The 98,189-nt window shown below is 72.6% G+C and carries 92 protein-coding genes and 4 pseudogenes; 40 read left to right on the top strand and 56 right to left on the bottom strand.

The features are described from left to right. Positions 1-195: 195 nt before the first annotated feature. The gene (locus D7318_RS25550) at positions 196-1,350 is read left to right on the top strand and encodes a PucR family transcriptional regulator (RefSeq protein WP_120699556.1); all 1,155 of its coding nucleotides are present in this window, start codon (positions 196-198) and stop codon (positions 1,348-1,350) included. On the opposite strand, the gene D7318_RS25545 is transcribed toward D7318_RS25550, so the two are convergent. The 4 genes from D7318_RS25545 to D7318_RS25530 all read right to left on the bottom strand — a co-directional run bounded on the left by D7318_RS25545 (position 1,320) and on the right by D7318_RS25530 (position 4,883). Continuing rightward, complete coding sequence (locus D7318_RS25545) at positions 1,320-2,309, bottom strand: alpha/beta hydrolase (RefSeq protein ID WP_120699555.1); 990 nt, start codon at positions 2,307-2,309, stop codon at positions 1,320-1,322. The genes D7318_RS25550 and D7318_RS25545 overlap by 31 nt on opposite strands. A 352-nt stretch (positions 2,310-2,661) precedes the next feature. Continuing rightward, the gene (locus D7318_RS25540; protein ID WP_120699554.1) at positions 2,662-3,276 is read right to left on the bottom strand and encodes a short chain dehydrogenase; all 615 of its coding nucleotides are present in this window, start codon (positions 3,274-3,276) and stop codon (positions 2,662-2,664) included. Between the two features lie 60 nt (positions 3,277-3,336). Then, a complete protein-coding gene (locus D7318_RS25535; protein WP_120699553.1) occupies positions 3,337-3,933 on the bottom strand; it encodes a GNAT family N-acetyltransferase in 597 nt (198 codons plus the stop codon). A gap of 227 nt (positions 3,934-4,160) precedes the next feature. Beyond that, positions 4,161-4,883 carry a SigE family RNA polymerase sigma factor gene (locus tag D7318_RS25530; RefSeq protein ID WP_120699552.1) on the bottom strand — a complete coding sequence of 241 codons (723 nt, stop codon included), beginning with the start codon at positions 4,881-4,883 and terminating at the stop codon, positions 4,161-4,163. A 232-nt stretch (positions 4,884-5,115) separates the two neighbouring features. Here D7318_RS25530 and D7318_RS25525 point away from each other — a divergent pair, with 232 nt between their 5' ends. The 4 genes from D7318_RS25525 to D7318_RS25510 all read left to right on the top strand — a co-directional run bounded on the left by D7318_RS25525 (position 5,116) and on the right by D7318_RS25510 (position 8,771). Next, complete coding sequence (locus tag D7318_RS25525; RefSeq protein ID WP_113690277.1) at positions 5,116-5,793, top strand: response regulator transcription factor; 678 nt, start codon at positions 5,116-5,118, stop codon at positions 5,791-5,793. 86 nt (positions 5,794-5,879) lie between these two features. Then, a complete protein-coding gene (locus D7318_RS25520) occupies positions 5,880-7,418 on the top strand; it encodes a sensor histidine kinase (RefSeq protein WP_230424073.1) in 1,539 nt (512 codons plus the stop codon). After that, the gene (locus D7318_RS25515) at positions 7,415-7,999 is read left to right on the top strand and encodes a hypothetical protein (protein WP_120699551.1); all 585 of its coding nucleotides are present in this window, start codon (positions 7,415-7,417) and stop codon (positions 7,997-7,999) included. The genes D7318_RS25520 and D7318_RS25515 overlap by 4 nt, the downstream gene beginning before the upstream one ends. Before the next feature lie 118 nt (positions 8,000-8,117). Then, the gene (locus tag D7318_RS25510; RefSeq protein WP_220729803.1) at positions 8,118-8,771 is read left to right on the top strand and encodes a VanZ family protein; all 654 of its coding nucleotides are present in this window, start codon (positions 8,118-8,120) and stop codon (positions 8,769-8,771) included. Here D7318_RS25510 and D7318_RS33020 read toward each other — a convergent pair. From D7318_RS33020 to D7318_RS25495, 3 genes are all read right to left on the bottom strand, one after another. Then, positions 8,758-9,144: an ATP-binding protein gene (locus D7318_RS33020; protein ID WP_183091602.1), complete on the bottom strand. Its 387-nt coding sequence runs from the start codon at positions 9,142-9,144 to the stop codon at positions 8,758-8,760. The genes D7318_RS25510 and D7318_RS33020 overlap by 14 nt on opposite strands. A 167-nt stretch (positions 9,145-9,311) precedes the next feature. Then, on the bottom strand, positions 9,312-10,445 hold the full coding sequence (locus D7318_RS25500) for an adenosine deaminase (protein WP_120699550.1): 1,134 nt from the start codon (positions 10,443-10,445) through the stop codon (positions 9,312-9,314). A 32-nt stretch (positions 10,446-10,477) separates the two neighbouring features. Beyond that, complete coding sequence (locus tag D7318_RS25495; RefSeq protein WP_120699549.1) at positions 10,478-11,455, bottom strand: LysR family transcriptional regulator; 978 nt, start codon at positions 11,453-11,455, stop codon at positions 10,478-10,480. Positions 11,456-11,549: 94 nt separating this feature from the next. Here D7318_RS25495 and D7318_RS25490 point away from each other — a divergent pair, with 94 nt between their 5' ends. Continuing rightward, on the top strand, positions 11,550-12,800 hold the full coding sequence (locus D7318_RS25490; protein WP_120699548.1) for an MFS transporter: 1,251 nt from the start codon (positions 11,550-11,552) through the stop codon (positions 12,798-12,800). A 427-nt stretch (positions 12,801-13,227) separates the two neighbouring features. Here D7318_RS25490 and D7318_RS25485 read toward each other — a convergent pair whose 3' ends face one another. Genes D7318_RS25485 through D7318_RS33015 form a run of 3 tightly spaced genes read right to left on the bottom strand, consistent with a single transcriptional unit; the run spans position 13,228 to position 13,966 of the window. After that, positions 13,228-13,467, bottom strand: coding sequence for a hypothetical protein (locus D7318_RS25485; protein WP_120699547.1), 240 nt, complete (start codon positions 13,465-13,467; stop codon positions 13,228-13,230). Beyond that, on the bottom strand, positions 13,464-13,820 hold the full coding sequence (locus D7318_RS25480) for a hypothetical protein (protein WP_120699546.1): 357 nt from the start codon (positions 13,818-13,820) through the stop codon (positions 13,464-13,466). Before D7318_RS25480 ends, D7318_RS25485 begins: the two co-directional genes overlap by 4 nt. Beyond that, positions 13,820-13,966 (bottom strand): hypothetical protein, encoded by a 147-nt coding sequence (locus D7318_RS33015; protein ID WP_183091601.1) that lies wholly within the window; start codon positions 13,964-13,966, stop codon positions 13,820-13,822. Before D7318_RS33015 ends, D7318_RS25480 begins: the two co-directional genes overlap by 1 nt. Positions 13,967-14,173: 207 nt before the next feature. Here D7318_RS33015 and D7318_RS25475 point away from each other — a divergent pair, with 207 nt between their 5' ends. From D7318_RS25475 to D7318_RS25460, 4 genes are all read left to right on the top strand, one after another. Continuing rightward, positions 14,174-15,019 (top strand): helix-turn-helix domain-containing protein, encoded by an 846-nt coding sequence (locus D7318_RS25475; protein ID WP_120699565.1) that lies wholly within the window; start codon positions 14,174-14,176, stop codon positions 15,017-15,019. Between the two features lies 1 nt (position 15,020). Beyond that, on the top strand, positions 15,021-15,227 hold the full coding sequence (locus tag D7318_RS25470) for a DUF397 domain-containing protein (protein ID WP_120699545.1): 207 nt from the start codon (positions 15,021-15,023) through the stop codon (positions 15,225-15,227). Between the two features lie 232 nt (positions 15,228-15,459). Further along, the gene (locus D7318_RS25465; RefSeq protein WP_120699544.1) at positions 15,460-15,957 is read left to right on the top strand and encodes a DinB family protein; all 498 of its coding nucleotides are present in this window, start codon (positions 15,460-15,462) and stop codon (positions 15,955-15,957) included. 536 nt (positions 15,958-16,493) lie between these two features. Then, positions 16,494-18,110 carry a tetratricopeptide repeat protein gene (locus tag D7318_RS25460; RefSeq protein WP_120699543.1) on the top strand — a complete coding sequence of 539 codons (1,617 nt, stop codon included), beginning with the start codon at positions 16,494-16,496 and terminating at the stop codon, positions 18,108-18,110. Positions 18,111-18,138: 28 nt separating this feature from the next. Here the strand turns inward: D7318_RS25460 and D7318_RS25455 are convergent, their stop codons facing one another. The 16 genes and pseudogenes from D7318_RS25455 to D7318_RS25380 all read right to left on the bottom strand — a co-directional run bounded on the left by D7318_RS25455 (position 18,139) and on the right by D7318_RS25380 (position 37,980). Beyond that, positions 18,139-18,609, bottom strand: a complete 471-nt coding sequence (locus tag D7318_RS25455) for a hypothetical protein (protein ID WP_120699542.1) — start codon at positions 18,607-18,609, stop codon at positions 18,139-18,141. Between the two features lie 46 nt (positions 18,610-18,655). Next, the gene (locus D7318_RS25450) at positions 18,656-19,933 is read right to left on the bottom strand and encodes a GNAT family N-acetyltransferase (protein ID WP_120699541.1); all 1,278 of its coding nucleotides are present in this window, start codon (positions 19,931-19,933) and stop codon (positions 18,656-18,658) included. An 85-nt stretch (positions 19,934-20,018) separates the two neighbouring features. Then, positions 20,019-21,344: a magnesium transporter gene (gene mgtE / locus D7318_RS25445; RefSeq protein ID WP_120699540.1), complete on the bottom strand. Its 1,326-nt coding sequence runs from the start codon at positions 21,342-21,344 to the stop codon at positions 20,019-20,021. Between the two features lie 322 nt (positions 21,345-21,666). Continuing rightward, positions 21,667-22,944, bottom strand: a complete 1,278-nt coding sequence (locus D7318_RS25440) for a thymidine phosphorylase (protein WP_120699539.1) — start codon at positions 22,942-22,944, stop codon at positions 21,667-21,669. 42 nt (positions 22,945-22,986) lie between these two features. Beyond that, positions 22,987-23,406 carry a cytidine deaminase gene (locus D7318_RS25435; RefSeq protein ID WP_120699538.1) on the bottom strand — a complete coding sequence of 140 codons (420 nt, stop codon included), beginning with the start codon at positions 23,404-23,406 and terminating at the stop codon, positions 22,987-22,989. Next, positions 23,403-24,689 (bottom strand): ABC transporter permease, encoded by a 1,287-nt coding sequence (locus D7318_RS25430; RefSeq protein WP_408055532.1) that lies wholly within the window; start codon positions 24,687-24,689, stop codon positions 23,403-23,405. Before D7318_RS25430 ends, D7318_RS25435 begins: the two co-directional genes overlap by 4 nt. Continuing rightward, entirely contained in the window at positions 24,686-25,810 is a 1,125-nt protein-coding gene (locus tag D7318_RS25425; RefSeq protein ID WP_230424068.1) for an ABC transporter permease, read from the bottom strand. The genes D7318_RS25430 and D7318_RS25425 overlap by 4 nt, the downstream gene beginning before the upstream one ends. Continuing rightward, the gene (locus tag D7318_RS25420; RefSeq protein WP_120699536.1) at positions 25,803-27,440 is read right to left on the bottom strand and encodes an ABC transporter ATP-binding protein; all 1,638 of its coding nucleotides are present in this window, start codon (positions 27,438-27,440) and stop codon (positions 25,803-25,805) included. The genes D7318_RS25425 and D7318_RS25420 overlap by 8 nt, the downstream gene beginning before the upstream one ends. A 118-nt stretch (positions 27,441-27,558) precedes the next feature. Then, complete coding sequence (locus tag D7318_RS25415; RefSeq protein ID WP_120699535.1) at positions 27,559-28,611, bottom strand: BMP family lipoprotein; 1,053 nt, start codon at positions 28,609-28,611, stop codon at positions 27,559-27,561. A gap of 137 nt (positions 28,612-28,748) precedes the next feature. Then, positions 28,749-29,954 (bottom strand): amidohydrolase, encoded by a 1,206-nt coding sequence (locus tag D7318_RS25410; protein WP_120699534.1) that lies wholly within the window; start codon positions 29,952-29,954, stop codon positions 28,749-28,751. Between the two features lie 176 nt (positions 29,955-30,130). After that, positions 30,131-31,171, bottom strand: coding sequence for a hypothetical protein (locus D7318_RS25405; RefSeq protein ID WP_120699533.1), 1,041 nt, complete (start codon positions 31,169-31,171; stop codon positions 30,131-30,133). 52 nt (positions 31,172-31,223) lie between these two features. After that, the gene (locus D7318_RS25400; RefSeq protein WP_120699532.1) at positions 31,224-32,147 is read right to left on the bottom strand and encodes an N-acetylneuraminate synthase family protein; all 924 of its coding nucleotides are present in this window, start codon (positions 32,145-32,147) and stop codon (positions 31,224-31,226) included. After that, complete coding sequence (locus D7318_RS25395) at positions 32,144-33,367, bottom strand: N-acylneuraminate cytidylyltransferase (protein ID WP_120699531.1); 1,224 nt, start codon at positions 33,365-33,367, stop codon at positions 32,144-32,146. Before D7318_RS25395 ends, D7318_RS25400 begins: the two co-directional genes overlap by 4 nt. Positions 33,368-33,463: 96 nt before the next feature. Continuing rightward, complete coding sequence (locus D7318_RS25390) at positions 33,464-34,822, bottom strand: DUF6716 putative glycosyltransferase (protein WP_120699530.1); 1,359 nt, start codon at positions 34,820-34,822, stop codon at positions 33,464-33,466. 653 nt (positions 34,823-35,475) lie between these two features. Beyond that, a pseudogene (locus tag D7318_RS25385) lies at positions 35,476-36,033 on the bottom strand (RNA polymerase sigma factor); the annotation flags it as partial. Between the two features lie 363 nt (positions 36,034-36,396). After that, a complete protein-coding gene (locus D7318_RS25380; protein WP_120699528.1) occupies positions 36,397-37,980 on the bottom strand; it encodes a beta-N-acetylhexosaminidase in 1,584 nt (527 codons plus the stop codon). Between the two features lie 181 nt (positions 37,981-38,161). On the opposite strand from D7318_RS25380, the gene sdhC reads away from it, so the two are divergent. Genes sdhC through D7318_RS25360 form a run of 4 tightly spaced genes read left to right on the top strand, consistent with a single transcriptional unit; the run spans position 38,162 to position 41,591 of the window. After that, positions 38,162-38,542 (top strand): succinate dehydrogenase, cytochrome b556 subunit, encoded by a 381-nt coding sequence (gene sdhC / locus D7318_RS25375; protein ID WP_120699527.1) that lies wholly within the window; start codon positions 38,162-38,164, stop codon positions 38,540-38,542. A gap of 5 nt (positions 38,543-38,547) precedes the next feature. After that, positions 38,548-39,024, top strand: coding sequence for a succinate dehydrogenase hydrophobic membrane anchor subunit (locus D7318_RS25370; protein WP_120699563.1), 477 nt, complete (start codon positions 38,548-38,550; stop codon positions 39,022-39,024). Positions 39,025-39,060: 36 nt separating this feature from the next. Continuing rightward, positions 39,061-40,815 (top strand): succinate dehydrogenase flavoprotein subunit, encoded by a 1,755-nt coding sequence (gene sdhA, locus D7318_RS25365; protein ID WP_120699526.1) that lies wholly within the window; start codon positions 39,061-39,063, stop codon positions 40,813-40,815. Beyond that, positions 40,815-41,591, top strand: coding sequence for a succinate dehydrogenase iron-sulfur subunit (locus D7318_RS25360; protein ID WP_120699525.1), 777 nt, complete (start codon positions 40,815-40,817; stop codon positions 41,589-41,591). Before sdhA ends, D7318_RS25360 begins: the two co-directional genes overlap by 1 nt. A 61-nt stretch (positions 41,592-41,652) precedes the next feature. On the opposite strand, the gene D7318_RS25355 is transcribed toward D7318_RS25360, so the two are convergent. Both D7318_RS25355 and D7318_RS25350 read right to left on the bottom strand, forming a co-directional pair. Beyond that, a complete protein-coding gene (locus tag D7318_RS25355; RefSeq protein WP_183091600.1) occupies positions 41,653-43,245 on the bottom strand; it encodes a choice-of-anchor I family protein in 1,593 nt (530 codons plus the stop codon). 65 nt (positions 43,246-43,310) lie between these two features. Then, on the bottom strand, positions 43,311-44,072 hold the full coding sequence (locus tag D7318_RS25350; protein WP_120699523.1) for an SAM-dependent methyltransferase: 762 nt from the start codon (positions 44,070-44,072) through the stop codon (positions 43,311-43,313). Between the two features lie 73 nt (positions 44,073-44,145). On the opposite strand from D7318_RS25350, the gene D7318_RS25345 reads away from it, so the two are divergent. Next, positions 44,146-45,513, top strand: a complete 1,368-nt coding sequence (locus D7318_RS25345; protein ID WP_230424061.1) for an FAD-binding oxidoreductase — start codon at positions 44,146-44,148, stop codon at positions 45,511-45,513. Between the two features lie 897 nt (positions 45,514-46,410). Here D7318_RS25345 and D7318_RS25340 read toward each other — a convergent pair. The 4 genes from D7318_RS25340 to D7318_RS25325 form a co-directional block, all read right to left on the bottom strand. Beyond that, complete coding sequence (locus tag D7318_RS25340; RefSeq protein ID WP_120699522.1) at positions 46,411-47,235, bottom strand: hypothetical protein; 825 nt, start codon at positions 47,233-47,235, stop codon at positions 46,411-46,413. A gap of 21 nt (positions 47,236-47,256) precedes the next feature. Beyond that, a complete protein-coding gene (locus tag D7318_RS25335; protein ID WP_147437821.1) occupies positions 47,257-48,897 on the bottom strand; it encodes an ABC transporter substrate-binding protein in 1,641 nt (546 codons plus the stop codon). A 196-nt stretch (positions 48,898-49,093) separates the two neighbouring features. After that, positions 49,094-49,393: a carboxypeptidase-like regulatory domain-containing protein gene (locus D7318_RS25330; protein ID WP_147437819.1), complete on the bottom strand. Its 300-nt coding sequence runs from the start codon at positions 49,391-49,393 to the stop codon at positions 49,094-49,096. A gap of 156 nt (positions 49,394-49,549) precedes the next feature. Then, the gene (locus D7318_RS25325; RefSeq protein WP_120699519.1) at positions 49,550-50,971 is read right to left on the bottom strand and encodes a metallophosphoesterase; all 1,422 of its coding nucleotides are present in this window, start codon (positions 50,969-50,971) and stop codon (positions 49,550-49,552) included. Positions 50,972-51,132: 161 nt separating this feature from the next. Between D7318_RS25325 and D7318_RS25320 the strand changes: the two genes are divergently transcribed. Continuing rightward, positions 51,133-52,431: a D-alanyl-D-alanine carboxypeptidase family protein gene (locus D7318_RS25320; protein ID WP_120699518.1), complete on the top strand. Its 1,299-nt coding sequence runs from the start codon at positions 51,133-51,135 to the stop codon at positions 52,429-52,431. A 64-nt stretch (positions 52,432-52,495) separates the two neighbouring features. On the opposite strand, the pseudogene D7318_RS34195 reads toward D7318_RS25320, so the two are convergent. The 3 genes and pseudogenes from D7318_RS34195 to trpS all read right to left on the bottom strand — a co-directional run. Continuing rightward, positions 52,496-53,254, bottom strand: a pseudogene (locus tag D7318_RS34195) (YihY/virulence factor BrkB family protein); the annotation flags it as partial. A gap of 82 nt (positions 53,255-53,336) precedes the next feature. Then, the gene (locus D7318_RS25310) at positions 53,337-53,918 is read right to left on the bottom strand and encodes a 2'-5' RNA ligase family protein (RefSeq protein WP_120699561.1); all 582 of its coding nucleotides are present in this window, start codon (positions 53,916-53,918) and stop codon (positions 53,337-53,339) included. A gap of 44 nt (positions 53,919-53,962) precedes the next feature. After that, complete coding sequence (trpS, locus tag D7318_RS25305; protein ID WP_120699516.1) at positions 53,963-54,982, bottom strand: tryptophan--tRNA ligase; 1,020 nt, start codon at positions 54,980-54,982, stop codon at positions 53,963-53,965. A gap of 131 nt (positions 54,983-55,113) precedes the next feature. On the opposite strand from trpS, the gene D7318_RS25300 reads away from it, so the two are divergent. Together D7318_RS25300 and D7318_RS25295 are read left to right on the top strand one after the other, a co-directional pair. Then, the gene (locus D7318_RS25300; RefSeq protein ID WP_120699515.1) at positions 55,114-56,100 is read left to right on the top strand and encodes a malate dehydrogenase; all 987 of its coding nucleotides are present in this window, start codon (positions 55,114-55,116) and stop codon (positions 56,098-56,100) included. Positions 56,101-56,113: 13 nt separating this feature from the next. Continuing rightward, positions 56,114-56,998 carry a glycine betaine ABC transporter substrate-binding protein gene (locus D7318_RS25295; protein WP_120699514.1) on the top strand — a complete coding sequence of 295 codons (885 nt, stop codon included), beginning with the start codon at positions 56,114-56,116 and terminating at the stop codon, positions 56,996-56,998. Positions 56,999-57,020: 22 nt separating this feature from the next. Here D7318_RS25295 and D7318_RS25290 read toward each other — a convergent pair whose 3' ends face one another. Further along, entirely contained in the window at positions 57,021-57,434 is a 414-nt protein-coding gene (locus tag D7318_RS25290; RefSeq protein ID WP_120699513.1) for a DUF3017 domain-containing protein, read from the bottom strand. A gap of 41 nt (positions 57,435-57,475) precedes the next feature. Then, positions 57,476-58,333, bottom strand: a complete 858-nt coding sequence (locus tag D7318_RS25285) for a bifunctional methylenetetrahydrofolate dehydrogenase/methenyltetrahydrofolate cyclohydrolase (RefSeq protein ID WP_120699512.1) — start codon at positions 58,331-58,333, stop codon at positions 57,476-57,478. Positions 58,334-58,606: 273 nt separating this feature from the next. Here D7318_RS25285 and D7318_RS34670 point away from each other — a divergent pair, with 273 nt between their 5' ends. Then, the gene (locus D7318_RS34670) at positions 58,607-59,326 is read left to right on the top strand and encodes a DUF4234 domain-containing protein (RefSeq protein WP_120699511.1); all 720 of its coding nucleotides are present in this window, start codon (positions 58,607-58,609) and stop codon (positions 59,324-59,326) included. Positions 59,327-59,434: 108 nt separating this feature from the next. After that, positions 59,435-59,686, top strand: a complete 252-nt coding sequence (locus tag D7318_RS25275) for a hypothetical protein (protein WP_120699560.1) — start codon at positions 59,435-59,437, stop codon at positions 59,684-59,686. Between the two features lie 52 nt (positions 59,687-59,738). Here D7318_RS25275 and purH read toward each other — a convergent pair whose 3' ends face one another. After that, the gene (gene purH, locus D7318_RS25270) at positions 59,739-61,316 is read right to left on the bottom strand and encodes a bifunctional phosphoribosylaminoimidazolecarboxamide formyltransferase/IMP cyclohydrolase (protein WP_120699510.1); all 1,578 of its coding nucleotides are present in this window, start codon (positions 61,314-61,316) and stop codon (positions 59,739-59,741) included. Then, a complete protein-coding gene (gene purN, locus D7318_RS25265) occupies positions 61,313-61,948 on the bottom strand; it encodes a phosphoribosylglycinamide formyltransferase (protein ID WP_120699509.1) in 636 nt (211 codons plus the stop codon). The genes purH and purN overlap by 4 nt, the downstream gene beginning before the upstream one ends. Positions 61,949-62,177: 229 nt before the next feature. Here purN and D7318_RS25260 point away from each other — a divergent pair, with 229 nt between their 5' ends. Beyond that, entirely contained in the window at positions 62,178-62,990 is an 813-nt protein-coding gene (locus D7318_RS25260; RefSeq protein WP_120699508.1) for a hypothetical protein, read from the top strand. A 52-nt stretch (positions 62,991-63,042) separates the two neighbouring features. On the opposite strand, the gene D7318_RS33010 is transcribed toward D7318_RS25260, so the two are convergent. After that, on the bottom strand, positions 63,043-64,404 hold the full coding sequence (locus D7318_RS33010) for a cell division protein PerM (RefSeq protein ID WP_183091757.1): 1,362 nt from the start codon (positions 64,402-64,404) through the stop codon (positions 63,043-63,045). 124 nt (positions 64,405-64,528) lie between these two features. On the opposite strand from D7318_RS33010, the gene D7318_RS25250 reads away from it, so the two are divergent. From D7318_RS25250 to D7318_RS25240, 3 genes are all read left to right on the top strand, one after another. After that, positions 64,529-65,146 (top strand): sigma factor-like helix-turn-helix DNA-binding protein, encoded by a 618-nt coding sequence (locus D7318_RS25250; protein WP_120699507.1) that lies wholly within the window; start codon positions 64,529-64,531, stop codon positions 65,144-65,146. Positions 65,147-65,165: 19 nt separating this feature from the next. After that, entirely contained in the window at positions 65,166-65,957 is a 792-nt protein-coding gene (locus D7318_RS25245) for a hypothetical protein (protein WP_120699506.1), read from the top strand. A gap of 106 nt (positions 65,958-66,063) precedes the next feature. Beyond that, positions 66,064-66,804 carry a calcium-binding protein gene (locus D7318_RS25240; RefSeq protein WP_120699505.1) on the top strand — a complete coding sequence of 247 codons (741 nt, stop codon included), beginning with the start codon at positions 66,064-66,066 and terminating at the stop codon, positions 66,802-66,804. A 42-nt stretch (positions 66,805-66,846) separates the two neighbouring features. Here D7318_RS25240 and D7318_RS35010 read toward each other — a convergent pair whose 3' ends face one another. The 7 genes and pseudogenes from D7318_RS35010 to D7318_RS25210 form a co-directional block, all read right to left on the bottom strand. Continuing rightward, positions 66,847-67,284: a tetratricopeptide repeat protein gene (locus D7318_RS35010; protein ID WP_408055533.1), complete on the bottom strand. Its 438-nt coding sequence runs from the start codon at positions 67,282-67,284 to the stop codon at positions 66,847-66,849. Between the two features lie 252 nt (positions 67,285-67,536). Beyond that, positions 67,537-69,015 (bottom strand): annotated as a pseudogene (locus D7318_RS35005) (NB-ARC domain-containing protein); the annotation flags it as partial. A gap of 273 nt (positions 69,016-69,288) precedes the next feature. After that, positions 69,289-69,921 (bottom strand): DUF6879 family protein, encoded by a 633-nt coding sequence (locus tag D7318_RS25230; protein WP_120699504.1) that lies wholly within the window; start codon positions 69,919-69,921, stop codon positions 69,289-69,291. Next, a complete protein-coding gene (locus D7318_RS25225) occupies positions 69,914-70,183 on the bottom strand; it encodes a hypothetical protein (protein ID WP_120699503.1) in 270 nt (89 codons plus the stop codon). The genes D7318_RS25230 and D7318_RS25225 overlap by 8 nt, the downstream gene beginning before the upstream one ends. 160 nt (positions 70,184-70,343) lie before the next feature. Beyond that, positions 70,344-71,231 (bottom strand): succinate--CoA ligase subunit alpha, encoded by an 888-nt coding sequence (sucD, locus tag D7318_RS25220; protein WP_120699502.1) that lies wholly within the window; start codon positions 71,229-71,231, stop codon positions 70,344-70,346. Positions 71,232-71,260: 29 nt separating this feature from the next. Further along, entirely contained in the window at positions 71,261-72,436 is a 1,176-nt protein-coding gene (gene sucC, locus D7318_RS25215; protein ID WP_120699501.1) for an ADP-forming succinate--CoA ligase subunit beta, read from the bottom strand. 145 nt (positions 72,437-72,581) lie between these two features. After that, complete coding sequence (locus D7318_RS25210; protein WP_230424058.1) at positions 72,582-73,049, bottom strand: cobalamin B12-binding domain-containing protein; 468 nt, start codon at positions 73,047-73,049, stop codon at positions 72,582-72,584. A gap of 327 nt (positions 73,050-73,376) precedes the next feature. Between D7318_RS25210 and D7318_RS25205 the strand changes: the two genes are divergently transcribed. The 5 genes from D7318_RS25205 (at position 73,377) to D7318_RS25185 (ending at position 78,802) form a co-directional block, all read left to right on the top strand. Next, positions 73,377-74,903: a M23 family metallopeptidase gene (locus D7318_RS25205; protein WP_120699500.1), complete on the top strand. Its 1,527-nt coding sequence runs from the start codon at positions 73,377-73,379 to the stop codon at positions 74,901-74,903. Between the two features lie 432 nt (positions 74,904-75,335). Next, positions 75,336-76,211 carry an ABC transporter permease gene (locus D7318_RS25200; protein ID WP_120699499.1) on the top strand — a complete coding sequence of 292 codons (876 nt, stop codon included), beginning with the start codon at positions 75,336-75,338 and terminating at the stop codon, positions 76,209-76,211. Next, the gene (locus D7318_RS25195) at positions 76,208-77,065 is read left to right on the top strand and encodes an ABC transporter permease (RefSeq protein ID WP_120699498.1); all 858 of its coding nucleotides are present in this window, start codon (positions 76,208-76,210) and stop codon (positions 77,063-77,065) included. Before D7318_RS25200 ends, D7318_RS25195 begins: the two co-directional genes overlap by 4 nt. After that, positions 77,058-77,825, top strand: coding sequence for an ABC transporter ATP-binding protein (locus tag D7318_RS25190; RefSeq protein ID WP_120699497.1), 768 nt, complete (start codon positions 77,058-77,060; stop codon positions 77,823-77,825). The genes D7318_RS25195 and D7318_RS25190 overlap by 8 nt, the downstream gene beginning before the upstream one ends. Continuing rightward, positions 77,822-78,802 carry an ABC transporter substrate-binding protein gene (locus D7318_RS25185; protein ID WP_120699496.1) on the top strand — a complete coding sequence of 327 codons (981 nt, stop codon included), beginning with the start codon at positions 77,822-77,824 and terminating at the stop codon, positions 78,800-78,802. The genes D7318_RS25190 and D7318_RS25185 overlap by 4 nt, the downstream gene beginning before the upstream one ends. Here the strand turns inward: D7318_RS25185 and D7318_RS25180 are convergent. After that, positions 78,778-79,224, bottom strand: coding sequence for a GNAT family N-acetyltransferase (locus tag D7318_RS25180; protein WP_120699558.1), 447 nt, complete (start codon positions 79,222-79,224; stop codon positions 78,778-78,780). The two genes, D7318_RS25185 and D7318_RS25180, sit on opposite strands and share 25 nt — an antisense overlap. Before the next feature lie 685 nt (positions 79,225-79,909). Between D7318_RS25180 and D7318_RS25175 the strand changes: the two genes are divergently transcribed. The 3 genes from D7318_RS25175 to D7318_RS25165 all read left to right on the top strand — a co-directional run bounded on the left by D7318_RS25175 (position 79,910) and on the right by D7318_RS25165 (position 83,794). Next, positions 79,910-81,283: a helix-turn-helix domain-containing protein gene (locus tag D7318_RS25175; protein WP_120699495.1), complete on the top strand. Its 1,374-nt coding sequence runs from the start codon at positions 79,910-79,912 to the stop codon at positions 81,281-81,283. A 722-nt stretch (positions 81,284-82,005) separates the two neighbouring features. Next, the gene (locus D7318_RS25170; protein WP_120699494.1) at positions 82,006-82,950 is read left to right on the top strand and encodes a GH25 family lysozyme; all 945 of its coding nucleotides are present in this window, start codon (positions 82,006-82,008) and stop codon (positions 82,948-82,950) included. A gap of 139 nt (positions 82,951-83,089) precedes the next feature. Then, complete coding sequence (locus tag D7318_RS25165) at positions 83,090-83,794, top strand: peptidoglycan recognition protein family protein (protein ID WP_408055531.1); 705 nt, start codon at positions 83,090-83,092, stop codon at positions 83,792-83,794. Between the two features lie 36 nt (positions 83,795-83,830). Here the strand turns inward: D7318_RS25165 and D7318_RS25160 are convergent, their stop codons facing one another. From D7318_RS25160 to pcrA, 6 genes are all read right to left on the bottom strand, one after another. Then, positions 83,831-84,601 carry an IclR family transcriptional regulator gene (locus tag D7318_RS25160; RefSeq protein ID WP_120699493.1) on the bottom strand — a complete coding sequence of 257 codons (771 nt, stop codon included), beginning with the start codon at positions 84,599-84,601 and terminating at the stop codon, positions 83,831-83,833. Positions 84,602-84,677: 76 nt separating this feature from the next. Further along, positions 84,678-85,562 (bottom strand): fumarylacetoacetate hydrolase family protein, encoded by an 885-nt coding sequence (locus D7318_RS25155; protein WP_120699492.1) that lies wholly within the window; start codon positions 85,560-85,562, stop codon positions 84,678-84,680. Further along, complete coding sequence (locus tag D7318_RS25150; RefSeq protein WP_120699491.1) at positions 85,559-86,680, bottom strand: cupin domain-containing protein; 1,122 nt, start codon at positions 86,678-86,680, stop codon at positions 85,559-85,561. The genes D7318_RS25155 and D7318_RS25150 overlap by 4 nt, the downstream gene beginning before the upstream one ends. A 52-nt stretch (positions 86,681-86,732) precedes the next feature. Further along, the gene (locus tag D7318_RS25145; protein ID WP_120699490.1) at positions 86,733-88,019 is read right to left on the bottom strand and encodes an FAD-dependent oxidoreductase; all 1,287 of its coding nucleotides are present in this window, start codon (positions 88,017-88,019) and stop codon (positions 86,733-86,735) included. A 183-nt stretch (positions 88,020-88,202) separates the two neighbouring features. Continuing rightward, positions 88,203-88,880, bottom strand: a complete 678-nt coding sequence (locus D7318_RS25140; protein WP_120699489.1) for a hypothetical protein — start codon at positions 88,878-88,880, stop codon at positions 88,203-88,205. A gap of 227 nt (positions 88,881-89,107) precedes the next feature. Beyond that, complete coding sequence (pcrA, locus tag D7318_RS25135; protein WP_120699488.1) at positions 89,108-91,549, bottom strand: DNA helicase PcrA; 2,442 nt, start codon at positions 91,547-91,549, stop codon at positions 89,108-89,110. Between the two features lie 55 nt (positions 91,550-91,604). Here pcrA and D7318_RS25130 point away from each other — a divergent pair, with 55 nt between their 5' ends. From D7318_RS25130 to D7318_RS25095, 8 genes are all read left to right on the top strand, one after another. Continuing rightward, entirely contained in the window at positions 91,605-92,210 is a 606-nt protein-coding gene (locus D7318_RS25130) for a DUF1707 SHOCT-like domain-containing protein (RefSeq protein ID WP_120699487.1), read from the top strand. 90 nt (positions 92,211-92,300) lie between these two features. Continuing rightward, on the top strand, positions 92,301-92,696 hold the full coding sequence (locus tag D7318_RS25125; protein ID WP_120699486.1) for a winged helix-turn-helix transcriptional regulator: 396 nt from the start codon (positions 92,301-92,303) through the stop codon (positions 92,694-92,696). 579 nt (positions 92,697-93,275) lie between these two features. Next, entirely contained in the window at positions 93,276-94,502 is a 1,227-nt protein-coding gene (locus D7318_RS34665) for a helix-turn-helix domain-containing protein (protein WP_120699485.1), read from the top strand. A 120-nt stretch (positions 94,503-94,622) separates the two neighbouring features. Then, on the top strand, positions 94,623-94,808 hold the full coding sequence (locus D7318_RS25115) for a hypothetical protein (protein WP_120699484.1): 186 nt from the start codon (positions 94,623-94,625) through the stop codon (positions 94,806-94,808). After that, complete coding sequence (locus tag D7318_RS25110; protein WP_147437817.1) at positions 94,805-95,209, top strand: hypothetical protein; 405 nt, start codon at positions 94,805-94,807, stop codon at positions 95,207-95,209. Before D7318_RS25115 ends, D7318_RS25110 begins: the two co-directional genes overlap by 4 nt. Further along, the gene (locus tag D7318_RS25105) at positions 95,206-95,478 is read left to right on the top strand and encodes a hypothetical protein (protein WP_120699482.1); all 273 of its coding nucleotides are present in this window, start codon (positions 95,206-95,208) and stop codon (positions 95,476-95,478) included. The genes D7318_RS25110 and D7318_RS25105 overlap by 4 nt, the downstream gene beginning before the upstream one ends. A gap of 301 nt (positions 95,479-95,779) precedes the next feature. Continuing rightward, positions 95,780-96,115: a hypothetical protein gene (locus tag D7318_RS25100; protein WP_120699481.1), complete on the top strand. Its 336-nt coding sequence runs from the start codon at positions 95,780-95,782 to the stop codon at positions 96,113-96,115. After that, on the top strand, positions 96,112-96,384 hold the full coding sequence (locus tag D7318_RS25095; RefSeq protein ID WP_147437815.1) for a hypothetical protein: 273 nt from the start codon (positions 96,112-96,114) through the stop codon (positions 96,382-96,384). The genes D7318_RS25100 and D7318_RS25095 overlap by 4 nt, the downstream gene beginning before the upstream one ends. 254 nt (positions 96,385-96,638) lie before the next feature. Here the strand turns inward: D7318_RS25095 and D7318_RS25090 are convergent. Beyond that, positions 96,639-96,842, bottom strand: a pseudogene (locus D7318_RS25090) (IS481 family transposase); the annotation flags it as partial. A 132-nt stretch (positions 96,843-96,974) separates the two neighbouring features. Further along, positions 96,975-97,943: an SDR family NAD(P)-dependent oxidoreductase gene (locus D7318_RS25085; RefSeq protein WP_120699479.1), complete on the bottom strand. Its 969-nt coding sequence runs from the start codon at positions 97,941-97,943 to the stop codon at positions 96,975-96,977. Between the last annotated feature and the right edge of the window lie 246 nt (positions 97,944-98,189).

Genomic DNA, 98,189 nt, shown 5'->3' with positions numbered 1-98,189 from the left:
CGCCGCCGACACCCTCAAACGCATCCACCACCCCCACCCCCACGAAGACTTCACCACCACCCCCACCACCACCCGCCTCACCACCCACCTCGAAACCAAAACCATCTGGCACACCACAGGACAGTGAGCCGAGCGCATCAGCTGATGCGTGCACGACACTGGTGGTCGATTTCGCTGCCTTCCTACACTGCGAAGGTGAAGGGTTTGCTTCTGCGGCTGTCGTCCCTGGACGCGGACGCCGCCGCCGCGGTGCGGGTGATCGCGCACTTCCAGGCGTTACTGAGCGTCGGCACGGTCGATCCGGTGGTGCTGGTGCGTTCGACGGCCGGGCTCGTCCACTGCCCGGCCGGTCTCGAACGGCCCGAAGGGCGCGTGGTGCGGTTCGCGCCCGACGGGGTCGCGCTGCCCGGCGTCCCCGGGCCCGTGTCGGCCAGGCTCGCGCTGCGCCCCGGCGGGCAGGTGTGGCTCGAACGGAACGGCGAGCCCGGCCCGTTGGACGAGCTGGTGCTCGAGTGGATGGCGATCGCGGCCGACATGGGGCCGCCGCGGCACGTGCGTTCGCCGCATGTGGCCGACCCCGCGCTGGTCGAGACGGTGCTGTCCGAGCGCGAGGCCGTCGAGGACCGGGGCCGGGCGCTGCGGCTCCTCGGCCTCGACCCCGAGCTGCCCCTGCGCGTCGTCGCCGTGGTCGGCGGCGGCGAGACGGACGCGGGGATCGAGGCCGTGGCGCTCCTCGCGCGCGGGGGGCCGCGCGCGGGCGTGCGGATCGCGTCGATGGGCGCGTTGGCCGCCGTGCTGGTGCAACCAGGGGACGGTGGTGACGACTTGGCGCGCGAGCTGTCGGCGGCGGTGGCCGAGCGGACGCGGGAACGCGCCACTCGCGCCACTCACGCCCCGCGCGCGGCCGTTCGCGCGCGCGGGGTGCGGCTGGGGATCGGGGGTGGCGTCGCGCCGTTCCAGGCCGGGGCCTCGTGGGCGCAGGCGCGGACGGCGCTGCGGTTCGCGGTGGCGGGCGGCCCTGAGGAGCGGGTGGTGGACCATGACGCGCTGGGCTCGTTGGCGCTGCTCGCCGATGTGCCGACGGCCCGGCTGCGGGCCAACCCCGAGGTGCGGGCGCTGGCCGGTCTCGCCGGGCGGGACGGCGGGGACCTGAGCATCGCGGCGCTGGCGGCGTTCTGCCGGACCGGGTCGCTGCGCCAGGCCGCCGCCGCGCTGCATCTGCACCACAGCTCGGTGGCCGCGCGGCTGGCCGGGGCCGAGGCGGCACTCGGGCGGCGGCTGCGTGAGCCGCACGACCGGTTCCAGGCTCAACTGGCGCTCTACGCCTGGCGGTTGTCCGTCGCCGAGTGACGCGGTGGCACGTCGGCGGCGCCAAGACCCGCCCGGATCGCGGTCAGCGCGTCGTCCGTCACGCGCCGCGCGACCGCCGAGTGCGCCACGACGACCGCGCCGTGGAAGGTGCCGGGGTAGCACAGCAGCGTGGTGGGCACCCCTGCGCCGCGCAGCGCCCCGACGTAGGCCAACGCCTCGTCGCGCAGCGGGTCGTACTCCATCACCGCGACGGACGCCGGGGGCAGCCCGGCCAGGTCAACGGCGCGGGCGGGCGCGGCGTACGCGGACACCTCGGCGCTCCCCGGGACGCCGGGGCCCAGGTAGGCGTCCCAGCTGAGCTGCGCGTTGCGCCGGTTCCACACGGGCGTGTCGGTGAACTCGCGCGCGCTGCCCGTCGTCAACCGGTCGTCGACGGCGGGGCTGTGGAGGTGCTGGTGGCGGATCGCGGGGCCGCCGCGGTCGCGGGCGAGCAGGGTGAGCCCTGCGGCCAGGCCCGCGCCCGCGCTGTCGCCCCACAGCCCGATCCGGTCGGGCGCGACGCCGAGCGCGGCGGCGTTGTCGGCGAGCCAGCGCAGCGCCGCCCAGCAGTCGTCGAGGGCGGCGGGGAAGGGGTGTTCGGGCGCGAGGCGGTAGTCGACGGCGACGACGACGGCGGGCAGCTCGCGGCACAGCAGGACGTTGCTCTCGTGGTCCACGTCGGGCGAGCCGAGGACGAAGCCGCCGCCGTGCATGCTGAGCAGGGCGGGCAACGGGCCCCGCGCGTCGGCCGGGCGGTGCACGCGCAGCGACAGCTCGGTCCCGGTGAGCGGGTCAGGCACGCGCTCGTCCCACACCGAGACGCCGGTGGCGTCCGCGTCGCGCATGGCCACCGCGAGCTCAGCGGCCTGCGCGGCCCTGGCGGCGGCCAGGTCGGAGATGTCCACCTCCGCCATCATGGCGACGGCGGCGGCCAGTTCGGGGTCCAGGGCATAGCGCATGCGCGTCCTTTCACTCCACCCCGCCGGTGACGCTCACGTGCGTTCACGCTCCCTCACGGTCCCTCGCCCCGAACGCTTCCATGCGCCGGCGCACGGGTCATCAGACAGTCGTCGGGGAAACGCCGCGCGCCGCCCGCCACTCGCGCGCGCCCCTTGACGCGCCCCGGGCGCTCTCTCCTACGGTCCCCCCGCCCGCGCCCGACCGCCTCGTCCCCACCGCGAACCCGCCGTCAACCGCCATCGAGGAGCCGCCCCATGAGAAGACCACGCAGCACGCATCCACCCGCCGGGCTCGCCGCCGCGCTCCACCACCGCCACCGCGATCCCGGGTGACTCCCTGACCGACGGGCGCTCAACCGACCAGGAGCGTCCGCCCGTTGGCGTCCCCCTCGATCGCCTCGGCGTAGCGGGCCGCGACCTCGGCCGCGGGCGTCCCGCCCGCGGGGTCGAGGCCGAGGGCGGCGAGCGTCTCGGCGACCCAACCGGGGCTCACGACGTTCAGCCGCAGGCCGCGCGGCAGCTCGGCGGACGCGGCGCGGACGAACGCCTCGAGGCCCCCGTTGATCAGGTGCCCGAGCGAGGCGCCCGTCAGGTCGTCGGGGATGCGGCCACTGGTCAACGTGATGGAGCCACCGTCCGCGAGCGCGCCCAGGGCACGGCGGACCAGGGCGACCTGGCCGAGCAGCTTGGCGTCGAGGCCCGTGAGGAACTCCGCGTCCGACGGGGTGTCGAGCGGGGCCATCGCGCCGCTGGCCGCGCAGCACACCACCGCGTCGACCGGGCCCGTCGCCGCGAGCAGGGCCTCGACGGACGCCGGGTCGGCGATGTCGACGCGCGGCCCTGGGCCGCTCCTCGACGCGCGCACGACGGCGTGGCCACGGGCGGCGAGGGCGTCGGCGACGGCGGAACCGATGGTGCCGGTGGCCCCGATGACCAAGGCTCGGCGTCGGGTGGGCTCGGGAGGCATGGGTGGGTCCCTCGGGTCGGTCGATGAGGTGGGCAGCGCGGATGGGGGTGTGCGACGGCGTCACGAGCCCCGGCCATCGGGGCCACCGGCCCCGATCGGCTGGCTGAGGCGTCGGCACACGTGGACGCGGGAGAACGCCTTCCGCGCCTCCTCCTCGAGCTCAAGACCGGCGTGGGCGAACACGGTCACCGGGCGGATCCCCGGCCGCGGGAGCACGGCGTTCTCCGGCTCGTCCTCGCGGGAGTAGGAGTCGGCGAAGACATGGAGGTAGTGCTCGCTCTCGGCGAAGCCGCACGCGGCGTACCACCCCAGGGTGGCGGGGTCGTCCCGTGTCCACGCGTCGAGTGTCGTGGCCCCGGCGGCGACGGCCCGCGAACGCGCCGCGTCCACCAGGGCCGTGCCTATGCCCCGTCCCTGGTGGTCGGGGTGAACGGCGACGGTTTCGATTGTGGCGAGCTCCCCCTGGACCGCGACGTCGAGCGCCCCGGCCACCGAGCCGTCACCGGCCACCGCGACCAGGGAGAAGCCGGGCGGCGCCATGACGGGCTTGCGCCGGAGCACGTTGTCGAAATAGGCCGTGGCCAGGAAGGACAACACCCGGCAGCGCAGCCATGATCCCTCGTCGCTCGGCCGATAGTCGCGCACCTCGTATCGCACCCCACCAGTGTGACGGCCCCCACTGACAGTCGGCCAACGGTTAATCCCCGGCGACCGGTTGACGCCACACAACGCGGTGCGGGGCCCGGCCGTACCCCCCGGTCGACCGGACCCCGTGCCCCCCGTTGCCCCCCGTGTCCCCCCGGGCTCCGCGCCCCCGCGCGGAACCCCGTTCCCCCGTTCCCCCGTGTTCCCCCGCGCCCTTCCCCTCGGGCTCCCCCGCCCCGTCAGGCGACCAGCTGGCCGAAGGACTCCCCCTGGTCCTGGCCTGGGCTGAGCGCCCGGTCCTCGCGCAGCCGACGCAGGGTGCGCCAGATGCTGCTCTTCACCGTGCCGACGCTGATGTTGAGCGTGTCGGCGATCTCCGGGTCGGTGCGACCCTCGTAGTAGCGGAGCACCAGCATCGTCCGCTGCTGCTCGGGCAGCCGCGCCAACGCCTGCCACAGCACGGTGCGCAGCTCGGTGCCGCGCATCGTGTCCAGCTCGCCCGGCGCCTCGGGCAGCTCCTCGGTCGGGTACTCGTTGAGCTTCCTGCGCCGCCACGCGCTGATGTGCAGGTTCGTCATGGTCCGCCGCAGGTAGCCGCCGACCGCCGCCTTGTCGCTGATCCGGTCCCAGGCGCGGTACGTCGAGAGCAGCGCGCTCTGGAGCAGGTCCTCCGCCTCGTGCCGGTCCCCCGTCAGATGGAAGGCCGTGGCGTACAGGGAGGCGCGGCGCTCACGCACGTAGGCGGTGAACTCCGCCTCCGTGGCCCCCTCGCGCCGCGCGCTCCCGGCTCGCCCCCCACGCGCGTCCACCGAGGTCAGGTGGGGCGGACGCTGATGCCCGTGGCCTCGGCGTCCCCCATGCCGCGTGGCCCCGGGCTTCTCCCCGCAACGGACGGGAACCATCGCGGCGGTCGGGCGCGTCTCGCTCACCGCCGTGGCCGTGATGTCGTGCACTGCGCTCATTCCCGCTCCCCCATCGTGACGTCCGTCCGTCTCTCGTTGGGGAATACCTTGCCGGGCCAGTTTCATCGCCCGGTCGCCCGTCTGTCACAGCGGTGTCACAGGGGAAGGGCGCCTCCGCACGCCCCGCGGAGCCCCGCCGGGCGAGCCTTGAAAGGCGCCGGAACACCTGACGGGAACGCTTCAAGGTACGGGCGCTCGTACTCCGGGCGGTCCATAGGCCACAATGAGCCGCGTGGCTTTCCTGTTGCTGATCGAGGACGACGAGGCGGTGCGGACGGCCCTGGAGATGAGCCTGACTCGCCAGGGGCACCGCGTCGTGACCGCGGCGACGGGAGAGGACGGCCTCAAGCTCCTGCGCGAGCAACGCCCCGACCTCATCGTCCTCGACGTGATGCTGCCCGGCATCGACGGCTTCGAGGTGTGCCGCCGCATCCGCCGCACCGATCAGCTGCCGATCATCCTGCTGACCGCGCGCAGCGACGACATCGACGTGGTCGTGGGGCTCGAGTCGGGCGCCGACGACTACGTGGTCAAGCCGGTCCAAGGCCGCGTCCTCGACGCCAGGATCCGCGCGGTGATGCGGCGCGGGGAGCGGGAGTCCAACGACTCGGCGACGTTCGGCTCGATCGTCATCGACCGGGCCGCGATGACCGTGACGAAGAACGGCGCCGACCTCCAGCTCACCCCCACCGAGCTGCGCCTCCTGCTCGAGCTGAGCCGCAGGCCGGGGCAGGCGCTGTCCCGGCAGCAGCTGCTGCGCCTGGTGTGGGAGCACGACTACCTCGGCGACTCGCGCCTCGTGGACGCCTGTGTGCAGCGGCTGCGCGCCAAGGTCGAGGACGTGCCCTCGTCGCCCAAGCTGATCCGCACCGTCCGGGGTGTGGGGTACCGGCTGGACGCGCCTTCGTGAGCGTTGCCCCCGAAGACCCCGAGGACCCCGGAGCCTCGCGCCCCGGCGCGCGCCCGGCGCAGGCCGACGCCCCGCGCGAGGGGCGCATACGCGGCTGGCTCCGCGCGCTGCTCCGGCTCACCAGCCTGCGGCTGCGCCTGGTCACGGTGTTCGCGCTCGTCGCGCTCGTGGCCGCCGTCTCGGTCTCCGGCATCGCCTACTGGCTCAACCGCGACGCCGTCCTGACCCGCGCGCAGAACGCCGCCCTGCGCGACTTCCGCGAGACCCTCGGCGAGCAGGCCAGCGTCCTGCCCGAGGAGTCCAGCTGCGGCGACTACACCGGCATGGCCGGGGCCGTCGCCCGCAACACCCTCGACTACCAGGTGGTCCTGCGCGCCGAGCCCGCCGAGGGCGGCCGGATATGCACCGCCGAGTCCGACCCCGCCGTCTTCGCGTACGCGATGGTGCCCGACTCGCTCGTCGAGGCGGTCAACGACCGGCGCGACGGCGACGGCGAGGCCGCGTACCACCTCTACTGGCAGCGGATCACCGTGGACGGCGACCCGTACCTCATCGGCGGCACCCGGGTCATGGGCGGCGGCCCCACCGGCTACATGTATGTCTCCCTCGCGCCCGAGCGCGACGACCTCAACTCCCTCGCCTGGTCCCTCGGCATAGCCACCGCGTTGGCCGTCATCGGCTCGGTCCTGCTCGCCCAGGCCGCCGCGACCATGGTGCTCCGCCCCGTGCAGCGGCTGAGCGACGCGGCCCAACGCCTCGGCGAGGGCAAGCTCGACACCCGCCTCGAGGTGCGGGGCGCGGACGAGCTGGCCGAGCTGACCCGGACGTTCAACCGCTCCGTCGCCTCCCTCGAGCAGCGCGTGAAGGACCTCAGCGCCCGCGAGGCCGCGAGCCGCCGTTTCGTCGCCGACATGTCGCACGAGCTGCGCACCCCCATGACGGCCATCACCGCCATGACGGAGGTCCTGGAGGACGAGGTGGACAACCTCGACCCGATGATCGCCCCCGCCGTCCAGCTGGTGGTCAGCGAGACCCGGCGGCTGAACGACCTGGTGGAGAACCTGATGGAGGTCACCCGCTTCGACGCGGGCACCGCCCGCATGGTCCTCGACGAGGTGGACATCGCCGACCAGGTGACCGCCTGCATCGACGCCCGCGCGTGGCTCGACGCCGTCGAGCTGAACGCCGACCGCGGCATCATCGCCCGCCTCGACCCACGCCGCCTCGACGTCATCCTGGCCAACCTCATCGGCAACGCGCTCAAGCACGGCGGCTCCCCCGTGAGCGTCACCATCCGCGAGGAGGCGGCGGCCCACGGCGCGAGCACCGTGCTCGTCGAGGTCGCCGACCGCGGGCCCGGCATCCCCGACGAGGTGCTGCCCCACGTCTTCGACCGCTTCTACAAGGCCAGCGCCTCACGCCCGCGCTCCGACGGCAGCGGCCTCGGCCTCTCGATCGCGCTGGAGAACGCCCACCTGCACGGGGGCGACATCAGCGCCCACAACGCGAAGGACGGCGGCGCCGTGTTCACGCTGCGGCTCCCCCGCGAGCCCGACCTCCCCGAACGCCAGCCCGCGGGCGCGGAGTCCAGGCCCGGCGGCCCGGCGGAAGGGGAGCCCGGATGACCGCGCGACGTGGCTGGCTCGCGGTCTGCGCGCTCACGCTGCTCTCCCTGGCCGGGTGCGGCATACGGCCCACCGAAGTGCCGGTGGACGCGGGGCCCGCGCCCACGCGCGCCACGTGCGACACCCGCCCCGAGCTCGTCGACGGCGCCACCTCGGACGTCTACCTGCTGTGCGGCTCGCACATCGAGTCCGTGCGCCGCCCCGTCGAGCTGCCGGGCCAGGACGACCGGGTGGCCGTCGCCGAGGCGCTGCTCGCCGAGCTCCAGAGCCACCCCGAGGACGACGAGCGCGAGGCGGGCTTCACGAGCGAGGTCCCCGCCTCGCTCCGGGTGACGGGCCCCGAGGCCGACGACCCCGCGCCCGCGCTGCGGCTGAGCAGCAAGCCGAGCGAGCTGACCGCCGTCGCGCTGGTGCAGATCATCTGCACCTTCGCCCACAGCGACTCCCTCGGCGGCAACGGGCACACCGTCCTGCTCGGCGGCCCGGGGTCGCACACGAGCGAGGCGCCGCGCCCCTACACGTGCACCTCGGCGATGCGCACAAGCCCCGAGGCCGCGCACAGCCCCGTCGACGTCTCGTAGAAGCCGCGTACGCGCGGGAGCCGCGGCGCGGTGTGACGTCGTGCGCGGTGTGACGTGGTCGGCGCGGTGTGACGTGGTCGAGGGAACCGCGGCGCGCGGGTCCCGCGTCCTGATCCCCGTGCAGCATCACCCCGCGGGCTCCACCGGGCCCGAAGCCGGTCCGCGCCCGCGGCTGGCGGCTCTGACCCTCCTGCTGGCGTACCTCGTCGGCGTCGCATGGCTCGCGCTGCGTCCCCTCGACGTGCTGTGGGTCTCCCCCGCCAACCTCCAACCGCTGGTCACCATCAGGGCCGACGTCGAGCGCGGCCCGGCCGAGGCGCTGCGCACGATCGGCGCCGGGATGCTGCGCCTCGCCCCCCTCGGCGTGCTGCTGCCCCTGCTCGGAAAGCGCCTCGGCGGGCCCAGGTTCGCCTCACTGATCCGCACCGGCTTCGTCGGCGGCATGATCGCGCTGGCCATCGAGGGGCTCCAGACGCTCGTGCCGAGCCGCGTCGCCGACGTGGACACGGTGATCCTCAACACGCTCGGCATCATGGTCGCCCACCAGCTGTGCTACGCCCTGCTGCGCGCCCGCGTGCTGGGCGAACGCCCGGGGCACGGCGTGTGGCTGCCCGCCCAGCGCAGGCGTTCACCCGCCCGTGAGGCGGCGCCCGAGCGGCACATGGGCCGGGGCCGGGCCCGCCGCCACGCCTCGGCGCTCGCGACACACGGACAGGGCCCGCTCCCCCCGGGGGAACGGGCCCTGTCGCTGCGGGGCGTCAGCCGAGGCTGACCCCGCTGAGCGCGTCGGTGGGCAGGCCGAGGCCCGAAGGGTCGATCGGCAGGTTCCCGAGAACGCCCGTGAGGCCGCCGGTCGGCTTCTTCTTGGTGTGCGCGAGGGTGTCGGCGGCCAGCGGCGCGCTCTCGGTCGCGCCCTGCACCAGCCCCGTGCCCGAGCGGACGAGGTCGCCCGTGCCGCTCGTGGTCCGGTCGAGCGTCGAGGAGTCGAGCGCCGTGGAGTCGAGCGCGGGCAGCGTACGCGTCACGTCGCTCGCCGCCCCGCTGAGGCTGTCGGTGGGCGCGGCCGCGGCGGTGCCCGCCACAGCCGCGGTGAACGCCGCACCGAGTGCGGCCACGCCGATGGACTTCACAATTGCCTGCTTCATTTCTGTCACTACGTCCTTGAGTGGGGTTTCGAGCGGCCCGCAGAAGGTAACCGCTGAAATGCCGGGACCGCAATGAATCGAAATGCGCGCGGTTACCCGTAACCCACGGGCCCCGAAAAGTAGTACCGGCGGGCCCCCAAGGCCGTGACCCTCGGTATCGCCGCAGGTCAGGACCGCACGGAACCCCGCTGCCCAAACAGCCATTCGGAGCGTAGCGCGGCATACCCGGGCTTGATCACCTCGTTGATCATCGCGAGACGTTCATCGAAAGGAATGAACGCGCTTTTCATCGCATTGACCGTGAACCACTGGAGATCATCCAGCGTGTAACGGAAAGTCCCTACCAGATGGGTGAATTCGCGACTCATGCTCGTGCCGCTCATGAGCCGATTGTCCGTATTGACGGTCGCCCGAAAGCCGAGGCGGCGCAGCAGCCCGATCGGATGCTCCGCGTACGAGGCCGCGGCGCCGGTCTGGAGGTTGGACGTGGGGCACAGCTCGAGCGGGATCCGCTTGTCCCGCACATACGCCGCGAGCCGCCCGAGCGTCACCGAGCCGTCGTCGGCCACCTTGATGTCGTCGATGATCCGCACCCCGTGCCCGAGCCGGTCGGCGCCGCACCACTGGAGCGCCTGCCAGATCGACGGCAGCCCGAACGCCTCGCCCGCGTGGATCGTGAAGTGGTTGTTCTCCCGCTTCAGGAACTCGAACGCGTCCAGGTGCCTGGTGGGCGGGAACCCCGCCTCGGCGCCCGCGATGTCGAAGCCGACGACGCCGAGGTCGCGGTAGCGGTTGGCCAGCTCGGCGATCTCCAGGGCGCGCGCGGCGTGCCGCATCGCGGTGAGCAGCGCGCCCACCCTGATGCGGTTCCCTTCGGCCGCGGCGAGCCGTTCGCCCTCGCGGAAGCCCGCGTTGACCGCCTCGACGACCTGCTCCAGGCTCAGCCCGCGCGCGACGTGCTGCTCGGGCGCGTACCGCACCTCGGCGTAGACCACGCCGTCGGCGGCCAGGTCGCGCACGCACTCGGCGGCGACGCGGGCGAGCGCCTCCTCGGTCTGCATCACGCCGACGGTGTGCGCGAACGTCTCCAGATAGCGTTCGAGCGAGCCCGAGTCGGCCGCCTCGCGGAACCAGGCGCCGAGCGCGTCGGGGTCATCGGCGGGCAGCCGGTCGTAGCCCTGCTCGGCGGCGAGCTCGACGACGGTCGCGGGGCGCAGGCCGCCGTCCAGATGGTCGTGCAGCAGCACCTTGGGCGCGCGCAGGATGTGCTCGGGGCTCGGCGGTGTCTGGCTCGGGGTCACATGGCCATGCTAGCGGCTACGCGCGTAGAGGCTCACTCCGCAGGCGTGGGCCCGGGCCCCGGCGCGGGCTCCGGCTCGGGACCGGTGATGCGCCCCCTGCGGCCCAGCAGGAACCGCTTGAAGTCGGCGACCGGGCGCGTGTCGGGGTGGCCCGCCATCCACGCGACGCCGATCTCGCGCACCGCGCGCGGCGCGCTCACCGCCAACTCCCTTACGCCGGGCCGCGGAACGGTCGGCGGCGGCAGGAGCGAGACGCCGAGCCCGGCCGCGACCAGGCCGCGCAGCGTCTCGGGCTCCTCGCCCTCGAACGCGACGCGCGGCCTGAACCCCGCCTGCTCGCACAGCGCGTCGGTCAGCCTGCGCAGGCCGTAGCCGGGCTCGAGGGTGACGAACGGCTCGTCCGCCGCCTCGCCGAGCCGCACCCGCCGCCGCGTGGCGAGCCGGTGGTCCGCGGGCACGACGAGGTGGAGCCGCTGCTCGTCGAGGCGGCGCGTGACCAGGTCGGGCGCCTCGGGCACGGGCGACGTCAGGCACAGGTCCAACTCGCCCGCGCGCATCCGTTCGATCATGTCCTCGCCATAGCTCTGCACGAGCGCGAAGCGGACCCGCGGGTGGCTCTCGCGGAACTCCCGCAGCAGCGCGGGCACCGTCTCCGGACCCATGGTGTGCAGGAAGCCGAACGCCACCTTGCCCGCCGCCGGGTCCGCGTCCGAGCGCACGGCGTCGGCGGCGCGTTCGACCTCGCCGAGGGCGCGTTCGCAGGAGCGGGCGAACGCGCGGCCCGCGGGCGTGAGCGACACCGTGCGGCCGTGGCGGGCAAGCAGCGAGACGCCGAGGTCGGCCTCGAGGCGCGCGATGGCGCGGCTCAGGGTGGGCTGGGGCACGCCCAACTCGGCCGCGGCCTGCGTGATGTGCTCGTACCGCGCGACCGCGGCGAACTGCGTGAGGCGCGGCGCGAGCAGCCCCGACCATGAGCCCGAGGCGAGTTCGGCGGCGGCGTTCGACGACATGGTGGGCCCCTCACCTGCGGTGATGCGTATGGGATATGAATTATCGCATCCTCATGCATTGGACGCATGAGACGGGCGGTCGTACGTTGGCGGCATGCCTACCACCTCGGAGGCTCCCGTCACCTCGGGGGCCTCTCTTCCGCCGTCCCCGCCCGCCACCGCGGGCGGCTCACCGCTCCGGCGCATCAACCTCGCGCTGTTCGCCCTCGGCATGGCCACGTTCGCGATGCTGTTCGCGACGCAGGCGCTGCTGCCCGACATCGCCGCCGCGTACGGCGTCGACCCGGGGCGGGCGAGCTGGACCGTCTCCGCGACCACCATCGGCCTCGCCGCCGCGGTGCTGCCGCTGAGCGCGGTGTCCGAACGCTTCGGGCGGCGGCGGACGATGACCGTATCGGTCGCGGTGGCGGTCGCGCTCGCGGTGGTGATCCCGTTCGCGCCCGACCTGTCGACGCTGATCGCGCTGCGGGCGTTGCAGGGCGCGGCGATCGCGGGCATCCCCGCATCGGCGGTCGCGTATCTGTCGGAGGAGCTGCCGCCGCGGTCCACGGTGGGCGCGGTCGGCCTGTTCATCGCGGGGAACAGCGTGGGCGGCATGTCGGGGCGCGTGCTGACCGGCTGGATCGCCGACGGCTTCGGCTGGCGGGCCGCGCTGGGCGCGGTGGCCGTGCTCGGCCTGGTCGCCGCGGTGATCTTCCGCGCGCTGCTGCCGCGTTCGCGCAACTTCACGCCCGCGTCGCTGCGCCCGCGCCTGGTGCTGCGGTCGCTGCGCGGCCACCTGTCGCGGCCGCTGCTGCTGCGCCTGTACGCGATCGGCGCGCTGCTGATGGCGGCGTTCAGCGCGGTGTACACGGTGATCGGCTTCCGCCTCGTGGAGGAGCCGTTCAACCTCTCGGCGGGCCTCGCGGGTTCGGTCTTCGTCGTCTACCTCGTGGGCACGGGATCGTCGTCGGCGACGGGCCCGCTGATGGACCGCCTCGGGCGGCGCGGCGCGCTGTATGTGGCGATCGCCACGGTGTCGTCGGGCCTGCTGCTGAGCCTGGTCGACCACCTGGCGGCGGTCCTGACGGCGCTGGTGCTGATCACGGCGGGCTTCTTCTTCGGCCACGCGGTGGCCTCGGGCTCGGTGAGCAGGGTCGCCGAACACGGCAGGGCGCAGGCGTCGGCGCTGTACCAGGTGGCGTACTACACGGGCGCGAGCGCGGGCGGCACCCTCGGCGCGTCGATCTACCACCACTCGTCGTGGCCTGGGCTTGTCGCCTTCGCCCTGGCCGCCCTGACGACAACGGCGGCGATCACGCTCTACGCGACCGCGCGCGCGGGGGCTTTGGCCAGGGCGGCCTGAGCCCCGTGACGTGCGGTCGGCCTGGTGGCGGGGCGGCGGCTACTGGCTGGACGTCCTCCCGTTCGCCGTCTGCCGGGCTTTTCCTTCGTCGGCGCGCGGGTTACTGACGGCACCTACGGGAGGGGGGGCGTCGGGTGTGCGGCCGTCCCTGTAACCGGTAGCTGGTTTCTTGGGTCGCGGCTGTGTCCGGAGCCGCGCGGCCACTTGCGGTGGCCCTTGGCCGGTCGGCCGGTGGTCGCTTACGGTGGCGCGCACCCTTCGGGCCTGCCCTGGCCGCCGCTATCGTCATGACCTGCGGATGTGCTGAGCTCATGTCGGGCTTACACGAGGCCGGGGTCTCTTTTGACACGCGGCACGTTTTGTTCAACACAACGTGTGCGCCGGGGCGTTGGCCAGGGCGGCGTGACCCGCGCTCGGCCGCAGCCGGTCAGCCGCGCCGCGTTCTGCGGACGAAGCCGGGGAGTTGGGAGACATGGCGGCTGGCCCACAGGACCGTGAAGCAGCCCATGTGGAACGACTCGCCCCCCGCGAAGTGCAGCAACTTCCCGCCGCCCGCGAGGGCCGTCATGTCGCACACCATGAACGGCGTGCCACCGATGACCAGTTGATCTCCGCACTTGATCGTGGAGGCGGTCACCTCGACGGCCACCATCCCGCTCTGGCTCATCGCACCACCACCGCGAGCCCGATCGTCAGGATCAACGCGCACCCCAGGACGACCTGGGCCACGATCTCGGCGCGCCCGGGTATCTCGTGCGGCCGGTCCGGCAGGCGTACGGCCCAGAACGACCGCGTCTGAAGCCCCGGCGCGTCCGCGCGCAGCGCGATCAACGATGTCGCGGGGTTGACGGACAGCCGCTCCCCGGAGACAAAGCTGATGGACAACTCGCCGTCACGCACAGCGACATGGTCGAGCACGATCAACGGCCGCCCGCCCAGGGTCAGTACATCCCCGCGCCGTATCGAGGCGGCCTCCACCTCGATCCGCCGTATCCCCGGCTCGATCTCGTCGCTGCGCATCACTTCTCCCCCAGCTTCTTGAGGTGTTCGTCGATGAGCTGGCTCAACTCGTCCCATTGGGCGGCCAGTTCTGCCGATCGGCGACGAGTGTCGTCGCACGCGGGTGTGTCGTCGGGGGGCGGTGGCTCCTCCGGAGTCGTCGTCATACAGTCACCTGCCGCTGCTTGAACCGCTGTTCGGGACATGTGCGCGGGAGAGGCACACATCCGGTGACGCGGAGTGTGCGAACAATTGCCCACGATAGTCGCGCGGAACGCATCACTTAGGCAAGTGTTCCTCAGGAGATTCCCTCGAATTGATGACTCCCGTGGGCGCATCTTGTTGCAGCCACAGGGTGCGGACATCATATGGCCATGCCACAGGAGGACATGCCCACGATGCGCAGCCGCCGCCTCGGCGGTGAGCTGCGCCAACTCCGCACGGCCGCGGGCCTCACCGTCCAGGAGGCGGCCGACGCGCTGGAGTGCGGACACCCGAAGATCAGCCAGATCGAGACCGGTCGAAGAGGCATCCGGCAGATCGACCTGACGCTCCTGCTGAACCTCTACGGCGTCGAGGACGACCAGTACCGCGTCAACCTGAAGCGGCTGGCGAAGGAGATCCACAAGGTCGACTGGTGGAGCAACGCGGGCCCGTTGTTCCACGACTCGCTCAAGGACTACCTGACGCTGGAGTCCGACTCACAGCTCGTACGGTCCTACGAGAACCAGGTGTTGCCGGGTCTGTTGCAGACCGAGGCATACATGCGGCAGGTGATCGCGGCGACCAACGCCGACCGAGTGGACCCGCTGGTCAACGCCCGGTTGAAGCGGCAGGAGCACCTGGAGAACCAGGCGGGATTCATGCTGAGGGCGATCATCGATGTGCCCGCCCTGCACCGCATTCCCGGCACGCGAGAGGAGGTGGGCGAGCAGATCGAGCATCTGCTGCGACAGTCGAAGCTGCCCAACGTCAACATCCAAGTGCTCCCCTTGGACGCCGCGTTGCCGATCAACCAGTGGCCACCCTTCACCATCTTCAGCTTGAGGGGCGAGCCCCCGGCGGACGTTGTCTGGTTGGAGCACATCACCGGCGGTACGATGTTGGAACAGCGGCAGGACGTTCCGCACTACACCAAGACGTGGGATGAGTTGACGGCCGCAGCGCTGTCGCCCGCCGCGTCGAAGCGGTACCTGCGGGACCTGATCAAGGAAGCCTGACATGGATACCACGCGCCACCCACACGCCGACGTCGCCTGGCACAAGAGCAGTTATAGCGGCAGCGACAACGGGTGCGTCGAGCGTGGTCGGCTCGGATCAGGACAACACGCGGTCCGAGACACCAAGGACCGCACCCGGGGCATGCTCGTCTTCCAACCCGACAACTGGCAGTCCTTCATAGACGCCGTGCGTCACGGGGGGCTGTAGGCCCTTCCACAGCGGGGCACGCTTTGTTCAACACAAGACGTGCCCCGTCTGAGAAGAGCATTCCGCCCCGGCATAACTGGTCGTTCCAGAAATGGGTTGAGCAGGTGGTGCCGTTGCTGCCACCCGCTCCCGAACGGCGCCGCCGCTACTCCGGGCGGCTGCGTGTTCCCGACCGGGCAACCCTGGACGGCATTATGAGCTGGTGTCAGTGGGGCCGCATAGGGTCCGGCCCATGGCTGACACTGAACTGACGACGCTACTCGGCGTCCTGAACAGCAAGCGCAAGCACGTCCTGGGCATCTTGGAGGGCCTGGACGAAGAGGCGCTGCGGCGCCCGGTTCTGCCGTCCGGCTGGACATGCCTTGGGCTGGTGCACCATCTCGCCCTGGACGCCGAGAAGTTCTGGTTCCGCGCGGTTGCTGCCGGGGAGCAAGCAGCGATCGAAGAGATCCTCGGGTCCGGGGAGAACGCGTGGCAGCCCGCCCCGGAGAAGACAGCCGAGGAGGTCTTCGCTCTCTACCGCAAGGAAGGGGAGCTCGCCGACACCTTCCTTGCCAGCGCCGACCTGGAGGCGGCCCCGAGCTGGTGGCCGGACTTCTTCGGTGACTGGCGCCTCTACAACCTGCGCGAGGTCATCCTGCACGTGATCACCGAGACCGCCACCCACGCTGGCCACTTGGACGCCGTGCGCGAACTCATCGACGGCAGGCAGAGGTTGGTTCTCCCTTGACGGGCAAGCCACTCCGCTGTGCCCACCGAGATCGTCGAACGCGAGCCCTTCAGCTCATACGGAAACGATCAGTGAGCCGCAGATAAGCACCGGCCCGCTACCTGAGCTCAACGTGCGCCAGGAATGAAAACGCTTCGGGCGGCCAGGGCAGGCCCGAAGGGTGCGCGCCACCTCAGCCGACCACCGGGAAAACGGCCGCCGACGAGGGACGCGGCCGCGCCCGTTCGGCGAACGGTCCCGGCCAGCGACGAGACCGACCGTTTACCGGGACGGCCGGTCCCCCGACGCCCCCTCCCCCGTAGGTGCCAAGCTCTGACCCGCACCGCCCCACACCCGACACTCGGCAGACGGCGAACGGGAGGACGTCCAGCCATGAGCCGCCCCCATCAAGCCACCCGCAGCGCAAGGGCACCCACCAAGCCACCCGCAGGGCACCCCACCAAGCCACCCGCAGGGGATCCCACACCCCCGGGAACCGCCCACGTGTGCACGGCGTGTGAAATGGGGGCGGTGGGTGTCGATCCGGAGGGCTGCGCATGGGGAGCATCGGCGGTTATCGGCCTGAGCTCGTCAGGCGGCGAGGCATCGCCGCCGCCCTGCTCAACGCCAGTGGCACCGGCGCCGGTTACCTCTACCTGCGGCTCCGCGCCCGCGCCTGCGCCTCCTGGGTGGGCACCGCGCTGCTGATCCTCGCCGCCAACGCGTGGAACGCCGCCGGAACGCCCCTGCTCTGGATCCCCCTCTACACGGCGTGGCTCGCCGCCCAGGTCGTCGACGGCTACCGGCGCCCGCGCCACCTGCCCGTTCCCGATCCGGCCGCGCCGACCGGGCGGCCGTGGGTGCCGTTCGCGACGGGCGGCGTCCTGCTGCTGCTCGTCGCGTCGGGGCTCGCCTGGTACCGCGCCCTCCCGACCGAAGCGTTGGAGCGCGCGGAGCGCGCACACGCGGCGCGCGACTGCGCGGACGCGCTGGCGCACTACGCGCGCGCCTCCGCGAGCCGTTACGAGTTCGTGCTGAGCCCCGCGTCCGCCGACGCGCGCACCGGGCGCGACGCGTGCGCCGTCGCGCTCGACGCGGAGGCGTCCGCAGGGCGCGGCGACTACCGGGGCGCGGTCCGCGGCTACGAGTCCTATCTCGCCCTCTACGACGGCGCCCCGCCCTGGACGGGCGCCGAACAACGCCTCGGCCAGGTGCGGCTGCTCGCCGCCGACGCGCTGGCCGAGGCCGCGACGGGCCCCACCGCCGACGACCTGGGCGCGGCCTATGGCGCCGCCGTCGCCGCGTACACCGCTGTCCGCGCCCAGCACCCCGGCACGGCCGAGGCCGCGCACGTCCCCGAGCGCCTCGACGCGCTGTACGCCGCCGGAACGGCCGACCTCGCCGAGCGGCCCTGCGAAACGGTCGCCGACCTGCGGGCGTTGGAGGACCTGGCGGCGGTCGAGTCGGACGAGGCCGAACGGCTGGCGTCCCGCGCGCGGAGCGACCTGCCGGGCGCGCAGTTCGCATGCGGCGAGGCGCGGTTCGCGGAGGGCGCGTTCTGCGAGGCGGGCGACGCGTTCGAGGCCGTGCTCGCGCTGGCCGCGGCCACGCCCGAGCGGCTGACGGAGGCGGAGGACTCGGTGGGGCGTTCGCTCTACGAGTGCGGCGTGACCCACTACGACGCCGAACGGTACGGGCAGGCGCGCGACGCGCTGGAGCGGCTCGTCGACGGCTACCCCGACGACGGGCGCGCCTCGGTGGCCGAGGACCTGCTGATCGCGGTCGAGATCCGCGAGGTCAACGAGGGCCGCACCGGCGAGCTCCCCGAGCCGACCCCGGTGGGCACCGCCCCCGGCGGGACGGTGACGGTCAAGGTGGTCAACGACTCGCCCGAGGCCCTCGAAATCCTGTGGACCGGCCCCGAGACCGGCACGGCGACGCTCGACGCGTGCGCCGACTGCACGACGCGCGGCGAGCTCGACGGGGTCTTCGGGGAGGCGTGCGGAACGGACGCCGAGCGCCCGGCGGAGACGCTGACGCTCGCGCCGGGCGCGTACGAGCTGGTGATCCGCACCACCACCGGCGCGTTCCTCAGCCCGCACGCGGGCGCGTGGCACCTGAGCGCGGGCACGGCCTACGAGGACTGCTACGCCCTGGCCTCCGACGCGACGTGATCACCCGACGCGCTCACCCAACGTGTGATCACACCTCGGCGGGCAGGTCGAACGGCTGCCCTGGGGCTTGTCCCGACCTCATCGCGTGGACGAAGGACGCGAACGCCCGTGCCCCGCTGTGGAATTCGACTCCGAACCCGGGCGAGCGGCCAGGCTGTTCCCGGTCGGAGTAGCCGTAGACCCGGGCCATCTCGGTCGATCCGGCGTTGGTCAGCAGGGCCACCAGGTGGCGCTCGACGTCGAGCAGTCGCACGCGCCCGGCGCCGAGTTCCGGCACGGCCACCGGCTCGGGGGCGTCCTTCTCCACCGGCTCCTCGGGCCGCTCGAAGTCGTCGCCCTCGCGCGACTGCGTCGTGATCGCGTGCCACACCTCGGCGCCCGAGGCGAGCCGCACCTTGACGCCGTAGGGCCGCTTCGTCTTCTCGTTCCACGGCTCGGCCCCGAGCCCCGCGGCCCGGTAGGTGTCGATCGCGAACTGCTGGAAACGGGCGGGACGCACGGTGCGTTCTCCTCATGTGACGGACGGTTGTCGTCCCCCATCATGCTCAGAAAGTCACCGGACACCAAGGGGCGAACGACGTTCGCAGCTGAAGGCCCGCGCGGTGGGCCGCGCCCGGAGTGAGCTCGGTGATCAGGCCCGCGGCCTCCAGGTGCGGCACGGTCGCGTCGCCCAGGTAGACGCTGCTCAACGCGCCCGCGTCCAGGGCCAGTTCGGCGGGGTCGTCGGTGCGGGTCAGGACGCCCGTGCCGTCCGCCGCGGTCTCGAGGGACCAGCGGCCCGCGACATAGCCCTGGGCGTCGGCGACCTCGAACACCGTGCGGCCAGGGGCCTCGTAGGTGCGGGCGGCGAACGCCCGTGGCGCGTCGAGGACGCGCAGCCAGTGGTCCTCGTGGCTGCGGCGCAGCGGGAGCGCCGCGCGGGGGTTGACCAGCAGGCGGGGCAGCGGGTCGTCGGGGGCGAGGTGCGGGACGACGAGGCGGCCCGCCCACTCGATCGACAGGGCGTGCCGCCACAGCGCCGCCTCGGCCGTGCGGTCGAGGGCGAAGTGGTCCACCACGGTCACGGTCGTGTGCGGGTCACCGCCGGAGAAGGCGTTGTCGGCGCGGTAGGTCAGCAGGCCCGTGATCCGGCCCCCGGGATCGCGGTAGGCGACGGCGATCGGCTCGGTGGCCCGGCCGCCCGCGGAGGGCTCCGCCTGGCCCGTCTCGAGCGCCCACCACAGCGGCGACCTGCTGATCGCGCCCGGCTGCCGCACGCGGAAGCGGTCGTACAGGTCGGGCCCGGCCTTGACCAGCTCGGCCATCGTCAACGGCTCGATCGCCGCGCCCACGGGCAGCTCCCCCACCCCGGGGCGCGGGCCGCGTGACCGCGCGACCTCGATCTCCACGCCCGTGTAACGGATCGCGGGCCCGAAGCCGAACCGCCCGTAGATGCCGTACTGGGCGGCGTTGAGCAGCGCGAAGACGTCGCCGCGCTCCCGCGCCCGCTCCAGGTCGAGCTCCATCATGCGGCGCAGGATCCCGCGGCGGCGGTGCGACGTGGCGACGGTGACGCCCGCGACGCCGTCCACGGGCAGCGTCGCGCCGCCGGGCACGGTGAGCGCGAACTCCAGGCTGTGAAACGTTCCCACGCACCGCGCGCCGTCGAACGCGCCGAGGATGCGCCCCGGCGCGAAGCGCGGGCGCCACCACTCGGCGGCGGCCTCGCCGGTGCGCGCGGGGCTCAGAAAACCGTTGGACAGGGCGCGCTGCCACTCCTCCGAGTCCTCGTCGCGAACGATCCGGACCTCGATGTCCGCCGCACCCGCGGCCGCTGTCGTCATGGTCCGCACGGTAGGTGGTCCCCGGGCGCTCGGCCACCCAAATACCACCGGCACGAACGGCGATGGCGCGCGCCGTGAGCCGCCCTCAGATGCCCAGAACCACCTTGGCCGTCGAGAAGTAGATGACCAGGCCCGTCGCGTCCACGAGCGTGGTGACCATGGGGGCCGAGACCACCGCGGGGTCGATCCGCAGCTTCTTCGCCAGCAGCGGCATCGTGCCGCCCACCGTGGAGGCCCAGGCGCAGATGACCACGAGCGTGACGGCGACCACCGCGGCCACGTCCCAGCCGACGAACAGGCCGCCCACCAGGAAGCCGACCACGGCCAGCATGCAGCCGAGCAGCAGCCCCGTGCGGCACTCGCGCCAGATCACCCGGAGCAGGTCGGACGTGCGCACCTCGCCCACCGCGAGCGCGCGGACGGCGGCGGTGGCGGCCTGCGCGCCGGAGTTGCCCCCCGTGCCGATCAACAGCGGAACGAAAAGCGCCAGATCCGTGACGGCGTTCAGCTCACCCTCGAAGAGCTGGGTGACGGAAACGGTCAGGGTCGCGGCCACCATGAGCAGCATCAGCCAGACGACCCGGGTCCGCGAGAGCCGGAAGACGCTCGCCGACATGTAGTGCCGCTCGAGCGGCTCGGCGCCCGACTGCCGCGCGACGTCCTCGGTGTCCGCCGCCTCGATGACCTCGAACGCGTCGTCGCTGGTCAGCAGCCCGACCAGGCGGTCCTCGCTGTCCACCACCGGCAGGTCGAGCACGTTGGTCTCGCGCATCAGGCGCGCCGCGTCCTCCGCGGGGTCCGTCGCCCTGGCCTTGGCGGGCTCGGTCACCACCAGGGCGGACACCGGGGCGCCGGGCTCGGACAGCACCAGCTCGCGCAGCTCCACGATCCCGGTCAGCCGCCGCCCCCGGTCCACCACGGGCAGGGTGTAGATCGTCTCGGCGCGCGCCCCGCGCCGCCTGACGACCTCAAGGGCCTGGCTGACCGTCAGGTCCTGCTGGAGCGCGACCGTCTCCGGCGTCATGAAGCGGCCGACCGAGCCCTCGGGGTAGCCAAGCAGGGCCGCGGTCATCTGCCGCTCGTGGGCGCTGAGTCCGGCCAGCACGCGCTGGGCGACCTTGGCCGGGGCCTCGTTGAGCATGCGGGCCCGGTCGTCCGGGTCCATGTTCTCGACGAGGTCGCGGAACGCCTGGTCGCGCAGGCCCTGGAGGATCTCCTGCTGATCGACCGGATCCAGCTCCTCGAAGACCTCGAGGGCACGGTCCTTGTCGAGCAGCCGGAACGTGATGACGGACTCGACCGAGCCCATGCGGGCGATCTCGTCGGCGATGGCGTAGGGCGGCTGCGTCTCCAGCCACTCGAGCGCCCCGGCGAGGTCGTGCTCTTCGAGCAGGGCGGGCAGGTGGGTCATGACGGGAGAACTCCCAGGAGGCGGAAGGCGGTCACGGACATCCGGAGTGCGCGCGCACGCCCGCCGCCGCAGGCCGTGGGGCTACCTGGGCGGGATGACGTGGCGCGGGGGATGACTGGGGGGCTCACTGCGCATCGCAGCTTCACCTCCCGCCGATCCGGTCCTTCACAACCGTTCTTCAGGGTACAAGGCATCGAGGCCGATCATGGCAAGAATTCCGACATTATGGACAGCCGGTCGATGCGTCGCCCCGAACGTTTCGCAACGCCACGGCGACGCCCGAACGACCGCCGCGGAGTCGGTTCCCGCGCGGCCCCCCGACCTACGCGATCCGGTCGAGAACCGTGGAACGCGCGGGTGCCTCGCCCTCGGGCGCGACGCGGATCGCGTCGCCGCCCAGCTCGGCGAGCGCCGCCTCGAAGCGCTCGGGGGTGTCGGTGTGCAGCGTCAGCAACGGCTCGCCCGCGCGCACCCGGTCGCCCGGCTTGGCGTGCAGCTCGACGCCCGCGCCCGCCTGCACCGGGTCCTCCTTGCGGGCCCGGCCCGCGCCGAGGCGCCACGCCGCGACGCCCACCGCGTACGCGTCGAGCCCGGTCAACGTGCCGCTCGCGGGCGCGTCGACCGTGTGCCGCTCCTTCGCCTCGGGCAGCGGCGCGTCGGGGTCGCCGCCCTGCGCGGCGATCATGCGCCGCCAGCGGTCCATGGCCGAGCCGTCGGCCAGCGCCCTGGCCGGGTCGGCGTCCGGCAGCCCGGCCGCGTCGAGCATCTCCCTGGCCAGCGCCAACGTCAGCTCCACCACATCCGCGGGGCCGCCGCCCGCGAGCACCTCGACGGACTCGCGGACCTCGAGCGCGTTGCCCGCCGTCAGGCCGAGCGGCGTGGACATGTCGGTCAACAGCGCGACCGTGCGCACCCCGTGGTCGCGCCCCAGCTCCACCATCGTGGCGGCCAGCTCGCGGGCGTCGGCCTCGGTCTTCATGAACGCGCCCGAGCCGACCTTCACATCGAGCACCAGCGCGCCCGTGCCCTCGGCGATCTTCTTCGACATGATCGACGAGGCGATCAGCGGGATCGACTCGACCGTACCCGTGACGTCGCGCAGCGCGTACAGCTTCCGGTCGGCGGGCGCCAGGCCCTCGCCCGCCGCGCACACCACCGCGCCCGTCTCGCGCAGCACGCGCGTCACCTCGTCGCCCGCGAGCCGGGCGCGCCAGCCCGCGATCGACTCCAGCTTGTCGAGCGTGCCGCCCGTGTGGCCGAGGCCACGGCCCGAGAGCTGCGGAACGGCCGCGCCGCACGCCGCCACCAGCGGGGCGAGCGGCAGCGTGATCTTGTCGCCCACGCCGCCCGTGGAGTGCTTGTCCACGGTCGGCAGCGGCAGCGACGAGAAGTCCATGCGCTCGCCCGACGCGATCATCGCCGCCGTCCAGCGGGCGATCTCGGCGCGGTCCATGCCGTTGAGCAGGATCGCCATGGCGAGCGCCGCCATCTGCTCGTCGGCGACCGCGCCGCGCGTGTACGCGTCGATGACCCAGTCGATCTGCTCGGGCGTCAGGGCGTGGCCGTCGCGCTTGGCGCGGATGATGGTGATGGCGTCCATGGGCTCACTCGTTACGTCGGCGGGGCGTCACTGCTCGAAGTGTCACTGCTCGAGGTGCCACGCGAGCGGCAGCAGCTCGCCCAGCGTGCGGAAGCCGTCGGGCGTGCGGAGGACGAGCCCGGGGCCGCCGTGCTCCATGAGCAGCTGGCGGCACCGGCCGCACGGCGTGATGACGCGGCCCTCGCCGTCGCAGCACGTGAAGTGCGTCAGACGCCCGCCGCCCGTGGCGTGCAGCGCGGAGACCAGGCCGCACTCGGCGCACAGGCCGAGCCCGTAGGAGGCGTTCTCCACGTTGCAGCCGGTCACCGTGCGGCCGTCGTCCACGAGCGCGGCGGCGCCCACGGGGTAGTGCGAGTAGGGCGCGTACGCCCGGGACATGGCCTCGCGCGCGGCCGCGTCCAGCGCCTCCCAGTCGATGGCGTCGACACCGTCGACGGGCTCGGGGGCGCCGGAACGCGTCATGTGGACTGTCCTCTCCGATACGGCTTGCCGATCGCGCGGGGTGTCCGCAGCCGTTGCGCGAACAACGTCAGCACCAGCAGCGTCGTCAAGTACGGGCTGGCGGTGACCAGTTCGAGCGGCAGCGAGTCGGTCGTCGCGTACCAGATCCACAGCAGGACGCCGAGCGCGGCGACCGCCAGGGCCTGGACGCGCTTGCCACGGTAGAGCTGCCAGGCCGCCAGGCACAGCAGGCCGAGCGCGAACAGCAGCAGCGTGGCGTGCACGACGGGCCGGTCGCGGGTCTGGAGCACGTCCATGAAGCCGAACAGGCCCGCGCCCGTGGCCACCCCGCCGGGGCGCCAGTTGCCGAAGATCATGGTGGCCAGGCCCAGATAGCCGCGCCCGCCCGTCTGGCCGTCCTGGTACATCCGGATCAGCACCGCGAGATACGCGCCGCCCAGGCCCGCGAGGCCGCCGGAGATCGCGAGGGCGAGGTACTTGTAGAGGTAGACGTTGACGCCGAGCGACTCGGTGGCCTGGGGGTTCTCGCCGCACGAGCGCAGCCGCAGGCCGAACGCCGACTTCCACAGCACCAGATACGTGCCCACGAAGATCAGCACGGTCAGCAGCGTCAGCCACGACACCTCGTGCACCGCGGCGCGCAGGATGCCCGCCAGGTCGGACACCAGGAACCAGTTCCGCTCGTCGATGTCGCCGAGCCAGTCGCCGAGCCCTGGCACGGTGAACGGCTCCATGCGCTCCATCTGCGGCGACTGCTTGTCGTTGCCGCCCCTGGCCACGGCCTCGCTGTCCTCAGCGGCGAACCACAGCTTGGCCAGGTACTGCACGACGCCGAGCGCAAGGATGTTGATCGCCACACCGGAGACGATGTGGTCCACGCCGAACGTCACGGTGGCAAGGGCGTGCAGCAGCCCGCCGAGCGCGCCGCCGACGATGCCCGCCACCACGGCGGCCCAGGGCCCGTGCTGCCAGCCGATCCAGCCCGCGGCGAACAGGCCGAGCATCATCATGCCCTCGAGCCCGATGTTGATCACACCGGCGCGTTCGGCCCACAGCCCGCCGAGCCCCGCCAGGCCGATCGGCACGGCGAAGCCCATCGCGGCGCCCCACTGGTCGGACGACGTGAGGCTCTGCTGGTCGGTGACGGCCCGCACCAGCGAGAGCAGGACCAACGCCCCGGCCAGGAGCAGCAGCACGACCGGGTAGCTCATCCGGCGGCGCGGCTCGTTCGGAGCGGGGCGGCGGGAACGCACCTTCTCGGCGAGGGTGGACAGGGTGGTCACGCGGACACCTCCGCCGGGTCCGTTGCGGTCTTGCCGTTCCTCGCGGCGGCCAGCTGCTCGCCGACCTGCCGCTGCTGACGCCTGATGCCCCAGCGGCGCACCAGCTCGTAGGCGACCACGACGGACAGCACGATGATGCCCTGCATCACGCCGACGATCTCCTGGTCGTAGCCCTCGAACTCCAGCTGGGTGCCGGTCCGTTCGAGGAAGCCCCACAGCAACGCGGCCAGGCCCATGCCGACGGCGTGGTTGCGGCCGAGCAGCGCGATGGCGATGCCGGTGAAGCCGAGGCCCTCGGGGAAGTCGATGCCGTAGTTCCCCGACTCGTTGAGCAGGGTCGGCATGCCCACCAGGCCCGCGACCGCGCCCGAGAGCAGCATCGCGGTGACCACGGTGCGCTTGACGCTGACGCCGCTCGCCTCGGCCGCCTCCTCCGAACGCCCCACCGCGCGCAGGTCGAAGCCGAAGCGCGTGCGGCCAAGCACGAACCAGTAGGCGATGCCGACCGCGACGGCGATCACGATCGAGCCATGGATCGGGTAGGGGTCGGTCGGGATCTCGAAGAAGAAGCTGGAGTCCGGGATGTCGGTGGTGTGGACGATGTTCTCGTCGCGCTCGGCGAGGCGCCCCTCCTGGAGGAAGTAGGCGATGAGCGAGCCGCCGATGAAGTTCAGCATGATGGTCGTGATGACCTCGCTGACCCCGCGCGTGGCCTTGAGATAGCCCGCGATGCCCGCCCAGATCGCGCCGCACGCCATGGCGGTGAGCAGGATGATCGGGATCTGCACGATCCCCGGCAGGCTCAGCGCGCCGCCGACGACCGCGGCGAAGAACGCCGCCACCCGGTACTGGCCGTCCACGCCGATGTTGAACAGGTTCATCCGGAAGCCGATGGCGACGGCCGCGGCGGCCAGGTAGTAGGGGATCGCCTTGTTGATGATCCACACCTGGCTGTCGCTCTTGGAGCCGTAGTCGAGCATCACGGAGAACGCGCGGAAGGGGTTGTCGCCCGTCAGCAGCATCACGGCCGACGTGATCGCGACCGCCGTGACGATCGCGAGCAACGGCGCGGCGACGCCGAGGACGAGCTTCTCGCGGTCGACGCGCAACGGGCTACTCACCGCTCTCCTCCCCGCGCGTCTCGTCGGATCCGGTGCCGGACGCGTCGTCGGATCCGGCGTCGTGCTCGAGATGGCCCGTGGCCGTGCCGGTCATCGCGGTGCCCAGCTCCTCGGGGGTGATGGTGGCGGGGTCGGCGTCCGCGACGAGCCGCCCGCGGTACATCACGCGCAGGCTGTCGGAGAGGCCGATCAGCTCGTCGAGGTCGGCCGAGATCAGCAGCACGGCCAGGCCCTCGCGCCTGGCCTTCCTGATCTCGTCCCAGATCCGCGCCTGGGCGCCGACGTCCACGCCGCGCGTGGGGTGGGCGGCGATCAGGACGCGGGGGTGGTGGCTCATCTCGCGCCCCACGATGAGCTTCTGCTGGTTCCCGCCGGAGAGCGAGCCCGCGGTGACCTCGATGCCGGGGGTGCGCACGTCGTACTCGGCGACGATGCGGCGGGTGTCCTCGCGGGCCGCGGCGGCGGTCAGCAACGGGCCGCTGCTGTTGGGGGGTTCGGTGACATGGCCGAGCATCCGGTTCTCCCACAGGGGCGCCTCGAGCAGCAGCCCGTGGCGGTGCCGGTCCTCGGGGATGTAGCCGATGCCGCCCTCGCGGCGTTTGCGGGTGGGGGCGTGGGAGATGTCCGCGCCCTCGAGCTCGATCCGGCCGCCGTCGGGGCGTCGGATGCCCATGACGGCCTCGACCAGCTCGGCCTGCCCGTTGCCCTCGACGCCCGCGATGCCGAGCACCTCGCCGCGGTGGATCGTGAAGTCGATCCCGGCGAGCACCTCGCGCGGCAGCCCGTCGGCGTCGCGGCCCGAGAGGTGCAGCCCCGAGACGGTGAGCACGGGCTGGTCGGTGACGGTCGACTCGCGGGTCTCGGGCGTGGGCAGCTCGCTGCCGACCATGAGCTCCGCGAGCTGCCTGGGCGTCGTGCCCTCGGGGGTGACCGTGTCGACGGTGGTGCCGCGGCGGATCACGGTGATCTCGTCCGCGACGGTCAGCACCTCGCCCAGCTTGTGCGAGATGAACAGCACGGTCAGGCCCTCGGACGTCAGCTCCCGCAGGTTCTCGAAGAGCGCGTCCACCTCCTGCGGCACCAGCACCGCGGTGGGCTCGTCGAGGATCAGCGTGCGGGCGCCCCGGTAGAGGACCTTGAGGATCTCCACGCGCTGCCGGTCGGCCACGCCGATCTCCTCGACCAGCAGGTCGGGGCGGACGCCGAGGCCATAGGTGTCGGACAGCTCGGATATCCGGCGGCGGGCGGCGGCGCCGATGCCGTGCAGCCGCTCGGCCCCCAGGACGACGTTCTCGAGAACGGTGAGGTTGTCGGCCAGCATGAAGTGCTGGTGCACCATGCCGATGCCACGCCCGATCGCGTCCGCGGGGCTGCGGAACGACACCTGCTCGCCGTCGATGCCGATCGTGCCCTCGTCGGGCCGCTGCATCCCGTAGAGGATCTTCATCAACGTGGACTTGCCGGCGCCGTTCTCGCCGACCAGGGCGTGGATCGTGCCCCGTCTCACGGTGATGTCGATGTCGTGGTTGGCCACGACGCCGGGGAAGCGTTTGGTGATACCGCGCAACTCCACCGCGGGAACGGCGTCCTCGGCGGGCGGCGGGCTCTTGGGCGCTGGGATCACGCGCACTCTCCTCGGGGACGGGGAGGGCCTGGAGCGGGCGCCCGGGGCGGTGGGTCGCACCGCCCCGGGCGTATCAGGCCCGAGTCCGTGGGCCTTCGGGGGCCCTCGGGCCCCCGGTCATGACCTACTGCGGGGTGTCCTGGACCTCGACGTCTCCGTCGACGATCCGCTGGGTCGCCTCTTCCAGCTGCGGGGCGATGTCATCGATGAAACCACCCGAGGTGGCGAGCGAGACACCGTTCTCCGCGAGGGTGTACTCGTGGTGACCGGACAGCGGGTCCTCGTTGACGACGCTCTCGATCAGGTCGAACACGGCGACGTCCACGCCCTTGATCACCGAGGTGAGGATCGAGTCCTGGTACTCGACGAGCCCCGGCTGCTCGTACTGGTCGGAGTCCACGCCGATCGCCCACGCGCCCTCGGCGCCCGCGACCTGCTCGATCGAGCCCTGGCCCGAGGACCCGGCGGCGGTGTAGATGACGTCGACGCCGCGGCCGAGCATGCCGTCCGCCTGCTCGGCGGCGCGGGCCGGGTCGCTGAAGCCGCGGTCGTCGTCGCGGTAGAGGTAGTTGACGTCGACGGTGACCTCGGGGTCGGTGTCGGCGACGCCCTGCTCGAAGCCCGCCTGGAACTTCTGGATCAGGGGGTTCTCGACGCCGCCGATGAAGCCGACCTGGCCCGACTCGGTCTTCAGGGCGGCGGCGACGCCCGCGAGGTAGGAGCCCTCGTGCTCGGCGAACGTCATGCCGAAGGTGTTGTCGCCCTCGGGCACGGAGTCCACGACGCCGAACGTGGTGTCGGGGAACTCGGCGGCGACCTCGGTGATCGCGTTGCCGTAGAGGAAGCCGACGCCTATGACGGGGTTGTAGCCCTCCTGCGCGAGCGCGGTGAGGCGCTGGACGCGGTCGGCGTCGGTCTCGCCGTTGCGCGCGGTCTGGTACTCGACCGTGACGCCGAGCTCCTCCTCGGCGAGGTCGCCACCGCGGGCCGCGGCCTCGTTGAACGAGTGGTCGTTGCGGCCGCCGACGTCGAAGGCGATGCCGACGCCGAGCTCGCCCGACTCCTCGTTGTTCTCGTTCTGGTTGGACTCGGTGGAGCTCTCACCACAGGCGCTCGCCGTGAGCGCGAGGACCGCCGACGCGGCGATCGTTGCTGCAAGCCTGGATACGCGGCGCAAGAGGACGATTCCTTCCGTCGAAAGCGCCTCTTACGGCGCTGTTGGCCGAATCGTAACGCGCGTAGACCGGCCTGGCGGCCTCCTGCTCCTCCCGTTATCAGATCGGTGTGAACGCAACGTGTAGGCAACACGGCGCGTCAACTCCGCAGGGCCGCCGTCGTGAACAGGTCGACGCCCACGGTGATCGCGTGCTCGTCCGCGTCGAAGTCGCCCTGGTGGATGTCACGGGGCGTGGCCGACGCGTCGCCGGGAGGCCGCACGCCCAGGCGGGCCATGGCGCCCGGCACGTGCTGGAGATACCACGAGAAGTCCTCGCCGCCCAGGCTCTGTTCGGTCTCGACGACGGAGTCGGGGCCGAAGCGGGCGGCCATCGCGTCCTCCAGGACTGCGGTGGACTCGGCGTCGTTGACCACGGGGGGAACGCCGCGGATGTACTTGAGCTCGGACTTGGCGCGGTAGAGCGCGGCGACCTCGTCGATCGCGGCGTGCACCAGGTCGGGGGCGGCGTTCCACGCGTCGATGTCGAGGCAGCGCATCGTGCCGGACAGCTCGGCGGTCCCCGGGATGACGTTGGGCGCGTGGCCGGTGGTGAGGCGCCCCCAGGTGATCGCCATGCCGGAGCGGGTGTCGACGCGGCGGGCGAGCAGCGCGGGCACCTCGGTGGCCACCTTGGCCGCGGCGGTCACCAGGTCGGTGGTCAGGTGCGGGCGGGCGGTGTGGCCGCCGGGCCCCGACAGGGTGACCTCGACCAGGTCGCCGGCCGATGTGATCGCTCCGACGCGGGTGCCGAGGCGCCCGGCGTCGAGCTTGGGGTCGCAGTGCAGGGCCAGCATCCGCTCGACGCCGTCGAGGACGCCGCACTCGATGGCGTCGCGGGCGCCCGCGGACATGACCTCCTCGGCGGGCTGGAACAGCAGCCGCACGGGCCGCTTCAGCCTGCCGTCGGCGGCGAGCCCGGCCAGCATGACGCCCGCGCCGACGACGACCGTGGTGTGCACGTCGTGGCCGCACGCGTGCGCGCGGCCCGGGATCGTGGAGCGATAGGGCACGGTCTTGGTGTCGGGGATGGGCAGCGCGTCGATGTCGGCGCGCAGGCCGAGCAGCGGGCGGCCCTCGGTGCCCGGCGGGACGATGTCGCACACGAGGCCCGTGCCGCTGTCGAGGACGCGCGGGGCGAGACCGGCGCGCTCAAGACGCTCCTTGACGACCGCGGTGGTGCGCACCTCATGGCCGCCGAGCTCGGGGTGCATGTGGATGTCGCGGCGGAAGGCGATGAGCTCACACCTCAGGGCGTCGTCCAGGTGAGACGTCGGACCGGACGGGGGAGGCGGCAGCTCACTCATGTGACGAGGTTAACCAAGTTTCGGGGGCAAGGGCGGGCCGATCATGCAAAGTTCCCGCCTGAGGAGGAGAGTGCGGGCGCATGAAGCGGCGTGTGGTTGGGTATGAGGGGTTATTTCGCCCTCGCGCGCGGCGTGTGCGCCGGCGTGATGTTGGTCTCAATCGGCCGCGTCGCGTTTCACTGCGATCCGGTCTGGAGGCCGCGGGCGCCCCTGGCCGTGTTGGTGACCTCGGCGAGGAAGCCGCTGGCGCGGTCGGTGACGCGGTCGGTGAACCACGTCTTGGCGACGTCCCGCACCACGACCTCGACCTCGGTGTCGGCGAGGACGTGCGGCAGGGTGTGGACGACGGTCGAGGGGAAGCTGATGATCTTCGAGCCGATCGGGCCCCTGCGGGCGACCAGTTCGAGGGGGAGGTCGGGCCTGACGATCTCGAGGCCCGCCGCGGTGGCGAGGCGGCGCAGCTTGTCGCCGCCCTCCTTGCGGTGCGCGAAGTACCGGGTGATGTGGTGCTCGCGCGCGAGCGCGGCGACCTCGGTGATGTAACGCTCCTCGTGCAGCACGCCCGTCTCCACGAGCGACGTGCCCACCAGGTCCGAGCGCCCGGTGAGGCGGGGCGGCGGGAAGTGGGAGCGGCTCCAGGCGAACGTGTTGGCCGTGACGGTGATGCCGGGCACGGGCTTGACGGGCATCACGGTGAAGACCTCGACCGTGCGCCCCGCGGCGGGCGAGAGCCGGCGCACGGCCCGGCGCGCGACCGGCGCGAAGAGCACCGACCTGGGCCCGCGTGACCTGGGCCGGTGCCAGCGCACCAGCCGTTCGCCGCGGGAGAGTTGGGCGGTGAACTCCATGGTGGCGGTGCCGTCGTCCACGACGACGATGTCGCAGCGGCCCGCCATGGACAGCAGGAGCTGGAGGTAGTGCGAGAACGGGTCGCCGATCACCAGCCGCCGCGCCCTGCGGAGCGGGCCAGCGAGCGCGGCCAGGGCCCGCGACGGGGTCACCGCGCCGCCCCTGGCCTCGCGCCACAGCACGCGGCACCCGGAGTCGCGGGCCAGCTGCGCCATGCGGCGCAACTGGCCCCTGCTGGTCGGGTCGTGGGGCGGCAGGATGATCACGGTGAAGGCGCCGGGTCCCGAAGTGTGCGCCCACTCCAGCGTGTTGAGCAGCTGGACCGGGCTCTCGGCGAACGCCAGCGTCTCCGACCGCGCGTCAGTCATGCGTGTTCCGTCCCGTTCTCGTCCGATCGCGGGTGTGTCCGTCCCGACGAGCTCAGACGGTCGCGGGGGCGGACTCGCGCTCGGCGATGACCCCCTTGACACGGCGGAGCTTCTTCATCGGGCCCAGCTCGCTCTCGTACACCTTCTTGACACCGTCACCGAGGGACTCCTCGATGATCCGTATGTCCCGCACCAGCCGCTTGAGGCCCTGCGGCTCGACGGAGGCGGCCTGGTCGGAGCCCCACATCGCGCGGTCGAGGGTGATGTGCCGCTCGACGAAGGTGGCGCCGAGCGCGACGGCGGCCAGCGTGGTCTGGAGCCCCGTCTCGTGCCCCGAGTAGCCGATCGGAACGTTCGGGTACTCGGCCTGGAGGGTGTGGATCACCCGGAGGTTGAGCTCGTCGGCCTTGGCCGGGTAGGTCGAAGTGGCGTGGCACAGCAGGATGTTCTCGCTGCCGAGCACCTCGACCGCGTGCCGGATCTGCTGCGGCGTGGACATGCCGGTGGACAGGATGATCGTCTTGCCGGTGGCCCGCAGGGCGCGCAGCAGCTCGTCGTCGGTGAGCGACGCGGAGGCGACCTTGTGGGCCGGCACGTCGAAACGCTCGAGGAACGCGACGGCCTCGGTGTCCCACGGGGAGGCGAACCAGTGGATGCCGCGCTTGGCGCAGTACTCGTCGATGGCGCGGTACTGCTCCTCGTCGAACTCGACGCGGTGCCGGTAGTCGATGTAGGTCATCCGGCCCCACGGGGTGTCCCGCTCGATGTCCCACTGGTCGCGCGGAGTGCAGATCTCCGGCGTCCGCTTCTGGAACTTCACGGCGTCACAGCCGGCTTCGACGGCGGCGTCGATGAGCGCGAAGGCGTTCTCCAGGTCGCCGTTGTGGTTGATACCGATCTCACCCGTGATGTAGACCGGCCGGCCGGTGCCCACGACACGGTCTCCGAAGGTACGAAGGCGGTTGCCAGTGGTCATGATGCTGTCAGTTCCTTTCCGAGGATCCACGAGGCGATCTCGCGGATCGCGCCTGCGCCACCCGGCGCGGAGGTGACCGCGCGGGCGGCGCCTCGCACGATGTCGTGGGCGCTGGCGACGGCGACCGGCCATCCGACGAGGTCGAAGCACGGCAGGTCGTTGACGTCGTTGCCCGCGTAGAGCACGCGCTCCGGCGCGATTCCTTGTTCCTCGCACCACTGCTTGAGGGCGAGGTCCTTCCGGTCGATGCCGTGCAGCACGGGGATGCGCAGCTTGCGCGCCCGTGCGGCGACGACCGGATTCTGCTCCGTGGACAGGATCAGCAGGGGCAGTCCGGCGCGGCGCAGCGCGGCGATGCCGAGTCCGTCGCCGCGGTGCACGGCGACGAGCTCCCGTCCTTCGGAGTCGACGAGCACCCGGTCATCGGTCTGGGTGCCGTCGAAATCGAGGACCACCGCGTCGATGTCGGCGCGGGTGGGCAGGTAGTCGGGAAGGGGCCAGCTGGTCAGCCCTGTCGGCCCGCCGTCGAGCAGCGGGGCCAGGGCGCGGGCGCGCGCGAGGTCGTGCGGGTCGTCGATCTCGAGCACGCGCTCGGGGTCGGTGCGCACCAGCTCGGTGCGGCCGAAGAAGCGGTGCTTCTTCTCGCGGAACCCGTCGGCGCGCATCGCGTAGGCGGCGCCGGTCTCCAGGAGGTCCTGGGGACGGTCCTGGCGGCGGGGGCGGAAGGACTTGTCGTGGTTGACGCCGTAGCCGCCGCTCGACGACGCGTCCGCCTCGCCGTCGCCGTCGCGCCAGACGTAGCCGTGGAACGGGGCGACCGTCAGCGCGGAGTCGGCGCCGTCGAGCACGGCGGCCGAGACGCCGTCGATCTCCTCGCCGGTGAGGAACGGGCTGGTGCACTGGACGAGCAGGACGACGTCCACCGTGACGCCGTGCCGCTCCTCGTAGACGCCCATGGCGTGCAGCACCGCGGCCTCGCTCGTCGCGGTGTCGCCCGAGATCTCGGAGGGGCGCTCGATGACCTCGGCGCCCGCGGCGTGCGCGGCGGCGGCGATGCCGGGGTCGTCGGTGGAGACGACGACGGAGGTCAGCAGGCGGGCGGCGCGGCACTCGCGCACGGCCCGGTGGACGAGGGGGGCGTCACCCACCGGCGCGAGGTTCTTCCCCGGCACTCCCTTGGAACCCCCGCGGGCGGGGATCACGGCCAGAACAGTGCTCATGGGGTCACGCCTTCGTTCGCAGGTCGGTCACGTCGGTTATGAGTCCGCGCGAGGGGGATCGGTTGAGAGAAGTCGTCCACATCACAACTGCCGACGTCACAGCTGCCCCCAGCGGCGGATGAGGGGCGCGACCCGCTGGACGCCCGCCCGGTAGGCGCCGCGCGCCGTGCGGCGCAGGAGGCGGCGGGACGCGGCGCGCATACCCGCCTGGTCGGGGCCGCTCTCCTGGTGCCCGGCCTTCGGCTCGCCCTTGACGTCGAGGCCGTGGCGGGCCAGGACCCCGGGGAGATAGCCGGGCGCGGTGCGAACGGTGTAGTACGGCGCGAGGGGCAGCAGCCCCGACTGGCGCCGCTGGTCGAGCAGCCCCGCGAGGCGGCCGCGGGCCGTGGCGAAGGCGTGCTCGTGCGACGTGGCGATGCCCTGGTCGGCCAGCCACTCGGACTCGGGCTCCGGCAGGTACCCGGCGTCGAGCTCGTCCCATGACGCGAAGCAGCCCGAGCCGATGAAGTAGTGGTTCCCCAACTGCTCGCGGATGCCGAGGTCGCTGAGGACCGCGGTGGGCACCGAGCGGTGCAGGGACTCGAGGGCCGCCGTGGAGCTCACGGTGACCAGCAGGTCCGTCTCGTCGAGCACCTCGCCCATGTTCCCGTAGGCCAGCCGGAAGTTGGGCGGCTGCTCATCCTTGGCCCGCTCGAGCAGGCGTTGGTAGGGCAGCTCCTCGATGTGCGTGGTGTGCTCGCTCGGCTTGCTGCGCAGCTTGAGGACCACCTCGCGGTCGGGGAAGCGCCTGGCGTGCTCCATCGCCCGGTCGAGCAGATAGGCCCGGTCCTTGCGTGTGGCGGGCACGGATGGCTGCACCGCGAAGACCACGCGGAACGGCCGCTCCCCGCGCCGCGCGGGGCCCGGGTCGTAGGCGCGCCCGTCGAGGAACGGCAGCGCGCACTCGGTGACCGCGCCGCTGTCGGCGCGCACGCCCTCGTAGACCGCGCGGAAACGCCGGGCGTCGTAGCGGCTGTTGGCGAGGACCAGGTCCGCGCCGTGCCGCAGCAGCAGCCCGTCGGGCAGCTTCTCGTAGACCACGCCCACATATCCGGTGACCACGACGGGGCGGCGCTCGGCGGTGCGCCAGGCACGCGCGAGGCCGTGCAGCATGGCCTGGATGGTGCCCCCGACGCAGGCGAGCACGAGGACGTCGAACGCCTCGTCCGCGGCGCCGTGCGCGCGCTTGCCGAGGTCGGCGAGGAAATCGGCCGCGCTGACCTCGCGCAGCTCGTCGGCGTCCGCTCCGATCTCCGCCAGCTGGCGCTCCGTGGGAGTCGCGCGCCCCCAGAGCAGATAGCCGTGGACGGTCGACTCGGGAGCGATACGACGCGCGGTCAGCGCGCCCCACTTCCACCGGGTGTCGGAATCCGCCAGCACTGCCACACGGAGTGGGGTGGGGGATGAAACGGGCACGGATTGAACATTAGGCAGCGGTATCGAGTGCCGGGCCAACTCAGTCACAACAAACAGTTAACAGCATGACACGCTAAAACCAACTCACGAGTCTCGGGCCCCTCTTCGGCTTGGCATTAGACGAAGTTCACAGAAATAACCCCCCTCCGCCGCCCGCCGTTCATCCCCCCGGGGAGGCTGAGGGCGAGCGGGCATCGACACGGGTCCGCGGGTTCGCATGCCCCCCTGACGCTACGCAGCGTATTGCACACCTCACCCACCGTGGCGCGCAAGTGCGGCCCCTCTTTCGCGGGGTGGAACGCGTTGACGTGAGCGCCGTTCCCCGCGCGTGAGAGGCGCGCGCCGAACTCTTCACGCCCGGCGCGGGATACGGGAGAAGCGCGAGACCCGGGAGACAGGACGGGGCCCGAAGAGGGGCCACGGCGCGCGGCGCCGCGTCACCACCGGCGGTGACGCGGCGCCGCTCCGCGCGAGAGGTCAAGGTGCGCGGACGGGGCTAGGGGGAATGCCGCCCCGTCCGCGCCTGGGGCTTCCTGAGGTACGGGGGGGACCTCGGGAAGCGCCCCGTAGGCCGGTGACCAGTCGGCCTGTTCCTTACTGCGCCGTAGCCCCGATTTCCGTTACACGCGGGGGTGGTGCGCCCGGCGCGCTCAGTCCTCGCCGTGCTCCACCAGCTCGGCGAGGCGGCGCAGACCGCGGTGGTTCGCGGTGCGGACCGCGCCGGGGCGGCAGCCGAGGACGAGCGCGGCCCGCTTGGAGTCGAGGCCGAACAGGGTCCGTAACACCACGGCCCCCGCCTGCTCCTGCGGCAGCTCGGCGACCAGCTGGAACGCCCGCGACGTGGCGAGCGACGCGATGGCCTCCTCGGCGGTGTCGGCCGATGACGGCATGTCGGCGAGCGCGTCCTCGTCGGCGCGCATCTCCTGCGGGCGCCTGCCGCGCGCCCTCAGATGATCGAGCGCCCGATTCCGCGCGATGCGCGCGGTCCACCCCCGGAAACGATCGGCGTCTCCGCTGAACCTCGACAGATCCCGCGATATGTGCAGCCATGCCTCGGCCGTGACGTCCTCGACGTCGGGCTCGGCGACGATCGTCCGCACATAACCGAGCAACCGCGGGTGCACGGCGCGGAAGACCGCGTGAAACGCCGTCTCGTCCCCCTCCTGCGCCGCGTGCACCGCCTCGGTCAGGTCGATGTCTGCCCCCTGCACTCCCCGGCCCCCCTTTGCGGCCCTGTACCGCGCTCTGCTCCCGTGCTGGTGACTGTGAGTCCCCGGTGTCTGAACGCTACGCGTCCCCGACGGCTGAGTCCATGGCGCATCCGGCCGTATCCGCTCGGTAACAGAAAGCCCCGGACGGACGCTGTACGGGATACGGACACGGGCCCCGTCAGGCTCGCGTCCAGCGGCAGCCGGGGTCTCTCCTGTGGGGGGTGGCGGCCCCGGCTGTTTCGCAATGTCCCGATATGGCACCCATGTCCCCCCGGGTCATGGCCGTCGCCACCCCGGGCCCACCCCCGGCCCTCACCCCGGCCCGCGCCGTCGCCCGCCGTCGCCCGCCGCCGCCCTCGGCCGTCAGCCGCGGCCCCCGACGCGGTCGGCCAGCTCCGCGAACTCCTCCCACGTCCGGTCCGGCCGTGACGGATCCCACAGCTTCTGGGACACCGCCCGCAGCGGCAGCCTGATCCCCGCCGCCACCTCGTCGGGCGTCTGCGCGTCCGCGAGATCGCACCACACCGCGAATCGGCCGCCCGGCACATGGTCCGCGTTCGCGAAACGATCGGGCACCGGCGACGTTCCGCGCAGCACATCGGGCGTCCACTCCTCGAAGATGCGCTGGCCCGTCGGATAGGTGAACCCATTGGGCTGGCCGAGGACGTAGTACAGGAACTCCGAGTTGAAGTTGACGAGCTCGAATCCCTCGTCCAAATACTCGATCGGCGGCCGCGCGCCCTGCTCGCGGCCCGTCCAGTACGCCACCTGCCGGTCCTCGCTCGGCTCGACGACGCCATCGGCGTGCATGCCGTCGTTCCACACCTGCGGCGTCCTGTCCAGGTCCGTGACGACCTCGGCCCGGTCGTTGAGCCACCCGGTGGCCAGGTCGCGCACGGTCGCGTCGTCGCCGTAACGGTCCCGCGCCGCCCTGGCGAGGCCCGGGTAGGTGGCCTCGGGGTCGCTGCTGAGCAGGGCCGCGTACTCGTCGCCGCCCAGGTGCCAGAAGCGGGCGGGGAAGAGGTCCCGGTACTCGCGCAGCAGCTCGTCGATGAGGCGGCCCGCGGCGGGGTCGGCGATGTTGATCGCGCCCTCGGCCGCGCCGCCGTCCGCCCGCCGCAACTGGAGGTCGGGATGCGCCTCGAGCACCGCGCCGAGGTGGCCTGGGGAGTCGATCTCCGGGATCACCTCGATGTGCAGCGACTCCGCCAACCGGACGATGTCGCGCACCTCACGCTTGGTGAGGTGCTCGTCCGAGACCACCTCGGGGTGGCTCTCGCTCTCGATGCGGAAGCCCTGGTCGTCGCTGAGGTGGAGCTGGAGCTGGTTGAGCTTGAGGTCGGCCATCTCGCGCAGCCGGTCCTCGATCCAGTCGGCGGAGAACGGCTTGCGCGCGATGTCGATCATGAGCCCGCGCTGCGGCCGGTCGGGCCGGTCGGTCACGGTGCCCTCGGGGGTGCCGCCGTTGGCGCGCACCGACTGCATCAGCGTGCGCGTGCCGTAGAAGACCCCGGCCTCGGTCCGCCCCACGATGCGGACCCTGTGGTCCTCGGTGACGAGCGTGTACCCCTCTCCCCCGGTGTTCGCGCGGTCGTCGATGCCGAGGATCACATCGCCCTGGCGGCCCCCCTCGTCCGCGCGCGGCACGTCGAGCTCGTCGGCGAGCCGGTCGGCCTCGTCGTCCAGCGGCCCGTCCTCGTCCGCTACCACCCGGGTCTCCTCACCCGGCGCCCAGCCGCGCCCCGAGGCCGCGTCGAACGACCGCACCGAGGGGATCGACTCGATCGGCCCCTCGGGGCCCGTCGGTTGCGCGGCGGCGACGCTTCCGCCGGGCTCACGCTCGGGTGGAGCGTCATCGTCCCCCGTCGTGAGGGTGACCACGGCCCCGGCGACGATGACGAGCACCGCCGCGACCAGTGCGAATATTCGCCAGTGCGCTTGCCGCATACGTTCGACGTTAACCGTTGGCCAAGAGTCGGCAACCCGACGCCGAACGCCGCGGCTCCATGATCGAAGCGGCCTCCCCGCGGCCGAGCCAGGGCCGCCGCGCGGCTACCATGACCCGCGGCCGGTGAACGGTATCCGGCCGGGCCGCAGGCCCCGTACGCAGCTCGTGAAGGGTTCTTCCGTGCCGGCAGGAACGTTGTACCGCGGCCGGGAAGGCATGTGGTCATGGGTGGCGCACCGCGTCACCGGTGTCCTCATCTTCTTCTTCCTGTTCGTCCACGTGCTCGACACCTCCCTCGTCCGCGTCTCGCCCGAGGCGTACGACAAGACGATCGAGGTCTACAAGACGCCCGTCGTGGCCGTGATGGAGTACGGCCTGGTGGCCGCCGTGCTGTTCCACGCGCTCAACGGCCTGCGCGTCGTCGCCGTGGACTTCTGGGCCAACGGCGCCCGCTACCAGCGGCACATGTTGTGGACCGTCGTGGGTGTCTGGGTCGCGCTGATGGCGGGCGCCGCCTATCCGGTGCTCGGGCACGCGTTCCGTGAGCTGTTCGGGAGCTGATGACCATGGCCATCGAGATCAGTGAGGTCGCCAAGGGCGACGAGGGCGGCAGGCGCTACGGCCCCGACAACCCCGCGCCCGTCATCGAGCCCCCGCGCGCCCGCACGCACCGCACGCCCCGCACCACCAGGACCAACTTCGAGCTGTACGGCTGGCTGTTCATGCGGGTGTCGGGGGTGCTCCTGGTCGTCCTGGTGATCACCCACCTGGTGATCCAGCTCGTCCTCGACGGCGGCGTCAGCAAGGTGAGCTTCGCGTTCGTCGCGGGCCGCTGGGCCTCGCCGTTCTGGCAGGTCTGGGACCTGCTGATGCTGTGGCTCGCGATGCTGCACGGCGGCAACGGGCTGCGCACGATCATCAACGACTACGCCCAGCGCGACACCACGCGCTTCTGGCTGAAGATGCTGCTCTATGTGGCCACGGTCTTCACCGTGCTGCTGGGCACCCTGGTGATCTTCACCTTCGACCCGAACATCAGCTGAACCGCCGGGGTTCGACGCGAGAGTGTGACGAGAGCGATGCAGATCCACACGTACGACACCGTCATCGTCGGCGCGGGCGGCGCCGGGATGCGGGCGGCCATCGAGGCCACCCAGCGCAGCCGCACCGCCGTGCTGACGAAGCTGTACCCGACGCGTTCGCACACGGGCGCCGCGCAGGGCGGGATGGCCGCGGCCCTGGCGAACGTCGAGGACGACAACTGGGAGTGGCACACGTTCGACACGGTCAAGGGCGGCGACTACCTGGTGGACCAGGACGCCGCGGAGATCCTGGCCAAGGAGGCCATCGACTCCGTCCTCGACCTGGAGCGGATGGGCCTGCCGTTCAACCGCACCCCTGACGGGCTGATCGACCAGCGCCGCTTCGGCGGCCACAGCCGCAACCACGGCGAGGCCCCCGTGCGCCGCTCGTGCTACGCGGCCGACCGCACCGGGCACATGATCCTCCAGACGCTCTACCAGAACTGCGTGAAGGAGGGCGTCGAGTTCTTCAACGAGTTCTACGTCCTCGACCTGCTGCTCACCACCGTCGACGGCGTGCGCCGCACGGCGGGCGTGGTGGCGTACGAGCTGGCCACGGGCGAGCTGCACGTCTTCCGTGCCAAGGCGGTCGTGTTCGCCTCGGGCGGCAACGGCAAGTTCTACAAGGTGACCTCCAACGCCCACACGCTCACGGGCGACGGGCAGGCGGCGGCGTTCAGGCGCGGACTGCCGCTGGAGGACATGGAGTTCTTCCAGTTCCACCCGACCGGCATCTGGAAGATGGGCATCCTGCTGACCGAGGGCGCGCGGGGCGAGGGCGGCATCCTGCGCAACAAGGACGGCGAGCGCTTCATGGAGAAGTACGCGCCCGTCATGAAGGACCTCGCGTCGCGCGACGTCGTCTCGCGCTCGATCTACACCGAGATCCGCGAGGGCCGCGGCTGCGGCCCCGACGGCGACCATGTGCACCTCGACCTCACGCACCTGCCGCCCGAGCAGCTCGACGCCAAGCTGCCCGACATCACCGAGTTCGCGCGCACCTACCTCGGCATCGAGCCGTACACCGACCCGATCCCGATCCAGCCGACCGCGCACTACGCGATGGGCGGCATCCCGACCAACGTCCGCGGCGAGGTGCTCTCCACCAACACCGACGTGGTCCCCGGGCTCTACGCCGCGGGCGAGGTGGCCTGCGTCTCCGTGCACGGCGCCAACCGCCTCGGCACCAACTCCCTGCTCGACATCAACGTCTTCGGCCGCCGCGCCGGGATCGCCGCCGCCGAGTACGCCGCGGACGCCGACCTGGTGGAGCTGCCGGAGGACCCGGCGCGCTTCGTCGCCGACGAGGTGACGCGCATGCGCGGCGCGACGGGCAACGAGCGGGTGACCGTGATCCGCCGCGCGTTGCAGGAGACGATGGACAGGAACGCCATGGTCTTCCGCACCGAGCAGACGCTCAAGGAGGCGCTCGAGGACATCACGGCGCTGCGCAAGCGGTACCGGAACGTCTCGGTGCAGGACAAGGGCAGGCGCTTCAACACCGATCTGCTCGAGGCCCTGGAGCTGGGGAACCTCCTCGACCTCGCCGAGGTGCTCGTCGTCTCGGCGCTGGCCCGCAAGGAGTCGCGCGGCGGCCACTACCGCGAGGACCACCCGCACCGCGACGACGTCAACTTCATGCGGCACACCATGGCCTATCGCGAAGTGGACTCCCAAGGAAACGAGACGATCAGGCTCGACTACAAGCCGGTCGTCCAGACCCGCTACCAGCCGCAGGAGCGTACGTACTGATGGCAACGGTCACCGAGACCCCGACCGGGGGCATGGCCGACTCGGCCCACCTCGCGCGGGTCACGTTCCGGATCCGGCGGTTCAACCCCGAGTCCTCCGAGCACGCGTTCTGGCAGGACTTCACGCTGGACATCGACCCCAAGGAGCGGGTGCTCGACGCCCTCCACCAGATCAAGTGGGAGGAGGACGGCACCCTGACGTTCCGCCGCTCCTGCGCCCACGGCATCTGCGGCTCGGACGCGATGCGGATCAACGGCAAGAACCGGCTGGCCTGCAAGACGCTCATCAAGGACATCGCCGACCTCGACGGCGGCCCCAAGGCCAAGCCCGTGGTGATCGAGCCGCTCAAGGGCATGACGGTCCAGAAGGACCTGATCGTCGACATGGAGCCGTTCTTCCAGGCGTACCGCGACGTGATGCCGTTCCTGATCACGACGGGCAACCAGCCCTCGCGCGAGCACCGCCAGTCGGCGGAGCAGCGGGAGCGCTTCGACGACACGACCAAGTGCATCCTGTGCGCGGCGTGCACGGGCGCGTGCCCGGTCTTCTGGAACGACGGCCAGTACTTCGGCCCGGCGGCGATCGTCAACGCCCACCGCTTCATCTTCGACTCGCGCGACGAGGGCGCGGAGCAGCGCCTGGAGATCCTCAACGACCGCGACGGCGTGTGGCGTTGCCGCACGATCTTCAACTGCACGGACGCCTGCCCGCGCGGCATCGAGGTGACGAAGGCGATCCAAGAGGTCAAACAGGCCCTGATCACCCGCAGGTTCTGACACCGGCCCCGACGACGTGCCCGTGTCTCGGATGGGGTGTGGGCGCGTCGTCGCGATGGCTTCAGGCGATCTCGTAGATCGCCGTCGTGCCGCTCGTCTCGAAGCCGACGACCAGCAGGGGCTTGTCCGTCGGGCTGTCCTGGGCGCGGATGAACGTCAGGCCCTCGGGGCCGAGGTCGCCCGCCGTGCCCGCCTCGGGGTCGCCCGCGAAGTCACGGGAGTTGACATAGCCCGCGAGCTCGGGGTGGCGCGGGTTCGACAGGTCGTGGACCACGACGCCGCCGACGCGTTCGAGACCGGCGAACGCGTACTCCGTGCCCGCGACCCGGCCCACCGTGACGCCCTCGGGCTCGGGGCCCTTGTTGTCGCTGCGGGAGTCGGGGGCGTTCTCCGTGTTGTCGGTGTTGAAGTCGTCGGGGAAGCGCTCGGCGATCAGGCGTTCGAGCTCGTCGCCCGAGTCCCACACCACCCGGCCGCGCGTGTCGAGCACCGAGAGCGAGCGCCCGCCGAGCGCGTGCAGCTCGGTGTAGCGCCCCTGCCGGTCGCGCGGCGACGTCTCGGTGATGGTCAGGCGGCCGAGCGCCTCGGGGCGTTGCAGCTCATCGGCGTCGCGGAATGCGCGGGGCGACAGCTCCACGTCCGCCACGCGCACCTCCTCCGCGTAGCAGTCCCAGTCGCGGGCGTCGCCCTCGTTGGCCGTGATCAGGTAGTCGCCACGGGAGAACGCCGCGATGCCGTCGGGCTGGTAGAGGCCGCGCACCGGCCAGCGGCCGATGTGGGTGCCGCCGTCCTCGTCGGACGGGTCGAGGCCGTTGCCGCGGCGGGAGTGGTCCTTGGTGCCGAGCGGCTCGATGCGTGTGACGCGCGCCTGGGCGAGGTTCACCACGGCGATCGCGTTGTTCTCCTGGAGCGTCACATAGGCGAGGCGCCCGTCGGGCGAGACCGTCGGGTACTCGGGCTCAAGGTCCTGCGCGGCCGAGGCGCCGGGCCCGTAGATACGCACGCCGTCGCGGCGCAGCCGGTCCTCCGAGCCGTTCCAGGCGCGGAAGTCGGCGGTGCGGACGCCCTCGACGCGGCCCTCGTGCAGCGTGATGACGCTCACCGAGCCCTCAGGGTCGTAGCCGTCCTCCTCGCAGTAGGAGGCGGGCTCGCCCTCGTTGGCGACGACGACGCGGCTGCCGTCGGGGGTGAACGTGAGGGCGTCGGGCAGCGCGCCCACGGTGACCGAGTCGACAGGGGCGCCGTCGTCGGCGCGGAAGAACGACACGGTGCCGGGCCGCGTCTTGTCGCTCGCCTGCTGGGCGACGGCGACGAGCCCGTCGTGCACGGCGACGCTATTGGCCCCTGGGGTGGCAAGCTCGGCCACCTTGACGGGGTTCGCCGGGTCGGCGATGTCCAGCACGTCGACGGTGCCGCGTTCGGCGTTGACCGTGAACACCCGTGCGGTGGCCGGGTCGAACGCCGTGATCTCGGCCGCGGCCTCGTCGAAGGACCCGGACTCGTACCGGCCGAGCAGGGTCAGCTCCAACGCGCCGCCGGGGCGCCCGTGCCGCGCGTCGCGCGCGTCCCGCGCTTCCTGCGCCGCGGCGGGCGCGAGTGCGGTGGCGCCGAGCAGCACGGCGGTGCCGAGCAGTGCGCTTCTTCGGTATTTCATGCGCCGGATCGTGGCCCGTCCCCGCGCCCGCCCGGTGAACGGCGGCGAGCCCCCGGGTGAACACCTCACGCCGCGTCGCGCAGCACCAGGGTGACAAAGCCGAGCGTGCCGCGGTAGCCGTGCAGCCAGCCGGTGCGGTGCGCGTCGGCGGTCGCGCGGGCCTCGGCCGCGTCGGGGTGGTCGGGGTGGTCGAGCGCCCAGCGGGAGAGCGATCCGGTCCAGCACCACTCGTACTCGTCCCACTCGTCGAGCGTCGAGGTGTGCCCGTTGACCGGCAGCCAGCCGTCGGCGACGACGCGGTCGACGGTGCCGCCGAGATCGGCGTGATCGTCGGGGCGCGCGTCGAGCGCCCGGAGCGCGGCGGGCCCCGGCTCGCGCTCCCAGAACCCCTCGCCGACCACGACGCACCCGCCGGGCGCGAGCAGGCGGCGCGCGGCCGCGAGCGCGGGCAGCAGCCCGCCGAACGCGTGCGTCGAGCCGACACACAGCACCACGTCGAACGTCCCGGGCGGGGTGATGGCGGCGAACCGCGCGGCGTCGGCCTCGTGCAGCTCGAGCCGGTCGGCGACCCCGAGGCGCCGCGCCTGCGCCGCCGCCCGGTCGAGGCAGGGCTCCGAGATGTCGACGCCCACGCCGGTGGCGCGGCTCCAGCCGGTGAGCGCGGTGAGCAGCCACTGGGCCTGACCGCACCCCAGGTCGAACAACCTCCCACCGCCCGAAGGGCGTTGCATGGCCACGGCGAGCACGGCGCGGAACGCGTCACCGCTGAGCGGGGCGGCGATGGGATGCTCGGAATGGGTGATGAGGTGGCGGTCGTAACGTTCCATCGCACGGCAGCCTCGCACAATGGCCACCGTCCCGACCATGGGATTTTCCGCACGGCGATGCGAAACTTCCGCTATGGACACTCTTGTCGCACGGCTGCGCGAGGGGCTGCCCGCCGAGGCGGTCCTGACCGACAGCGATGTCACCGCGTCCTACGCCCACGACATGGCCAGCTTCTGCCCCGCTGGCGCCCCCGCGGCCGTCGTGCTGCCGCGCACGGTGGACCAGGTGCGCCACGTCATGCGCACCGCGCACGAGGCGCGCGTGCCCGTGGTCCCGCAGGGCGCGCGCACGGGGCTGTCCGGCGGCGCCAACGCCATCGACGGGTGCGTGGTGCTCTCGCTCGTGCGGATGGACCGGATCCTGGAGATCGACCCGGTCAACCGGTACGCCGTCGTCGAGCCGGGCGTCGTCAACGCCGACCTGTCCAAGGCGGTGGCCGCCCACGGCCTCGCCTATCCCCCCGACCCGTCGAGCTGGGAGCAGTGCACCATCGGCGGGAACATCGGCACGGGCTCGGGCGGCCTGTGCTGCGTCAAGTACGGCGTGACGGCCGAGTATGTCCTCGGCCTCGACGTGGTGCTGGCGGACGGTCGGCTCCTGACGACCGGTCGGCGCACGGCCAAGGGCGTGGCCGGGTACGACCTGACGCGGCTGTTCGTCGGCTCCGAGGGAACGCTCGGCGTGGTCGTGGGCGCGGTGCTCGCGCTGCGGCCCGCGCCGCCGCGGCAGCTGGTGCTGGCCGCGGAGTTCGGCTCGGCCGCCGCGGCGGGCGACGCGGTCTGCCGGATCATGGCCGAGGGCCACACCCCCTCGCTGCTCGAGCTGATGGACGCGACGACGATCGCCGCCGTCAACAAGCTGACGCGCATGGGACTTCCCGAGAGCACGCGGGCGCTCCTGCTCGCGGCGTTCGACACCGCGGACCCGGCCGCCGACCTCGCGGCGGTCGCCGAGCTGTGCCGGGGCGCGGGCGCCACGGACGTGGTGCCCGCCGAGGACGACGCCGAGTCCGAGATGCTGCTCGCCGCGCGGCGCTCGGCGCTGGTGGCCCTGGAGGCGGTCAAGGGCACCACGATGATCGACGACGTGTGCGTGCCGCGCAGCAGGCTCGCCGACCTGCTCGACGGGGTGGCGGCCATCGCCGAACGCCACCGCCTGACGATCGGCGTGTGCGCGCACGCGGGCGACGGCAACACCCACCCGACCGTGTGCTTCGACGCCCGCGACGAGGACGAGTCGCGCCGCGCGCGGGCGTCGTTCGACGAGATCATGGCCCTCGGCCTCGACCTCGGCGGCACGATCACGGGCGAACACGGCGTGGGCGTCCTCAAGAAGGAGTGGCTGGCCCGCGAGCTGGGCCAGGACGGCGTGGAGCTGCAACGCGCGATCCGCCAGGTCTTCGACCCGAGAGGCATCCTGAACCCGGGCAAGGTGCTGTAACGCCTGCCGCTGTGGCTCGGCCGTTGCTCGCTGCGGGTGGGCGAGGGGTTGCGCGGCTGCCGCCGCGGGCTCGGCCGTGGGCGACGGCGCTGGCGCGCCTGCCGTTGCTCGGTGCGGGCGCGCTGTTGGCACGGGTTGTCGCGGCTGCCGCCGCAGGCTCGGCCGTTGGCCGGTGAGGGGGAACGGTGTTCCCGGCCCGGCCCGGCTGGCCGTTGCCCGGTGCGGGTGGGATGTTGGCGCGGGTTGTCGCGGCTGCCGCCGCGGGGGCGGCCGCATGGTGCGACGCCCTGTTGCGGCTGTGGTTGCGGCTGCCGCCGCAGGCCCGGCCGTTGGCCGGTGATGGGTCCGGTGTGTGGTGCGGCGCGCTGCCGCGCGCGGCGTGTGGCGGTGCGGGACGCCTGCCGCTGTGGCTCGGCCGTTGCTCGCTGCGGGTGGGCGAGGGGTTGCGCGGCTGGCGCCGCAGGCTCGGCCGTGGGCTTGTCATCGGCGCGTGCCACGCGGCCCGGCCCTGGGTCAGTGCGGGTCGGCCGGTGGGACTGCGGCTACCGCCGCGGGGGTCCGGCCGTGCCCGAACTGTCCGCACCGTCGGAACACGTGGGCCGCGGCGCGGCACGCGCCCAAGGCGGCAGCCGGACCGGTCCGAAAACGCCGTTCCCGGACACCGCCCCACGGACGGGCCGCGCGATGCGCGCCGACGGGGCCGTCGACCACGGCGTCGCACCGTGCACACCGGCCAACGGCCAAGCCCGCGGCGCCAGCCGCAGCCACAGCCGCAACAGGGCGTCGCACCGCGCGGCCGCCCCCGCGGCGCCAGCCGCGAAACCCCTCACCCACCCGCACCGAGCAACGGCAGCCGCGCCAGCGCCGTCGCCCACGGCCGAGCCACAGCGGCAGGCGTCATGCGGCAGGCGTTCTGCACAGAAGCTCCGTCAACTCCCGGCGCAGCTCCTCCGGTTCGCGGTTCAGCTCGGGGGCGACCCGGGTGCCCCAGTCGTCGGCCATGCGGTCGAGCGCCTGGCCGATCGCCCGGTGCATCATCCGCCGCGTCACCAGCAGCGGCACCGCGGCCACCGGGCGGGCCAGGCCGCGGCCCCGCAGCATCGTGACCACCTCGACGCGCCACGTTCCGTCGGTGGCCTCGCACGGGCTGGCCTCGAACGCGGCCCGCAGGACCGGGTGCCGCATCCGCAGCGAGAACGCGGGCTTGCCGGGCGCGCCCCCGCGCGCCACCCCTTCGAGCGCCTGCCACCAGCGCGCGAGGTCGAGCGTGCCGTTGAGCGTGAACCACCGCAGCCGCCTGCGCCGCCCGTCCGCGCGGGTCAGCGCCCCGTCGACGGCCAGGTCGAGCCGTTCGGGCCGGTCGGCGCTGTGCAGCCGCACCACGGACACGACCCGGCCGCTCGACGTCTCGGCGCCGTCGGGGGACGCGTACGACGGGTGCGTCGCCTCGAAGCGCGCGCCCGTCTCGCGGGCGCGGTCCCAGGCGAGCACCTCGGCCCGCACCGTCTGCTCGTGACCGTCCACCAGCGCGTAGGTGGCGCCGGGCCTCAGGTGCTCGCCGGAGCGCAGCTCGACGCCCGCGACGGGCCTGCCGTCCTCGGTGAGCAGGGTGGCCCCCCGCGTGTCGAGGCTCTCCAGGACGTCGTGCGCGACGCCGACGGATCTCTCGACGTGCGGACGGCTGACGGACGTGAGGACGATCGTGTGCCGTAGGCGTGCCATGTGCGCATCCTGCCGCACGGATCAGATCCGGCGCAGCTCCCAGAGCCGCCACACGGTGCTGCTGCTCGACAGATGCTGAATGCCCGTGATGTCCTCGGCGCTGAGGGTGATCCGTTTGTCCTGGAAGATCGGCACGATGGACGCCGCCTCGCTCGCCAGCTCGTGGATGTGCTTGAAGCGGTCGGCGGCCAGCCCCCGGTCGGGCTCGTTGCGGGTCTGGGCGATCAGGTCGTTGATCTCGGCGTCGCTGTAGCCGGTGTTGAGGCCGTCGCCCTCGCCGAGCAGCACGTCGGTGAACGCCGCGGGGTCGGGGTAGTCGGCCACCCAGCCGACGACATAGGCGTCGAACGGGGCGGAGCTGTAGATCTGCGGGATGAACTCGGACCAGTCGTAGTAGGTCGTCGTGACGTCGAACAGGCCGTCCGCCTCGAGCTGGCGGGTGATCACCTCGGCCTCCTCGTGGTTCTGGACGCCTCGCGAGTAGGCGAGGTCGAACGGCACGGGCAGCTCGTACCCGGCCGCCTCGAGCTCGTCGCGCAGCTCCTCGGGGTCCGTGTCGCGGTACTGGTCGTAGTACGGCGTGCCATGGCCCGCGAAGCCCACGGGGATCAGCGAGTAGAGCGCCTCGACGGCGTTCTCGTGGACATGGCGGGTGATCGCCTCGCGGTCGAGCATCGCGGCGGCCGCGCTGCGCAGCGCGTCGTCGGCCATGGGGGCGCCCTCGCGGGTGTTGAAGCCCATGACGCGGATGGAGGAGGCGGCGGACTCGCTGAAGCGGTGGTCGGGGTCGGCGGGGTTGATCTCCGCGAGCACCTCGGGCGGCATCTTGCCGTCGTTGACGTCGACCTCGCCGTCCTCCCACGCGCGGGCCAGCAGCTGGTCGGCGGCGGTGCCGTCCTCGGCCTCGGTGAACCACCGGACGCGGATGGGGAATTCGGCGCGCTCGTTGGCGCCCCGGTAGTCGGGGTTGGGCTCGAGTTCGGCGTACTCGGTGGGCTCGTACGCGGTCAGCGTGTAGGGCCCCGAGCCGACGACGGAGCCGTCGTCACGCGGCTCGAGCTCCTCGTAGCTCTCGCTGTCCACGATGGCGCCCGCGCTGCCCGCCACGATGAACGGGAAGGTCGCGTCCGGCTGGTTGAGCTGGAACACGATGTCCCTGCCGTCGACGGTGACCGACTCCAGGGAGGCGAGCAGGCTCGAGGGGCCCGCGTAGTTGAACTTCTCCTCCGCCGGGATGCTGTCGTCCGCCTCGTCCTGCTCGGCGCGTTCGGCCATGGCGAGGATGCGGTCGTAGGAGAACTTGACGTCGGCGGGGGTCATCAGCCGACCGGTGGAGAACGTCAGGTCCTCGCGCAGGGTGCAGCGGAAGACCGTCAGGTCGTCGTTGTCGAAGTCGCATGCCTCGGCCGCGTCGGGCACGGGCTGCTCGTTGCCCGGTACATAGGTCAGCAGCGACTGGTAGAGGTTGCTGACCATCATGGCGGCGCCCGCGTCGTAGGCGCCGCCGGGATCGAGCATCGAGGGTGTGGACGTGCTGCCCACGACGATCGGTTCCTTGTCGCCACCATCCGAACGGAAGAACATCCAGCCGCCGATCGCACCGACGACCAGCACGACGGCCAGTCCGATGCCCATGGCCGATCTGGCCCGGATCCGTGCCACTCCCCGAACCCTTTCTCGCAACAATCTCGGTGGCTCAGCCAACCACAGGGTTCTCACCACTGCACCACGAGGGGCACAACGGTGCGGCCACAACTTGACCCGGATCTGGAGGGGAAGCGCTTTCGGTGACGGACCTAACCGGGCAAGTACGGGGATTTCGAAGGCTGTTCGAGCTTCACCCGACGGTCACCCGAGGTCAGTCCTGAAGTGTGGCGCCCGGCACATCGATGCGGAACTCCACCTCCACCGCGCGCCCTTCGAGCCTGACCGCCACGCTCTGGCTGCCCAACTGGGGGGAGAACGCGGCCAGCAGGTACTCCCCGTGCGTCGGGGCGGTCACCGTGAAGCCGCCGTCGTCCGCGCTGCGCGTCTTCACCAGACTCCGCCCGCCCCCCGGACCCGTCAGGGTCACCACGGCCCGAGGCAGCGCGACTCCGAGGGAGTCACGCACCCGGCCTCGGATGACGAGGGCCTCGATCTCGATCTCGTCCGCCATTGCCCACCGCACCTCCGCCACAGCGTTCCGTGTCCGCCACGCTGTCACTTTGTTCCCTGGTCGTTATCCAAGACACCGGAGCGGGACGAATAGTTGACTCGCACGACAGCTTGAGACGAAAACCGGACAATCGCACTCAGCTTTTGTTTGCCGAGGTCAGGACTGCCCCGACTCCAGCGTGATGATCGTCACATCCGGGTCGGCGCCGATGCGGACGGGCGGCCCCCACGCGCCGGCGCCGCGCGTGACATAGAGCTGGGTGTCCCCGTAGCGCTCGAGGCCCGCCAGGGTCGGGTTGGCGAGCGCGGCCAGATAGGTGATCGGCCAGACCTGGCCGCCGTGGGTGTGGCCGGAGAGCTGGAGGTCGACGCCGTGGTCGACCGCGTCGTGGATGGTGACCGGCTGATGGGACATCAGGATCGACGCCCGCCGCGGGTCGCGGTCGCCGAGCGCCGCGTCGAAGTCGGGGCCGCCGCCCTCGGTGCCCTCGCCCGCCAGGTCGTTGACCCCGGCCAGGTCGAAGTGGGGCAGCTCGTCGCGGGCGTTCTCCAGGGGGCGCAGGCCCAGCTCGCGCACGTGGTCGAGCCATTCGGCCGTGCCCTCGACGAAGTACTCGTGGTTGCCCGTGACGAAGTACGCGCCGTCGCGCGCGCTCAGCTGGGCGAGCGGGGCCACGGCGGTCCGCAGGTCGGCCACCTCGGCGTCCACCATGTCGCCGACGACGGTGATCAGGTCGGGCTGCGCGCGGTTGATCGTGTCGACCACGCGCTGGCAGTGGGAGCGGCCCATGAGCGGGCCAAGATGGATGTCGCTGACCACCGCGACGCGGTAGCCGTGGGCCGCGCGGGGCAGCTTGGCCAGCGGGACGGCGACATGCTTGGTCCTGAGGTTCCGCGCGGCCCACGAGCCGTAGCCGAGGGCACCGGCCGCGACCACCCCCGCGGTGACCGCCGCGGCGCGGGAGACCAGCAGCCTGCGGCTCAGCTCGGCGGGATCGTCCGGGGCCTTCCCTTCCCTCCGGCCCTTCGCGCCCTCCGCCTCGGCGCCGCCGTCCCCCTTACCACCCTCGTCACCCTCGCCGCCAGCGCGTTCTCCGGCCGCGCCGCCCTCGCCCGCCGCGGATTCGGCCGGATCCTTCGCCCCCGCCGTCGATCCCCCCGTCGATCCCCCGGGCGCCTCATCCGTCGCCGCCACCCCGGCCGCCACCGGGACCGGCTCGGACACGGGCTCGGGCTCCTCCACCGCGCGCCCCCGCGCCCGGCGCCGCAGCACCCGCAGGACCAGCGGCCTCACCAGCTCGGCCGCGCCCAGCGTGAGCAGCAGGTAGAGCAGCGCGATCATCCAGTGGTAGCCCGGCCACGCCGTGACCCGCTGCACGTCGAACGGAACGCCCATCTCGCGCCCGGTGAACGAGAACACCGCGAGCACCGGCAGCACCCCGAGCGCCACCGCCCCCACGGTCCGGTACCGGCTGCCCGGCGCGGAGACGTCCCGCACGAGGCGTTTCCACAGGTACCAGTGGGCCGCGCCGAGCACGACCGTCACCACAGCCAGCGGGATGACGATCAAAACGCCCATGGTGAACGTCCTTTCAGCTTCTTGTCCGACCAGTATGCGGGGGTGCCGGAGCGTCCTCCGGATCGGGGCCGGTCACCGGTTTGGGCCGCTCCACTGGTCGCCTCGGGGACGGCCAACGGTAAGTTCGTGATGTGCCGTTCACTCGCTCGTCCTCCCTTCGGATGCCCGTTCGCGCGCTCGTGCTGGCCATAGTCACTCCCGCGCTGCTCGCCCCGGCCGTCGCCGCCGCGGCCGACGACGACCCGCCCGCCGAGAGGTCGGCGGTGGGCGGCGAGCTGCTGGCCAGCCCGCGCCCCCAGGTGCGCGCCGACGACGGCGCGCCCGCGCTGCCCGACGACCTCACCGCCGCGTCGTGGATCGTCGCCGACGCGGAGAGCGGCGACGTGCTCGCCGCCCGCGACGCCCACAGGCCGCTGCCGCCCGCGAGCACGCTGAAGATGCTGTTCGCGGACGCGCTGCTGCCGAAGTTCGACCGCGACGACACCTATGTCGCTGACCCGGACGACATGGTGGACCTCGGCCCCGGCAGCAGCGCCGTCGGCCTGGACGACGGCGCGACCTACACCGTCGAGGACCTGTGGCACGGCGTCTTCCTGGCCTCGGGCAACGACGCGGTGGCCGCGTTGACCGCCATGAACGGCGGCCGCGAGCCCACCGTCGCCGAGATGAACGAGCGCGCCGACGACCTCCAGGCCAACGACACCCACGTGGTGAGCCCCGACGGGTACGACGCCGAAGGGCAGGTGTCGTCGGCCTACGACCTGACCCTGATCGCCCGCTCCGGCATGCAGAACGCCGACTTCCGCGCGTACGCCGCCACCCCGAACGCCGACTTCCCCGGCGAGGGCGAGGGCGAGGATCGGGAGACCTACGAGATCCAGAACACCAACCGCCTCCTGGTCGGCGCCCCCGGGCTCGAGCCCTACGAGGGCATCGCCGGGGTGAAGAACGGCTACACCTCGGGCGCCGGGTACACGTTCACCGGCGTCGCCGAGCGCGGCGGGCGCGTGCTGCTCGTCACCGTGATGGACCCCGACGGCGACAGCCTGACGGTCTACCGGGAGACCGCGGCGCTGTTCGACTGGGGCTTCGACGCGGCCGACTCGGTCGAGCCGATCGGCGAGCTGGTGCCGCCGCTGAGCGAGCTGCCGCAGGACCCGCCGCGCGACCCTGGCGAGGCCACGGGCGGCGCGGACGCCGACGGGGCCAACCCCGCCGAGGGTTCGGGCGCGACGGGCCAGGAGGGCGCCGCGGGCGGCGGCGGTGACGGGATCTCCGCCACCGGGCTCACGGTGCTCGGGGTCACCGCGGCGGGTCTCGCGGCGGTCGCGGGGGCGGCGTATCTCTTCCACCGCCGCCATCCGCTGCCCCTGTCGCGTCCGTCCCGCCCGTCCCGTCCGGCGCGCCCTTCCCGCCCTTCGCGTCCATGGCGTCGGCGTGCGGACGCTCCGCCGGAGTGACCGCGGTCGCCGTCCAGGCGCAGCAGATCAGCAGGAGCTTGGCCATCAGGTTCATCCACACCAGCAGGGCGATCGGGACGCCGAACGCCCCGTACACGTTCCTGGTGGCCACGTCCGTCAGATAGCTCCCGAGCAGCGCCTTGAGCAGCTCGAAGCCGACCGCGCCCAGCGCGCACGCCGCCACGACGGCGCGCCGGGGCGGCCGCACGCCGGGCAGCAGCACCAGCAGGTAGACCAGCAGGAAGAACGTCACGACCATCGCGAACCCGTAGGCGGCCACCCGGATCGGCCACCCCGTCCCCGCGGTGCGCGCCGCCCAGTGGACCGCGCCGGTCGCGAGCGCCGAGACGCCGAGCGAGAGCAGCGTGACGACGCCGAGCCCGGCGAGCACGCCCAGGTCGCGCGCGCGGCGCAGCAGGGGGTTCGCCTCGGGGTCTGGCAGGTCCCACAGCGCGCGCAGGCAGCCGCGCAGCGCGTCCACCCAGCTCGCGCCCGTGGGCACCACCAGGAGCAGGGAGATCAGGCCGATCGTGCCCGCCTGGTCGAAGAGGGCGTGCAGGTCGAGGCGCTGGGAGATACCGGGCACCTGGTCGGAGGCCCAGCGCTCGATGTCGTCGATCCGCCCCCGCCCGAGCACCGCGACCCCGAGGGCCACGGCGACGCCGAGGACGGGGAAGAACGCGACGAAGCTGGTGAACGTGATGGCCGCCGCGAGCCGCGACCAGGCCCTGTCGTCCAGGTGCCGGTACACGCGCCAGGCCCGGCTGCGCAGGAACCACGCCACCGCCGGGCCGATCCCCCGCGTCCGGGTCAGTCTGTCCATGACGAGGCTCACGGTAGACGCGGGTGCCCCGAGCGGCGCCGATGACACGGCGGGGCTCCGCGGGGCGGCGGGCGGCCCGCCGTTACGCGGCCTCCAGGGGCCGCTCGCGCGACGCCGTCCTGGTGCCGCGCTGCCGCGGGCACGGCGCGAACGCGAACGCGCGCCGCAGGCTCCACGCCCCGCCCGGACCCTGCTCGTAGAGGGCGAACCCCGAGACGGTCCAGTCCGCCTCGTACGCGGCCAGCTCGGCCTGCGCCGCGTCCAGCGCCCCCTCGGGGACGCCATGGGCGACCGTCACATGCGGGTGGTAGGGGAACGGCAGCTCGCGCGCAAGCGGGCCGCCGTCCGCGCGCACCCGCTCCTGGAGGCGCCCGCACGCCGAGACGCCCTCGACCACCCGCACGAAGACGACGGGCGAGAGCGGCCTGAAGGTGCCGGTGCCGTGGAGCCGCATCGGGAACGGCCCGGCATCGGCGGCGATCGCGGCCAGGTGGTCCTCGATCGCGGGGCGGTCGGCCGCCGCGACCTCGGTGGGCGGCAGCAGCGTCACATGGGTGGGGATGCCCGAGGCCGCGGCGTCCCCGAAGCCCAGGCGGCGGCGCTGGAGCCTGCTGCCGTGCGGCTCCGGCACCGGGATGGACACGCCGAGGGTGACCGTCCCCACCACTTCGCCCTCCTGTCTGTCCTTCGTCCTTCGGTCCCGGGAGGTCAGCCTCGCGGCCCCGTGGGCAGGAAGCCCACCTTGTCGTACACCTCGGCGAGCGTCGCGGCGGCGACCTCGCGCGCCTTCGCCGCGCCGTCCGCGAGGATGCGGTCGAGCTCGGCCGGGTCGTTCAGATACTCAAGGGTGCGGGCCCTGAACGGCGCCACCCAGTGCGCGAACACCTCGGCCAGCTCCGTCTTGAGCGGGCCGTACAGCTGCCCCGTGAACTTCTCCTCGAGCTCGGGCACCGAGATCCCGGTGAGCGCGGAGTAGATCGTCAGGAGGTTGCTCAGGCCCGGCTTGGCCTCCCGGTCGAAGCGGATCTCCGTGCCGGTGTCCGTGACGGCGCTGCGGAACTTCTTCGCCGACGCCTTCGGCTCGTCCATCAGCCACACGATGCCCTTGGGCGACGACGCCGACTTGCTCATCTTGATCGACGGGTCCTGGAGGTCGTAGATCTTCGCCGCGTCCTTCAGGATGTACGCGCCCGGCACGGTGAACGTCGGCCCGTACCGCCCGTTGAACCGCTCGGCCAGGTCGCGCGTCAGCTCGATGTGCTGCCGCTGGTCCTCGCCCACCGGGACCTCGTGGGCGTTGTAGATCAGGATGTCGGCGGCCTGGAGCACCGGGTAGGTGAAGAGCCCCACGGTCGTGCCCTCGGTGCCCTGCCTGGCCGACTTGTCCTTGAACTGCGTCATGCGCGACGCCTCGCCGAAGCCCGTCAGGCAGTTCATCACCCAGGCGAGCTGCGCGTGCTCGGGCACGTGGCTCTGCACGAACAGCGCGCAGCGCGACGGGTCGAGGCCCGCGCCGAGGAGCTGCGCCGCGGCGAGACGCGTCGACTGCCGCAGCTGCTCGGGGTCCTGGGGAATGGTGATCGCGTGCATGTCGACAACGGCGTAGAACGCGTCGTGCGTCTCCTGGAGCGCCACCCACTGCCGGACCGCGCCCAGGTAGTTCCCCAGGTGGAACGAGCCCGCCGTGGGCTGGATCCCGGACAGCACGCGCAGTGGTTGAGTGGCCATGCGCGCCATTGTCTCAGGTCGCGACGGCCCCCCGGGAGCCGTTGTGGGCCCGGCCCACGGGCGCCCGATGGGGCCCGCGGGGCGGGGGATAACCTGGCCTGGTAGTGGTCGTTAACCTGGGAAGGCTTCGCATGTCCCGCACCCCCGTCACCGTCACCGTCACCGGCGCGGCCGGCCAGATCGGCTACGCCCTGCTCTTCCGCGTCGCCTCGGGTCAGCTGCTCGGCCCCGACACCCCGGTCCGCCTGCGGCTCCTCGAGATCACGCCGGCGCTTTCGGCCGCCGAGGGCACCGCGATGGAGCTGGACGACTCGGCCTTCCCGCTGCTGACCGGCATCGACATCACCGACGACCCGGACGTCGCGTTCGACGGCGCGAACGTCGCGCTGCTCGTCGGCGCGCGCCCCCGGACCAAGGGCATGGAGCGCGGGGACCTGCTCGAGGCCAACGGCGGGATCTTCAAGCCGCAGGGCAGGGCGATCAACGGCCACGCCGCCGACGACGTCAAGGTCCTGGTCGTGGGGAACCCCGCCAACACCAACGCCCTGATCGCCAAGGCCGCGGCGCCCGACGTGCCCGCCGAGCGGTTCACCGCCATGACGCGCCTCGACCACAACCGCGCGCTGTCCCAGCTGTCCAAGAAGACCGGCGCCCCGGTGGACCAGATCAGCCGCCTGACCATCTGGGGCAACCACTCGGCCACCCAGTACCCCGACGTCTTCCACGCCGAGATCGCGGGGAAGAGCGCCGCCGAGGCCGTCGACGAGGCGTGGCTCGCTGACGAGTTCATCCCGACCGTCGCCAAGCGCGGCGCGGCGATCATCGAGGCGCGCGGCGCCTCGTCGGCCGCCTCGGCCGCCAACGCCGCGATCGACCACGTCCACACGTGGGTCAACGGCACGAAGGAGGGCGACTGGACGTCGATGGCGGTCCCGTCCGACGGCTCGTACGGCGTTCCCGAGGGCCTGATCTCGTCGTTCCCCGTCACGACCGCGAACGGCTCGTACGAGATCGTCCAGGGCCTCGACATCAACGCGTTCTCCCGCGCCCGCATCGACGCGTCGGTGCGCGAGCTGGCCGAGGAGCGCGAAGCGGTCCGCGGTCTGGGCCTCATCTGAAACACTGCGCACCATGCCCATACGTCAGCCACTCCTCGCCGGGGCGTGCGCCCTCTGCCTGGCCGCCGTGAGCGCGTGCAGCCTGGCCGAGGGCGTCCTCGACGAGGGCGAGCCGACGCCCGTCCTGATCGCCGTGCCCGACTGGCCGGGCGGCCAGGCCAACGCGGCGGTCGCCGCGTATGTCCTCGAGGAGGAGCTCGGCATCCCGGTCGAGCGCTTCGAGGCCGACCAGGCGGCGGCGTGGGACGCCCTGGGCGACGGCTCGATACAGGCCATCCTCGAGGACTGGGGCGCGCTCCCCGAGAAGGCCGAGCTGTATGTGGAGCGCAAGGAGTACGTCGTGGACGCCGGCGCGCTCGGGATCACCGGACACGTCGGCTGGTACGTTCCGCGCGCGTTCGCCGAGGAGTACCCCGAGGCGCTCGACTGGCACCACCTCAACGACTTCACCGACCAGCTGGGCGGCCAACTCCTCCAGGGCGACCCTCGGTTCGCCACGCGGGACGAGGCGATCATCGAGGACCTCGGCCTCGACCTGCGCCCCAGGTCCGCGGGCAGCGAGGACGCGCTGGTGGAGGAGATCCACCGCGCGGACGCGTACGACATCCCGCTGCTGACGTACTTCTGGGAGCCGCACTGGCTGTCGAGCCAGGTCGACCTCGCCGAGGTGGAGCTGCCGGGGTACTACCCGCGTATAGAGCTGCGGAAGTACCTCAACGCGGAGTTCGCGGCGGACGGCGGCGACGCGGCGGCGTTCCTGCGGAACTTCTCCTGGACCGCGCAGGACCAGAACGCCGTGGCCGGGCTCATCGCCCACGAGGGGCTGACCCCGGCCGCCGCGGCCGAGCGCTGGGTGACCGAGCACCCGGACACGGTGGCCTCCTGGCTCAGGGGCTGAGACCCGACCCGAGGCCCGCCGTTCAGCCCGCCGAGAAGCGCAACACATCCCTGAGGAACGGCACTTCGAGCCAGGGATCGGGCTCGGCCATCAGCGTCAGCAGCACGATCGCGCCGCCGAGCACCGCGTAGGTCGCCACATCGGTGAACCGCGAACGCACCGCGAGCATCCCCACCGCGGGGACCCAGCCGCGCAGCACCGCGCCCGCCAACAGCCCGCCGCCGAACACGAGCAGGCCGATGCGGAAGTCCGCGAGGGTGATCAGCAGCCCGGCGACCACCGTGCCGAGGACCGTGAGCAGCGGCCACTGCCTGATGGGCGCGGGCGCGTCGCCGCCCGCGGTGCGCTGCCCGCCCTCGGGCCGCGCGGTGCCGCGCGTGGGGTACCTGTCGCGGATCCGCCGCCGCTTGCGCCCTGTGGCGTTGCCCACATCCATGAACGCGCCTCCCTCTCCGCTCTCCTCCGCCGCCCCGCGCCTCAGGCGCGCGCCGCGCGCTCGGCGGAGGTGACCACGTTCTCCAGGAGCATCGCGCGCGTCATCGGTCCGACGCCGCCGGGGTTCGGCGAGATCCAGCCCGCGACCTCGGCGACGCCAGGGTGCACGTCGCCGACGATCCTGCCGGTCTCGTCGCGGCTGACGCCGACGTCGAGGACGGCCGCGCCCGGCTTGACGTCCTCGGGCTTGACCAGGTGCGGAACGCCCGCCGCCGCGACGACGATGTCGGCCTGCCGCAGGTGCGCGGCCATCTCGCGGGTGCCGGTGTGGACCTGGGTGACCGTGGCGTTCTCGCCGCGGCGGGTGAGCAGCAGCGGCAGCGAGCGGCCCACGGTGATGCCGCGGCCGATGACGACGACATGGGCGCCGTCGATCTCGACGCCGTGGCGGCGCAGCAGGCGGATGATGCCGTTGGGCGTGCAGGGCAGGGGCGCCTCCTCGCCCAGGACGAGGCGGCCGAGGTTGGTGGGGTGGAGCCCGTCGGCGTCCTTGGCCGGGTCGATCAGCTCAAGCACTCGGTTGGCGTCGATGCCGCGGGGCAGCGGGAGTTGGACGAGGTACCCGGTGCAGGACGGGTCGGCGTTCAGCTCGGCGACGACCGCCTCGATCTCCCGCTGGGTGGCGGTGGCGGGCAACGCGCGCTGGATGGAGGCGATCCCGACGGCGGCGCAGTCCCTGTGCTTGCCCGCGACATACTTCTGGCTGCCCACGTCGTCCCCGACGAGCAGCGTGCCGAGGCCCGGCACGATGCCGTGGAAGGCGAGCCCGGCGACCCGGGAGGTGAGGTTCTGCTTGATGGCCGCGGCGGCGGCCTTGCCGTCGAGAATCTGCGCGCTCATGCCCCCATCCTCGCGGATGGACGGGCCCGGGGACCAATCCGGTGGGGGCGCCATGCCGTTCACCATGTTGCAGGTTTGCCACAGTCCCGTTCCCCAGGTGGACAGTGGCGGCGCCGGGACGATCAAATGACGGGCCGGGCCGGATGAGGTGGGGGGCGCGGCTTGAAGGCGCCCCGCAGGGTGCCCGCGCTGCTGCGCGCGCGTTCGCGCCGAGCGGGACGCGCGGCCGTTTCCCGGCCCAACCGTTCAAGCACGCATGAGGAGCCCACGAACGTGAGCAACTACCAGTCCCCGCCCGGCCAGCCGCCGCAGGGTGGGCAGCCGGGGCCTTACCCGCCCCAGGGCGGCCAGCCGGGCCCCTACCCGGGAGCGTCCTCGGGACAGCCGGGTCCCTACCCGGGTCCGCAGGACGCCGCGCAGCCGGGGCCCTACCCAGGGCCGCCGCCGGGACCGCCCGGTGGCCAGCCAGGGACGCCCGGCGCACAGCCGGGGCCCTACCCAGGGCCTTCGGGTGGCCAGCCTGGTCCCGGCGGCCCGCCCGTGCCGTACGGGCAGAACGCGCCCATCCCGCCCGGTGGCGGCGTGCAGCCCGTCGGCTTCGGCCAGGCGATGCCGACCCGAGGCCCTGGCGTGACGTGGCTGCTCACGCTGGTCACGTGTGGCATCTACGGCCTGGTGTGGTGGGCCAAGATCCAGAGCGAGCTCAACCGCTTCGACCAGCGCATCGAGGTCAACCCCGCGCTCAGCGTGCTGGCGTTCATCCCCGGTGGCTACCTGATCATCCCGCCGTTCGTCAGCGCGTACAACACGGGCAAGCGCATCCAGCAGGCGCAGCGCGCCGCGGGCCTGCCCGAGACGTGCAGCCCAGGGCTCGGCTGCGTGCTGTCGATCGTCTTCGGCGCGTACATCATTTACTACCAGTCCGAGATCAACAAGGTGAACCAGCAGTACCAGTCGCCCCCCGAGGGCACCCAGGTGCCGCTCGTCGCCTGAGAGTTCCGCCCGCAGGCCTCGGTCGCGCGCCCGGCCACCACGGCCAGGCGCGCGACCGGCGGCGTTCAATACACGCCGATACCCGGCCATGCCGGGAAGATGGCGGTCATGAACGACAGGTACTCGACCTTCACGGCCCCCAAGGGCGGCGTCATGACCAAGGAAGTCGGCGTCATCACCGGCGAACTCGAGCTGTGCACGGGCGCCGAGGCGGACGGCGAGCTGACGATGCGCGTCCGCTACGCGGGCGCCGCCGAGTGGTACACCCTCGACGGCGGCCCCCACCGGCTGTACGACCCGCGCGACCACGAGGTCGTGCACGACGTCGTGGTCGGGCTGCTCCACCGCGACCACCCCTGAGCCCGCTCCTGGGCTCTGCGGACGCGGCTCGGTGGAATCAGTGGAAGTGGAATCAGTGGAAGAAGTGCCGCGTCCCCGTGAGGTACATGGTGATCCCGGCCGCCTCGGCGGCCTGGACCACCGCCTCGTCCCTGACCGAACCCCCGGGCTGCGCCACGGCCTTGACGCCCGCGTCGGCCAGCACCTGGAGCCCGTCGGGGAACGGGAAGAACGCGTCCGACGCCGCGTACGAGCCCGCGGCCCGCTCGGCCCCCGCGCGCCGCACCGCGAGGCGCGCGGAGTCGACCCGGTTGACCTGGCCCATGCCGACGCCCACGGTGGCGCCTTCGGCGGCCAGTAGGATGGCGTTGGACTTCACGGCCCTGGCCGCGCGCCACGCGAACGCCAGCTCGGCCAGCTCGGGTTCGGACAGCGCGGGCCCCGCGGCCAGCCGCCAGGTGGCCGGGTCGTCGCCAGGGGCCTGGAAGCGGTCGGTGACCTGCACGAGCGCGCCGCCGTCCACCGGCCGGTACTCGGTGGTGGCAAGCGGGGGTTCGGGGCAGCGCAGCACGCGGATGTTCTTCTTGCGCGCCAGGGCGTCGACCGCGCCCTCCTCGTAGCCCGGGGCCACGATGACCTCGGTGAAGATGTCCGCGACCTGCTCGGCCATCGCCACCGACACGGGCCTGTTGACGGCGATCACGCCGCCGTAGGCGGACAGCGGGTCGCACGCGTGCGCCTTGCGGTGCGCCTCGGCCACATCCGAACCGATGGCGATGCCACAGGGGTTGGTGTGCTTGATGATCGCCACACAGGGCGCCTCGTGGTCGTACGCGGCGCGGCGGGCGGCCTCGGTGTCCACGTAGTTGTTGTAGGACATCTCCTTGCCGTGCAGCTGCTCGGCCGCCGCGAGCCCCGCGCCCGTGCCGTCGCCGTAGAGCGCCGCCGCCTGGTGCGGGTTCTCGCCGTAGCGCAGCACGCGCTCGAGGGCGAATGTCACGGTGGTCCGCTCGGCGAACGCGTGCTCGCCGTCGGCCGTCCCAGGGGCGTCGAGCTCGGCGAACCAGGCCGCCACCGCGGCGTCGTACTCCGCGGTGTGCGCGAACGCCCGCGCCGCCAGCCGCCGCCGCTCGGCGAGCGTGAACCCGCCTGCGGCCACGGCCGCGAGCACGTCGTCGTAGCCCGCCGGGTCGGTCACCACGGCGACCGACGGGTGGTTCTTCGCGGCCGAACGCACCATGGCGGGGCCGCCGATGTCGATCTGCTCCACGCACTCGTCGACGGAGGCGCCCGAGGCGACGGTGAGCCGGAAGGGGTAGAGGTTCCCCACCAGCAGGTCGAACGGCTCGATGCCGAACTCGTCGAGCTGCGCGGCGTGTTCGGGGCGGCGCAGATCGGCGAGCAGGCCCGCGTGCACGCGCGGGTGCAGCGTCTTGACCCGGCCGTCGAGGCACTCGGGGAAGCCGGTGACCTCCTCGACCGGGGTCACGGGCACGCCCGCGTCCGCGATGCGCGCGGCCGTCGAGCCGGTGGACACGATGCGCACCCCGGCCTCGTGCAGCCCGCGCGCGAGATCCGCGAGGCCCGTCTTGTCGTACACGCTGATCAGCGCGCGCCGGATGGGCCGCCTCGTCGTCTCTTCGCCGGTCACGGGATCAACACCTTCCGTCCCTCGATGCGGTACCCGTCGCGGGCGAGCCGCCCCACGACGTCCACGAGCAGCGCCCGTTCCGCGTCCTTGATGCGTTCGTGCAGGGTGGCCTCGTCGTCACCCTCGTGGACCACCACGGGCGCCTGGGCGATGATCGGCCCCGCGTCGACGTCCTCGTCCACGAAGTGGACGGTGCACCCGGTCACCTTCACGCCGTGCGCGAGCGCCTCGCGCACCCCGTGCGCCCCGGGGAAGCTGGGCAGCAGCGCGGGGTGTGTGTTGATGAGCCTGCCGCCGAAGCGCGCGAGGAAGTCGGCGCCCACGATCTTCATGAACCCCGCGGAGACCACCAGGTCGGGCTGGTGCGCGGCGACCGACTCGGTGAGCGCCAGGTCCCAGTCGGGGCGCGAGTCGTAGTCGGCGACCCGGTGGACGAACGTCGGGAGCCCGGCGCGTTCGGCCCGGCGCAGCCCCTCGATCCCGGTTCTGTCGGCGCCCACCGCGACGACCTCGGCGCCGTACGCGGGGCCGCGCTCGGCGGAGGCGTCGAGCAACGCCTGGAGATTCGTGCCGGATCCGGAGACCAGGACGACGACGCGCGCCGGAGACGGCTGCTCGGGAGCTGCGGCCACGGTGGGTGTCTCTTCTCTGTCCTGTGTACCGGTCGTCCTGTACCGGTCGTCCTGTGCACCGGTCCCCGGGGTCGCCCCCCGCCGCCGGTGGCAGCTTGCGCCGCAACGATACCGGCACGCCTCGCTCCCCCCGTGCCCCGGGACGGCCGCGGCCAGGTACGGTCGAGGAGACGGCGCCGATGCGCCGTGCCCACGAAGGAGATTCGACGACCACGATGACGGACCGACGATGACGGACCGACGCCGCTCCTCCGACCGGCAGGACCGGCCAGGCGAGGAGGACAACCCCTTCGCCCCGCCCCCCGAGGGACAGCCCGACCGGCCGTGGCAGCCGCGTCACAGCGGCGGATCCGACCAGCGGCGGGACGGCGAGGGCGAGGACGCCGACGGCGGGAAGGGGCGGGGCGAGGGCGGCGGCCAGGACGGCGGCGACGACCAGCGGCAGCGCTGGGGCAGCCAGTGGAGCAGGCGTCAGCCCAAGCGGGGCGGCGGCGGGTTCGGCGAGCCACCGGGCGAGCAGGAGCGCGGCGGCCCCGCGGGCGGCCCGGGCGGCACGTCGCGCTGGGACCCCTCCGACCCTGGCCAGCGGCACGCGCGGTACGCCGTGCTCGCGGGCATGTGGGGCGTGTTCGGCGGGCTGCTCGGCTGGGAGTGGCTGGCGCTGCTGCTCGGGGCGTTGGCCCTCTACTGGGGCATCAGCGCGCTGCGCGGTGGCCCGCGCGAGCCGAGCGAGCCGCGCAACCGGCGGCTCGAGGCGTTGCAGGGCAAGCAGGAGGCGCCCCCTCCGCCGCCCACGCGCCCCCCGGGTGCCGCGCCAGGAGGCCCCGGAGGCCGGGGCGCGCGGCCGCAGTTCGCGGCGGCGGTCTCGGGGATCGTGCTGGCGTCCGCGGCGCTGTTCATCGTGGCCGCGACGTACACCGTGCAGCTGGTCTACAAGGACTACTTCGACTGCGTGGACGACGCGCTGACCACGCCGTCCCGTGAGGCGTGCGAGGAGCTGCTGCCCAGCCAGCTGCGGCCCATCCTGGGCGAGCAGGACTAGCGACCCGTCCGGCGGATCGCGCGCCCTGCCCCCCCCCGGGGGCGGCCCCCGCTCAGGGGCGGGGCTCGCCCTCCGTCTCGACCAGCGCCCCCGACGACTTCTTGAGCGCCGCCCAACGGGTGCGGCGGGCGACGGTGGTGTGCCACGCGTCGCCCTTCCCCGTCCGGCGGCGCCTGCGCGTCCGGCTCCGCTCCCTGCGCCGCGGCACGGCGCGCGCGGCGAGGGCGCGGAGCCAGCGGGGGCGGCGCAGCCGCCACGCGCGCAGGGCCAGCGCGAGCGGCACCCCGATGAGGGCGCTCCAGGCGAACGCGGCCCCCGCGACCAGCCACCCGTCGGGCCCGAACGCCGCCAGCTCCTCGGTGCCGAGCGGCCCCCCGGCGTAGGCGCCGAGGACGCCGAGCGCGACGCCCGTACCGCCCGCGGCGAGCGCGGCGGTCAGCGCGGTGCCCGCCCACCCGGACGCGGTGCGGCGCTCGCCCGGCACCGGGACGGCGGCGGCGGTCGCGTACCACGCGGTGGCGGCGACGCCCGCGGCGGGCACGGCGGCGACGGCGACCCACAGCGCGGCGTTGTCGGGGGTGCCCGAGGGCAGCGCGGCGAGCAGCGGGAACGGCGGCAGGTCGAGCGGCTCCCCGGTGAACGCCAGCGGCGCGACCGTCGCGCCCCCGCCCGGGGTGAATCCGGGGCCGAGGCCGTAGGAGGCGCCCCACAGCGCGGCGTTGGGCAGCAGCGCCACGGTGAGCAGCAGCACGGCGAGCCTGCCGGGCCAGTCGGCGCTGAGCTGGCCGAACCCGTTCTGCGCGGCGGGCGCGTCGAGCACGAGCCCGCCGAGGGCGAGCAGGGCGCCGCCCGCGCAGTAGGCGACGAGCGCGGCGAACGCGACGCGCGCCGCGGCGCGCAGGCGGCGGCCGTCGAGCGCGGACGGCAGCAGCTCGCGCAGCCACTCGGGCGGCCCGGTGACCGACCAGGCCCCGGCGAACGTGGCGATCAGCGCGAAGAGCGGCACATGCACGGCGGCGCTGAGCGGCTTGGCGCTGATGTCGGCGGGCAGCGTGTAGAGGACGGCGGCGGTCGCGGCAATGAGATAGCCGCAGGTCGTCCACAGCGCGGCGCGCGTCCCCTCGTCCGGCTCGGGCCGCCAGTCGGCGGCGCGCACGGCGCGGAAGAGGAGCCAGGCGGGCAGGGCGGAGAGCAGCAACGGCGTGACGCCCACCGGGGCCTGGCCGCGCGTCAGTTCGGTGCCATGGGCGAGGAGCCACAGATCGGCCGCGATGCGGAGGGCGCCGTCCGCGCCGCCGTGGGGGTGGGGCGAGAGGGTCCACAGCAGCAGGACCAGCGCGGCGAGGCCGCCGAGCCCGAGCCCGGCGGCCAGGAGCCCCTCGAGAAGATGTCGCACCTGTCGCACGTGTCGCACCCGGCCATGCTGCCAACAACGCCGGGCAGGCGGAGGTAACGGGTTTTCGCTGACGTGTCGCCCAATATATGCCTATGTACTTTTTTACACACTTCTCGGTGCTCCCACGCCCCCGGGTGGGGCGATGACCAGTGGCCCCGCCGCCGCCTTCGACCGCCTCTACTCCGTCCACGCGGTGTCGCTGGTGCGGCAGGCATTCCTGCTCTGCGGCAGGCGGCGCCAGGCGGAACGGGCCGTCGTCCACGCGTTCCACCTGGCCTGGCAACGCTGGCCCGAGGTGGCCGTCGACCGGGACCCGGCCGGGTGGGTGCGGGCGGCGGCGCACGAACGGGCGCTCTCACCCTGGCCCCTGCTGATCCCGCGCCGCCGCCCCGCCGACCTCCACACGGTCCCGCCCGACGACCGGCGCCTGCTCGCCACCCTGCTCGCCCTCCCCCGCGGCCAGCGCCGCTGCCTCGTGCTGCACGAGGCGGTGGGCCTCGACCTCCCCGAGACGGCCGCGGAGGCCGAGGCGACGACCGCGGCGGCGGAGAGCCGCCTCGCCCACGCGAGGGCGACCCTCGCCGCCCCCGACCTGGCCCCCCGCCTGCGCGCGATGGCCTCGGCCCAGCCGGTCACCCCCCGCCCCCCGCTCGCGATCCGCGCCGCGGCCGAACGCGGCGCCCATGCCTGGGCGTTGACCACGGTGACCCTGCTGCTGGCCTTCGCGGCGGCGGTGACGGCGGTGTGCGTGGGGCGCTGAGGGTCATAGGGTGCCCGCCATGGGGGACATCGACTTCCGGGGGCTGGGCCAGGACGCGGCGCTGCTCATCGAACGGCTCGGCACCCATCCCACCCCCGACTTCCACCGCGACTTCGTCGAACGGATGGGCGGCGCGGGGGACCCGGATCGCGCCCGGCGGGCCATCGAAACCCTCGTGGCGGCGGGCCTGTTGACCCCCGGGGGCGCCGACCGTTACCACATGGAGCCGTCCGTCCACCGGGACGCCGACCGCCGGAGCAGGGTGACGCGCGGCGGAAGGCTGTCCGGGGTCGCCGGGTGGTATCTGCGCCGGATGGCCGCCGTCGACCTGGCCACCGTCGAACGCCCGCGGTGGGGCCGGATCTTCGCGACCGCCGACGTCAGGGACCAGCTCTTCCCCGGCGCGGAGCAGGCGCTCACGGCCATGGACCCCGACCGCGCCAACATCGCGCCCCTGATGCGGACGCTCTTCGCGGAGGGCGAATACGGCCGCGCCTACCAACTCGGCGAGACCCTGCACGGCTACTACCGGGCCCGGGGCCGCCACGACGAGTGGATCGTCTGCCTCGGCCTGGCCCTGGCGGCCGCCGTGTCCCAGGACTCGCGCGTGGCCGCCGCCCGCATGCACCTGGAGCTGGCCGCCGCGCACCGGGCGCGCGGCTGGTTCGACGACCTGACCGCCATGACCCATCTCAGGCGCGCGCACCACCTCGCCACCACGGCCGACCCCCCGCACCGCCCCACGGCGGACCAGGCCCGCGAGGCGCTGGCGACGCTCACGGAGCCCGGCTCGCGGCGCGGAGTCCGCTGACGCGGCGCCGTGGTGACGGGGGTGTGGACGGGACGCACGCGATGCAGGAGAGTTGGTGAGATTGCTACGTACACGACAACTTCCCTCTCGGAGTGAGGACGCACCCATGATGCGGTCACGGCTCATCCCCGCTTCCTCCGCGGCCGTTGTGGCCCTGGTGGCCACCGGCCTCGGCGCCACACCCGCCGCCGCCCAGAGCACCACGACCGTCAGCGCCGACTGGGAAGGGTTCACCCAGTCCATCGTGTTCGAGGGCGGCCCCGAGGCCAACGACCTGCACGTCTTCTCGATGGACACCGGCCCCGAGGTCCGGCGGATCGGCTTCACGGACGTGGTGCCGATCACGCCTGGCGACCACTGCACCCACCCCGACCCGGAGGACGAGACGTTCGTCGCCTGCGAGTTGCCCACCAACAGCGACCGGACGGACGACATCCGCGTCCTGCTCGGCGACGGCGACGACTCGGTGATGACCAGCGAGCCGGGCGTCACCCTGGTCCGCGGCGGCGACGGCAACGACGAACTGCACGCCCACACGGCGGAGTTGGTCATGGGCGAGGACGGCGACGACATGCTCATGGGCAACGGCGTCCTGCTGGGCGGCAACGGCGACGACCACCTGATGGGCCAGCCCATCGACGAGGTGTTCCACGGCGGACCCGGCGACGACGTGATCGAGGCGTGGGACGGGAACGACATCGTCTACGGCGACTCGGGCGACGACCACATCTCGGGCGGCGAGGGCGACGACCTCCTCATCGGCGGCGCGGGCGACGACACGATCACCGGCGACGGCGGCACGGACATCATCATCGGCTGGCCCGGCAACGACACGATCACCCAGTGAACGAACGGGCGGGCCACCCGGGTGGCCCGCCCGAGCGCGGCCTCAGCAGCGCGCGAGCGCGTTCCAGCGCCGCCGGGGATGCGCGCGGCCGGTTGGGTGGCGAGCACCGCGGCCCTGGCCACCAGCCCGCCGTAGGTCAGCACGAGGCCGCCGGTGGGCCGTCTCGGGGTGGGGCTCAACCAGGGTCGTGGCCAGGGCGTCCAGGGCCAGGGCCTCGTGCCAGGCGTCGCCGAGGTCCCGGTGCGCGGTGGCGGCCCGTCGGAGGAACGCCGCCGCCTCCTCCGAACGCCCCAGCTCCCGATACGCCTCGCCCGCGCCCTGCCACGCCAGGGCCTCCCGGCTCGGATCGGCCAGCCGCCGGTGCAGCGCGGCCGAGCGCTGGTAGGACTCAAGCGACTCCTCGGCCCTGCCCGTCGCCCGCTGAGCGTGCCCGAGCGTGATCAGCCAGTACGCCTCCGCGACGCGATACCGGAGGTGCACGGCGATGCGCACGGCCTCCCCCGCGGCGCGCAGGGCCCCGTCCGCGTCGCCGCTCTCCCGCAGGATGTCGCTCCGCACGCGGAGAACGTTGCCGATGGCACGCTCGTTGCCCAGCGCCCTGTGGGCCGCGAGTGCGCGGGACGCCTGCTCGGCCGCCGCGGTCAACTCCTCCGACTCCCAGAGGGTTTGCGCCAGATTGGACCGGGTGATGGCCTCCCAGTGGTCGGCGCCCAGTGTCCCGAAGATCTCGATCGCCTCGGCGAGGCGCCGCCGTGCGTCGGTCAGCCGACGCCTGTGGAGGCCGACGAGGCCGAGGTGGTTGAGGGAACGTGCTTCGTTGAACCGGTCCCCCAGCTCCCGGCGGATCGCCAGGGCCGCCTCGTGGCACCGGCCGCTCTCCTCGAGGTGGCCGAGGCCCCGGTGGATCAGCCCGAGGCAGGAGAGCAGCTCGGCCTCCGCGGCGCGGTCGCCCAGCCTCCGCGCCGCGCGCAGGCCCGTCTCCCCCGCGGGCAGCCACATCCGCCGAGGAGCCGACGGCGGCCTGGCCACATGCAGAATGGCCGCCAACTGCCAGGCGAGTCGGTCGAACCCGGCCTTCTCGGCGGCGCGCACGGCGCTCAGCAGGTTGGGGTACTCACGCTCCGACCAGTCGACGGCCGCGTCGTGGTCGGGGAACGACGGTGCCGCGCTCTCCCCGTCCGGTGGATCGGGCGAGATCCGTGCCTCGGCGGGGCTGACCCGGCGTTGCACCGCGTCGGCCCCCCGCGCATACCAGTCGAGCACGCGCCGCAGCGCGCCTTCGCGCCCCTCCGATGCCTCCTCGCGCTGCGCCTGGTCGGCGGCGTAGGCGCGCAGCAGGTCGTGGAACTCATAGCGGTCGGGTGCGGTCTGCTCCAACAGGTGGGCGCCGACGAGCACATCGAGCACTTGGCGGGTGGCGCGCGGGCTCTGCCCGGCCAGGGCGGCGGCGGCCTCGAGGCCTATCTCGGGTCCCGGATGCAGTCCCAGCAGGCGGAAGACACGAGCGGCTTTCGCGGGCAACGCTCGGTAGGACCACGCGAAAACGGTCCGCACGGCCTCGGCCTCCTCCTCGTTTCCCCCGTCCACGGCGCTGAGGACGTCCCACAGCGCGGACTCGTCCCGCAGGTCGGCGATCAGGTCGTCAAGTCCGAGATAGGGGTGGGTGGCCGCCCTCTCGCCCGCGATGCGCAGGGCCAGGGGAAGACCGGCGCACAGCCGGGCCAGCTCGGCGAGCTTGTCGGCGTCGTCCCCCGAGCGGTACCCGGCGACGATGGCCCTGAGGAGCGCGACGGCCTCCGGCTCGGGCAGGGTCCCCAGCGTGATGCGGCGGGCGCCGTCCCGTATGGCCAGCCCGGACAGGCGGCTGCGGCTGGTGACCACCGCCAGGCTGTGGCCTTCGCCGGGCAGCAGGGGCCGGACCTGGGCGGCGGACGAGGCGTTGTCCAGCACCACCAGGATCCGCCGGTCGGCCAGCTCCGAACGGTAGAGCGCGGCGGCCGCGTCCACGTCGTCCGGGATCGACCGGGCGTCGACCCCGAGGGCCGTCAGGAAACGGTGGAGCGCCTCGTGCGCGGTCACCGGGGGGCCGGGGTCGTATCCGCGCAGGTTGACGTACAGCTGTCCGCCGGGAAACCGGTCGGCCACCCGGTGCGCCCAGCGCAGTGCCAGCGACGTCTTGCCCGCCCCCGCCGTCCCCGCGATGACATACACCGAGGCCAGCAGCGGCCCGTCCGCGCTCGTCGGCAGGATGGTGCCGAGCAGCTCGAGCTCCTCTTCCCTGTCGACGAACTGGCGGATGCCACCTGGGAGTTGCCTGGGTCTGCGCTCCCCGGGCGCGCGGTCCTCCGCCCCGGAGTGGAAGTGGACGCCACCGCTCACGCTCCCCGCCTGCACGACGTCCCGAGAGGCGCCGGACAGCTCAGCACGCGTGCCGCCCGGCGCTTCGTCGGCCCCGCCGCGATCCTCCTCGTCCACGGCGGCCCGCTACTCCCCTGACCCCACCCGCGGGGGCGGGAGAGTGGCGACATGGCGGTCGACGTACGCCGTCACGTCCTCGCCGTCCCCGTAGAGGCCGCGGATGAGCGCCGTCCAGGAGCTGACGACGGCGCTGTCGTCGATGCGGATGGCGCCGTCCAGGCTGCCTGTCGGTGTATAGAGGACGTGGTAGAGCGTCTCCCCGCCCAGGACCACCACTTCGGGCAGCGGACCCGACTCCTCGAAACGCGCCACGCGCCCGCCGGGAACCACGCGGATCGCCGCGCCGCACTCGGCCTGGACGGCCAGGGAACGCAACTCCCACTGGAGATAAGGCGTCAACGGCTCCTCCACCACGCGGACCCGGTGGAAGACGGTGGCGCGCAGGGAGCGTTCGCGCATGGTCTCGCGCAGGCTCTCGCGCCGGTCGTCCAGCAGCCGCATGGACTCCTCCCAACGGCCCGCCCGGAACGCGTCATAGCTGGGGTGGTCCAGCTCGACGAAGTCCTGCCGCCGCTCGCACTTCCACGAGTCCCGCCCCCGGAGCCGACGATGCCGCTCCGCGAACTCCTTTCGGTAGTCGAGTAGTTCGAGGTGTACGCCGCCCGCCGTTTCGAGGGCGGGGCAAAGGGTCTCACGCATCGGGGATGTCCGCCTTCGCCGAACTCAGCATGATCCCGGGGATGATCACGAGCCGCTCATGGGCGGCAACCGTGACGCCCTCGGGGAGACGCCCCCGGTAGGCGGCCGTCAGGTCGCGGCCTATCACCGCCACGTCTCCGTTGTCGAGCTGCCAGATGTCGGGGCACCCGTCCTCACCGTCCGTGGTGCCCAGCTCCGCCGCCGACCTGCCCAGGCGGCGGGCGAATAACGCGGAAGGATCGGCCTCCCAGGGAAGGGCCATCGTGGCCTCCTCTCGTCGCGACAGCCGCAACTGTCGTCACCGATCGTAAGGCACTCCGTTACGTTGAGCAACGGGCGCGGAGGGGGGCGCACATGACCGCGCCCGCCCCGGGCCCCCGGTGGGGGTGGGGCGGGCGGGAGGGGGTGACGGGGGGGAACCGTCAGGCCGCGGCCAGGGTTTCGCGGGCCAGGCGGGCCGTCTCCGAAGGGGTCTTGCCCACCTTCACGCCCGCCGCCTCGAGGGCCTCCTTCTTCGCCTGCGCCGTGCCGGAGGAGCCCGAGACGATCGCGCCGGCGTGGCCCATCGTCTTGCCCTCGGGGGCCGTGAAGCCCGCGACATAGCCGACGACCGGCTTGGTGACGTTGGCCTTGATGAAGTCGGCCGCGCGCTCCTCGGCGTCGCCGCCGATCTCGCCGATCACCACGATCAGGTCGGTGTCGGGGTCCGCCTCGAACGCCGCGAGGGCGTCGATGTGGGTGGTGCCGATGATGGGGTCGCCGCCGATGCCGACGCACGAGCTGAAGCCGAGGTCGCGCAGCTCGTACATCATCTGGTACGTCAGCGTGCCGGACTTGGAGACCAGCCCGATGCGGCCCGGCTTGGTGATGTCCGCCGGGATGATGCCCGCGTTGGACTGGCCCGGGGTGATCAGGCCAGGACAGTTGGGGCCGATGATGCGCGTCTTGTTGCCCTTCTGGCCCGCGTACGCCCAGAACGACGCGGTGTCGTGCACCGCGATGCCCTCGGTGATCACGACGGCCAGCGGGATCTCGGCGTCGATCGCCTCGACGACCGCGGCCTTGGTGAACTTCTCCGGCACGAAGATCACGGTCACGTCCGCGCCCGTGGCCTCGATGGCCTCGGCCACGCCGCCGAAGACGGGGATCTCGGTGCCGTCGAAGTCGACCGACTGGCCCGCCTTGCGGGGGTTGACGCCGCCGACGATGTTGGTGCCCGACGCCAGCATGCGGCGGGTGTGCTTCTGTCCCTCTGAGCCGGTCATCCCCTGGACGATGACCTTGCTCTCCTTGGTGAGGAAGATAGCCATGGCTGTTTCGTTGTCCTTCGCTTCGCGGCTTACTTCGCGGCCAGCTCGGCGGCGCGGTCGGCCGCTCCGTCCATGGTGTCCACCTGCTCGACGAGCGGGTGGTCGGCGTCGGTGAGGATCTTGCGGCCCAGCTCGGCGTTGTTGCCGTCGAGGCGGACGACGAGGGGCTTGTTGACGTCCTCGCCCTTCGTCCTGAGGAGCGCCAGGGCCTGCACGATGCCGTTGGCCACCGCGTCGCACGCGGTGATGCCGCCGAAGACGTTGACGAAGACGGACCTGACCTCGGGGTCGCCCAGGATGATCTCGAGCCCGTTGGCCATCACCTCGGCGGAGGCGCCGCCGCCGATGTCGAGGAAGTTGGCGGGCTTCACGCCGCCGTGCTTCTCGCCCGCGTAGGCGACGACGTCCAGGGTGCTCATCACGAGGCCCGCGCCGTTGCCGATGATGCCGACGGTGCCGCCGTCGAGCTTCACATAGTTGAGGCCGCGCTCCTTGGCCGCGGCCTCCAGGGGGTTGGCGGCCGCCTTGTCCTCGAGGGCCGCGTGGTCGGGCTGGCGGAACTCGGCGTTGGCGTCGAGCGAGACCTTGCCGTCGAGCGCGATCACGCGCCCCTCGCCCGTCTTGACCAGCGGGTTGACCTCGACCAGCAGCGCGTCCTCCGCGATGAAGACGGTCCACAGCCTCTGGAGGACGTCGACCACCTGGTCGGCGATCTCGGCGGGAAAACGGGCCGCCTCGACGATCTGGCGGGCCTTCTCCTCGGTCACGCCCTCGATCGCGTCGACCGGGATCCTGGCCAGCGCCTCGGGGTTGGTGGCCGCGACCTCCTCGATCTCCACGCCGCCCTCGACGGACGCCATGGCGAGGAACGTGCGGTTGGTGCGGTCCAGGAGGAAGGAGACGTAGTACTCCTCGGCGATGTCGGCCGTCTCGGCCAGCATCACGCGGTGCACCGTGTGCCCCTTGATGTCCATGCCCAGGATGGCGCCCGCCTTGGCCACGGCGTCATCGGGGTCGGAGGCCAGCTTGACGCCGCCCGCCTTCCCGCGCCCGCCGGTCTTGACCTGCGCCTTGACGACCGCGCGACCGCCGAGTCGCTCGGTCACCTCGCGGGCCGCCTCCGGCGTGTCGATGACTTCGCCGGCCAGCACCGGTACGCCGTGCTTGGCGAAGAGGTCCCTCGCCTGATACTCGAACAGGTCCACGCGTTCAGTCCCTTGTCAGTGTTCTCGCGGTGCGTTGTCAGCGTGGGCGTGCCGCGTGGCCGCGTTGCCAGGCAAACGCCGAAAGCACGCGGCATGTCCGGAGTCGAGCGTATCCGGGGGTCAGGGGGGCCCGAAAATTGGTGGGTCACACCTCCGTGGTGAGTCCTGTCACAGTTGGCCCCGAGGGGTCAGCTGGGCCCTCGGGCTCGGCGCGCGCGGCCAGGGTGGCGCGCACCCAGGCGACCACGTCCGTGGTGGGGGCGCCCGGGGTGAAGATCTCGGCGACCCCGGCGGCCTTGAGCGGGGGAATGTCGGCCTCGGGAATGATCCCGCCACCGAAGACGGTGATGTCCTCCGCCTCCTTCTCCCTCAGCAGCTCGAGAACGCGCGCGAAGAGGGTGTTGTGGGCGCCGGAGAGGATGGAGAGGCCGATCGCGTCGGCGTCCTCCTGGATCGCGGTGTCCACGATCTGCTCCGGGGTCTGGTGGAGCCCGGTGTAGATGACCTCCATGCCCGCGTCGCGCAGGGCGCGGGCGATCACCTTCGCGCCCCGGTCGTGCCCGTCGAGCCCCGGCTTGGCCACCACGACGCGGATCTGACCCGATACACCCATCTCAAGCCTCCTGGAACGCCGTTAACGGCCGTTGACCACAGCATCGCGCACCACGCTCCCCGCCGATACGGGGGCGAGGGGGAAATCACACGCACGCCGGGGAAGGGGGCGGCGCGCCCCCATTCGAACTCTTGTCGAACACAACGTGCGGCAGCGGTGGTAAGAGCCGTCGAAAGGCGGCCTATTGCCCGTTTCAGGCTCCTCAAAACCCGCGAACAGCCCGGGAAAGATTGTGGGCGCGGCATACCGCCGGGTACAGTCACCGACCGAACCGCAGCCGCCTGGCCCCACACCCAGCTCCTGTCGTCGAGCCGAAAGGCGTAATCGGTGAGCGAACGTCTGCTGTCGGAAGTCTCCGGACACCCGGATCTCTCCGGCTTCGGCTCCGCCGGATACGACGGCTCCACCGCTTACGACGACGCCACCCGGTACGACGCGTACACGGGGTACGCGGGTCACGAGGGGTACGCGGGGCACGAGGCTTACGAGGCGCAGCAGGCTCGACAGGCTCAGCAGACACAGCAGGCGTACGGCGGCGGATACGACGGCGGGTACGACGTGTACGCGCCCTACGAGGCCCAGGGGTGGGCCCCCCAGCAGCCGCGGGATCTCGCGCAGGACCACCAGCAGGACCTCTCGTGGTACGGGCAGACGGCATACGAGACCGGCGACTGGTCGGGCGCGGCGGCCACCGCCGCGACGGACGGGACCGGGACCGCCGCGTACGCCCCCGACGCGCCGCTCACCGAGGCCCCCGCGCGCCCCGCGCACGGCTACGGCTACGCGCCCGGCTATGACGCGGGCGGCACCGAGGGGTACGCGTACGGCTACGCCGACGCGGCCGACGGATACCCGGGCGACGCGTACACGGACGGGTACGCGGTGGACGAGACCTATGGCGCCGCCGACGCCGTGGCCCCCGAGCGGGACGAGCCCGAGGCTCCCCGCGCGGCGGAGCCCGACGCGGTGGAAGCGGTCCACGCCGTCGAGGAGGCCGAACGCGAGGCGGCCGAGGCGGCGCGCCCGGCGGCCGAGGCCGCACGCGAGGCGGACCCCGACCTCGACGCCGAGCCCGACGAGACCGTCGCCGCCGCCGCGCAGCGATCCGACGCCCGCAACAGGCGGCGCAGGACATCGCCCCGGCGGCGGTCCGCGTTCCTCAGCGTCGCGGCGCCCTCGCTGGCCGTCCTCGGCGTGACGGCGGTCGCGACGGCCGCGACCGTGTCCGAGTCCGACACGGTGGAGGAGCCACCTCCCGTCGCCGCGCCGGACCCGGGCGACGTGGAACAGGTCACCGCCAACGAGCAGTTCGACACGCAGCTGACGGGCCTCACCCAGGCGGTCGACGACTACGCGGACCGCGCGAGCCGCACCCAGGGCCGGATCGACCTGGAGGAGCAGGAGGAGCGCGAGGAGGAAGAGGCCGCGGCGGCGGCCGAGGCGGCCGAGGCGGCCCGGCAGAAGTTCTTCCTCCCCGTCGAACAGCGCGGCCTGAGCGCCTCGTTCGGCCAGTCCGGCGTCAACTGGATGTCCACCCATACCGGCATCGACTTCCCCGTCAGCTACGGCACCCCGGTCATGGCGGTCACCGACGGGACCATCACCACGCAGTACCACCCCAGCTACGGCACCATGGTCATCCTGACCGCGGCCGACGGCACCGAGACGTGGTACGCGCACCTCGACAGCACCGTGTTCTACTCCGGCTATGTCCAGGCCGGGACGGTCATCGCCTACTCAGGGAACTCCGGCACCTCGACGGGCCCGCATCTGCACCTCGAGGTCCGCCCCTACGGCGGCTCGCCCGTGGACCCGGCGGCCTGGCTGCGTGGCCACGGCCTCGAGCCCTCCTGAGCACTCCCCCGGTCACCCTCCCGACCGCTCCCCCGGCCACCGCCCCGGTCATTCCCTGACGCGGCGCGGTCGGCCGAACCCGTGGATGGCCGAGCACGGCATCGACAGGCCCATGTTCGACGACCGTGCCCGGGGTGCCCCGCTCCGACGATCCACGCCGCCTGTCAACGGCGGCCCACATCACCCCTGAGTGCGCCGACACCCCTGAGTGCGCCGACGGCACCGTACGGCCCGGGCCGCCGCGGCATGGCCTCACACCGAAATCGTCCCGCGTTCGACCGGGCCGAGGCACCCTTCCCCCACTTTTTCTTATAGAGGGAAATTCCTCCACCTGTATTGCTCTGTGCGGAATAAGACCGTAGCTTGCCCACAACCCGCGATCGAGCACAAAGGAGTCTCCATGAGCAGGTCCGAACCTACCCCTTCCACCTCATGAGCCTCGAAGGGGTCCAAACGGTCGGAAGCGCTCGGCGACGGACGGCTCGGACCGCGGACGGGCTCCCCGAGGGCAGGGTCAGACGCGCGCTCGGCAGCCGCCGGATCCGCGACCTGGGCCTGAAGGTCACGGGCGTGCTCACCGTCCTGGTGGCGCTCGAGCTGTGCGCGCGCCTTGGCGTGCTCTCCCGCGACTGGTTCCCGCCGATGACCGACACCTATGTCGAGCTGGCCAAGCTGGCGTTCGGCCACCCGCTGTGGACGGAGATCGGCCGCACGCTCAGCGGCTGGGCGCTCGGGATCGGCCTGGCCGCGCTGCTCGCCATCCCGATCGGCGTCCTGCTCGGCTCGAACCGCACCGCCTACCGCCTGTCGCGGGTGGTCATCGAGTTCTGCCGCCCGGTGCCATCGGTGGCGCTGATCCCGCTGGCCGTCCTGGTCTACGGCGTCGGCCTGGAGATGAAGGTCTTCCTGATCGTCTTTGTCACCTTCTGGCCGATCCTGCTCCAGGTGATCTACGGCGTTCAGGATGTCGACCCGCTCGTGTACGACACGGCCCGCAGCTACGGGCTGCCGCCCCGGGCGCGTTTCTTCCGCATCACGCTCCCCAGCGCCGCCCCCTACATCGCGACCGGGCTGCGCATCGCCTCGGCCATCGCGCTCGTGCTCGCCGTCACCGCCGAGCTGGTGGTGGGCGCCCCCGGGCTCGGCCAGTCCATCGTGGTCGCCCAGTCCAACGCCAACCTCCCCCGCATGTACGCCCTGATCATCGTCACCGGGCTGGTCGGCTGGGCGCTCAACACCGCGTTCCAGGCGATCGAACGCCGCCTCCTGCGGTGGCACCCGTCCCAGCGCGCGGAGGTGGCCTCATGAGCGCCGTCACCCGCGCGCCCCGGAAGGGAACGGGCCGCCGCGCCCTTGGCCTGCTGCTCGAACTCGCCCTGCCCGCAGCCCTGTTGATCGGCTATGGCCTCTGGTCGCACCGGGCGCAGAGCTTCTACTTCCCGCCGCTCGGCGAGATCCTGGAGTACTTCGGCGAGCTGTGGCTGTTCGACCGCGTCGGCAGCGACCTGGTGCCCAGCCTGCTGCGCATGCTCGCCGGGTACGCCGTCTCCGTCGTCCTCGGCGTCGCCCTCGGCCTGCTGCTCGGCATGTCCCGCCTGCTGCGCACCGCGGCCGAGCCGGTGGTGGAGTTCCTGAGGGCGCTCCCGGCGCCCGCGCTGATCCCGTTCGCGCTGCTCATGTTCGGCGCGGGCGACGGCTCGAAGGTCTTCGTCATCGTGCTCGGCGCGCTCTGGCCGATCCTGCTCAACACGATCGACGGCGTGCGCGGCGTCGACACCCAGCAGCTCGACATGGCGCGCTCCTACCGGATCCCGCTGGCCGCGCGGATCGCCCACATCATCCTGCCGGGCGCGAGCCCCCGCATCTTCGCCGGGATGCGCACGAGCCTCGCCATCGCGATCATCCTCATGGTCGTCTCCGAGATGGTCGCGAGCAGCAACGGCCTCGGCTACTTCGTCCTGGAGCAGCAGCGCTCGTTCGCCATCCCCGAGATGTGGACCGGCATCATCCTGCTCGGCGTCCTCGGCTATGTCCTCAACTGGCTGTTCCTCAGGGTGGAACGCCGCGTGCTCGCGTGGCACCGCGGCGCCCGCGGCCTGAGCGCCGAGACAGCGACCCCCGCCCCTTCCACCCCTTCGTCGACGGAGAAGACCGATGCTTGAAGTCGCCAACCTGCGGAAGGTCTACGGCCCCGACCCGCACGCCGCACCCGCCGTGGCCGATCTGACGTTCACCGTCGCCGACCGCGAGTTCGTCTGCATCCTCGGCTCGTCGGGGTGCGGCAAGACGACGATGCTGCGCTGCCTCTCGGGCCTGATCCCGTCCACCTCGGGGCACATCAGCCTGCGCGGCAAGCCGGTCACGGGGCCGCCCGATGACATGGCGTTCGTCTTCCAGGACTACAGCCGCTCGCTGCTGCCGTGGATGACCGTGCGCCGCAACGTCGCGTTCCCGCTGCGTTACAAGGGTGTCGACCGCCGCGAGGCCGAGGCGTTGACGGACGAGGCGCTCGACGCGGTGGGGCTCGCGGGGCGCGGCGACCGTTACCCGTGGCAGCTCTCCGGCGGCATGCAGCAGCGCGTGGCGATCGCCCGCGCGCTGGCGTACCGGCCGAGCATCCTGCTGATGGACGAGCCGTTCGCTTCGGTCGACGCGCAGACCCGCTCGGGGCTCGAGGACCTGCTGCTCGGCGTGTGGGAGCGGTACGGGATCACCGTCCTGTTCGTCACCCACGACATCGACGAGGCCGTCTACCTCGCCGACCGCGTCCTGGTGCTGCGGCCACCGGCGAACGTCGGCCACGAGGTCACCGTCAACCTGCCGCGCGGCCGCGACCAGGTGGAGACCAAGGCGCACCCGGAGTTCGGCAGGCTGCGCGGCGAGCTGTTCGCCGCGCTCGACGGCGGGCCGGTGGCGGCGTGAGGGGGCGGCGCGCGTCGGCGCTGATCGCCGGGCTGCTCGCGCTGCTGTCAACCGCGGCGTGCACCGACTACGGCGGCGACCTGTCGGGCGCGGGCGTCTCGGGCGGCGGCGAAGGCGACACCCTGGTCGTCTCGGAGACGGCGGGCACCCCGGCGTCGTTCCTCGCCTACGGCATCCGCGAGGGCTACTTCGAGGAGCAGGGCCTCAACGTCGAGCTGAGCCCATCGGCGGGCGGCGCCAGCGTCATCCCCGCGCTGCTGAGCGGCGACATCGATGTCGCCGGGTCGAACGCGGTGTCCGCGCTGATCGCGATGGGCCGCCGGATGCCGATCGAGATGATCGCGGCGGGCACCAGCACGTCGGAGTCCCCCGACGACGACTTCTCGTCGCTCATGGTCCCCGAGGACAGCCCGATCGAGTCGGCCGCCGACCTGGACGGCGGGCGCATCGCGGTCAACACCCTCCAGAACATCAACGACATCGTGATCCACGCCGTCCTGGCCGAGGCGGGCCTGGACAACGACGACGTGTCGTTCGTCGAGATGCCCTTCCCCGACATGCCCGCGGCGATCGAACGCGGCGACGTGGACGCGGGGTTGCTGATCGAGCCGTTCGCGACGGTCGGCGCGTCCCAGGGCCTGCGCGCGATCGCCCGCCCGTACACGACGGCCATGCCGAGCCTCCAGATCGGCACGTATCTGATGACATCGGACAGGGTCGCCGAGGACCCGGAAACGGCGGCGGCGTTCCGCGCGGGCGTCACGGCGACGGCCGAGGCGATCGCGGCCGACCCCGAGGCGTTCCGCGAGGCGCTGCCCGAGATCAGCGACCTGGCCCCCGAGTTGGCCTCCCGGATGGACCTCCCGGTCTGGCGCGGCACGACGGACCGCGCGTCGATCGAGAGGATCCACGCGACGATGCGGGAGATCGGCCTCACGGAGTCGGACCTCGACTACGAGGAGGCGGTGGCGGAGTAGGGCCCGCCCCGGCCCCGGATGTCGGCGGGCACGGCGTCCATCAGCAGCTCGTCGCAGGGGTGGCCGTCCCAGGACCCGGAGTCGCGGCGACGGCCGATGAGGCGGAAGCCCGCCGCCTCGTAGGCGCGGATGGCCGGGACATTGGGGGCGAGAACCGTCAGGAGGACGTTGCGCAGGGCGGCCGTCTCGAATCCGTGCCGGACGACAAGCCGCGTGGCCACCGCCGCGAGCCCTCTGCCTCGGCCCTCCGCGCCGAGGCAGAGGAAGAACTCGGCGGTGCGCAGGGCGTGATCGACCGCGAGGGTGGCCATGCCGATGGGCCCCGGCCTCCCGTCGCCGAAGAGGTACAGGGTGCGGTGGATGTTGCCCCCGCCCAACTGCGCCTCGAGCCCGGCCGCCCGCTCCTCGCGCCCGACGGCCATGGCCAGGGTGGTGGAATCCAGACCCCCGGAGAGATCGCACGTCGGGGCGGCGGCCGGGATCACGCGGCAGGTGACGGCCCGGAGCAACGCACGGCCAAGTCGTTCGGCCGCCACCGGGGCGGTGGCGCTCGGGTGGGGGCGCCACGGAGCGCCTGCTCGCGGAGGGCGGTGCCCACGGCGCGCGACCAGGAGTGGCAGTGGGCCGGGGCCACCCACCTGCCAGAGTGGCAACGGCCCTCCATGGACCATCGTGGCCAAGGCCGGAACGGGAGTCGGTCCGGTGGGCCGATCAGGAACGAATCCGCCGACGGCGTGGGGAACGAACACGGTGAGACTCCTCTCCAGGACAACGGAAATGGCCCCCGAAGGGCGACGCGTCAGGTTGCGGCGCGCCGCCCTCGGGAGTCCGGTGGCTCAGCGCGTGGCCGGGAGATAGGCGTACACCTTCCGCTTGTTCTCGCTTCCTGAGCCGCTACCGCCCAGGGTCAGGGCACCGGCCAGGCCCACGCGGAACCGTCCGCTCGCCGCGCCCTCAGAAGACCCCACCGGCCACCCGCCGCGGCAGGAGCACCGCCGTCGCATGCAAGGGACTTGCACATCGTGCAAAGCGCCCTCCCGCCGCCGTGCCACGCCCGCTACGGTGACCCCCGCGGAGCGGTGCGGATCGAGCGGCGACGGGGCGGGCATGAGCACAGGCAACCGGCACAGCCCGGCTACGTCGACCCCCGGGGAGATCGTGCGCACCACCCGGCTCGCACAGGGGCTGACCCTGGCTCAGCTCGGCGCCCTCACCGGTTACTCCGCCGCTCAGGTCTCCCGCTATGAACGTGGGATCACACCGTTGACCGACATCGGCGTGCTGCGTGCCTTCGCCGACGCCCTGCGCCTGCCACCCGCCGCTCTCGGCCTGGCCGCCACCACCGCTCCTGTCGTACGCCGCCCACGGGCACGGCGAGGGGATGTGGCCCGGCCCACGGGCCTGCCCGCGTCTATCGTGACCGGCGGACCACGGCACCACAGCGAGGAGGATCCGGTGCGGCGGCGGCAACTCCTCTCCGGCCTGGCGGTCACCGCGGCAGCGACCACCGGCGCTCGCCTACCCGGCGCTACCGAGCAAGCACCCCTCGGTGACGTCATGGTGGCCCGCCTTCGGGACGCCATGCTGGGCATCGGCTCCGCCAGCGTCATTCCGCCCGGTCACCTTCGCACCGAACTCGACCGTGCCACCGCCGACTTCGACGCCTGTCGCTACGCCCAGCTCGGTGTTCGCCTGCCCAGGCTGATCACCAGTGGCCATGCGTACCTGCCCGATGCCCAGCAGCCCACCGACCACGCCGCGCTCGCCGAGGTCTACCTGCTGGCCACCCGGCTACTCATCAAGCTCGACGAGCAGGAACTCGGCTGGATGGCGGCCGACCGCGCTCGTAGCCTCGCCGATTCCGGCGACCGTGTACTCACCCGCGGCGAAGCGTCACGGACCCTGGCCGTCCTCGCCCGGCGGGCGGGCTGGCACCGCGAGGCCATGACGATCGCTCTGGCCGCCGCGGATGATGCCGACCTGAGGCGAACCGGGGCCGCCGGTGAAGCCGAACGCGGCCTGCTGATCCAGTCCGCCGCGTACACCGCGGCCCGCGCGGGCGATCAACGGGGCATGCGAGAACTCACCGACGAGGCCGCCGCCCTCGCCCGGCGCATGCGCGGGCCGCTTCTGCGGGCCCACGGTGGGGGGTTCAGCTCAGCAACCGTGACGCTGCACCGCATCTCCGCCGAGAACTCCCTCGGCGACCCCACCGCAGCACTGGCCGCCGCCCGTACCGTTGCCCCGGCAGCACTGCCCACCGTCGAACGACGCGCCCGCTATTACACCGATCTCGCCACCGCGTTCGGCCAGTTGGGCCGCCGGGAGGAGTGCGTCCGCGCGCTGCTCGGCGCCGAGCACCACGCACCGGAGGAAACGCATGCACGCCCCGCCGTGCGAGCGCTTCTGTCCGGTCTGCTGATCTCCGGCCGCACCACCCCGGACCTCCGCGGCCTGGCCGCGCGCTGCGGTATCCGCTGAGACACTGATGTGTGGTGACTCTGTGCGTCGGGTGACCGGCCGTCCCGACCACCGGGAGAACGGCCGCCGACGAGGGACGCGGCCGCGCCCGTTCGGCGAACGGCCCCAGACACAGGCCGACCGGTGACCGCGACGACCGCCACCCACCACCCTCCCTCCCGTAGGCGCCATCCCTGACCCGCACCGGAAACGGAACAAGCCACCGCGGCAGGCGGCCCGCACCACCGGACCCTCCGTAGCCGCGCCCTCCGGAACGACCCCCGCACCGAGCGCTCCTCCACAAGCGCGCACGAAACCCCTCCACACCGCGTCCACCACCCGTTCATCCGGCCGCCCCCGCACCACGGCGAACGCGCCCGCGCGGCCAGGCACTTCGCGGAAGCGACCGTTCCGCCCATGACCCGACCCGCCGTGCCCAAGCGGGCCGCGGGCCACCCGTTCCTGGCGCAACCATGTGACGCGAGGGGCGTTCGTCGCATACGAACCGACCGTCAGTTCTCCTTCAGAACAGGAAAGTTATCGCCACCCTCACGCCATCACCCCAGGCCGTTCTCTTCTCCACAGGACTGGACCATAGAGGGCACCCGAACCCCCTTCACATCGAAGGGGTCTACGTGCGTCACTCAGTGACGTGACCGCGTCAAAGCGCTGCTGAACGTCCTCCGCGGACACCCGAGCGACGTCTGTCCCCACCATCTCCCGCGACGTGCCAGGAGGCAGTCATGCTTTCCCGCCGTTCCTCCGCCCGCTCCCGAGCCCGCTGGCGCTCCGCCACGCTGGCCGGTGTGCTCGGCGCCCTCTTCGCCCTGCTGCTCGCCACCCCGCACACGGCCGCCGCCTCGTCACCGGCGGCCCAGGAAACGGCGGCCCCTGCGGCGGACCCCACGCCGCTCGGTGACGCGGACCCCGTGCCCGACGAGATAGGCGACATCGAGGAGGGCGAGGCGTTCATGGGCGCCGGGACGCTCATCCACGAAGGCCCCGCCGCCGAGGGCCAGTTCATCGCGCCGTTCGACACCAGCGGCGTGCAGGGCATCGACGTCTCGCACTGGCAGGGCTCCATCAACTGGGGCTCGGTGCGCGGCTTCGGGATCCAGTTCGCCTGGATGAAGGCGACCGAGGGCACCAGCTTCAGGGACTCCTCGTTCAACACCAACTACCCGGCCGCCCACGCCGCCGGGGTCATCAGGGGCGCCTACCACTTCGCCAGGCCCAATGTGTCGAGCGGCGCGGTGCAGGCCAACTACTTCGCGTCCAACGGCGGCGCCTGGTCGCGCGACAACCTGACGCTGCCCGGTGTGCTCGACATCGAGGCCAACCCCTACGGCGCCTCGTGCTACGGCCTGTCCCAGACCGCGATGCGCAACTGGATCACCGACTTCTACAACACGTACAAGGCGCGCACCACCCGCGACGTCGTGATCTACACGAGCCCCGGCTGGTGGAACTCCTGCACCGGCAGCTGGAACGGGATGGCCTCGCGCTCCCCGCTGTGGGTCGCGCACTGGACGACGGGCAGCCCGACGCTTCCCGGCGGCTTCGGCGTCTGGACGGCGTGGCAGTACACCTCGACCGGCTCGGTCTCCGGGGTCTCGGGGAACGTTGACCGGAACAAGTTCAACGGGTCGCGCGACCGTCTCCTGGCGCTGGCCAACAACACCGCCTGATCCGCGCCCCGTTCGGCACCGCCCTCCGGCACCACCACCCCCCGGCACCACATCCCTCGCACCGCACTCCGGTGGAGCCGACCGGTCGACGCGCCGGTCGGCTCCTCCCGTCCCCCACGTCGCCACACGAGGAGTCACCGTGTCCCACGACCACGCGTTCCGCCGCCGCATGCTCTTCGCCGGCGCGGCCGGGCTCGCCGCCGCGACCGCCCTACCCGTCGCCGCCCACACGGCCGCCGCGTCCCAGGGCGCTCAGGCCGGTCAGGGCGGTCAGGCCGGTCAGGGCGCCCGGGTCGTCCAGCCCGCCATCGACACCACGGCGCAGTGGGGCGCGCGCCCGCCGGACGGCACGATCTCCCTCGTGCGGCGCCGCCCCGCCGCGCTCGTCGTCCACCACACGGTGAGCGCCAACACCTCGGACTTCTCCCGCGCGCAGGCGCACAGCCACGCCCGCTGGGTCCAGGCGTTGCACCAGGACGACAACGGCTGGGTGGACACCGGCTACAACTTCGTGGTCTCGCGCGGCGGTTACCTCACCGAGGGCCGCCACCGCAGCCTGGAGACGCTGCTCGGCGGCACGGAGTTCGTGCTGGGCGCGCACACCTCGGGGGCCAACGACTTCGCCATCGGCATCTCCAACGAGGGCGCCTACCACGACGGCGCGGTGCCCCCGGCCGCGCAGTGGGCGTCGCTCGTGCGGCTGTGCGCCTACGCGGCCGCGCAGTACGCGATCCCGGCGACCGAGATCTATGGGCACAAGGACTTCGGGAACACGCTGTGCCCCGGCGTCTTCCACGACATGCTGCCGCAGCTGCGCGACGAGGTCGCCGCGGCCCTCGGCTGAGCCCGGCGCGACGCGATCAGCCCCGGCGCGACGCGATCAGCCCTGGCGCAGCCGGTCCTGGAGCGCGTCGCGCGCCGCGAGCAGGTCGTCGGCCAGCTTGCGGGCGTCGGCGCGCACGGTCAGGCGCAGGGCGGGGACGACCACGGCGATCGAGGCCAACGGCGTCTCCGCCCGGTCGCGCAGCACGGCCGCCACCGCGCTGATGCCGCGTTCGCCCTCCTCCATGTTCACCGCGTAGCCGAGGCGGCGGACCTCGTCGAGCTCGGCCTCGAGGGCGGGCCAGTCGGTCACGGAGTTCTCGGTGCGGGTGGCCAGCTCGTGGCCCGCGAAGCGGCGGGACAGCTCGGCCTCGGGCATCGCGGCCAGGATCGCCTTGCCCGCGGCGGTGCAGTGCGCGGGCATGACCACGCCCGTGCGGTCCCCGACGCGGACGGCCCGCGGGCTCTCGACGCAGTCGATGAAGCGGACGTTCCGCCCTTCGAGCAGGGAGAGGCTGACCGTCTCCTGCGTGCGGTCGCGCACGTCCTCGATGACGGGCCGCGCGACCTGCCTGATGTCCACGCGCCCGATGGCGGCCAGGCCGATCTCGCCGAGGACGGGCCCGGGGCGGTAGGCGCCGTTGGGCTTCTCCTGGAGGACGAAGCCGCGCCGGCGCAGCGCGTTGAGCAGGCGGTGGGCGGTGGAGGGCGCGACACCGAGCTCCACCGCCGCGTCCGAGACGCGCAACGCCTGCCGCTCCCCGATCAGCTCGAGGAGCCGCAGGGCGTTGTCCACCGAGCTGGTGACCCCGGGGCCGTTATTCGACATGGAGGAATGCTAGCGCACACCTTTTCCATCGGACCCGCGCCGTCGGGACCCGCTCGGCCCACCCGTGCCCGCCCGCTCAGCCCCGGCGCACGTCGAGGGCCAGCTCGCCGATCCCGCCGATCCAGGAGCGGAGCGTGTCACCCGGCTCGATCGGGCCGACCCCTGGCGGCGCCCCGGTGAAGATCAGGTCGCCCGGCAGCAGGGTCATCATGCGCGACGCGTACGACACGATCGCGGGAACGGGCGTGAGCAGGTCGGCGGCGCGCACGTCCTGCCGCTTCTCACCGTTGACGTCGAGCCGGATCTCCAGGCCCGCGGGGTCGCCGATCTCGTCGGCGGTGACCAGGAGCGGGCCCAGCGGGCTGAACGTGTCGTAGCTCTTGCGCCGCGAGCGGTCCGCCGCGCTGCGCACGGTGATGTCGAGGCCGAGCGTGTAGCCGAAGACGTGGTCGAGCGCGGACTCCTCGGGGATGTCGGTGCCGCCCTCGCCCACCACGATGACCAGCTCGGACTCGTGGTGGATCTCCTGGCCCGCGGCCACGATCTCCTCGGGCAGCACGATCGCGTCGCGGGGGCCCGAGAGCGAGGAGGGCGCCTTGAGGAAGACGTCGAAGTTCATCATCCACGACTCGACGCCGCCCAGCGTGCGCTCCTGCACGTCGTGCATCTCGGCGACGTGGTCGGCGTAGTTGCAGGCGCACGCGATGATCTTGCTGGGGTTGAGCGCGGGGGCGTGCAGGGCGACGGAGTCGAGCGGGCGCGCCTCGCCCGTGCGCGCCGCGTCGGCGAGCCCCTCGCGCAGCCGCGGGTAGTCCCTGGCCAGCGCGCGCCACCAGCCCGCGGTCAGCGGGTCGGGGTCGTGCGGGCGGCCGAGCGCGTCGGTGACGTCGACCACCACGGGCCCGTTCGCCGCCTCATCGACCACGCCGAGCCTGTGGTCGTCGAACAGCGCCAGCTTCATCGTGTGAACCCCTCAGGATCGAAGACGCCCGTGACCTCCTGCGGCCCGGGAAGCGTTTCCTCGCGGTACAGGCCCAGCGCGCGCAGCACCGGGGCGTCGCCGATGCCGAACAGGTCGGCGCCGCCCGCCGACGCGTGCTCGGCCGCAGACCAGGACGGCACGACGAACATGTCGCCCGCGCGCCAGTCGAACCGCCGCCCTTCGATGACGCTGTGGCCCTCGCCGCGGAAGACGACGAAGATCGTGTTGCCGCTGCGGCGCACCGGCCGCGACGCCCCGCCCCTGACGATCCGGTGCATCGCGCAGGCCAACGTGGGCAGAACGCTCGCGCCCGAGTGCGGATTGGTGAACTCGACGCTCACCAGCGGTCGTTCACCCTGGGCGGCGAGCGCGGTGAGCCGCTCGTCCGTCGCCTCCCAGCGGTAGATCAGCAACGGCGAGGGCGTCGGGTCGAGCGGCCCCGTCACCACGCCCTCGACCATGGTGCGCCCCGCCGAGGGCCCGCCGTCGGCGGCGAAGGCGGCCTCGGAACGGTTGTGCGGGCCGACGATCGGCTGGTTCAGCTCGGGGTGCTGCTCGAAGAAGACGGCGTCGAGCGCCTCCACCATCGGCAGGTCGAGGCCGTCGAACCAGAACATGTTCCCCTCGCCCCCGTTGGCGTGGTCGTGCCACGCGCCGCCCGGGGTCAGCACGAGGTCGCCAGGGCGCATGTCGCACGCGTCGCCGTCGACCGTGGTCCACACGCCCTCGCCCTCGATGACGAACCGGATCGCGCCCGGCGTGTGCCGGTGCGCGGGCGCGGTCTCGCGCGGGCCGAGGCACTGGAGCGCGCCCCACAGCGTGCCGGCGGCGTAGGGGCGGCCGCCGAGCCCGGGGTTGGTCAGCGACAGGACGCGCCGCTCGCCGCCGCGCTCGACGGGGACGAGGCGGATGGCGCGCTCGGCCAGCGGGCGCATCACCGAGGCGGGCCACAGCCAGGGCACGGCCTTGGGCCGCGGCGTCGGCGTGAGCAGCTGCTCGGTGATGGTCCACAGCGGGCGCAGCCCGGCCGCGTCGATGTCCGCGTAGAGGGAGCGCAACTCCGCTTCCTCGACCACGGGTTCATGGACGGTGGACATGAGGCCTCCAGTTCGGTTGCGCGGTCGACGATCACCGGTCATGGGTGGACGGTCAGTGGACGGGCGCCGGGGTCTGGGACGCGGCGGGCTGCCCAGGGGGGAGGCCGACGCCGAAGCGGCGCACGCTCTCCAGGAGCGACGCGCGCCGCATGTACGCGCGGGCGCGCTCCGGGTCGGCGGCCGTGGCGCGCATCTCGGCGTGCGCGGCGCGGCGGCGTTCCTCGTCGGCCTCGCGCAGCCGCTGCGTGTTGCGCTGGGTGTCGGCCTGGACGTACTCGACGGCGATGCGGTGGCGGACGTCGGCGAACGCCGCCAGCTCGGCCTCGGCCCCCGCGGCCGATGTGCCGTCGGCGATCCTGGCGATGCGGCGGGCGAGGTCGATGGCGTCGTGGATGCCGCTGTTGAGCCCCACGCCGCCCATCGGGCTGTTGATGTGCGCGGCGTCGCCGACGAGCAGGACGTCGCCGACGCGGAAGCGCTCGGCCACGCGCTGGTGCACGCGGTAGAGCTGCCGGTCGATGATCGGGTAGCCGGGCGCCCAGGGGGCGACGCCCTGGAGCTGGCGCTGGAGCGTGGGCTCGGCCGTCGCCTCCTCCTCGCTCTGGTCCGCGGGCACGGGCCAGACGGCGCGCCAGGACTCGGGGGTGCGCAGCAGGAACAGCCACTCGTGCGGGTCCGCGATGTAGTTGACCTCGGCGATGCCGGGCAGCGCCTCGGCGAGGTCGACGCTGGTGCTGGCGATGAGGAAGCGCTCGGGGTAGGTGAAGCCCTCGAACTCCACGCCCGACGCGCGCCGCACGGTGCTGCCCGCGCCGTCCGCGCCGATGACATACGCGCCGTGCAGGACGCGCGTGCCGTCCGGCGTCTCCGCGGTGACCGAGGCGCCGCCGCCTGGCTCCTGCCTGACCTCGGTGACGCGGGTGCCGAACAGCAGCTCCACCTCGGGGGTGTTGCCGAGCCGCTCGTGCAGCATGCGCACCAAGTGCTGCTGGTTGAGCTGGAGCCGGTAGGGATAGGGCGTCTCGTCGGCGAGGAGCGAGAAGTCGAACTCCGCGACCAGGCCCGCCCTTCGGTCGCGGAAGTGGTACACGGGCACGACCAGGCCCTCCGCGTGCATCCGGTCGGCGACGCCGAGCTCGGCGAGCAGCTCCAGGGTCGCCGCGTGGAAGGTCGAGGCGCGCCAGTCGGTCTTCGGCACCTCCTCGGCCTCGATCAGCACCGTCGGCACGCCGAGGCGCGCGAGCGAGGCGGCGGCCACCATGCCGACCGGGCCGCCTCCGACGACGATGACCGGCTTGTCGACCGGCTTGTTCGAGAGTCCACGGTGAAGTCCTGGCATGCGGCCAACATCTCACACGTTCCGCAGAAGTGAAAGAAGTGTCGAATCATTTCCGCTATGGCGAAAAAGTCGGGCCATCTCAGGTCGGCGGCAGGGCATGCGAAAGCCCGCCGCCCCTCCACACCGGACGGCGTGAGGGGCGGCGGGCTGTGACGCGGGGGCGGCTCTGACGCGGGGGCGGCTCTACCGCACGCGACGGGCGACGGCCTGCGTGATGCCGATGGCGGCGGCCGGTGCCAGCAGCAGGAAGATCCAGTTGATCGCTTCGTTCGTCTCCTGCCACAGATCCCACAGGTTGCTGAACTCGACGGTGAAGATCTTGAACGCGCTCCAGTCGGTGCCCGAGTACTCGGCCAGGATCATGGCCGTGCCGTACAGCTCGCCGAAGATCGCGGCCGCGAGCGCGAGCACGCCGCCCAGGATGTAGACGCCCCAGTTGTTCCGCGCGAGGAACGCGGGGCCCACGCCGACCGCGGCGCCGATCGCCAGCGCCACATAGCTGATCTGCCGGACCTCGCCGGTGTTCTCGTCGAACATCGCGTCGTAGATGAACGCGTAGAGAAAGCCCATCACCAACGCGGCGCCCACCGCCGCGAGAATGGCCAACGCGACGTTGGTCGGCGGGCCACCGCCGGGCGGGGGCGGCGGGAAGCCGCCACCGGGGGCGCCCCACGGCTGCGGCTGGCCCGGAGGCTGCGGCTGCGCGGGCGGGTAGCCGTAACCCTGCTGCGGCGGCTGACCGTACGGCTGCTGGGGCGGCTGCGGCTGACCGTACGGGTTGGGCTGCTGGCCGAACCCACCGGGCTGCTGCGGCTGCTGACCGTAGCCCCCGTCCGGCTGTTGCTGCCAGGGCTGGCTCATTGGGGTTCCCCCTGGGGTTTTTGAAACTCTCGCTGATATGTGCGGTCGGTACTCCGAGAAGAAAGCTGCTGGAGTACGAACAACGCCGCACGCAGCTAATCGCCCCCGAGGGCACCACCACAAGCCCTGTCCCCACACTGTGACATACCGGGAACAGCAGGGCCTGTCCTTCCGGGCCCCCCACCTGCTCCCGTGGACCCGAAAGGCGTCACCCTACCCGCCCGCCGTCAGAGCTTCTCCACCGGGGCGTACCGCAGCAGCAGCCGCTTGGGCTTCTCGCCGCCGAAGTCGATCGTGGCCTCCGCCCGGTCGCCCGCCCCCGTCACGGAGACGACCGTGCCCATGCCGAAGCTGTCGTGGGTGACCCGGTCCCCCGGCGAAAGCGATACCACGGGGCGGTCCTTCATACGGCCCGTGGCGAACCCGCCCGCGCCGCGCCGCGCCCGCGTCCCGGTCGCCAGCACCGACGAGGCCGCGCTCGGCGGCTGGTGCGACGACGCGGCGGCGCCGGTGCGGCGCCAGTCGACGAACTCCTCGGGGATCTCGTCGAGGAAGCGCGACGGGGGGTTGTGCTGCGGCTGCCCCCACGCGCTGCGCAGCACGGACCGCGTGAGGTAGAGCCGTTGCCGCGCCCGGGTGATCCCCACATAGGCGAGCCGCCGCTCCTCCTCGAGCTCCTTGGTCTTGCCGAGCGACCGCATGTGCGGGAAGACCCCGTCCTCCATGCCGGTGAGGAACACCACGGGGAATTCGAGACCCTTGGCGGTGTGCAGGGTCATCAGCGTGATCACGCCGTCGCCCTCGTCGTCGGGGATCTCGTCGGAGTCGGCGACGAGCGCCACCTGTTCGAGGAAGTCGGCCAGCGTCCCCGGATTCTCCTCGCCCCGGTCCTGCTCGAACTCCAGGGCCACGGCGGCGAGCTCCTGGAGGTTCTCCACCCGGGTCTCGTCCTGCGGATCGGTCGACGCCTGCAACTCCGCCAGATACCCCGTCCGTTCGAGCACGGCCTCGAGCACGGTCGCCGGGCCCGCGCCCGACTCGACGACGGTCCGCAGCTCCTCGAGCAGCGCGTTGAACCGCTTGATCGCGTTCGCCGAGCGGGCCGCCATCCCGTACGCCTCGTCCACGCGGCGCAGCGCCTGCGCGAACGAGATCCGCTCGCGCAGCGCCAGCGCCTCGAGCATCGCCTCGGCGCGGTCGCCGATGCCGCGCTTGGGAACGTTGAGGACGCGGCGCAGCGGAACGGTGTCCTCGGGGTTGGCGAGCACCCGCAGATAGGCCAGCACGTCGCGGACCTCGCGGCGCTCGTAGAAGCGGACGCCGCCGACCACCTTGTACGGCAGCCCGACGCGGATGAACACCTCCTCGAAGACGCGGGACTGCGCGTTCGTCCGGTAGAACACGGCCACGTCCCCCGCGCGCGCGTCGCCCGCGTCCGAGAGCCGGTCGATCTCGTCGGCCGTGAACTGCGCCTCGTCGTGCTCGGTGTCGGCGACATAGCCGATGATCCGGGCGCCCGCGCCCTCGTTGGTCCACAGGCTCTTGGGGCGGCGGTCCTCGTTGCGCGCGATGACGGCGTTGGCGGCGGACAGGATCGTCTGCGTCGAGCGGTAGTTCTGCTCGAGGAGCAGCGTGCGCGCGTCGGGGAAGTCCTGCTCGAACTGGAGGATGTTGCGGATGGTCGCGCCGCGGAACGCGTAGATCGACTGGTCCGCGTCGCCCACGACGCACAGCTCGGCGGGCTCGCCCTCGGTCGGCGCGGCCACCAGCAGCCGGATCAGCGTGTACTGCGCGATGTTGGTGTCCTGGTACTCGTCGACCAGGACATGCCTGAACCGCCGCCGGTAGTGCTCGGCGACATCGGGGAACGCGTCGAGCAGGTGGACGGTGGTCATGATGATGTCGTCGAAGTCCAGCGCGTTGGCCTCGCGAAGCCGCGACTGGTACAGCGCGTACGCCTCGGCGAGGGTCTTCTCGAACCCGTCCCCCCCGGCCGCCTGCGCGGCGAAGTCCTCGGCGTCGATCAGCTCGTTCTTGAGGTTGGAGACCTTCGCGCTGAACGACTTGGGCGGGAACCGCTTGGGGTCGAGGTCCAGATCCCGGCACACCAGCGCCATCAGCCGCTTGGAGTCGGCGGCGTCGTAGATGGAGAAGCTGGAGGTGAAGCCGAGCAGCTTGCTCTCGCGGCGCAGAATGCGGACGCACGCGCTGTGGAACGTCATGACCCACATGGCGTTCGCCCGCGGCCCCACCAGCTCGGTGACGCGCTCCTTCATCTCGCCCGCGGCCTTGTTGGTGAACGTGATCGCCAGGATCTGCCCCGGGTGCGCGGAGCGGGCGCCGAGCAGGTGGGCGATGCGGTGGGTGAGCACGCGCGTCTTGCCCGAGCCCGCGCCCGCCACGATCAGCAGCGGCCCGCCACTGTGGGTGACGGCGGCGCGCTGCTGCTCGTTGAGGCCTTCGAGCAGGGAGCCGGGGTCGACGAGTGGCTTGCGCGCGCCGTTCCGGTAGAAGACCTCTTCGTCTGCCGCCCGCGGCTCGGCGAACGTCCCCTCGAACAGGTCGTCCGGCACCGCCTCTGGCGGCGCCTCCCATGGCTCGGGGGAGGGCTCGGGCGGCGGCTCGGGTCCGAGGTCCGCCAGCGCGTTGTCATCGAAAAGGCCGCTCATCGCCCCCAAGTCTAGGCCGGTCCTGTGGCGCGGTGGCTCGGCTATCGTGAGGCACATGACATCCAAGCCGCGCCCGCGGGCGGAGTTGCGTGTCTCGCACGAGGAGAGGGAGGCCGTCGCCGAGCGGCTGCGGGAGGCGGCGGGTGACGGCAGGATCGACCTGGCCGAGCTGGACGAGCGGCTCGAACGCGCGTTGACCGCCAAGACCTACGGCGACCTCGAGCCCCTGACCGCCGACCTCCCCGACAACCGCCCCCCTGCCCCGCCGCCGGGGCCGCCCGCCGAGGTGCGCGGCGGCCTCAACGGCGCCGAGCGCGTCGGCCGCTGGCAGGTCCCGGCGAAGCTGATCGCCCGCGGCCACCTGGGCGGCGTGAAGATCGACTACACGCGCGCGGAGTGCCCCTGGTCCGAGACGGAGCTCGAGGCGCACGGCGACATGGGCGGCGTGACGGTGGTGGTCCCGATCGGCTGGCGCGTGGACACGACGGGCGTGGAGCCCGGCATGGGCGGCCTGAAGGACAAGACGGCGGACAGCCCCCACGCGCCTGGCACGCCCCTGCTCAAGGTCACGGGCGGCGGAGGCATGTCGGGCATCACGGTCCGCCACCCGAACCGCTGGGAACGCCGCAAGCTGCGTGCGCTGCGCGGCGATTCGGGGTAGGGCGGCCAGGGTAGCCGCTTCCAGCGCTGTCGCGAGGCTTTCCCCGGGTAAGGAACCACCTCGCGGTAAGCCGAACGGTAGGGTGCGGGCATGGGGACGCGGGCGGAGAGCGGGACGGACGAGCGGCGCGGGGTGTTCGACGGCGACTGCCCGGCCCGTTCGGTGCTCGACCATGTGACCAGCCGCTGGGGGGTGTTGATCCTGTGCGCGCTGCACGAGGGGCCGTTGCGCTTCTCCCAGCTGCGCGACGGGATCGGCGGCATCAGCGAGAAGATGCTGTCGCAGAGCCTCCGCGTCCTGGCCCGCGACGGCCTCCTCACGCGCGAGGTCAGGCCGGTCGTCCCGGTCAGGGTGAGCTACGCGCTCACCCCGGTGGGCCGCGAGCTGTCGGTGCCGCTGCGCGCGACGCTCGACGTGATCGCCGCGCGCCTGCCGGACATCCAGCGCGCCTGGGAACGGACGGACGAGCAGCGGGCGAACGGCTAGTGCCGCGTCAGTCAGGGTTGCCCGTACAGGAGCGGCGTCCGGTGGGTCACATCTTCGTAGGGGCGGTTCCCGGTCCGGGGTCTCTGACCTGGCTTGGTGTGGGTCGCACATGCCCACGCGGGTGGCCGGAGAGGCTTTGGGCGGGAGCTGCGGTGGGGCGAGAGAGCGGAGGCCCGTACGCTGGCCAGCGGATCGGGCGGGCTCCTGGCCTGCCCACAACAGCCCGGTTGGGCCCCGCTCCGGAGGCTCGCGCCAAACCGGCCGCCCCTGCCGCGCCGTATGCCGCCCGCCCCAGCCACGTCAACGGCCGTAGGAGGACCCTGTGAGCGACGGGGTGCTGACGGGGTTTTCCCGTGATCAATCCCGGTAGCTCAGAATCGGCTCCAGGGTCCCTCCGGCGCACTCAGGGCAAGGCACCTCTCCTCCGCTGAACACGCCCCCGCACGCGAACCTTCTTCGGGCCGCGGGCTGGGGCGCTTCGTCATGCCTGGGGGTGAGTGCCCTCGGTCGCTGCGCGCACAGCAAATCCCCGTCCTATGCTGGCAAGTGACTAGCTGACCAGATAGGACGGGGTTCGACATGCCCGACTCTACCGTGCCCGGCGACCGCCTGCGAGAGATCCGGCTCCTGCGTGGCCTCACCCAAGAGGACCTGGCCGAGCGCTCCGGCCTCAGCCTGCCCACCGTGAAGAAGATCGAGCAAGGCGGCTCGGCCCGGATCGAGACGTACCACGCGCTCGCCCGCGGGCTTCGTATTCGCACGAGCCAGCTGTTCGAGCCGGGTGACCAGCCGTCTCGCCGCGATCACGCCGACGATGACCGGATCGATCTCCTCCCGATGCGGAAGGCCGTCGCCCCAGCGCTCGGCCCCGGCGGGCACCTCCACGTGGAAACCGTGGAGATCGAGCCCGACCTGGATCAACTGCGCGCGACCGCACGCGCCTTGGACGAGGCGTACCACCGCGACGACTACGTCACCACCTCCCGTCTACTGCCGCCGCTGATCCGGTCCGCGCACACCGCCGTCGCCCACTTCGACGGGGGCCCGCAGCATGTGGACGCGTTGCGGCTGCGCTCGGATGCGCTCCAGCAGGCGGGCAGGTTGTTGACGCAGATCAGGGTGTACGACCTGGCTCAGATGGCGTTGCGGGACGCGATGCGTGACTCGGCGGCGGCCGGGGACGTGCTCGCCGAGGCTGCGGCCGTCGATCTCCAGGGCTGGGCGCTGGTGCGTCAGGCGCGGCTGGATGAGGCGGAAGGGGTGGCGCTGGCGACGGCGGAGGCGATCGAGCCGCGGCTGTCCCGGGCGAGCAGGGATGAGCTGGCGGTGTGGGGGCGGCTGTTGGTGCGGGCGTCCGGTGCGGCGGCGAGGAACAACCGGCCTGCCGAGGCGCGGGACATCCTCCATGTGGCGCGGGCGGCGGGTTCGGCGCTGGGGCAGCGAACTGGGGGCGCCGGATACAAGTCCGGTGCGTTCAACCAGCTGAGCGCCGCATATCAGGCGATCGAGAACCACATGATCGCGGACCGTCCCGACAGGGTGTTGGGGATGTCCGAGCGGATCGCGGCGGCGGACGCCTCTACGTCGAACACGCGGCACCGGCATTTGCTGGATGTCGCGCGCGCGCACGTGGCGCTGCGTCAGGACGGCGACGCGGAGGACATCTTGGATGCGCTGCATGAGGAGTCCCCGGATTGGCTGCGGCATCAGCAGATGGCGTCGGAGGTGTTCGCTGATCTGCTGCGGAAGCGGAAGCGGTTGACGGGTCGTCAGCGGCGTCTGGCGCAGTTCTTCGCCGCAGCGTAGGGGATACGCAGCGTATCCCTTAGGGCATCCTAGGGTGACGAAGGAATACGCCTCGCGCCTGTAGCAAGACTGTCACCCCCCGTAGTTTCTGGGGTACTTCCTCCCCCCAAGGAGTACCCCATGAAGACGCGCAGCAAGGCGCCTGAGCATCTGCCGCCCGCGCCGCCGCCGTTGTCCGATGACGAGCCGATGACGGTGATCGTGGGGCGGGAGTGTCCGCCCGCGATGCCGCTTGATCTGTGTCTCGGCTGCCCGGAGCGGGTGCGCGACCGCGCCGCCCACGTGGATTCGGGTGGTCGGTCGTGACGGAGCGCTGCGCGTCGTGCGGGACGACGATGCCGCCGCTGGTCGTGGTGGCGGTGCACCATGCCGGGTCGGGTGGCGGGTGGACGCATCGCGCGTGCGCGAGCTGCCTGGCGCGCGAGCGGCTGATCCCGCTCGCCTTCCACCCGCTGCGCCACGACGGGACACGCCTGCCCTATCCGGAGATCGTTCCGGGTGAACTGGTGGCCACCCTGGCGCCGTTGGGCGAGTCCCCCGTGCTCGCCGCCCCGATCGGTCGGCTGCTGGCCGCCGTGGCCCGCACGAGGGACCGCACGCTCGACGCCGACCAGCGGCACGCGGCCCACGACGAGGCCCGCGCGGCCGTCGCGCGGCTGCGGGAGGCAGCTCGGCAGGGAAGCGGCACCGTTGGGGAGACGCGGTGAACGGCGCGATCGATTTCTCCCTCCGCGACCCCGACCACGGCAGGGACCAACCCGTCAACGGTCGCTGCTGGCTGGGCTGCGACCCCGAGACCCTTCAGCCGGTGGTCTGGATCGGGCCCGTCTCCATCGGGGGCCCGGTCGGGATCGCCACCGCGCCTGCCTACGCCTGCCCCCGGTGTGTGCGCCGCCTGTACGCCATGGCCCGCGCCGACGAGATCGAACGCGACCGCCCCGCCCACCTCGCCGAGCAGCCGCACCACCACCCCTGACCCCTGCCGTCACCCGTGAGGCCGCCCCACCGGAGAAGGCACGGCGCGGGTGGCGGCAGGCCCAGGCCCGCCCGGCTCACGACCGGGCGGACATCCCCGGAGCCGCTTCCTCCTCTGCGCGCCCCGGGGCACCCGCCCGCCCCGTCCTGGTCACGACCGGGGCGGGCGGCCAGTCCTTGTCCATCACGATGACCTTCCGGAGTCCGCCATCTTCTGGCCATTCCTCTTCTGGCCCCCGACCCGGCCCCACCCCTCACACATCCCCCGGCCCACCCGCTGGCGACGCCGCCCGCGTCGGCGGATGCCCGCGACCGACAGCGTGCACCGCGTCCAGGCCACCCCGAGAACCATCCTCACCGGGGACGTACTGACCATCGGTGACCGCCACTTCAAGGTCATCACCCGCACCCGCGTCCACGGCGGGATCAAACTGGGGCTCACCTCGGGCCACCTGTTCGTCATGCCCCACCGCACCACCCTCACCATCTGGCGCGCCCACCCACCCGGCTTACGGCCCCGCTCCTTCTGGGAAACAGCCCTCCGCCAACCCCCGCCCACCCGGGCGGAAATCGTCGCCCAGACCGCCGTCGGCTGCGCCCTCGTCATCACCATCGCCCTGGCGGTGATCACACGATGAACCCCACCGGAATGGTCGCCATCGAGATCACCGCCGCCACGGTCAGGCTCGGCGACCAACTGGTCGTCGGAGGACGCCCCTACACCGTGTGCGACATGAGCGCGCTCGCCAGCGGCGGCAAGCTACTGCACTTCCACGGAGGCGAGTCGTTCCACATGGGCTGCTTCACCGTCCTGTGGGCCAGCCGCCACATCTCCCAACTCCCCGGCTTCATCGCGCCGCGCGCCAGACGTTACGCGGAGACGCGGCGCCAGCGCGCTACCCGATAGCGAAGGTCGACGACTCCCGACCCGCTGAGCGCCGGGGCGAGCGGCCACCCCTGATCCCCCCTGCCCGGGATGGCTGGCCTGGGCGGCCCGCCCTCGGCGGCGCCCGATCCCCTGCGTGCGCCCTCGGGGGCACCTGGCCCGGCACCCACTGCCTGGGGTGCCGGGCCACCCCGCCCCTCGGGCGCACGCCGCAGCAGGCGCGGCGCCGCAGGAAGCGGGGGGCGGGCGGCCAGAGCACCACCCACGTCCGGTGCTCGACGGATCACGGTGCCGGTGGGCCGGTCCAGCCAGGCCAGACGATGCAGACGGTGCCGGGTGAGGATGCGGTGGACGGTCGAGGCGGGAATGCCCAGGATCGGGCCGATGCGGGCCGGGCCGAGCTTGCGGGCCCTGCGCAGTTCGCACACCCGTGCCTCCACCACAGCCGGGGTGCGGTGAGGTGTCGTGCGTGGACGACTGCGGGCATGACGGTGGGACACGAAGACCTCCATGCGGTGCAGTCCTAGACAGCTCCACCACATCGGAGGTCTTCGCCATGATCAAGCCCCGACCACTGTGACCCCCGTCAACAACGCTCGTGATCAATACAACTAGACCCGGCTGGCCGCCGCCAGCTCCGCCGTCGACAGCTGCCACAGGCGTTCCGCCGCCCCGGGGTCGAGGGCGTGGTCCGCGACGCCCGCCCGCACGCCGTCCTCGTGGCGCGGCGCCTCGTTGCAGTCCTCGAAGTAGCGGCCGCCCACGCCCTCCAACGGCGGCCACGTGCCGAGCAGGACCGCCGTCGCCGCGCCCTGCTCAGGGGACTTGACGTGGTAATTCCCGCTGCGCATCGCCGCGTTGACCGCCTCCTGGTCCAGGTGCCTGGTCAGGCGCGTCTCCAGGACCGCGCCCGGGTGGCCCGCGTTGACCGTGATGCCGTCGTCCGCCCAGCGGCGCTGCGCCTCCACCGCGAACAGCACGTTCGCCGTCTTCGACTGCCCGTAGGCGGCCTCGGGGTCGTAGGGCCGGTCGCGGAAGTGGATGTCGTCGAAGTGGACGCCGCTGCGCAGGTGCCCGACCGAGGTGACCGCGACGACCCGCGCCCCGCCGCCCGCGCCCCCGCCCGCGGCGGCCAGCGCGGGGTGCAGCCCCGTGGCGAGCGCGAAGTGGCCGAGGTGGTTCGTCGCGAACTGCGTCTCCCACCCCTCGGGCGTCCGCGTCTCGGGCGTCATCATCACGCCCGCGTTGTTGATCAGGATGTGCAACGACTCCCGCCACGCCGCGACGAAGTCCGCGACCGACGCCTGGTCGGCGAGGTCGAGGGGGAGCGCGCGCAGCCGGTCGTTGCCCGTGGTCGCCCTGATGTCCTCGATCACCCGCTCCCCCGCGCCCACGTCCCGCACCGCGAGCGTCACCTCGGCGCCCGCCCCGGCCAGCGCGCGGGCGGTCTCCACGCCGATGCCCGAGGTCGCGCCCGTGACGATCGCGCGGCGCCCGGTGAGGTCGATGTCGGCCACCACCTCGCGGGCGGTGGACTCGGCGTCGAACGGGGTGGTGACAAGGGTCGGTTCCTGGGTCATCGGCTGCCTCTCGACGGGTTTGCGCGGCTGTGCCCCCTCCTCCCCTCCGACCCTAGGACCGCACCGGGGAAACGGCTTGGGCCGCGCGGCCGTCCGGAGTACGGTCGCGGGCCGTCAACGGCCCTAGGGAGCGTATCGAGTCGTGATCAATCTGCGGGATTCTCCCTCACGGTGGGGCCTGGACCGGTAGATCTTCTTGCGTGACGCGAGTGCAACTGACGGACGACGAGTGGGAGTTCATCGGGC

Origin of the sequence: Streptomyces radicis, assembly GCF_003626575.1 — a bacterium.
Lineage (GTDB): Bacteria > Actinomycetota > Actinomycetes > Streptomycetales > Streptomycetaceae > Streptomyces > Streptomyces radicis.
The sequence above is the reverse complement of the archived record's forward strand: the minus strand, read 5'-3'. Positions and strand labels throughout refer to the sequence as shown.

What these genes read in the sequence shown, in the direction of transcription:
- D7318_RS25400 (WP_120699532.1), bottom strand. Translation starts at nt 32,147, where the DNA reads ATGACCACTGGCAACCGCCTTCGTACCTTCGGAGACCGTGTCGTGGGC.
- D7318_RS25350 (WP_120699523.1), bottom strand. Translation starts at nt 44,072, where the DNA reads ATGGAACGTTACGACCGCCACCTCATCACCCATTCCGAGCATCCCATC.
- D7318_RS25440 (WP_120699539.1), bottom strand. Translation starts at nt 22,944, where the DNA reads ATGGACGCCATCACCATCATCCGCGCCAAGCGCGACGGCCACGCCCTG.
- D7318_RS25145 (WP_120699490.1), bottom strand. Translation starts at nt 88,019, where the DNA reads ATGCCAGGACTTCACCGTGGACTCTCGAACAAGCCGGTCGACAAGCCG.
- D7318_RS25495 (WP_120699549.1), bottom strand. Translation starts at nt 11,455, where the DNA reads ATGTCGTCGAACGCCGCCGCCGAACTCGCCTCGGGCTCATGGTCGGGG.
- D7318_RS25345 (WP_230424061.1), top strand. Translation starts at nt 44,146, where the DNA reads ATGGACACTCTTGTCGCACGGCTGCGCGAGGGGCTGCCCGCCGAGGCG.
- mgtE (WP_120699540.1), bottom strand. Translation starts at nt 21,344, where the DNA reads ATGACCCACCTGCCCGCCCTGCTCGAAGAGCACGACCTCGCCGGGGCG.
- D7318_RS25370 (WP_120699563.1), top strand. Translation starts at nt 38,548, where the DNA reads ATGGCCATCGAGATCAGTGAGGTCGCCAAGGGCGACGAGGGCGGCAGG.
- D7318_RS25250 (WP_120699507.1), top strand. Translation starts at nt 64,529, where the DNA reads ATGACCAGTGGCCCCGCCGCCGCCTTCGACCGCCTCTACTCCGTCCAC.
- D7318_RS25100 (WP_120699481.1), top strand. Translation starts at nt 95,780, where the DNA reads ATGCCCGCGACCGACAGCGTGCACCGCGTCCAGGCCACCCCGAGAACC.
- D7318_RS25410 (WP_120699534.1), bottom strand. Translation starts at nt 29,954, where the DNA reads ATGAGTGAGCTGCCGCCTCCCCCGTCCGGTCCGACGTCTCACCTGGAC.
- D7318_RS25260 (WP_120699508.1), top strand. Translation starts at nt 62,178, where the DNA reads ATGACGGACCGACGCCGCTCCTCCGACCGGCAGGACCGGCCAGGCGAG.
- D7318_RS25125 (WP_120699486.1), top strand. Translation starts at nt 92,301, where the DNA reads ATGGGGACGCGGGCGGAGAGCGGGACGGACGAGCGGCGCGGGGTGTTC.
- trpS (WP_120699516.1), bottom strand. Translation starts at nt 54,982, where the DNA reads ATGGCCACTCAACCACTGCGCGTGCTGTCCGGGATCCAGCCCACGGCG.
- D7318_RS25470 (WP_120699545.1), top strand. Translation starts at nt 15,021, where the DNA reads ATGGATACCACGCGCCACCCACACGCCGACGTCGCCTGGCACAAGAGC.
- D7318_RS25490 (WP_120699548.1), top strand. Translation starts at nt 11,550, where the DNA reads ATGCCTACCACCTCGGAGGCTCCCGTCACCTCGGGGGCCTCTCTTCCG.
- D7318_RS25380 (WP_120699528.1), bottom strand. Translation starts at nt 37,980, where the DNA reads ATGCGGCAAGCGCACTGGCGAATATTCGCACTGGTCGCGGCGGTGCTC.
- D7318_RS25465 (WP_120699544.1), top strand. Translation starts at nt 15,460, where the DNA reads ATGGCTGACACTGAACTGACGACGCTACTCGGCGTCCTGAACAGCAAG.
- D7318_RS33015 (WP_183091601.1), bottom strand. Translation starts at nt 13,966, where the DNA reads ATGACGACGACTCCGGAGGAGCCACCGCCCCCCGACGACACACCCGCG.
- D7318_RS25285 (WP_120699512.1), bottom strand. Translation starts at nt 58,333, where the DNA reads ATGAGCGCGCAGATTCTCGACGGCAAGGCCGCCGCCGCGGCCATCAAG.
- D7318_RS25295 (WP_120699514.1), top strand. Translation starts at nt 56,114, where the DNA reads ATGCCCATACGTCAGCCACTCCTCGCCGGGGCGTGCGCCCTCTGCCTG.
- D7318_RS25330 (WP_147437819.1), bottom strand. Translation starts at nt 49,393, where the DNA reads ATGGCGGACGAGATCGAGATCGAGGCCCTCGTCATCCGAGGCCGGGTG.
- D7318_RS25160 (WP_120699493.1), bottom strand. Translation starts at nt 84,601, where the DNA reads ATGTCGAATAACGGCCCCGGGGTCACCAGCTCGGTGGACAACGCCCTG.
- D7318_RS25150 (WP_120699491.1), bottom strand. Translation starts at nt 86,680, where the DNA reads ATGTCCACCGTCCATGAACCCGTGGTCGAGGAAGCGGAGTTGCGCTCC.
- D7318_RS25180 (WP_120699558.1), bottom strand. Translation starts at nt 79,224, where the DNA reads ATGGCCGTCGGGCGCGAGGAGCGGGCGGCCGGGCTCGAGGCGCAGTTG.
- D7318_RS25290 (WP_120699513.1), bottom strand. Translation starts at nt 57,434, where the DNA reads ATGGATGTGGGCAACGCCACAGGGCGCAAGCGGCGGCGGATCCGCGAC.
- D7318_RS25115 (WP_120699484.1), top strand. Translation starts at nt 94,623, where the DNA reads ATGAAGACGCGCAGCAAGGCGCCTGAGCATCTGCCGCCCGCGCCGCCG.
- D7318_RS25485 (WP_120699547.1), bottom strand. Translation starts at nt 13,467, where the DNA reads ATGAGCCAGAGCGGGATGGTGGCCGTCGAGGTGACCGCCTCCACGATC.
- D7318_RS25475 (WP_120699565.1), top strand. Translation starts at nt 14,174, where the DNA reads ATGCCACAGGAGGACATGCCCACGATGCGCAGCCGCCGCCTCGGCGGT.
- D7318_RS25240 (WP_120699505.1), top strand. Translation starts at nt 66,064, where the DNA reads ATGATGCGGTCACGGCTCATCCCCGCTTCCTCCGCGGCCGTTGTGGCC.
- sdhA (WP_120699526.1), top strand. Translation starts at nt 39,061, where the DNA reads ATGCAGATCCACACGTACGACACCGTCATCGTCGGCGCGGGCGGCGCC.
- D7318_RS25275 (WP_120699560.1), top strand. Translation starts at nt 59,435, where the DNA reads ATGAACGACAGGTACTCGACCTTCACGGCCCCCAAGGGCGGCGTCATG.
- D7318_RS33020 (WP_183091602.1), bottom strand. Translation starts at nt 9,144, where the DNA reads ATGAAGCAGGCAATTGTGAAGTCCATCGGCGTGGCCGCACTCGGTGCG.
- pcrA (WP_120699488.1), bottom strand. Translation starts at nt 91,549, where the DNA reads ATGAGCGGCCTTTTCGATGACAACGCGCTGGCGGACCTCGGACCCGAG.
- D7318_RS25140 (WP_120699489.1), bottom strand. Translation starts at nt 88,880, where the DNA reads ATGAGCCAGCCCTGGCAGCAACAGCCGGACGGGGGCTACGGTCAGCAG.
- D7318_RS25195 (WP_120699498.1), top strand. Translation starts at nt 76,208, where the DNA reads ATGAGCGCCGTCACCCGCGCGCCCCGGAAGGGAACGGGCCGCCGCGCC.
- D7318_RS25300 (WP_120699515.1), top strand. Translation starts at nt 55,114, where the DNA reads ATGTCCCGCACCCCCGTCACCGTCACCGTCACCGGCGCGGCCGGCCAG.
- D7318_RS25545 (WP_120699555.1), bottom strand. Translation starts at nt 2,309, where the DNA reads ATGCGCTATGCCCTGGACCCCGAACTGGCCGCCGCCGTCGCCATGATG.
- D7318_RS25320 (WP_120699518.1), top strand. Translation starts at nt 51,133, where the DNA reads ATGCCCGTTCGCGCGCTCGTGCTGGCCATAGTCACTCCCGCGCTGCTC.
- D7318_RS25405 (WP_120699533.1), bottom strand. Translation starts at nt 31,171, where the DNA reads ATGACTGACGCGCGGTCGGAGACGCTGGCGTTCGCCGAGAGCCCGGTC.
- D7318_RS25230 (WP_120699504.1), bottom strand. Translation starts at nt 69,921, where the DNA reads ATGCGTGAGACCCTTTGCCCCGCCCTCGAAACGGCGGGCGGCGTACAC.
- D7318_RS25155 (WP_120699492.1), bottom strand. Translation starts at nt 85,562, where the DNA reads ATGAAGCTGGCGCTGTTCGACGACCACAGGCTCGGCGTGGTCGATGAG.
- D7318_RS25450 (WP_120699541.1), bottom strand. Translation starts at nt 19,933, where the DNA reads ATGACGACAGCGGCCGCGGGTGCGGCGGACATCGAGGTCCGGATCGTT.
- D7318_RS25395 (WP_120699531.1), bottom strand. Translation starts at nt 33,367, where the DNA reads ATGAGCACTGTTCTGGCCGTGATCCCCGCCCGCGGGGGTTCCAAGGGA.
- D7318_RS25360 (WP_120699525.1), top strand. Translation starts at nt 40,815, where the DNA reads ATGGCAACGGTCACCGAGACCCCGACCGGGGGCATGGCCGACTCGGCC.
- D7318_RS25095 (WP_147437815.1), top strand. Translation starts at nt 96,112, where the DNA reads ATGAACCCCACCGGAATGGTCGCCATCGAGATCACCGCCGCCACGGTC.
- D7318_RS25225 (WP_120699503.1), bottom strand. Translation starts at nt 70,183, where the DNA reads ATGGCCCTTCCCTGGGAGGCCGATCCTTCCGCGTTATTCGCCCGCCGC.
- D7318_RS25085 (WP_120699479.1), bottom strand. Translation starts at nt 97,943, where the DNA reads ATGACCCAGGAACCGACCCTTGTCACCACCCCGTTCGACGCCGAGTCC.
- D7318_RS34665 (WP_120699485.1), top strand. Translation starts at nt 93,276, where the DNA reads ATGCCCGACTCTACCGTGCCCGGCGACCGCCTGCGAGAGATCCGGCTC.
- D7318_RS25435 (WP_120699538.1), bottom strand. Translation starts at nt 23,406, where the DNA reads ATGACGCGTTCCGGCGCCCCCGAGCCCGTCGACGGTGTCGACGCCATC.
- D7318_RS25355 (WP_183091600.1), bottom strand. Translation starts at nt 43,245, where the DNA reads ATGAAATACCGAAGAAGCGCACTGCTCGGCACCGCCGTGCTGCTCGGC.
- D7318_RS25340 (WP_120699522.1), bottom strand. Translation starts at nt 47,235, where the DNA reads ATGGCACGCCTACGGCACACGATCGTCCTCACGTCCGTCAGCCGTCCG.
- D7318_RS25210 (WP_230424058.1), bottom strand. Translation starts at nt 73,049, where the DNA reads ATGGGTGTATCGGGTCAGATCCGCGTCGTGGTGGCCAAGCCGGGGCTC.
- D7318_RS25480 (WP_120699546.1), bottom strand. Translation starts at nt 13,820, where the DNA reads ATGCGCAGCGACGAGATCGAGCCGGGGATACGGCGGATCGAGGTGGAG.
- D7318_RS25540 (WP_120699554.1), bottom strand. Translation starts at nt 3,276, where the DNA reads ATGCCTCCCGAGCCCACCCGACGCCGAGCCTTGGTCATCGGGGCCACC.
- D7318_RS25460 (WP_120699543.1), top strand. Translation starts at nt 16,494, where the DNA reads ATGGGGAGCATCGGCGGTTATCGGCCTGAGCTCGTCAGGCGGCGAGGC.
- D7318_RS25325 (WP_120699519.1), bottom strand. Translation starts at nt 50,971, where the DNA reads ATGGGCGTTTTGATCGTCATCCCGCTGGCTGTGGTGACGGTCGTGCTC.
- D7318_RS25515 (WP_120699551.1), top strand. Translation starts at nt 7,415, where the DNA reads ATGACCGCGCGACGTGGCTGGCTCGCGGTCTGCGCGCTCACGCTGCTC.
- D7318_RS25175 (WP_120699495.1), top strand. Translation starts at nt 79,910, where the DNA reads ATGAGCACAGGCAACCGGCACAGCCCGGCTACGTCGACCCCCGGGGAG.
- D7318_RS25170 (WP_120699494.1), top strand. Translation starts at nt 82,006, where the DNA reads ATGCTTTCCCGCCGTTCCTCCGCCCGCTCCCGAGCCCGCTGGCGCTCC.
- sucD (WP_120699502.1), bottom strand. Translation starts at nt 71,231, where the DNA reads ATGGCTATCTTCCTCACCAAGGAGAGCAAGGTCATCGTCCAGGGGATG.
- D7318_RS25190 (WP_120699497.1), top strand. Translation starts at nt 77,058, where the DNA reads ATGCTTGAAGTCGCCAACCTGCGGAAGGTCTACGGCCCCGACCCGCAC.
- D7318_RS25200 (WP_120699499.1), top strand. Translation starts at nt 75,336, where the DNA reads ATGAGCCTCGAAGGGGTCCAAACGGTCGGAAGCGCTCGGCGACGGACG.
- D7318_RS25130 (WP_120699487.1), top strand. Translation starts at nt 91,605, where the DNA reads ATGACATCCAAGCCGCGCCCGCGGGCGGAGTTGCGTGTCTCGCACGAG.
- D7318_RS25530 (WP_120699552.1), bottom strand. Translation starts at nt 4,883, where the DNA reads ATGAGCGCAGTGCACGACATCACGGCCACGGCGGTGAGCGAGACGCGC.
- D7318_RS25245 (WP_120699506.1), top strand. Translation starts at nt 65,166, where the DNA reads ATGGGGGACATCGACTTCCGGGGGCTGGGCCAGGACGCGGCGCTGCTC.